Origin of the sequence: Paraglaciecola sp. MB-3u-78 (genome assembly GCF_002835935.1) — a bacterium.
Classification (GTDB): domain Bacteria; phylum Pseudomonadota; class Gammaproteobacteria; order Enterobacterales; family Alteromonadaceae; genus Paraglaciecola.
Window position 1 is genome coordinate 173,015 of sequence record NZ_PJCF01000086.1, and the last position, 115,343, is coordinate 288,357.

95 protein-coding genes and 1 pseudogene (2 of these 96 running past the window's edge) are annotated in these 115,343 nt (G+C 41.5%); 61 read left to right on the forward strand and 35 right to left on the reverse strand.

All coding sequences use genetic code 11. The features are described 5' to 3' along the window. Positions 1 to 308, reverse strand: partial view of a zinc transporter ZntB gene (locus CXF95_RS27130; protein ID WP_198556727.1) — the beginning only. Its footprint begins 664 nt before the window's first position; the window shows 308 of its 972 coding nt (coding positions 1-308); the start codon lies at positions 306 to 308; its stop codon lies off the left edge, out of view. Positions 309 to 507: 199 nt separating this feature from the next. Beyond that, on the reverse strand, positions 508 to 1,128 hold the full coding sequence (locus CXF95_RS27135) for a phospholipid-binding protein MlaC (RefSeq protein ID WP_101201532.1): 621 nt from the start codon (positions 1,126 to 1,128) through the stop codon (positions 508 to 510). A 483-nt stretch (positions 1,129 to 1,611) separates the two neighbouring features. Here CXF95_RS27135 and CXF95_RS27140 point away from each other — a divergent pair, with 483 nt between their 5' ends. From CXF95_RS27140 to CXF95_RS27180, 9 genes are all read left to right on the forward strand, one after another. After that, positions 1,612 to 2,877, forward strand: a complete 1,266-nt coding sequence (locus CXF95_RS27140; RefSeq protein ID WP_101201702.1) for a DASH family cryptochrome — start codon at positions 1,612 to 1,614, stop codon at positions 2,875 to 2,877. After that, complete coding sequence (locus tag CXF95_RS27145; RefSeq protein ID WP_101201703.1) at positions 2,867 to 4,378, forward strand: deoxyribodipyrimidine photo-lyase; 1,512 nt, start codon at positions 2,867 to 2,869, stop codon at positions 4,376 to 4,378. Before CXF95_RS27140 ends, CXF95_RS27145 begins: the two co-directional genes overlap by 11 nt. A gap of 82 nt (positions 4,379 to 4,460) precedes the next feature. Continuing rightward, the gene (locus CXF95_RS27150) at positions 4,461 to 5,174 is read left to right on the forward strand and encodes a triacylglycerol lipase (RefSeq protein ID WP_101201533.1); all 714 of its coding nucleotides are present in this window, start codon (positions 4,461 to 4,463) and stop codon (positions 5,172 to 5,174) included. Between the two features lie 299 nt (positions 5,175 to 5,473). Beyond that, positions 5,474 to 8,455 carry a caspase family protein gene (locus CXF95_RS27155; RefSeq protein WP_101201534.1) on the forward strand — a complete coding sequence of 994 codons (2,982 nt, stop codon included), beginning with the start codon at positions 5,474 to 5,476 and terminating at the stop codon, positions 8,453 to 8,455. A 528-nt stretch (positions 8,456 to 8,983) separates the two neighbouring features. Beyond that, positions 8,984 to 9,325 (forward strand): hypothetical protein, encoded by a 342-nt coding sequence (locus CXF95_RS27160; protein WP_232788073.1) that lies wholly within the window; start codon positions 8,984 to 8,986, stop codon positions 9,323 to 9,325. A gap of 243 nt (positions 9,326 to 9,568) precedes the next feature. Continuing rightward, positions 9,569 to 10,657 carry an efflux RND transporter periplasmic adaptor subunit gene (locus tag CXF95_RS27165; RefSeq protein WP_101201535.1) on the forward strand — a complete coding sequence of 363 codons (1,089 nt, stop codon included), beginning with the start codon at positions 9,569 to 9,571 and terminating at the stop codon, positions 10,655 to 10,657. Then, a complete protein-coding gene (locus tag CXF95_RS27170; RefSeq protein ID WP_101201536.1) occupies positions 10,657 to 13,761 on the forward strand; it encodes an efflux RND transporter permease subunit in 3,105 nt (1,034 codons plus the stop codon). The genes CXF95_RS27165 and CXF95_RS27170 overlap by 1 nt, the downstream gene beginning before the upstream one ends. A gap of 448 nt (positions 13,762 to 14,209) precedes the next feature. Next, positions 14,210 to 14,827, forward strand: coding sequence for a hypothetical protein (locus CXF95_RS27175; protein ID WP_101201537.1), 618 nt, complete (start codon positions 14,210 to 14,212; stop codon positions 14,825 to 14,827). A gap of 63 nt (positions 14,828 to 14,890) precedes the next feature. Next, positions 14,891 to 19,306, forward strand: a complete 4,416-nt coding sequence (locus tag CXF95_RS27180; RefSeq protein ID WP_232788074.1) for a thrombospondin type 3 repeat-/CalX-beta domain-containing protein — start codon at positions 14,891 to 14,893, stop codon at positions 19,304 to 19,306. A 132-nt stretch (positions 19,307 to 19,438) separates the two neighbouring features. Here CXF95_RS27180 and CXF95_RS27185 read toward each other — a convergent pair whose 3' ends face one another. From CXF95_RS27185 to CXF95_RS27195, 3 genes are read right to left on the reverse strand one after another with little or no spacing between them, the layout of a single operon-like run. Then, entirely contained in the window at positions 19,439 to 19,579 is a 141-nt protein-coding gene (locus CXF95_RS27185; protein WP_101201538.1) for a DUF2256 domain-containing protein, read from the reverse strand. Further along, positions 19,566 to 21,104, reverse strand: coding sequence for a cryptochrome/photolyase family protein (locus CXF95_RS27190; protein ID WP_101201539.1), 1,539 nt, complete (start codon positions 21,102 to 21,104; stop codon positions 19,566 to 19,568). Before CXF95_RS27190 ends, CXF95_RS27185 begins: the two co-directional genes overlap by 14 nt. After that, complete coding sequence (locus CXF95_RS27195) at positions 21,101 to 22,576, reverse strand: deoxyribodipyrimidine photo-lyase (protein WP_101201540.1); 1,476 nt, start codon at positions 22,574 to 22,576, stop codon at positions 21,101 to 21,103. Before CXF95_RS27195 ends, CXF95_RS27190 begins: the two co-directional genes overlap by 4 nt. Before the next feature lie 98 nt (positions 22,577 to 22,674). On the opposite strand from CXF95_RS27195, the gene CXF95_RS27200 reads away from it, so the two are divergent. From CXF95_RS27200 to CXF95_RS27235, 8 genes are all read left to right on the forward strand, one after another. Beyond that, a complete protein-coding gene (locus CXF95_RS27200) occupies positions 22,675 to 22,950 on the forward strand; it encodes a TIGR03643 family protein (protein ID WP_101201541.1) in 276 nt (91 codons plus the stop codon). A gap of 189 nt (positions 22,951 to 23,139) precedes the next feature. Beyond that, the gene (locus CXF95_RS27205; protein WP_101201542.1) at positions 23,140 to 24,234 is read left to right on the forward strand and encodes a hypothetical protein; all 1,095 of its coding nucleotides are present in this window, start codon (positions 23,140 to 23,142) and stop codon (positions 24,232 to 24,234) included. A gap of 68 nt (positions 24,235 to 24,302) precedes the next feature. Then, positions 24,303 to 26,417 (forward strand): 5-histidylcysteine sulfoxide synthase, encoded by a 2,115-nt coding sequence (gene ovoA, locus CXF95_RS27210; protein ID WP_101201543.1) that lies wholly within the window; start codon positions 24,303 to 24,305, stop codon positions 26,415 to 26,417. A 17-nt stretch (positions 26,418 to 26,434) separates the two neighbouring features. Next, positions 26,435 to 27,640 (forward strand): FAD-dependent monooxygenase, encoded by a 1,206-nt coding sequence (locus CXF95_RS27215; RefSeq protein WP_101201544.1) that lies wholly within the window; start codon positions 26,435 to 26,437, stop codon positions 27,638 to 27,640. Positions 27,641 to 28,168: 528 nt separating this feature from the next. Then, positions 28,169 to 29,164, forward strand: coding sequence for a permease (locus tag CXF95_RS27220; RefSeq protein ID WP_101201545.1), 996 nt, complete (start codon positions 28,169 to 28,171; stop codon positions 29,162 to 29,164). A gap of 10 nt (positions 29,165 to 29,174) precedes the next feature. After that, a complete protein-coding gene (locus CXF95_RS27225) occupies positions 29,175 to 29,414 on the forward strand; it encodes a thioredoxin family protein (RefSeq protein WP_101201546.1) in 240 nt (79 codons plus the stop codon). A gap of 170 nt (positions 29,415 to 29,584) precedes the next feature. Further along, positions 29,585 to 30,496, forward strand: coding sequence for a cation diffusion facilitator family transporter (locus tag CXF95_RS27230; RefSeq protein WP_101201547.1), 912 nt, complete (start codon positions 29,585 to 29,587; stop codon positions 30,494 to 30,496). A 511-nt stretch (positions 30,497 to 31,007) separates the two neighbouring features. Beyond that, positions 31,008 to 32,255, forward strand: a complete 1,248-nt coding sequence (locus CXF95_RS27235; RefSeq protein WP_101201548.1) for an acyl-CoA dehydrogenase family protein — start codon at positions 31,008 to 31,010, stop codon at positions 32,253 to 32,255. 304 nt (positions 32,256 to 32,559) lie between these two features. Here the strand turns inward: CXF95_RS27235 and CXF95_RS27240 are convergent, their stop codons facing one another. The 9 genes from CXF95_RS27240 to CXF95_RS27280 form a co-directional block, all read right to left on the reverse strand. Next, positions 32,560 to 32,718, reverse strand: coding sequence for a hypothetical protein (locus tag CXF95_RS27240; protein WP_198556728.1), 159 nt, complete (start codon positions 32,716 to 32,718; stop codon positions 32,560 to 32,562). 44 nt (positions 32,719 to 32,762) lie between these two features. Further along, entirely contained in the window at positions 32,763 to 33,887 is a 1,125-nt protein-coding gene (locus tag CXF95_RS27245) for a phosphoserine transaminase (protein ID WP_101201549.1), read from the reverse strand. Between the two features lie 97 nt (positions 33,888 to 33,984). Next, positions 33,985 to 34,314 (reverse strand): helix-turn-helix transcriptional regulator, encoded by a 330-nt coding sequence (locus CXF95_RS27250; protein ID WP_101201550.1) that lies wholly within the window; start codon positions 34,312 to 34,314, stop codon positions 33,985 to 33,987. A gap of 18 nt (positions 34,315 to 34,332) precedes the next feature. Next, the gene (locus CXF95_RS27255) at positions 34,333 to 34,767 is read right to left on the reverse strand and encodes a hypothetical protein (RefSeq protein WP_101201551.1); all 435 of its coding nucleotides are present in this window, start codon (positions 34,765 to 34,767) and stop codon (positions 34,333 to 34,335) included. A gap of 215 nt (positions 34,768 to 34,982) precedes the next feature. After that, on the reverse strand, positions 34,983 to 35,630 hold the full coding sequence (locus tag CXF95_RS27260) for a response regulator (protein WP_232788075.1): 648 nt from the start codon (positions 35,628 to 35,630) through the stop codon (positions 34,983 to 34,985). Positions 35,631 to 35,892: 262 nt separating this feature from the next. Beyond that, positions 35,893 to 36,345, reverse strand: a complete 453-nt coding sequence (locus tag CXF95_RS27265) for a DUF4426 domain-containing protein (RefSeq protein ID WP_101201552.1) — start codon at positions 36,343 to 36,345, stop codon at positions 35,893 to 35,895. Next, a complete protein-coding gene (locus CXF95_RS27270; protein WP_101201553.1) occupies positions 36,332 to 36,874 on the reverse strand; it encodes a YggT family protein in 543 nt (180 codons plus the stop codon). Before CXF95_RS27270 ends, CXF95_RS27265 begins: the two co-directional genes overlap by 14 nt. Before the next feature lie 49 nt (positions 36,875 to 36,923). Then, positions 36,924 to 37,745, reverse strand: coding sequence for a pyrroline-5-carboxylate reductase (gene proC / locus CXF95_RS27275; protein ID WP_101201554.1), 822 nt, complete (start codon positions 37,743 to 37,745; stop codon positions 36,924 to 36,926). Between the two features lie 25 nt (positions 37,746 to 37,770). Beyond that, positions 37,771 to 38,454 (reverse strand): YggS family pyridoxal phosphate-dependent enzyme, encoded by a 684-nt coding sequence (locus tag CXF95_RS27280; RefSeq protein WP_101201555.1) that lies wholly within the window; start codon positions 38,452 to 38,454, stop codon positions 37,771 to 37,773. Between the two features lie 29 nt (positions 38,455 to 38,483). Between CXF95_RS27280 and CXF95_RS27285 the strand changes: the two genes are divergently transcribed. The 12 genes from CXF95_RS27285 (at position 38,484) to mazG (ending at position 50,255) form a co-directional block, all read left to right on the forward strand. Next, a complete protein-coding gene (locus CXF95_RS27285) occupies positions 38,484 to 39,533 on the forward strand; it encodes a type IV pilus twitching motility protein PilT (RefSeq protein WP_101201556.1) in 1,050 nt (349 codons plus the stop codon). A gap of 2 nt (positions 39,534 to 39,535) precedes the next feature. After that, positions 39,536 to 40,648: a PilT/PilU family type 4a pilus ATPase gene (locus CXF95_RS27290; RefSeq protein WP_101201557.1), complete on the forward strand. Its 1,113-nt coding sequence runs from the start codon at positions 39,536 to 39,538 to the stop codon at positions 40,646 to 40,648. Between the two features lie 8 nt (positions 40,649 to 40,656). Continuing rightward, positions 40,657 to 40,968: a DUF2007 domain-containing protein gene (locus CXF95_RS27295; RefSeq protein WP_101201558.1), complete on the forward strand. Its 312-nt coding sequence runs from the start codon at positions 40,657 to 40,659 to the stop codon at positions 40,966 to 40,968. Between the two features lie 36 nt (positions 40,969 to 41,004). Beyond that, positions 41,005 to 41,919: a site-specific tyrosine recombinase XerD gene (gene xerD, locus CXF95_RS27300; RefSeq protein WP_101201559.1), complete on the forward strand. Its 915-nt coding sequence runs from the start codon at positions 41,005 to 41,007 to the stop codon at positions 41,917 to 41,919. A gap of 155 nt (positions 41,920 to 42,074) precedes the next feature. Next, positions 42,075 to 42,806, forward strand: a complete 732-nt coding sequence (dsbC, locus tag CXF95_RS27305) for a bifunctional protein-disulfide isomerase/oxidoreductase DsbC (RefSeq protein WP_101201560.1) — start codon at positions 42,075 to 42,077, stop codon at positions 42,804 to 42,806. 81 nt (positions 42,807 to 42,887) lie between these two features. Then, a complete protein-coding gene (recJ, locus tag CXF95_RS27310) occupies positions 42,888 to 44,606 on the forward strand; it encodes a single-stranded-DNA-specific exonuclease RecJ (RefSeq protein ID WP_101201561.1) in 1,719 nt (572 codons plus the stop codon). Between the two features lie 162 nt (positions 44,607 to 44,768). Continuing rightward, positions 44,769 to 45,050 (forward strand): hypothetical protein, encoded by a 282-nt coding sequence (locus CXF95_RS27315; RefSeq protein ID WP_101201562.1) that lies wholly within the window; start codon positions 44,769 to 44,771, stop codon positions 45,048 to 45,050. A 30-nt stretch (positions 45,051 to 45,080) separates the two neighbouring features. Then, complete coding sequence (recO, locus tag CXF95_RS27320; protein ID WP_101201563.1) at positions 45,081 to 45,827, forward strand: DNA repair protein RecO; 747 nt, start codon at positions 45,081 to 45,083, stop codon at positions 45,825 to 45,827. Further along, positions 45,824 to 46,555, forward strand: a complete 732-nt coding sequence (gene pdxJ / locus CXF95_RS27325) for a pyridoxine 5'-phosphate synthase (RefSeq protein WP_101201564.1) — start codon at positions 45,824 to 45,826, stop codon at positions 46,553 to 46,555. Before recO ends, pdxJ begins: the two co-directional genes overlap by 4 nt. A gap of 5 nt (positions 46,556 to 46,560) precedes the next feature. Next, positions 46,561 to 46,941: a holo-ACP synthase gene (gene acpS / locus CXF95_RS27330; RefSeq protein ID WP_101201565.1), complete on the forward strand. Its 381-nt coding sequence runs from the start codon at positions 46,561 to 46,563 to the stop codon at positions 46,939 to 46,941. A gap of 313 nt (positions 46,942 to 47,254) precedes the next feature. Continuing rightward, positions 47,255 to 49,411: a GTP diphosphokinase gene (gene relA / locus CXF95_RS27335; RefSeq protein ID WP_101201566.1), complete on the forward strand. Its 2,157-nt coding sequence runs from the start codon at positions 47,255 to 47,257 to the stop codon at positions 49,409 to 49,411. A 1-nt stretch (position 49,412) separates the two neighbouring features. After that, positions 49,413 to 50,255 (forward strand): nucleoside triphosphate pyrophosphohydrolase, encoded by an 843-nt coding sequence (gene mazG, locus CXF95_RS27340; RefSeq protein ID WP_198556729.1) that lies wholly within the window; start codon positions 49,413 to 49,415, stop codon positions 50,253 to 50,255. 143 nt (positions 50,256 to 50,398) lie between these two features. On the opposite strand, the gene CXF95_RS27345 is transcribed toward mazG, so the two are convergent. Next, positions 50,399 to 52,495 carry a trypsin-like serine protease gene (locus CXF95_RS27345; protein WP_101201567.1) on the reverse strand — a complete coding sequence of 699 codons (2,097 nt, stop codon included), beginning with the start codon at positions 52,493 to 52,495 and terminating at the stop codon, positions 50,399 to 50,401. 452 nt (positions 52,496 to 52,947) lie between these two features. On the opposite strand from CXF95_RS27345, the gene CXF95_RS27350 reads away from it, so the two are divergent. Beyond that, positions 52,948 to 53,829: a DUF1295 domain-containing protein gene (locus CXF95_RS27350; protein ID WP_101201568.1), complete on the forward strand. Its 882-nt coding sequence runs from the start codon at positions 52,948 to 52,950 to the stop codon at positions 53,827 to 53,829. A gap of 240 nt (positions 53,830 to 54,069) precedes the next feature. Continuing rightward, the gene (locus tag CXF95_RS27355) at positions 54,070 to 54,609 is read left to right on the forward strand and encodes a VC2046/SO_2500 family protein (RefSeq protein ID WP_101201569.1); all 540 of its coding nucleotides are present in this window, start codon (positions 54,070 to 54,072) and stop codon (positions 54,607 to 54,609) included. Here the strand turns inward: CXF95_RS27355 and CXF95_RS27360 are convergent. Together CXF95_RS27360 and CXF95_RS27365 are read right to left on the reverse strand one after the other, a co-directional pair. Continuing rightward, positions 54,602 to 55,918, reverse strand: coding sequence for a Na+/H+ antiporter NhaC family protein (locus tag CXF95_RS27360; RefSeq protein ID WP_101201570.1), 1,317 nt, complete (start codon positions 55,916 to 55,918; stop codon positions 54,602 to 54,604). The genes CXF95_RS27355 and CXF95_RS27360 overlap by 8 nt on opposite strands. A 127-nt stretch (positions 55,919 to 56,045) precedes the next feature. Then, positions 56,046 to 57,050: a D-cysteine desulfhydrase family protein gene (locus CXF95_RS27365; RefSeq protein ID WP_101201571.1), complete on the reverse strand. Its 1,005-nt coding sequence runs from the start codon at positions 57,048 to 57,050 to the stop codon at positions 56,046 to 56,048. A 102-nt stretch (positions 57,051 to 57,152) separates the two neighbouring features. Between CXF95_RS27365 and CXF95_RS27370 the strand changes: the two genes are divergently transcribed. The 6 genes from CXF95_RS27370 (at position 57,153) to CXF95_RS27395 (ending at position 62,929) form a co-directional block, all read left to right on the forward strand. Then, on the forward strand, positions 57,153 to 57,398 hold the full coding sequence (locus CXF95_RS27370; RefSeq protein ID WP_101201572.1) for a type II toxin-antitoxin system CcdA family antitoxin: 246 nt from the start codon (positions 57,153 to 57,155) through the stop codon (positions 57,396 to 57,398). Beyond that, a complete protein-coding gene (locus tag CXF95_RS27375; protein ID WP_101201573.1) occupies positions 57,398 to 57,715 on the forward strand; it encodes a CcdB family protein in 318 nt (105 codons plus the stop codon). The genes CXF95_RS27370 and CXF95_RS27375 overlap by 1 nt, the downstream gene beginning before the upstream one ends. Before the next feature lie 72 nt (positions 57,716 to 57,787). Next, on the forward strand, positions 57,788 to 59,488 hold the full coding sequence (locus CXF95_RS27380) for an RluA family pseudouridine synthase (RefSeq protein WP_101201574.1): 1,701 nt from the start codon (positions 57,788 to 57,790) through the stop codon (positions 59,486 to 59,488). Between the two features lie 291 nt (positions 59,489 to 59,779). After that, positions 59,780 to 60,943, forward strand: coding sequence for a methyl-accepting chemotaxis protein (locus CXF95_RS27385; RefSeq protein ID WP_232788076.1), 1,164 nt, complete (start codon positions 59,780 to 59,782; stop codon positions 60,941 to 60,943). Positions 60,944 to 60,962: 19 nt separating this feature from the next. Then, positions 60,963 to 61,250: an STAS domain-containing protein gene (locus CXF95_RS27390; protein ID WP_101201575.1), complete on the forward strand. Its 288-nt coding sequence runs from the start codon at positions 60,963 to 60,965 to the stop codon at positions 61,248 to 61,250. A 2-nt stretch (positions 61,251 to 61,252) separates the two neighbouring features. Next, positions 61,253 to 62,929 (forward strand): SpoIIE family protein phosphatase, encoded by a 1,677-nt coding sequence (locus CXF95_RS27395; RefSeq protein WP_101201576.1) that lies wholly within the window; start codon positions 61,253 to 61,255, stop codon positions 62,927 to 62,929. A 90-nt stretch (positions 62,930 to 63,019) separates the two neighbouring features. Here CXF95_RS27395 and CXF95_RS27400 read toward each other — a convergent pair whose 3' ends face one another. Then, complete coding sequence (locus CXF95_RS27400; protein WP_232788077.1) at positions 63,020 to 64,696, reverse strand: BCCT family transporter; 1,677 nt, start codon at positions 64,694 to 64,696, stop codon at positions 63,020 to 63,022. A 493-nt stretch (positions 64,697 to 65,189) separates the two neighbouring features. Continuing rightward, positions 65,190 to 65,627, reverse strand: a complete 438-nt coding sequence (locus tag CXF95_RS27405) for a hypothetical protein (RefSeq protein ID WP_101201577.1) — start codon at positions 65,625 to 65,627, stop codon at positions 65,190 to 65,192. 412 nt (positions 65,628 to 66,039) lie between these two features. Here CXF95_RS27405 and CXF95_RS27410 point away from each other — a divergent pair. From CXF95_RS27410 to CXF95_RS27430, 5 genes and pseudogenes are all read left to right on the forward strand, one after another. Further along, positions 66,040 to 66,751 (forward strand): annotated as a pseudogene (locus CXF95_RS27410) (IS110 family transposase). A gap of 773 nt (positions 66,752 to 67,524) precedes the next feature. Next, positions 67,525 to 68,964, forward strand: a complete 1,440-nt coding sequence (locus tag CXF95_RS27415; RefSeq protein ID WP_101197042.1) for an IS66 family transposase — start codon at positions 67,525 to 67,527, stop codon at positions 68,962 to 68,964. A gap of 41 nt (positions 68,965 to 69,005) precedes the next feature. Beyond that, a complete protein-coding gene (glf, locus tag CXF95_RS27420; protein WP_101201578.1) occupies positions 69,006 to 70,109 on the forward strand; it encodes a UDP-galactopyranose mutase in 1,104 nt (367 codons plus the stop codon). Then, positions 70,106 to 71,089: a hypothetical protein gene (locus CXF95_RS27425; protein WP_101201579.1), complete on the forward strand. Its 984-nt coding sequence runs from the start codon at positions 70,106 to 70,108 to the stop codon at positions 71,087 to 71,089. The genes glf and CXF95_RS27425 overlap by 4 nt, the downstream gene beginning before the upstream one ends. A gap of 116 nt (positions 71,090 to 71,205) precedes the next feature. Next, positions 71,206 to 72,090 carry an IS1595 family transposase gene (locus CXF95_RS27430; RefSeq protein WP_101197018.1) on the forward strand — a complete coding sequence of 295 codons (885 nt, stop codon included), beginning with the start codon at positions 71,206 to 71,208 and terminating at the stop codon, positions 72,088 to 72,090. A 1,500-nt stretch (positions 72,091 to 73,590) separates the two neighbouring features. Here the strand turns inward: CXF95_RS27430 and CXF95_RS27435 are convergent. Then, on the reverse strand, positions 73,591 to 73,890 hold the full coding sequence (locus CXF95_RS27435) for a type II toxin-antitoxin system RelE/ParE family toxin (RefSeq protein WP_101201580.1): 300 nt from the start codon (positions 73,888 to 73,890) through the stop codon (positions 73,591 to 73,593). Positions 73,891 to 73,898: 8 nt separating this feature from the next. After that, positions 73,899 to 74,141, reverse strand: coding sequence for a type II toxin-antitoxin system Phd/YefM family antitoxin (locus CXF95_RS27440; RefSeq protein WP_101201581.1), 243 nt, complete (start codon positions 74,139 to 74,141; stop codon positions 73,899 to 73,901). A 913-nt stretch (positions 74,142 to 75,054) separates the two neighbouring features. Here CXF95_RS27440 and CXF95_RS27445 point away from each other — a divergent pair. Continuing rightward, a complete protein-coding gene (locus CXF95_RS27445) occupies positions 75,055 to 76,086 on the forward strand; it encodes an IS110 family transposase (RefSeq protein WP_101201582.1) in 1,032 nt (343 codons plus the stop codon). A 419-nt stretch (positions 76,087 to 76,505) separates the two neighbouring features. On the opposite strand, the gene CXF95_RS27450 is transcribed toward CXF95_RS27445, so the two are convergent. The 10 genes from CXF95_RS27450 to CXF95_RS27490 form a co-directional block, all read right to left on the reverse strand. Then, a complete protein-coding gene (locus tag CXF95_RS27450; protein ID WP_101201583.1) occupies positions 76,506 to 76,670 on the reverse strand; it encodes a helix-turn-helix domain-containing protein in 165 nt (54 codons plus the stop codon). Positions 76,671 to 77,040: 370 nt separating this feature from the next. Further along, entirely contained in the window at positions 77,041 to 77,196 is a 156-nt protein-coding gene (locus tag CXF95_RS31010; protein ID WP_157828279.1) for a hypothetical protein, read from the reverse strand. Positions 77,197 to 77,262: 66 nt separating this feature from the next. Then, complete coding sequence (istB, locus tag CXF95_RS27455) at positions 77,263 to 78,027, reverse strand: IS21-like element helper ATPase IstB (protein ID WP_101198951.1); 765 nt, start codon at positions 78,025 to 78,027, stop codon at positions 77,263 to 77,265. A gap of 19 nt (positions 78,028 to 78,046) precedes the next feature. Then, positions 78,047 to 79,591 (reverse strand): IS21 family transposase, encoded by a 1,545-nt coding sequence (gene istA / locus CXF95_RS27460; protein WP_101198950.1) that lies wholly within the window; start codon positions 79,589 to 79,591, stop codon positions 78,047 to 78,049. A 448-nt stretch (positions 79,592 to 80,039) separates the two neighbouring features. Beyond that, on the reverse strand, positions 80,040 to 80,441 hold the full coding sequence (locus tag CXF95_RS27465; RefSeq protein ID WP_101201584.1) for a PIN domain nuclease: 402 nt from the start codon (positions 80,439 to 80,441) through the stop codon (positions 80,040 to 80,042). Further along, positions 80,438 to 80,632, reverse strand: coding sequence for a type II toxin-antitoxin system VapB family antitoxin (locus CXF95_RS27470; RefSeq protein WP_101201707.1), 195 nt, complete (start codon positions 80,630 to 80,632; stop codon positions 80,438 to 80,440). The genes CXF95_RS27465 and CXF95_RS27470 overlap by 4 nt, the downstream gene beginning before the upstream one ends. 235 nt (positions 80,633 to 80,867) lie before the next feature. Beyond that, positions 80,868 to 82,781, reverse strand: coding sequence for a S9 family peptidase (locus tag CXF95_RS27475; protein WP_101201585.1), 1,914 nt, complete (start codon positions 82,779 to 82,781; stop codon positions 80,868 to 80,870). Between the two features lie 744 nt (positions 82,782 to 83,525). Continuing rightward, on the reverse strand, positions 83,526 to 83,810 hold the full coding sequence (locus CXF95_RS27480; protein ID WP_157828280.1) for an IS66 family insertion sequence element accessory protein TnpB: 285 nt from the start codon (positions 83,808 to 83,810) through the stop codon (positions 83,526 to 83,528). A 357-nt stretch (positions 83,811 to 84,167) separates the two neighbouring features. Further along, the gene (locus CXF95_RS27485; RefSeq protein WP_101201587.1) at positions 84,168 to 84,752 is read right to left on the reverse strand and encodes a DUF4917 family protein; all 585 of its coding nucleotides are present in this window, start codon (positions 84,750 to 84,752) and stop codon (positions 84,168 to 84,170) included. A 206-nt stretch (positions 84,753 to 84,958) separates the two neighbouring features. Continuing rightward, complete coding sequence (locus tag CXF95_RS27490; protein ID WP_101201588.1) at positions 84,959 to 85,552, reverse strand: hypothetical protein; 594 nt, start codon at positions 85,550 to 85,552, stop codon at positions 84,959 to 84,961. Between the two features lie 1,523 nt (positions 85,553 to 87,075). Here CXF95_RS27490 and CXF95_RS27495 point away from each other — a divergent pair. From CXF95_RS27495 to yghU, 7 genes are all read left to right on the forward strand, one after another. Continuing rightward, on the forward strand, positions 87,076 to 87,438 hold the full coding sequence (locus tag CXF95_RS27495) for a hypothetical protein (protein ID WP_101201589.1): 363 nt from the start codon (positions 87,076 to 87,078) through the stop codon (positions 87,436 to 87,438). Beyond that, positions 87,431 to 88,030, forward strand: coding sequence for an ABC-three component system protein (locus tag CXF95_RS27500; RefSeq protein WP_101201590.1), 600 nt, complete (start codon positions 87,431 to 87,433; stop codon positions 88,028 to 88,030). The genes CXF95_RS27495 and CXF95_RS27500 overlap by 8 nt, the downstream gene beginning before the upstream one ends. A 59-nt stretch (positions 88,031 to 88,089) precedes the next feature. Next, positions 88,090 to 88,530 carry an ABC-three component system middle component 5 gene (locus CXF95_RS27505; protein ID WP_369809354.1) on the forward strand — a complete coding sequence of 147 codons (441 nt, stop codon included), beginning with the start codon at positions 88,090 to 88,092 and terminating at the stop codon, positions 88,528 to 88,530. Beyond that, on the forward strand, positions 88,520 to 90,424 hold the full coding sequence (locus CXF95_RS27510; RefSeq protein ID WP_101201592.1) for an AAA family ATPase: 1,905 nt from the start codon (positions 88,520 to 88,522) through the stop codon (positions 90,422 to 90,424). The genes CXF95_RS27505 and CXF95_RS27510 overlap by 11 nt, the downstream gene beginning before the upstream one ends. An 817-nt stretch (positions 90,425 to 91,241) precedes the next feature. After that, positions 91,242 to 92,264: a rhodanese-related sulfurtransferase gene (locus CXF95_RS27515; RefSeq protein WP_101201593.1), complete on the forward strand. Its 1,023-nt coding sequence runs from the start codon at positions 91,242 to 91,244 to the stop codon at positions 92,262 to 92,264. Between the two features lie 107 nt (positions 92,265 to 92,371). Continuing rightward, on the forward strand, positions 92,372 to 92,617 hold the full coding sequence (locus CXF95_RS27520; RefSeq protein WP_198556731.1) for an EF-hand domain-containing protein: 246 nt from the start codon (positions 92,372 to 92,374) through the stop codon (positions 92,615 to 92,617). 182 nt (positions 92,618 to 92,799) lie between these two features. Further along, a complete protein-coding gene (gene yghU, locus CXF95_RS27525; RefSeq protein WP_101201595.1) occupies positions 92,800 to 93,669 on the forward strand; it encodes a glutathione-dependent disulfide-bond oxidoreductase in 870 nt (289 codons plus the stop codon). A 78-nt stretch (positions 93,670 to 93,747) separates the two neighbouring features. Here the strand turns inward: yghU and CXF95_RS27530 are convergent, their stop codons facing one another. Beyond that, positions 93,748 to 94,944 carry a dipeptidase gene (locus tag CXF95_RS27530; RefSeq protein WP_101201596.1) on the reverse strand — a complete coding sequence of 399 codons (1,197 nt, stop codon included), beginning with the start codon at positions 94,942 to 94,944 and terminating at the stop codon, positions 93,748 to 93,750. Positions 94,945 to 95,128: 184 nt separating this feature from the next. Continuing rightward, entirely contained in the window at positions 95,129 to 97,288 is a 2,160-nt protein-coding gene (locus CXF95_RS27535; protein ID WP_101201597.1) for an alpha-galactosidase, read from the reverse strand. A gap of 651 nt (positions 97,289 to 97,939) precedes the next feature. Here CXF95_RS27535 and CXF95_RS27540 point away from each other — a divergent pair. The 6 genes from CXF95_RS27540 (at position 97,940) to CXF95_RS27565 (ending at position 107,223) form a co-directional block, all read left to right on the forward strand. Further along, positions 97,940 to 100,705, forward strand: a complete 2,766-nt coding sequence (locus CXF95_RS27540; RefSeq protein WP_101201598.1) for a TonB-dependent receptor — start codon at positions 97,940 to 97,942, stop codon at positions 100,703 to 100,705. 159 nt (positions 100,706 to 100,864) lie between these two features. Then, positions 100,865 to 102,400, forward strand: a complete 1,536-nt coding sequence (locus tag CXF95_RS27545; RefSeq protein WP_232788078.1) for a tryptophan halogenase family protein — start codon at positions 100,865 to 100,867, stop codon at positions 102,398 to 102,400. 24 nt (positions 102,401 to 102,424) lie between these two features. Next, positions 102,425 to 103,177, forward strand: a complete 753-nt coding sequence (locus CXF95_RS27550) for a SapC family protein (RefSeq protein WP_101201599.1) — start codon at positions 102,425 to 102,427, stop codon at positions 103,175 to 103,177. Continuing rightward, entirely contained in the window at positions 103,177 to 104,661 is a 1,485-nt protein-coding gene (locus CXF95_RS27555) for an SLC5 family protein (RefSeq protein ID WP_101201600.1), read from the forward strand. Before CXF95_RS27550 ends, CXF95_RS27555 begins: the two co-directional genes overlap by 1 nt. A gap of 15 nt (positions 104,662 to 104,676) precedes the next feature. After that, positions 104,677 to 106,284, forward strand: coding sequence for a glycerol-3-phosphate dehydrogenase/oxidase (locus CXF95_RS27560; protein ID WP_101201601.1), 1,608 nt, complete (start codon positions 104,677 to 104,679; stop codon positions 106,282 to 106,284). Between the two features lie 135 nt (positions 106,285 to 106,419). Then, complete coding sequence (locus CXF95_RS27565; protein ID WP_101201602.1) at positions 106,420 to 107,223, forward strand: SapC family protein; 804 nt, start codon at positions 106,420 to 106,422, stop codon at positions 107,221 to 107,223. A gap of 94 nt (positions 107,224 to 107,317) precedes the next feature. On the opposite strand, the gene CXF95_RS27570 is transcribed toward CXF95_RS27565, so the two are convergent. Together CXF95_RS27570 and glpK are read right to left on the reverse strand one after the other, a co-directional pair. After that, on the reverse strand, positions 107,318 to 108,385 hold the full coding sequence (locus CXF95_RS27570; protein ID WP_101201603.1) for an aldose epimerase family protein: 1,068 nt from the start codon (positions 108,383 to 108,385) through the stop codon (positions 107,318 to 107,320). Further along, a complete protein-coding gene (gene glpK / locus CXF95_RS27575; RefSeq protein ID WP_101201604.1) occupies positions 108,382 to 109,875 on the reverse strand; it encodes a glycerol kinase GlpK in 1,494 nt (497 codons plus the stop codon). Before glpK ends, CXF95_RS27570 begins: the two co-directional genes overlap by 4 nt. 517 nt (positions 109,876 to 110,392) lie before the next feature. On the opposite strand from glpK, the gene mraZ reads away from it, so the two are divergent. The 5 genes in view from mraZ to murE are tightly spaced (each overlapping or abutting the next) and all read left to right on the forward strand, a layout consistent with a single transcriptional unit that may run on beyond the window. Further along, a complete protein-coding gene (gene mraZ / locus CXF95_RS27580) occupies positions 110,393 to 110,851 on the forward strand; it encodes a division/cell wall cluster transcriptional repressor MraZ (protein ID WP_101201605.1) in 459 nt (152 codons plus the stop codon). Next, a complete protein-coding gene (rsmH, locus tag CXF95_RS27585) occupies positions 110,851 to 111,786 on the forward strand; it encodes a 16S rRNA (cytosine(1402)-N(4))-methyltransferase RsmH (protein WP_101201606.1) in 936 nt (311 codons plus the stop codon). The genes mraZ and rsmH overlap by 1 nt, the downstream gene beginning before the upstream one ends. Beyond that, the gene (ftsL, locus tag CXF95_RS27590) at positions 111,783 to 112,103 is read left to right on the forward strand and encodes a cell division protein FtsL (protein WP_101201607.1); all 321 of its coding nucleotides are present in this window, start codon (positions 111,783 to 111,785) and stop codon (positions 112,101 to 112,103) included. Before rsmH ends, ftsL begins: the two co-directional genes overlap by 4 nt. Continuing rightward, positions 112,100 to 113,938: a penicillin-binding transpeptidase domain-containing protein gene (locus tag CXF95_RS27595; RefSeq protein WP_101201608.1), complete on the forward strand. Its 1,839-nt coding sequence runs from the start codon at positions 112,100 to 112,102 to the stop codon at positions 113,936 to 113,938. The genes ftsL and CXF95_RS27595 overlap by 4 nt, the downstream gene beginning before the upstream one ends. Next, a protein-coding gene (murE, locus tag CXF95_RS27600; RefSeq protein ID WP_101201609.1) for a UDP-N-acetylmuramoyl-L-alanyl-D-glutamate--2,6-diaminopimelate ligase crosses the window boundary here: on the forward strand, positions 113,928 to 115,343 show its 5' portion. The gene runs 147 nt beyond the window's last position; the window shows 1,416 of its 1,563 coding nt (coding positions 1-1,416); its start codon is at positions 113,928 to 113,930; its stop codon lies off the right edge, out of view. The genes CXF95_RS27595 and murE overlap by 11 nt, the downstream gene beginning before the upstream one ends.

A 115,343-nucleotide genomic window follows, 5' to 3' on the forward strand; every position in this document is an offset into this window, starting at 1 on the left:
AATGACACCATATCTTCTAGGTCTGCATCAGGGTTATGGTTTATGCCACGTAAATATACCAACATACCATCACCAAACTGCATCGCTTTTGGGCGGGTCTCAGTGGTGCATAACGCGTCTATAATTTCAGTCTGTAAACCTAAACCTTGCAAACATTCTTTTGAGTCTTGGGCGTCCGCTTGAATATGAAACCACTGAAAACCAGAAAACGCCGTAGCATCAACACTATGCTCAATTGTCGGTGATATAGTCGATACCTTGGTATCAATATTCAAGGCCCACAACATAGCTTTAGATGTTTGGCTCATTTAATTTCCCTGTGCATTTGCAGTGCTACTGGCATTGGATATTAACAACTGCAATTTTCCGTCCACATGAATATCCCTTTGTGGGAAGGCAATCACAATATCGTGTTGCCAAAAGCTACTTTTATGAACAACCAATCTTAATCGTTGGCTGAGGTGATACAACCAAGATTGGAATATTCATAGGGCCATTTGCATTAGATTATTTTGCAGTTTTGGGTTGTTTAGTACTTTTTTGTTGCATGAACTCGATGACAGAATCAATGCCTTTTTGCCTAATCATAGGTGCAAATTCAGCCCGCTTTGATTGCACCATACTTATGCCTTCAGCTACTAAGTCAAAAGCCTTCCATTGGTTTTCTTTATTACGACGCACTTGAAAAGTGATTCTAATATCTGGTTTTCCGGCTTCTTTTATTGTGCCTTTCACTGACACTATTTTTTTGTTTTCAATAGGTCGAGAAGGTTCAAACTCTACAATTTGATTCGTGTAACTACTCAAAGAGGCTGAGTAAGTGGTTAACAAATACAATCTAAATTGCTCAAAAAATTGGTCTAATTTTTCACGCGGGATATCTTTTGCTTGAGTACCCAAAACACTCAGAGCAGCATAAGTATGATCAACATGGGGCATTAACTGTTGTTCTACAATTTGTCTCAATACTTGGGGATCTTTTTTTATTATGGCTTGATCTTGTTTCATCTTAGCGAAAGTGGCAGATGCTACGTCTTTAACAAACACATAGGGGTTGTCCGATTCCATTCCTGACGCATTAAAGCTAATAGTTAACATTAAAATAACTACTTTTATCGATTTCAACATGGGGTAAATCTCCAAGTGTGTTCCTTAGTCTGTATATTGAGCACATTATACTATTGGTTTGTCTTGACTAGTATCTAAAAGGGAAGGGAAACAATTATTGCCTCCACTAATGAGAATATTCTCGTTTTTATATAATTTAAGACATAAATAATGTAGGTCGTTTGGTGTATTGAATATTGCTCTTAGTGTGTTTTGAATGGAATGTAAATTATCCGAATAATAAATCTTTCATTGCTATAAGAAACCCACTTCAAAATTATCAAGCTAAAATCAATAAACGTAATTGCTGTTGTGATCAAATTAATGAATGACATTTCAACGTTAAAATTTAACAAACTAACTTATGATAGTGTATTATTCCTATAACTATACGACAGGTTTACGATTCTAGCCTTCTTGGATTGAGAAAATTAACAGGATAATTTATTCATGTTTTTATACTCATTCATTGATCTTATTTTGCTTGAAGCACTTATACAACCCATGAAATCTGAAATAACAATAGGATTGTATTGGTTCCGGCACGATTTGCGTTTAACCGACAACCCTACTTTTAATAAATTGTGCCAACAGGTTGATTGGCTTATTTGTGTTTATATTCAAGGTTATAACCAAACACTCCAAGACAGTATTTGTGAAGTTCATACCGGTAAACCTAAAGAAATATTTGAATACCAAAGTGTATTGGCTCTAGATAAAAGTTTAAGGCAAAAAAAACAATATTTGCTGATTTTAGACTCCCCATCCCATCCCACATTGAGCAACTTAGTGCAGCAATACACTGTGACTCATATTGGCGCCGATTTTCATCCGGGTTTCTATGAACAAAAATCGTTTAAAGCGTTACAAAATGCCTGCCCCCAAGTTAAATTTATCAGTGAGGTCGGCCATTCACTTTTCTCCGTCAACGATTTACCTTTTGAACTTGAAGATTTACCGAAAAGTTTTACTCCTTTTAGAAAACAAGTAGAGAATCTTTCGATAGATTTACCCGTTGAAGCACTTGCAACGCTCCCCAATACCATAGAGCCAATACCTGAAGTGCCAGAACCATTAACACCACAAGGCGATATGAAAGGTGGCGAATATGCAGCTGGTGAACAGTTAAATTATTATTTGTTTGGTACTGACCTAATTAAGCAATACAAACAGACTCGCAACGCACTCGATGCTTGGGATAGCTCAAGTAAGTTATCACTATGGTTAGCGAATGGTTGTTTGTCGGTAAGGACGGTTTATCACACTATCAAAGAATACGAAGCGCAGCGTGGAGCCAATGATTCTAGCGACTGGCTTTATTTTGAATTGTTATGGCGCGAATATTTTCAGTGGTATCTAGCCAAACATCAAGCCAGGTTATTTCACTTTAGTGGTATCCAACAAGTTGCACCATTAACTGAGTTTAACCAGCAAATGTTTACTCGCTGGTGTGAAGGCATGACCGAATATCCCATAGTGAATGCCTGTATGCGCCAACTGAATCAAACAGGTTATATGTCAAATCGTGGCAGACAGTTGGTTGCCAGCTGTTTTGTACATGAACTGGGCTTAGATTGGCGGTATGGCGCGGCATACTTTGAACAACAGTTGATTGATTACGATGTGGCAAGTAATTGGGGGAATTGGCAATACCTGGCAGGTGTGGGTGCAGATCCCCGTGGCCATAGACGTTTCGATTTGAACAAACAAACCGCCACCTATGATCCACAGGCTGTGTTTAGGAATAAATGGTTAGGTGGTGACAGTTAATAAGATTGGCGATTTGGGATCCGATAAGGTCAATGTGGTGTGGTTAAAACGGGACTTACGGTTAAGGGATCATGAAGCGCTTTATAACGCTTCAGCTGACGGTAACCCATTACTACTTCTGTTTATTATTGAACCAATCTTACTGGAAGATCCCCACTTTGATGTTCGTCATTGGCGCTTTATTTGGCAATCATTACAAGATATTAATCAACAACTTGGGCCTTTTAACTGCCAGTTACTTATTATGCAGGGCGAAGCCACAGCTGTTTTTTCACAATTATTAAAAACCCTTACCATCCAACATATCTTCAGTCATCAAGAAATTGGTTTAAGCAATACTTTTGAGCGAGATAAATCCGTGGGCCTGTGGTGCGATTCAAACGCTATTCGATGGTCAGAATTTGGTTATGGGGCAGTTATTCGCGGGTTAACTCAGCGCCATGATTGGGACAAAAATTGGCAAAAGCGTATGCGCCATTCTTGTTTTGACCGGCCTCTGGAAGATATTAACTTTGTTGCTCAAGGGCACTCGGTGTTTCAACAGCAACAGCCTGATATTCCGAAACAATGGCAAACACCCCATCCTCAGTTTCAAGCGGGTGGTGAAAAACGAGCATGGTATACATTGCATCATTTTTTTGCTGAGAGAGGTAAGGATTATGCTTACTCAATTTCTAGCCCTACAGCTAGCCGTAAAGCATGCTCAAGGTTATCTCCCTATTTAGCATGGGGAAATATCAGCCTGAGGCAAGTGTATCAATTTACCCTAGGCAATTGGCAAAAAAAAGGCTGGCGCAGGTCACTCGTTGCCTTTACTTCAAGGTTACATTGGCATTGTCACTTCGTGCAAAAATTTGAGAGTGAAATTGAGATGCAATTTCGCCCCGTTAATCGAGCCTACGAAAAATATCAATATGATGAAAGTGACTTAGGCAAAGCCAACATAGAGGCATGGAAGCAAGGTCAAACTGGCTTTCCATTAATCGATGCTTGTATGCGCTGTTTACATCAAACTGGCTATATAAACTTTCGGATGCGTTCGATGTTAGTGAGTTTTTTATGTCATCAACTTGACGTTGACTGGCGCTGTGGAGTGACACACTTAGCCAAGTTGTTTTTGGACTTTGAGCCGGGTATTCATTATCCACAATTTCATATGCAAGCCGGTATCACAGGTATTAACATCATTCGTTTATATAACCCGATTAAACAGTCCCAAGAAAAAGACCCCAAAGGTGACTTTATACGAAGGTGGTGTCCGGAACTAACGGAATTACCCACAGAGTTGATCCATCAGCCCTGGCAACTGACACAAATGGAACAGCAAATGTACGATCTTCACCTAGGTGTCGATTATCCAATGCCTATCATTGATTTTGAAGCAAGCGCCAAAGCGGCTAGAGACAAATTATGGGCGTTCCAAAAGCGTGATGATGTGCAAGCCGAGGGACGACGTATATTGAGGCGTCACACTCGGCCAAATCGTCCCAAGAATATGTAACCTATTTAACAATAGACTACTGACCTGTATGCTAATAATCTGGTGTCTGTAGTATAAAACCTCTAGATACGGAGACTCCATTTTGAATATTGATTTGTCAAAACCACCACAATTTTCCACGCCTACTGTCTTCGACATTGTGCGAGAGATTAGAGCACCTTTTGAGTTTGCTTCACTTGCACTTCATCTTCAAACATTAAGTAAAGCACCTAAAGGCAATGGGCGAGCAGTGATGTTAGTGCCCGGTTACTTAGCTGATGATCACTCCATGCGCCCACTTGGTGCCTACCTTAAATATCTAGGTTACGCTGTCTATTATACTGAGTTAGGGCGAAATATGGGCAAGGTCAACACTGATATGATGCGATTGGGAGATCGAGTTGCATCAGTATCTCAAAGCTTGGACGGTGAAAAAGTCACATTAATCGGTTGGAGTCTAGGTGGTGTGCTCACCCGAGAAGTCGCACGTTTATTCCCTGATGTAGTGCAAGAGGTCTTAACGTTAGGCACACCTATCATTGGCGGCCCTAAATTTACTACAGTGGGTAAAAGATATGCCAAGGGAAATAACATTGATTTAGAAGAATTTGAACTAGAGGTACATCAACGCAATTCAATTGGGTTGACTCAGCCCGTTACCTCAATTTATAGCAAATCAGATGGTGTGGTTAGTTGGCAGGCGTCGGTGGATATATATAACCAGCATGCTATCAATATTGAGATAAATAGCTCTCATTTGGGTTTGGGAGTTAACCCAAAAGTATGGCTGACCATTGCTGAAGTTCTGGGGAACTGAGTCGTTCAAGCATAGTTATATCGGATAGATTGAGCCGTTTTTTGGAATAGAAGGTTTAGATGGAAAACCTGCCATTGGGTAGTTCTGTGCTGAGAAATTTGAACAACAGAATAAACGTCCTTTGTACTGTCTTGCTTGAATTATGCAAAATGTGTACTATTTTGGAGAAGCATTACTCTATGTCGACTGGCTCCTTAAACCGTTAGGAGTAATATTATGACGTGTTATCCCCTCTTGCTAATTGGCGTTAACGAGTACCCTATGCTGACCCCTTCCTCACTTATAGATAGAGGCACCCCATGAGTGAATTACTAAAAGGCTATGCGCTGGTTATTGGTATCAACGACTATCGCGGTACTATCAGCTCTTTGCAGAGTGCGGTCAAAGATGCCAGTGCCATCTCGGCCGCTCTAGAAGAGCACCATGGTTACCAAGTTACTTGTCTGCTGGATGAGCAGGCTAGTGCCGACGCCATCTATGAGCACATCGAGAAAACTCTGCCGGCTGTCATGAAAGAAGATAATGCTTTTTTACTGTACTTCGCCGGACACGGCGTTGCCCGTGGAGACGGGAGCGAGGGGCCCAAAGGCTTTTTATTGCCTCAGGATGCAACTCCTGGTGAACTGGAGTCCTGGGTTGCCATGGAGCGTATACGCAAAGCTCTGGAGTCCTATCTTAATCGACATATTTTGATTGTTCTTGATTGTTGTTTTGCAGGATCTTTTCGCTGGACTGCAACTCGTGATATGTTTATCGAACAACCCCTCTATGAAAGTCAGTATCAGCGTTATTTGAATGGTCGGGCCTGGCAGGTACTAACCTCAGCTTCTCACGATGAAAAAGCAATGGACGTGGCACCAGGGCGCGACAATACTCGCGATTGTAATCAATTCGAGGGTCACTCACCATTTGCCGCCGCTTTGCTATCTGGCCTGGCTGGAAACGCCGACTCTGCCCAAGGAAACCATGAACCAGACGGTGTAATAACCGCTACGGAGTTGTACCAATTTGCCTTCAATGAACTGGTGCCAATGGATGCCACCAGTAAACAGACACCGGGAATTTGGCCGCTACGACCTGACAATGAAGGCCAGTATATTTTCCGCAATCCGATGCATCCCAAGAAAACCATTCCCGACCCGCCGCTAGATGATTCAGCCAATCCCTGGCTTGGACTTAACTCATACAATGCCGAGAATTCTTCTCTGTTTTTTGGCCGCGAGGACGTTATAGCAGAGATTATCGAGAAATTGCTGCGGGCAGATGGAAAAGATTTCATCGCCGTGGTTGGCGCTTCTGGCACCGGAAAATCCAGCGTGGCTAAAGCTGGCGTATTACCTAGATTGCAAGCAAGAGGTTGGGCCGTTGTACGATCAGAGCGGCTTGGTGCCACACCCATGCAATCTCTTGATGTAGCTCTGGCAGAATTGCAGGATACAGCGACAGACAGCAACAAATTGTTGTTTATCGATCAGTTCGAGGAACTGTATACCTTGTGTACTGACCCCCAATTGCGGACTGACTATCTGGCACGTCTGCGACAGCTTATCGATGACAAAAACCAGGTCTATATCATGATCACCCTACGTTCTGATTTTGAGTCTCGTCTCGTCAACAGCGAAGCCATGGGTGATCTATGGTCTGAAAACCGCTATCTAGTGCCAGTCTTTTCAAGTGAAGACTTTCGCGAATGTATTGAGGGTCCCGCGCGAGTCAAAGCCTTATTTCTCGAGGATGAAGAGTTAATTGGAGATCTCATTGATGAGGTAATGGCCATGCCCGGTGCCCTGCCGATGTTATCGTTTGCTTTGTCACAAATGTACCGTTGTGCGCTCTTGCGTCGGCGAGAAACCGGCGCCAATGACCGCGCATTATTGCGCGTAGATTATCAAGAAATCGGGGGTGTGGTGGGCTCTTTACATAAACGCGCCACGGCCTTATTTGACGCTGCTGATCAAACTACCCAGAGGACTATTAAGCGGGTCTTTCTGCGAATGTTAACTCAGGACGGCGCGCGTCTGGCGCGACGGCGTATCCAACTGGCGGAGTTGCAGTATAGCGATAAGAACGAGCAGGAACGGGTTGATAAGGTAATTGAGGACTATGTAAGCGCACGCTTACTGGTGATAGGTAATGAGGATATTGAACCCGCACACGACACCTTGGTGCTGGCATGGGAGTTGTTGTTGGATTGGTTGAGCGAATCGGGTTCACAGAGTTTACTGCGAGACATATGGCGCTCTGGCTCAGTCTGGCGAGATAGTAGTGAAGACAAAGGATTAACCTGGCATGATGATCCTCGTCTTCCGCTGGCCCTAACTAAAGGTGAAGAGCTCAACGCCCTTGAACAACGTTTTGTTAGCGCCAGCGATAAGCGCCGTAAGGCTTTACGCAATCGTGTCTTTGCCATTGCGACTACGGTTGTTTTGACATTGTCAACGGTCGGCCTGATAGCGTATCAGAAAAACCTAGAAGCGGGTGTGAACGCCCAGAAATCCATACTTGCTCTGGAAGAAGCGAAGTTCCAGACGCAAAGAGCTGAGTTTGCGGACGAAGAAGCAGAATTTCAGGCTGAAGAGGCAGAATTTCAGGCAGATCAGGCTCGTTTGGCGCGGGAAACCCGTGATCAGATCTATCTAGATATTTTGCAACGTGGAAATTTTTTCCGCTTGGCAGACTTAATAGGGAGTGACTCACAAGGGGGAGTGGTTATTGTGGATGAGCGCTGGCATAAGTTAGTTACTGTTCCACAAGAGGGCACCTTTGTAGCGGCGGGCGTGTTTGGTCAGGGTCGTATTATGGCCGCCGGCCACGAGAATTTGTTGACCTATATCGACAAAAACGGTGAGTCACTGTTTCTTGAGTTAGCACTCAATTGGTTGATTGCTGATTATGACCCCACTGTGTACTTTACCAAGGGTCACCTGGAGACATTACCCCGCTACAATCCGAGCGGTTATAACAAAATACGGGATGGGCTGACTGCAGCCGGTTACGACTTAACAGTGGAAAATCTGCCTTTCGAGCAGGCCATACAAAATGCTGGGGTGGTAGTGGTTGGCAATGCCTGGAGTGACCTTAGCGAAGTAGAAATAGCCCTGATCAAACAGCATGTGGAGGCGGGTGGTGGTTTGCTGGTTGCTGGCCTAGGTTGGTCGTGGAGAGACTACGGCCCACACACCCTTAAGAATCAGCCGCAAGCCATTGATATCTACCCGATGAACAAGCTTATGAAGGATTTTGGATTGCGTTGGAGCGACGTGCCCTTCTGGTCCCGGTAGAAGGGCGTTTTCAAAATCAAAGTCACCAATCATTTCCATCTGTGTCAGTAATAACATGCCAGGAGGCAACTTTACTGGATTAATCGCAGACGGATCTTCCAGTAAAAAATGTTGTGTTAATGCCTCCGGCAACTCATTCCAGTTTCGATATATTTGGTGTTTATCGGCGGCGCTAAGGAGCACTGGACTCATCAGCAGAAAATGGGTCTTTTGGGTCACCAGACATTTTAACAATCCTTATTTTTATTGGTGCTACTAGATTAGAAGATACTAAATGATTACCCCCGTTTACGTTTCTTTATACAGTTATTATTTGTCTATGGTAATGCGATGCAGAGTTAATATGCAGTGATTAGTATAGGCAGAGTGAAACCCCTTTGCCGGTGGACGAAGAATATTAATACATCATACCCTCCTAAATCGCCCGAAAAACATGTGACTTAATTAACCGCATGCCACAACCCTTTATGATACTAATGTTTTGTCTGTAGTATAAAACGTGAAATTCCGGAGAACAGTCTAGGTGGCGTGCTCACCCGAGAAGTCGCACGTTTATTCACAGGTGTAGCGCAAGAGGTCATAACTTTAGGTACGCCTGTAGTAGGCGTACCCAAATTTACTACAGTTGGCAAAAGATATGCCAAGGGAAATAACATTGATTTAGAAGAATTTGAACTAGACGTTCATCAACGCAATTCTATTGGGTTGACTCAGCCCGTTACCTCCATTTATAGAAAATCTAATGGAGTGGTCATAAATAACCAGCTTGCTATCAATAGTATCACTTTGCATTTGTGGGTAACCCTTGGGATTTACTGGTATCTTCTGGTTATTATTATATTCTTCAATGTGAAAGACCTGAATTATTAAAAATGTTTTGGATTTTAATGGGGCTATGCAAATACCATTTTGAGTGGTGTACAGATTACGTTTAGAGCCTGTTGCTCTCTCTGTTACATTCTCTGATGCACTCACATCCAACCCTGAAGATTCAACGTTAACAAAACTTTACAAATTTACTGCTGCTCAAAGCACTAAAATAGTGATCATTTTACCGTTATTTGCTGTTATACACTGTTAATTGAATTAATAGCCTAGGAATTCTAACTAATCATGTTATCTCGTTTATTCACCTTAATCAGTATGCTTGTATCTTTTGGGGTGCTGATGCTGACACTTCCTGCTGCAGCACAATACCGCGGTGCAGATCGCCCACGAATTGTGGTGGTTGAGAGAATAAGTTTTGAATATGAGACTTCAAAAATAGAGGCTGTAGGCTCAGCCCAAGCAAAACGTGCAGTGACACTTTTTGCCAGTGTTTCAGATGAAGTCACATCTTTAAACTTCGTGCCGGGACAGGCGGTAAAAAAAGATGATGTGTTACTTGAGTTAGACAGTAGGTTGCAAGATGTCAATATGCAGCGAGCAGAAATTGAGTTAGCAGATGCCCAAAAAAATCTTAAGAGAGTAAAAAATAGCTTTAAAAAAGGTGCAGTGACTGAGCGTGAGGTTGATGATGCCAACACCCTATTTAGATTGGCTGGTGTTTCTCTATTAGAAGCGCAAAAGAATATAGAAGACCGATTAGTGCGTGCACCTTTTGACGGCATTGTTGGGTTAACCGATGTTGAGGCAGGCGATCGCATCACCCCACAAACTGAAATTACCACCTTAGATGATAGAACCAGATTGTTTGTTAATTTTGTGGCACCAGAACTAGCCGTGTCTTATTTGATGGAAAAACCTATGGTTCAATTGCAGCCTTGGACTGACAGGTTGACTCTTCTACCCGCAAAAGTGGTTGAGGTTGACTCCCGAGTCAGCCTCCAAGACAGAACGATACGAGCAAGAGCGCAACTAGACAATCTAAACGATCAATATCGTCCTGGTATGAGTTTTCGAGTGACCTTAGAGGTACGAGGAGAATTGTATATAGCGATCCCTGAGGCCGCGTTATCTTGGGGTGCAAACGGTGCCTTTGTATGGTTAGCTGAAAACGAAAAAGCCAAACGTGTAGACGTACAAATAGAACAAAGGTTAAGAGGTAGAATTCTGGTGACCGGAAATTTAACCGACGGCGAAACCTTGATTGTAGAGGGGATCCAAGGGTTACGTGATGGCCAAGCGTTAAGCATTCAAAATATCCTAGACAGTGACCTGAAATTGAGCCAAAAACAAGCTGCACAAAAGGTTGCGGGCTAATGTTCAAAAATACTCTTTTTAAAGACGACTTACCCTCGTTATCTATCCGCAGACCCGTATTGATTTTAGTACTGAATCTATTAATTGTTACCGCCGGAATTGCAGCCCTTTATTCTCTAGAAGTCCGCGAATTACCGGACGTTGACCGGCCTATTATTACCGTTTCTGCTAACTATCCCGGTGCCGCGCCTGAAACTGTAGACTCTGAAGTGACCAGTCGACTGGAGGGTGCAGTCGCAAGAGTGAGTGGCGTGAAAGCCATTAGAGCCCAAAGTGAAGAAGGCAATAGCCGCATTCGAGTAGAATTTCGTCCCGGTATCGACATCGAAGATGCCGCTAACGAAACACGTGAATCAGTGGCTCAAGTCGAACGAAGGTTACCTACAGAAGTGGAACAGCTAGCTATTGTTAAAGCAGACAACGACGCCCAAGGTGTGGTTAATATTGCGGTTTCTAGTGAAAAATATGATTTAGAAACCCTGACTGACATAGTTGAAACAGACCTAGCGCCATTATTTTTAAATGTACCAGGTGTGGCCGATGTGCGTCTTGATGGCGACCGCCAGCGTGTACTGCGAGTAAGTGTCGATAATTTACGATTAACCAGCTTCCAGTTATCGATATCTGATGTAGCTAGAGCTCTGGGTACCGCACCCTTTGATGTACCAGCTGGCAGTATACGTTCTACTGATCATCAATTAATAGTCCGCGCTGATGCGACATCTGTGAACGAACAAGACGTGCGCGACATTGTGATCTCAGGCGACGTCAAGGTGGGCGATGTCGCCAGCGTTTATTTTGGTCCCGCTGACCTTCGCAGCATAGTGCGTTTAGACGGCAAGCCTGTTATTGGTTTGAGTGTGATTAGGCAAGCGCGCTCTAACACCATCGAAATTTCAGACGAAGTGTTATCAATGGTGGATGGTTTACGACAACGTTTTCCCGATTTAGAGATGACAGTCACCTCAGACGATGCTGAATTTATCCGCGACTCAGTTGACGAGGTGTTGCAATCACTGGTTTTAACCATTGCTTTGGTGATAGCGACATTATGGCTATTTATTGGCAAATTTAGAGCAACCTTAATTCCCGCATTAGCGATCCCTGTCTCTTTAATTGGCTCTTTGGCAATTCTATGGATGTTTGGTTTTTCCATTAATATTCTGACCTTACTGGCTTTGGTTTTAGCCACCGGATTGATAGTGGATGATGCCATAGTGGTATCAGAAAATATCCAGCGCCGCCGAGCTGCGGGTATGGGAGCTAGAGCGGCAGCGGTAATAGGAACCCGTGAAGTTTTTTTTGCTGTTGTGGCTACCACCGCGGTATTAGTTGCGGTATTTGTACCCATTGCATTTTTACCCTCCACTGCAGGGCGATTGTTTAGAGAATTTGGCGGGGTATTAGCCGGAAGTGTCATTATTTCATCATTTGTTGCACTATCCTTGGTGCCAGCACTGACCGCAAAAATTCCCGCTATTGATGTCTCAAAACAAAAACAACCGGGCCTACTCAGTCGTTTTGGCACTGCCTGTGTTAATGGTTATGTGCGGGCTTTGCATTTTGTTTTAAAGTTTTCGGTTGCCGTTGTTGTTGTTTGCACGTTAATAGGTGCTGGCGCTTATTATATATTTAATGAATTAGATAACGAGTTACTACCACCCGAAGATAGAGGCGTGATACGTATATTTGCCCGTGGCCCAGATGGCACAGGTATTAACTTTATGGACAAGCAAGCCCTAAAAACCGAAGCGTTACTTTTGCCCAATATTAACCAAGGCGAAATCGAATCGATTTATACGGTCGTGGGCCGTTGGGATCCTAATATCCTGTTTATCACTGTTCCATTAGCCAAATGGGAAGATAGAGAGCGCACACAACAACAGATTATTGACGAATTACGTCCTATGTTATCTCAAGTAGCAGGTGCGCCCGGTCGCGCATTCGGTAGCAACAGCCTGAATTTAAGAGGATTTGGCGGGGGCTTTGAAATGGCCTTGACGGGCGATAATTACCTAGACATTTATCAAGCCGCACTGGACTTTACTAAACAAATCGAAGAAACATTGCCGGAGTTAGGCAGAGTTGAAATTTCTTACGAGCCGACTCAGCCGCAATTAAGAGTGAGCATCGATAGACGTCGAGCAGAAGAGTTAGGTGTCGCCTTTGATGATATATCACGGACTTTACGTGCGGCTATCAATGGCGATGATATTGTTGATTTAAATGTAGGCGATCAGGCTGTGCCTATCATATTGCAGTCAAGCAGCCGAAATTCGTTAGATCCTGCCAGCATCCTTAATTTGTATGTTAGTTCTTCCAACGGTGGATTAGTCCCCCTTTCAAGCGTGGCCTTTGTTACCGAAGAAGGTGTAGCAGCCGAACTAGAGCGTCACGCTCAGCGCCGCGCAATAGAATTAGAAATGGAGTTACCTGCTGAAGTCACCATTGAGCAAGCGGTGACCTCTATTAGAGAATTAGCCAACAACACCTTACCAGCTGGCATTGGAGTAGTGTTTTTAGGTGAAGCGCTAACCTATCAAGAAACCAATCAACAAGTGATGCTGACCTACTTATTAGCATTCTTAATTGTGCTGTTGGTCTTGGCTGCACAATTTGAAAGTTTTAACAGTGCTTTTGTCGTGATGTTAACAGTGCCTTTTGGTATTGCTGCCGCTATTTATGCACTGTATTTTACTGGCACATCAATCAATATTTATTCGCAAATTGGCTTAGTCATGTTGATCGGTTTATTAGCTAAAAACTCAATTTTGCTGGTGGAATTTGCCAACCAGCTACGTGATGCTGGCATGGACGTTAAAGAGGCCATTATTGAAGCCGGTAAGGTAAGATTGCGCCCAATTATGATGACATTGGTGTCTACTATTTTAGGTGGCTTACCGCTTATTCTCTCCACTGGCGCGGGTGCTGAAGCACGTAATGCTATTGGTTGGGTTGTGTTTGGCGGTCTGGGCTTAGCCGTTGTCTTTACCTTATTTTTGACACCTGTGCTGTATTACGCCTTTGCACGTTTTACCAAACCTAAAGCGGATGAAGAAAATCGCTTGAACCTAGAGTTAGAAGCGGCTCAAAAGCAGTTGTAATCAGATATAAGCTAATGCTAAGTAGGGGGGATATCCAAGCGCTCTAGTGATTGACTAAGTGGGAATAAATGAGTTTATCCTGTGAAGGGTATTTTTGGTTAAGCCTAGTATACTTCCTCAAGCTCAAATAGATTGGTATGGGTATAATATGCAACTGAGATAAATGGGTTCATTAAGTAAAATCAATAGTTTCATCACACAGAATAACGACAGTCACGCCTTAAGGTTCGTCAAGGCTATAATAAAATTTGATGAGAATAACGTGCTTGTCTAGGCCCTAGAATGATCTTCGTTTACCTCCTTTTGAAGCTGTCAGATATTGTTGGTTTAATACTTGCTAGTTGATGTACTACTTGTAAGTGTTGTTTTAATATTTGTGAATGTTCCGTTTTATCGTTGCCACTGTCTGGCTTAAGGGAACATCTGATTATTTTAAGTTGAGGAATTTATGGTGTTTAATAATAGATTGGTTGGGAAATGTGTTTCGATTAAGGGGCAAGTCTTCGCCGTCTTTCTAACAGTTTTGTCTTTATTAGTGGTTTCTTTGCCTTCACAAGCGTTAGAAGTTGGCGGTAGTGCTCACCAAGGCACTGAGTCTGAGACTCAAGGGTATACAATATTTATTGCCGATAATTTTTCTCGTAGAAGCCCATTTTATTGGAGCTTAGGGCTCAGTCGGTATGATGAAGTATTTGTTGAGTGGAATAATAGTAACTTGAAATTTCCGATTAATAGCGCCGAGGCATCGCTCTCTTATCGCCATCAATTCACAGCTCGAAACCCTACAATGAGACGTTTCACTCTGGAATACCAATTAGGTGTAGCCGCGTCATTAACAGATAATAAGTTTACTTGGGCTGAACTTAATGAAGAAAAATACTTTTCAGAAACCGGTGATATCAACGGATTTTTAGCCATTTCAGCCCACTATCAAGTGTCTTCCAATGTCTCTGCCATCATGGGGGTAAGATACTTTCCTAATATGTCCGAGTTTGGCAGCATGAGTTCTGTTTTTCTGGGGTTTAAGTTTAGCCTTGACTTTGGTCCAACTTATTATGGCAACTAATCACATCGAATAAACGTTGAGGGTGAGAACGCCTAGTGAATAAGTCAGGAGTGAATATTGTTTATGTTTAGAATAAATCTGCACAGTGCCGCGGTGCTTCGGCGCAACTGTCTAAGATTAAACATCTTTAGTTTTACATTGATTGTCATGATTGGTTTGGCTTGGCCACAACCAAGTTATGCAATGGCTGTTAATTGCCCTGGCCCACCACCTTTGACCACCACTGATTCAGATGGTGATGGTTACGACGACAGTATTGATGTATTCCCAACCGATTCTGATCGTCATTACGACTATGACTTAGATGGCATCAGTAATTTCGATGAAAATGATGATGACGGCGACGGTGTTCTCGACGCAGATGATAATAATCTAGATGCTGACCCGGTCATTAACTTTTATGACCCTTTCCCCGAAGACCCTCTTGAGTGGCTCGATACCGATGGTGATTGCCTTGGTAATAATACAGATTTAGATGATGACAACGATGGTTTTGCAGATACCATCGACCCGTTTCCTTTGAATAATGCTGAATGGGAAGACACTGACAGTGACCTGATAGGTAACAACGCCGACTCTGATGACGATAACGATGGTGTGATTGATTTTTATGATGCCAAGCCTTTGGATCCAAATGAACAAACAGATACGGATAACGATGGTGTCGGAAATAATGCCGATGAAGACGATGATAATGACGGTATTGATGATATCAATGATGCGCTTCCGCTGAACGCCAATGAAACCTTAGACACAGACAATGATGGCATAGGAAACAATGCAGACCCGGATAATGATGGCGACGGCGTATTAGACGCTAATGACTTTTTGCTAAACGATCCTTCTGAATCCTTCGATAATGATAGGGATTTGGTGGGTGATAATGCTGATCCTGATGATGATAATGATGGCTTTGCAGATGGTATTGATGCCTTTAGAACGGACTCTGCTGAACACTTAGATACTGATGGTGATGGTGTAGGCAACAATGCCGACAGTGATGATGATGGTGATGGCGTGGTTGACTCTTCTGACGTATTTCCACTGGACTCAACTGAGTTTATTGATACCGATAATAACGGTACAGGCAACAATACCGATACCGATGATGACGGTGATGGCGTAGAAGACGGTATAGATAGATTTCCTCTTGATAACACCGAGTCTATAGATACAGATGGTGACGGTATTGGTAACAATGCAGACAGTGATGACGATGGGGATGGTGTGGCTGATAATGTCGATCCTGACCCTTTAAATATGGCCGAAGATACAGACACTGACGGCGATGGCATTGGTAACATAACAGACACTGATGATGATGGAGACGGCATAGCCGACGGCTTTGATGCTTTTCCTCTTAATAGTGATGAAACACTAGACACCGATGGTGATGGCTTAGGTAATAACCTAGGTGATGCCGATGATGATAACGATGGCATAGCTGATTCTGATGACGCTTTTCCTTTAAATAACACTGAGTGGCTGGATACCGATGGTGATGGTGTAGGCAATAATGCAGACTCAGATGATGACGGAGACGGCACTATCGATAGCATCGATGCCTTTAGACTCAATGCTGCTGAGTCTAAAGACAGCGACGGTGACGGTGTAGGTAACAATGCCGATAGTGACGACGACAACGACTTTTTTATTGATACAGATGACGCTTTTTCTTTAGACCCATTAGAATGGTTAGACACTGATGGCGACGGCGTTGGCAACAATGATGATGACGATGATGACAATGATGGCGTGATAGATTCGTTGGATATATTCCCCTTAAATAGCGCTGAATCATTCGATACAGATGGTGATGGCGTGGGTAACAACGGCGATGCTGATGACGATAATGACGGTTTTATAGACAGTGATGATGCATTTCCTCTGGATATATCAGAATGGCTAGACACGGACTTAGATAACATTGGAAATAATTTAGATACCGACGATGACGGTGACGAAGTCACAGATAATCTTGATTTATTTCCTTTAGATAGTACTGAATGGTTAGACACTGACGTGGATGGTACAGGTAACAATGCTGACAGTGATGACGATAACGATGGAGTAAGGGATATCGACGATGCCTTTCCCCTTGATCCTGTTGAAACCAAAGATACAGACTTAGATGGACTAGGCAATGTATTCGATACCGATGATGACGGTGACAGCGTAGTGGATTCTGATGACCCTTTCCCGTTAGATAGCACAGAGACGCTTGATACCGATAGTGACGGTATAGGCAACAATAAAGACACAGATGATGACGGTGATGGCGTATCTGATACTAATGACCCATTTCCACTCGACCCTACTGAGTCTATTGATACCGATAGCGATGGAATAGGTAACAATACCGATACCGACGATGACGGTGACGGCGTAGTGGATTCTGACGACCCCTTTCCGTTAGATAGCACAGAGACGCTTGATACCGATAATGACGGTATAGGAAACAATACAGACACCGATGATGACGGTGATGGCGTATTTGATACTAATGACCCATTTCCACTCGATGCCTCTGAATTCGTTGATACTGATAGTGACGGTACAGGAAACAATACTGATACTAACGACGACAATGATGAGTTTTTAGATACAGATGATGATTTCCCCCTAGACCCATTAGAGTGGTTAGATACTGACAATGACACCATTGGCAATAACGCGGATCTCGATGACGACAACGATGGTATGAGTGATGAATTTGAACTTACTTATGGTTTGAACACTCTTGACCCTAGTGACGCCTTACTCGATAGTGATTCAGACGGTGTCAATAACGGTGATGAAGCCCAAGACAATAACAACCCTTTGATCGACGATTACCCTCCAACAATTAACCTGCCATCATCGCTGCAACTCAACGCCAAGCATATTTTTACCACATTGACTGAAGCGGCATTAGTGGCAGGGACAAAAATTTCTGCTAATGATGGCTTAGATGGTGATAACTGTTGCAGTCTGACTCCTGTCGGGTTTGAGAGTGGTATACAAGTGTTAAAGTCTGGTCAATATCCCATTACGTGGCGGGCTATCGATAATGCTGGGAATATTGCTTACATAGATCAAACAATTAACCTTTATCCCTTAGTTAATTTTGGACCAGACCAGACAGTTGCAGAAGGTGGCGTAGCTACTGTGAAAATTGTGTTATCTGGTACTTCGCCTATTTATCCATTTAAAATCCCCGTTGCGGTAGTGGGTAATGTTGATGCCTTCGACTACAGTATCGATAGTGAATTTGTGGTGATTGAAAGTGGCACTATTGGTTATATCAGCATTACGTTAAACGAAGACTTTCAAGACGAAGGTGATGAGCAGCTTATTCTTGAATTTGGCAAGGGATTGAATGTGGGCTCAAAACCAACCCATAACATTACGATAAGTGAAGAAAACCAAGAACCTCAATTAGCTGTTTTGGTGACACAACAGGGCTTGATGTTATCAAATGTCGCCAAAGATGATGGTGATATTCAACTAAGTTTACAAATTGATGATTCCAATCCTGATGATACACATATTATTGAGTGGACTATCCCCTCAGAATATCAAGCTCGCTTAAGTGCGAATCAGATGGTGGTAGCCATCGACCCAAGTAACGTAACATTACCCAACACAAATAGTGATATTTTATCTTTGTCGGTAGAAGTGACCGACAGTGGCGAAGGTACGTTAGTCACCACAAAATTTGTGCATATACCGATTTTGGCTACTCAACCCGCATTAACTAGCAGTGATGTTGATCGCGATGGATTAACCGATAAGGAAGAAGGTTTTATAGATGGGGATTTCGATGGTCTGCCAGCATTTATGGATATATCGGACGTTACCTATATTCAGCCTATACATGTTAATTCAGCCATCACTCGATTTGTGGAGACAGAGCCTGGTTTGGCGCTATCATTGGGCAAATACGCTAGGCTACAACAGTCAGACGGTGTGATGTTGTCCGAGCAAGAAATTAAAGCCACGGGGTTGATTACCGCTGATGCTATAAGTCATCAAAATGAGTATTACGATTTTGAAATTAGTGACATTCTGCCAATAGGTAGTTCGGTAGATATAGTGCTGCCTTTACAACAACAAATTCCCCAATTTGGACTGTATAGAAAGTATACCCCAGAAATGGGATGGCAGGATTTTGTGGAAAACGCGGAAAACAGCTTAGCTTCAACTGCCTCAATCAACGATGTATGCCCAGCACCAGATAGCAATGCTTACTCACAAGGCCTGACTGAAGGCGACGATTGTGTGCGTTTAACTATCAAAGACGGTGGTCCTAATGATGCTGACGGCATAGAAAATGGGACTATTGATGACCCGGGCGGTATAGCGGTGCAATCCGTCAATGAGATTGTCAAAACCCTTGATCCAGATAAAAGCAGTAGTGGTGGGGTGCTTACCCTAAACCTTGGCCTACTTCTAATGTTGTTAGGATGGCGTGGCTTTCTCGCGCGCCCTAAAAAATAGTTTATCGCCGTAACAATAAAAGGGACACCACACTAAATATTGCTGGTGTCTTCTTTAGAATATTGGAAACCCTGAGCGTTTTGCTACTATTCAGGATTTATCATTAGTACTAACCAAATAAACAATTGATTTTTAACCCTCTATTTTCCGTTCCTGACTACAGCGTTTCGAACAATACTTCACCTCTTCCCAAGATCTTTCCCACTTTTTACGCCAATTAAAAGGGCGCTGGCATACGGGGCAGACTTTACTGGGTAACTCAGATTTCTTCATTGTTATCTAAGGCTTTGAAAAATATTTGACTATCACGCTGGATAGTTTGACGTTTTTCGTCGGTCATTTTATTGAGAGTGCGGTATGGCATGCCTAGGCGCGGGTTATTACCTAGTTTCTCTTTATTTCTATCTAAAAAATCCCAGTATAAATAGTTAAATGGGCAGGCCTGTGGGCCATTTTTTTCTTTCACTTTATAGTGGCAACTTTTGCAATAGTTAGACATCTTATTGATATAACTACCGCTTGCTGCATAAGGTTTACTAGCCAGTAAGCCGCCATCTGCAAAGAGGATCATGCCGGTGACATTGGGCATTTCTACCCATTCATAGGCGTCGGCATACACAATCAAATACCATTCGTTGACTTCATCAGGGTGCAGTCCTGCTAATAAGGCGAAGTTACCTAATACCATTAATCTCTGAATATGGTGCGCATAGGCGTTTTCTGAAGTTTCTTTGATGCATTGATGAAGGCAATTCATTTTGGTTTTTGTATCCCAAAAGAATTTAGGAAGTGAGCGAGTCGCTTCGAGGAAATTTTCAGTTTTGTAATCAGGCATTTTTAGCCAATACAAACCGCGCACATATTCGCGCCAGCCTAATACCTGACGAATAAAGCCTTCAACCGCATTTAGCGGGGCATCACCATTTCGGTATGCGTTCTCAGCTTGTTCAATCACTTCTTTGGGCGTTAACAGCCCGCAGTTTAAGTAAAAACCGATATGCGAGTGATACATCCAAGGTTCGCCTTGCACCATAGCGTCTTGGTAATCGCCAAAATGAATTAAGCGCTGGGCAACAAATTCATCTAAAACAACCAATGCTTGTTCTCGATTGACGGCAAAGTGAAAGTTACCAAGTTCCCCAAAATGGTCACTAAAATTATCTGCTACTAATTGCAACACGTCTTGAGTAATGGAGTCAGGTTCGAACTTTGTGGGTAATGGCGGAGACATGCCTTTGGGTAATGCTTTACGGTTTGAACTGTCAAAATTCCATTTATCGCCTACTGGTTTGTCACCTTCCATTAAAAAATGCCATTTTTTACGCATTTCTCGGTAGAAAAATTCCATACGTAATTGCTTACGTTCCTCTGCCCAAGTGGCAAATTCATCAATGCTCGATAAAAAACGATCATCTTGAAGGATTTCGACGGGTATATGTAGCTTTTGTTGCCAGATCTGCATCTCTATTAATACGCGATATTCGCCCGGATGAGTGAGTACTATTTTCTTTATGTTTTTTTGTTTACACAGCTGTTTAACTTCGCCGAATAAACTGCCTTGATTGTGTAGGTCGTTATATTGGGTGTAATGAAGATTATGGCCCTGAGAGACTAATTTTTGTGCAAAATGGCGCATTGCTGAAAATAAAAAGGCTATTTTCTTTTTGTGATGTTTAACGTAACTGGCTTCCTCCCTTACTTCGGCCATTAACACCCAGTCTTTGTCTAAGTCATAATGTTGCAGGCTGGCCAAGGAATGACTCAGTTGGTCAGCTAAAATTAATCTAAGTGTAGTCATATTGAAATGGGCACTTCATCTGGTAGTTGTTTTGATTGTGCGAGAGCATCAAGTGCCCGCTGGCGTGATATTTTTAAATCAACTAAAGGTTGAGGATAGTTATCACCTAGTTTAATACCCGCATAATCTAGAATGTTTTGTGGGGCATCCCATGGGTTGTGGATAAATTTATCAGGTACTTTGCTAAGTTCTGGGCAATAACGTTTTACGTAATGCCCTTGAGGATCAAAACGTTGTCCCTGAGTAACGGGGTTAAAAATCCTAAAATAAGGTGCAGCATCGGCGCCTGTCCCTGCTATCCATTGCCAACTTGCGCTATTGGCGGCTAAATCTGCATCTAACAAACAATCCCAGAACCAGCGTTCGCCTTTTCGCCAATCTAATAATAAGTTTTTCACTAAAAATGAAGCTACCACCATACGTACGCGGTTATGCATAGTGCCGGTCTGCCACAGTTCGCGCATACCTGCATCAACGATTGGAATGCCTGTTTGCCCTTTCTGCCAAGCTTTGAGGGCATTGTCATCAGTGCGCCAAGGAAAGTGCTCAAACTTAGGACTGAAGTTTTTTTGGGGAATGTGGGGAAAATGAAATAATAAGTAGTGTGAAAATTCCCGCCAACCTAGTTCACTTAAATAACAATCTAGGCCTGCGTCTTCGGTATTGCCATTTAAAGAATCAATGGCCGCATACCAGATTTGATTGGGAGATATTTCACCAAAATGCAAGTGGGGTGATAACTTGGAGGTAGCACCTAAGTCAGGGATATCTCGCTTGTTTTTGTATTCTTTGGCGCCATCAGGTAAAAAGTCACTCAGGTGTTTTGCTGCACCTTGTTCGCCGGGCATCCACATGCTGTCAATTGTAGTATGCCAGTGAATATCTGGCATTAACTCAAGAGAATTCACACCTTTATCAACATTAGGGATATATTCGATTTGAAGATTTTTAGGCGCGTCTACGGGCATTCTTGGGGAGGCTTTAGACAAACAACCACGGCGGTAATAGGGCGTAAATACTTTGTAAGGTGTGTCGTCTTTTTTTAATACTTGCCATGGTTCCCACAACAAATGGCTATTAAAACTTTGAACATCGATACCCGCTTCAATTAATACCTGCTTAAGTTGAATGTCGCGTTTTATTTGCCATGGCTCGTAAGTCCGATTCCAGACTACGGTTTTGATATCATGTTGTTGAATCAACTCAATTAAAATCTTTCGCGCATCACCCTTTATAGAATGCAGTTGGCCGTTTAATGAATCATTCAATGAACTAAGTGATTGATGCAGCCACCACTTACTGGCACCACCAGGTATAAAATGTTCAGGACAATCCGTATCAAAAATATACAGCGGGATAATAGCTCCCCGTTCACTCGCGTAGCTAAGCGCGGGGTTATCTCGTAAACGTAAGTCTTGACGAAACCAGACTAAAGTTGATGCAGTGATAAAGAGCTCTCCAGTATTATCAATAAGATGTTTAATACTTATAATAAAGGTTTCTAGATCGAATAATGATGATTTTTTTTAGATAAGTGAACCAGATATTTGATTCACCCGTAAATAGGGTCATGAAAAAAAATATCCAAAATTATACTGTTGAAGAAACATCACGCATTATCGAAATGGCTTGGGAAGACAGAACCCCTTTTGAAGCGATAGAAGGATTGTTTGGTATGAACTCCAATCAGCTGGTAGACCTAATGCGCAATAAACTGAAAATTGGGTCCTTCAAAGTATGGCGAAAACGTATGCGGGGCAGGCAAACTAAACATCTTAGTTTACGGCCTGAGGCAATTTTGCGTGGTTATTGCAAGACTCAATATAAACACAGCCGTGGTAAATAACCTGAGCCTTGGATGTGTTCAATGTATTAGGAATGTAACAATAAATCTCTAACAGGCTGTTATTATTACATTTATTTTAAGAAAAGCGGTACGCCTTAACCAGAGTTCAGGTTAAATAATGTTGATTGTTATTGGCTGCGCTTTACACTAATCAAACTCACCCCCAAAAAAGTGTTTATTGTTTTCCTTATGTTGATACAAGATGTCATCCAACACCTGTTAAATACTTTAGAAGCGAAAGGGTTTAAAACCTTAGTGCATTTCGAGTTGGAAGGTGTGTGCGAATTGCGGCCCAATCAACAAAAGCTCGATTATTTAGGTATCAATCAAAAACTTGCAAGGCTGGGCATAGACGGTGAGTTAAAGTCTGAGTATTGGAAAAATCAATGGGAATTTGTATCATTATTTAATGGTCAGTCGCCATTAAAAGAAGCCCAAAACTTAGCCCACGCTATGAGGGTCTTACCCACCTTGATGTGCCAACATGGTGCGGCTAAAGTCATGATGGTGCCCGTTGCTTGGGGGGCTGATAAAGGTCGGTATGTGCCTGGCTCTGGTGCAATTTTTTCACTGGATACTCGGTCTGTGCATATTCCAAATGCGATTCAAATGAATGTCAGTGTTGAAAATCAGCAGGGCGAAAATTTATTTGCTCAACAAGGGTTAGGCGAGTGGATCCAGTATGAGTTGTTGGTCAATAGTTATGCTTGTTGCCTTTTGTTTTTACCCGAAGAAGACGCCTTTAAACGTTTAGCGTTGCGTCAAGACTATGGATTAGACGCTGAACTGAGTTCACCGGTTGTGCTGTCTGGTGGGCATCAAGGCAGTATAGCCTTGTACAAAGAAATAGGTAAACACAATCAGGCGATGGGTTTAGAGCCGCTATTTTTTGCTAGCGACAACTCAGTGTTGCAGTATGCAGGTGATTGGCGAAAAACTGCGCGAGTAGAGCATAGAATTGGTGCAACCAGTAAAAACTATGATCCTTATTCGAATATGTTGTTTATTCTAATAAACGTGCTTGAAGGAATCAACAAGTGGCAAGTTGCAGACTCGCTGCCACAATTTAAAGATAAAGCGTTACCAGTGTCTTTGTTTGATGAACATAATAAACCCGATGGGCAACAAACATTGGGTGCGCTATCTTTATTTGAAAATGAGACTTGGTTTGCAGATAAAATAAATTTTTACTGCACAGACATACCCAATATGAATGTGAATAATTTGGGTGTAAAGATGAAAGAAATGATGCTCAGTAAATACCAACGAACGGTTATTACGTAAAATTCATAAAAGTTGAATCAGCAATATTGAGGTTGATTCAAATAGATAAAAAATTAGGAAAGCACGTTTTGCTTAAACAAAAATTAATTATATTAGACAAGCCTCCGCTTTTAACCGGCAGTGATGTTGAAAACAAACGCGCCGAGCTCAAAGCTTACTTTGAGCAAACTTGGGAGCTGTACGAATCACTTTTTTCGTTAATTAATGAAGACGAAGCTTTTGTGTTGCGTCCAGAACCGTTGCGCCACCCATTGATTTTTTATTACGGACATACGGCAGTTTTTTACGTGAATAAATTATTGCTTGGTAAATTTATTCAACATCGAGTTGATAACCAAATCGAGTCTGTTTGTGCCGTGGGTGTAGACGAAATGTCTTGGGACGATTTATCGCCAGATAATTATCAATGGCCAAGTGTTGAAGCTGTGTCTGAATATCGAGACCAAGTGAAAGAGACCGTCTTGAGTTTAATTGATAATATGCCTCTTACGTTACCTATCACTCAAGATTCGTTAGCTTGGGTGATCCTTATGGGGTGCGAGCATGAGCGTATTCACATTGAAACATCGTCGGTGATCATCCGTATGCTCGATACCGAATATCTAACTTCATCCAACGTATGGAAAGATTGTACAGATCTTGGTAATGCACCAAGCAATTCTTTATTGCGTGTTGCGGGACAGTCGTTAGTGTTAGGTAAACCCGATTCCAACGAAACCTATGGTTGGGATAACGAATACGGGCAATTGCCCATTGATGTGAGCGATTTTTCTGCGTCTCAATATTTAGTTTCCAATCAAGAGTTCATGGAGTTTGTTGCTGCTGGTGGTTACAAAACGCCGAGCTTGTGGACACAAGAAGGGCAAGGTTGGCTAGACTTTTCTAAAAGTGAAATGCCACGTTTTTGGCGACGTAGAAATGGTGAGTATTGGCAACGCAATCTCACCGAAGAAGTTCCACTGCCTCTGAGTTGGCCAGTCGAAGTTAATTACCTTGAAGCTAAAGCATTTTGTAACTGGAAAGATAACCACAGTGAAGACTATGTGCGACTGCCTACGGAAGCTGAATGGCAAGTGCTGCGGGATCAATTGAATACCGACTTAGCCGATTGGGATAAGGCGCCAGGTAACATTAATTTAGAACATTTTGCTTCGTCATGCCCAGTGAATAATTTTAAACAGACGGAATTTTATGATGTAATTGGTAATGTATGGCAGTGGACGGAAAGCCCTATAGATGGTTACGAAGGGTTTAAAGTCCATCCATTATACGATGACTTTTCAACACCTACCTTTGATGGTCAACATAATCTAATAAAAGGTGGCAGCTGGATGTCTACCGGTAACGAGGCTACTCGTGATTCTCGCTATGCATTTCGTCGTCATTTCCATCAACATTCAGGTTTTCGTTATGTTTCAAGCAAAAATCAAGAAGTACCCATTACAGCCGTAACAAAATGTGAGATGCAAACCGATATTAGTCAACAATTACACCACCACTTTGGTGTGGGCAGTCATCAGCAAAACCATGACCTGCAGCAAATCCTTAAGGTAGTGCAACCCTATGTAACGCTAGACAGCAAAGTTCTCGATTTGGGTTGTGGTGTGGGGCGTTTATCTTTTGAATTAGCTAAAACAACCAATCATGTTGATGGAATAGATTTTACCGCAAGACATATTCAACATTGTCTTGATTTAAAAGAGCAGGGGCAACTACGTTATGCCATGCCGACTCAAGGTGAAATTTTCGATTTTCATGAAGTAACTCTAGAAAACTTAGGACTTGAGCAATCACCAGAAAACTTGCATTTTTCACAAGGCGATGGGCTTAACTTAAAACCACAGTTTGGCGACTATGACCTGGCTATTTGTCATCGTGTTATCGAATTTAGTTATCAGCCACAAGAATTATTACAGCAACTTAGCCAACGCATAAAACCGGGCGGAGTAGTGGTATTGGGTAGCAGTTATGCTTGGGATCTATCTATCACCGACATGCCACATTGGATAGGCGGCTTTAAACGAAATGGTGAAAACCTCAGCAGTGAAGCGCATTTGTTTGAAATTATGTCTACAGAGTTTGATCTGCTACAAGAAACACAAGTAACAAGTCAATTTGAATTAGATCAACGCACTAGCCAAACCGCCAACAACCATATTACTATCTGGCGCAAACGAGTCTAAATAGCTGGATAGTTGCTTTGAGCAAAAAATATGTTGTCGCAGGTGCGGGTATTGGTGGTTTGTGTGCAGCCTTGGCACTGACTAAACGGGGTTTTGAGGTAGCAGTTTACGAACAATCTACTCAACTTGGCGAAGTAGGGGCAGGCTTACAACTTAGCTCCAACGCCATACATGTATTACAAGCCCTTGGGATCGCCGAGCAAGTCAAAGCTAAGGCTTTTTGTCCAGAGTCAGCGGTGATGCGTCATTATCAAACTGGAAAAACCTACTTCACTGTACCTTTAGGTGATACCGCCACACAAAAATATGGGGCGGATTATCTGCATATCCACCGCGCTGATTTACTGACTGTTATTCATGAAGCTTGCGAAGTTGCGGGTGTAAGTATTCATCTAGGTCAAGCTATTCAAGGTTATCAACACAAGTCTCAAAACCTTACTATCGAATTTGAAAATGGCGAATGTCTAGAAGCGGATTTGTTAATAGGTGCAGATGGCATCAAGTCAAAAGTACAAGCTTGTATGTTAGGTCAAACAGCCGCTGAGTTCACTGGACAAGTCGCCTGGAGAGGCGTGGTTGCAGCAAGCAAACTTCCCAAGGGATTTATTAAACCTAATGCCAATCTGTGGGTAGGGCCGGGCAAACATTTTGTGAGTTATTATTTGCGTGGTGGCGATTTAATCAATTTTGTAGCCGTGCAAGAACGTAGGGATTGGCAAAAAGAATCATGGAATGAACCGGGTGATATCAGCCAACTGCGAGAGACATTTGAAGGTTGGCATCCAGCAGTCACAGAATTATTAGCTGCGACAGAGTTTTGTTTTCTTTGGGCTTTGTTCGACAGACAACCTCTTAACCAATGGACAGATAACAAGGTTGCTCTTTTAGGCGATGCCTGCCATCCGATGTTGCCCTTTTTAGCTCAAGGTGCGGCTATGGCAATTGAAGACAGCTATGCTTTGGCCCATTGTTTGGCAAGTGATAGTCATACTCAAACTGCGTTACAAACCTACCAAAATATACGTTTACCCCGTACCCGAAAAATTCAACTTAATGCCCGTAGAAATGCAGCTTTGTATCATATGGGTTCACCCATTGAGCAAGCTAAGTTAGCGGTATTGTCGGGGCTATCCCATCTTGGTTTAAGTGATACAGTGGCAGCGAAAAAGCTTGATTCTATCTATGCTTACAACATTGTTGAGCAGTTAAACAGATTAACTTAAGTGTGAATGATGGACGTCGAAAGTCATAGATGAGGCAAGTATTTGATAATTATCCGCCTCAAATCAAACTACTCTATTGACCATTGACCATTGACCATTGGACAATGGATTTTTGAGCTTGCCAAAAGCTCGGATGAAATAAGTCAAATCGAAAAATATCTAAAATGGAGGGAGTCTAGTTAAGTGACTCACTCCCAATTTGCAAATTAACATCACCTCAGCTAATACTGGCTAAAGTTGCTTCCTATTTCTCATCATACCGTCATACCCAATAAATGGACATTTTTCAAATAGCACAGACACGGCATTTTTTATTTCTGTACCCACTAAAAATGTTGATACAGGTCAGTGCCAAAACATCAGGAAGATGTATGTTCTTTATTTAACATTCAACATAGTCGTCAGAAGCTTCCCTTCAGATGATTTAATCACTGGAACCTTGAAATGTGAAAATACAGGTAAAAGGTGAATTAGTACTCACCTTAGCTGATATCGCAAATGCTAATTTCAGTGGTTTGGACAATCATAATGTTTAAAATATTCACAGATTTCGCTGATTGGCTGACATATTCCATCTTTGGTTTATCCCCTGATAGTAAGCTGGGGGATGCAGCGCATTTCTTTATTGAAGATGTGAGCAAAATATATGTGCTTTTGATCGTCATGATTTATGTCATCGCACTGTTACGTGCATCCCTTAATATAGAGGCTGTTCGTGATTACCTCGCGGGTAAACATCGAGGCGTTGGGTATCTAATGGGTTCTGCTTTCGGTGCCATTACTCCCTTCTGTTCCTGTTCGAGTATCCCTATATTCCTTGGGTTTACTTCTGCTGGTATTCCTGTGGGGATCACCATGGCATTTTTGATTACGTCTCCTTTGATCAACGAAGTCGCGATACTGTTACTGATGAGTTTGCTGGGGTGGAAATTCACCCTTTTATATGTCGTTATTGGTATGTCCGTGGGGATATTAGGCGGGGTGTTCCTTGATATGATCAAGGCACAACGCTGGCTGCAATCATTTGCAGCTAAGGCACTACAGCAGGCTCAAGCTAGCTCAGAGACTCCAAACTCACCACAGAGTATTGCCTCACTTAGTCTCACCGATAGACATAGGTTTGCGATAACTGAGTCCATGGAGATATTTGCTCGGGTATGGATATGGGTCATCGTAGGTGTGGGTATTGGTGCCGCTCTGCATGGCTTTGTACCTGAGGGCTGGATTAATGCTAATTTAGGTGAAGGACAATGGTGGTCTGTTCCTGCTGCGGTGCTGCTCGGTATCCCATTATATTCAAATGCTACCGGCGTTATTCCTGTTATGGAAAGCTTGATAACCAAGGGTCTCCCGGTAGGCACTGCTTTAGCATTTTGTATGAGTACGGTAGCGGCAAGTTTTCCTGAATTCATCCTTTTAAAACAAGTGATGCAATGGAAATTGTTAGCTATTTTGTTTGTTATGTTATTAATCGCATTTACAATTGTTGGCTGGATTTTTAATGCATTTATTCCCTTTATATAAGGTCTGAATTATGAAGAATATCCTAGTGCTCGGTAGTGGTTGTGTAAAATGCACAAAAACGGCTGAAGCTATCGAAAAAATTGCAGGCGAGCTTGATGTCAACGTCTCTGTCACCAAGGAGACAAACCCTCAAGTCATCATGAGATATGGGGTCATGAGTACCCCTGCTGTTGTGATTAACGACAAATTAATACACAGCGGATCTATTCCACATCGTGAAAACGTCATCAACTGGCTGCAACAGGAGTAAGTGGATGATATATTCATTTGACCTTTTATCTAGTTGTAATCGATAAACCTTTACACTTATTCTGGAAGCGATTGGGAACATACCGCCAGAAAATACGGGGGCAAACAGTCATTCGTTGAGAACTACGTCTATATCTCAACAACACAAATCTACATTGGCAAAAATTAAACATGCACAGTCATAATCACAATCACAATCATGGTACCGGAAATAGTAGCGACGCCTCTAGAAGAATTGGGTGGGCATTCTTTCTCAATGTTGTGTTTACTATCATCGAGTTTATTGGTGGGTGGTTGACTAACAGTACTGCCATCATGGCTGATGCCGTGCATGATTTAGGCGATAGTTTGTCTATCGGCAGCGCTTGGGTGTTGAATAAGCTCAGTGACAAAGAGGCAAACAGCACTTTTTCCTATGGTTACAAGCGTTTTTCATTACTAGGCGCATTAATCAACGGCATGGTGCTGACCCTTGGCTCAATCTGGATCTTACTCGAATCGATCCCCAGACTGGCCGAGCCTGAAATGCCTCAAGTTGAAGGCATGTTGTTGCTGTCGATATTTGGTATCGCAGTGAATGGATTTGCTGCATATAAATTAAGCGAAGGTGACTCACTTAACGAACGGGTTCTGAACTGGCACCTACTCGAAGATGTGTTGGGCTGGGTGGCGGTGCTGATTGTTTCAATAGTACTGATGTTCAAACCTTGGCCAATATTAGATCCAATATTATCCATTGGTTTCACTCTGTTTATCTTGTTTAATGTAGGTCGAAATTTGAAAGAGACCATACTGTTATTCTTACAAGCGACACCAGATGATAAACAGCTAAAAGAAGTGCGTGGTGTTCTCACTTCGAAACCAGAAGTAAAGGAGCTGCATCACTTTCATATTTGGTCTATGGACGGTGAGCATAGTGTGATGACGGTGCACCTTGTGTTAAGACAAGAAGTGACAGTGATGCAAATGAAAAAACTCAAGAATACACTTCAAAAAGAACTCGAAGTATTTGCATTTGTGCATACAACCATAGAGTTTGAGTTTGCAGATGAAGTATGCCGAGATGAAAGTGCCAATCATTAACATGACGTGTGTCCAATGTTTCGTTATTTGGGCACTGAGACAATCTGCATTATGAAAAATAATGTGTATACAAAAAACTCTTAAAGAAAGTTATCGAGACACCCAAAATAATTATCCAATTATTTGAAGTATTCAACGTATTTGAAAAAGTGGGATTGATTAATGTTCTTTATCTACTAAAACTACAGGGCAAAAATAGTGTTGTTGTCTATTGATTTGTTTAAAATCACAGTAGCTCGTTGAATTGTCATTTGTCAAAGAAGCACTAAAAACACAGCTTCAAAAATAACAGTGATGTATCACTATAAATCACTGTTATAAAAATATTGTAAAACAGTCTTTTTTCTAAAAATATCAGTAATTTCAGCTGTTTGGGGCGATCACGATAGCCATTGCCGCGTCATTCAACTATTATATTTTGACTGATTTATTTGAAATCTACACTTTATTATTCGTGACAATAAGTGTCAGTTATACACGTCAGATTTCACCAAATTTTAAGGAAACAACTATGTCGACTGAAGACTTAAACGATTTACGCATGTCTGAAGCAGTGCGTCCACTTTACCTTGCGGTAAAGAAGCACATTGAAGAGAATGTTATCCCGATCCAAGATGAATTTTATTCGATTGGTGAAAAACTTACTGATCGTTGGAGCTATTCTGAACGTCAAATGGAATTGCTTGATGGCGCAAAAAGCAAAGCAAAAGAGTTAGGCCTTTGGAATTTTTTCTTGCCTGATGCTGAAACAGGTGAAGGCTTATCTAACTTGGATTACGCATATATCGCCGTTGAATTGGGTAAAGCACCTTTAGCGTCTGAAACATTAAACTGTTCTGCACCTGATACTGGCAACATGGAAGTGTTGGAGCGCGTGGGTACACCCGAGCAAAAGGCACAATGGTTGGCACCTTTGCTAAGAGGTGAAATACGCTCTTGCTTTGGTATGACCGAGCCCAACGTTGCCTCTTCTGACGCAAAAAATATCTCTACTTCGGCTGTTGAAGAAGGAGATGACTGGGTTATCAACGGTGAGAAATTTTATATTTCTGGAGCCGGTGATCCTCGCTGTAAAATCATGATTTGTATGGTTAAAAGCAGTCCTGATGCCCCAACACACAAACAACAATCACAAATTCTAGTGCCATTAGACGCACCGGGTGTCACCATAGTCGGTCCAATGCATGTATTTGGTCATGACGACGCACCTCACGGTCATATGCACATTAAACTTGAAAACGTGCGAGTACCTAAGACCAACATGTTATTAGGTGAAGGCCGTGGTTTTGAGATTTCTCAAGTACGTTTGGGTCCAGGTCGTATTCACCATTGCATGCGTTCAATTGGCCAAGCTGAAAAAGCATTGCAGCTGGCACTTGAGCGTTCAACTTCACGAGAAGCTTTTGGTAAAAAGTTATATCAGCTTGGCAAAAATATTGAAGTCATTTCGAAAATGCGTATCGACATTGAAGCCATGCGTATGATGGTACTAAAAGCAGCTAAAGCCATGGATGTATTGGGTAACCAAGAAGCGCGTATCTGGATACACATGATCAAAGCGATGATCCCTGAGCGAGTGTGTGAAATTATTGATCAGTCCATGCAACTTCATGGTGCCACGGGTATCTCACAATGGTCACCGCTTTCTGCCATGTATGCAGGCCAACGCACCTTGCGTTTCGCTGATGGCCCAGATGAAGTTCATCACATGGTGGTGGGTCGCAATGAAGTACGTGAATATGAGCGTAACAAAGGCTAAACAGTCTATTTTTACATTACATTCCGGATCTCATCTCGAATGAGCACCTAATGAACAAGGGCTGGCGTAATCTGGCCCTTTTGTATTTAAGACTGTTTTTATGATTTCCCCTCTAGGAGAGCAGTATGAGTCAATATAATATTGAACATAAGGAGCTGGTTAATGTATTTGGCTTTAACAGGCTAAAATAGACCCAATGGTGTGTTACCTATTGAGCCAGATTGGCATGCCACAGGCTGCTACCAGAAATATACTATGCCATCTTGCCATGCTCACTTCGGAGAAGTTAATAGAGTTTTTGATATTACCATTTTCTAGGTAATCTATCATTTGATCGGCAGCCATGATGGCGCAGTAACACCGCATCTGGGTGTCCAATATCTGAGCTCACTTTGTATTTTTCACGACTAAAACGATCTAGCCCTTTGACCGAAATCTGATTAAAGGTTTTGATTTTATACATCTGATCCCTACATTATTGTAGGCGTGGATTTAGGCGTTAGTCTTTTAAAGTATTTGCTTTTTAACACTGTGGTAAGCCCATTCAAGCCAAGGCATTAAGGCCTCAAGGTCACTGTTTTCGATAGTGGCACCACACCAAATTCTTAAGCCCGCGGGCGCATCTCGATAGGCACCAATGTCATAAGCAACCTGATGTTCTTCAAGTAACTTGAGCACTGATTTGATTTGTTTTGGCGTTAAATTCAAGGTCAAACAGACACTAGTATTTGAGCGTATCTTGCTGTCTTGAGTTAGAAAATCAACCCAATCGAATTGTTCTACAAAGGTTTCGATTGTGGTTAAATTTTGGTCTGCAATAGCAATGGTTGCCGCTTCGCCACCTAATGATTCAACCCAGTTTAGGGCGTCTAAATAATCCACCACACATAACATCGAAGGTGTATTGATCGTTGCGCCGGAAAATAAATCTTCAATTAATTTTCCGGCTTTGGTCATACGAAAAATTTTAGGTAATGGTCGCGGTGGTGCATAACTTTCAAGGCGCTGGACTGCGCGAGGACTAAGAATTAACATGCCATGTCCCCCTTCTCCGCCTAGCACTTTTTGCCAACTGTAAGTGATCACATCGAGTTTTACCCAGTCCATTTTTTGCGCAAACACTGCTGAAGTGGCATCGCAAAAGGTTAACCCTTTACGGTTAGAGTCAATCCAGTCTGCATTGGGCACTTTTGCCCCAGACGTGGTGCCGTTCCATGTAAACACGACATCGTGATCACAGTTCACTTCTGTAAAATCAGGCAACTGACCATAGTCTGCGTTTAACACTCGGGTGTTTTCTAATTTTAATTGTTGGATAATATCTGTGGCCCAGCCTTGGCCAAAAGATTCCCAGTACAACACATCTACAGGTCGCTCACCCAACATCGACCACATGGCCATTTCCATCGCGCCAGTATCTGAAGCGGGTACTACAGCAACACGATAACCTTCAGGCAATCCCAAGATTTTAGCGGTATCTAAACAAGCACTCTTTAACGCTTTTTTACCTATAGGTGCTCGATGAGAGCGGCCTAATACGGATAAATCAAGCTTGCTGACATCGTAACCGGGACGTTTGGCACAAGGACCCGAAGAGAAATTAGGGTTAGCAGGTTTAAGGTTAGGATGCATGATTTCCTCGAACGAAAGGTATGTGAATATAATAGATATTGAAAATACAAGTGATTGAAACCTATCACCAATATTCAAGTGTCATGAATTATACCTATTATGTTATATACATGTTAACTATCCACCAATACATAATAGCGGCACCCAATAGAGAGCCTATCGTTAGGCCACCAAACATAATAAGGTAATGTTTGTTAAAATATGCGCCTCGCAGCTGCTCACTTGACACCTTTGGGACAGCACAGATATCTGTTTTTGGGATCTCAAATACTGCACATAAACTCATTACAGTCTCGTTTGAGGCGTTACCAATCTTTTCTATACGCTGCACCGTTCTTAGACTGATGTCACAAGCATCAGCTAAGTGTTGCTGTGTCCAGCTACGCTGAGTACGTAGTTTTTTTATCGATGAACTATCTATTTCCATATGAATGATTTGTCTCGTTCAGCCGAAAAAGTAGATGGCTAGAAAACCAGCTGCAAAACCAACAGTCACGCCTATACCAATCCAAAAGCCCAATTGTTTGAGGAAACCTAAAACTCCCCCCGTGATATAGGCTTTAGACTCTGTAAATTGTACTTTTCCATTAATAGCTAGTGAGCACACTACTTTTTGGGTCAATATGTTGATGACATCAAACTTGACTCGATAGTGTTTACCTTTGTATTGAAAATTGTGCAGACTCAGGACACCATAACTACGTTTTTCAGAGACCGGATTATCATTTACGTAGACGGTTTCTTTACCACTGAACGTAGATGCATTGGCGGCAATTTCAATTCCGTCATCTTCAAAAAAAAACCAAAATCCATCTTTTATAGTGACTTTACTCATGTTGTTTACCAGTAGTTCTCGAGTGGTGCTTATATTGTTATTCATCTCTTTAATCCTGCTTGTTAAGAGCAGCCAGTAAATCACCTGAATGAATATTTGACGACGTCAACTATATGACAGTCTTGTATATTGTCATATGACATTAAGCTTGTCATATTAATTAAGTAATTGAAAAATATAAGGTAGATGATATTTACATTGAACTAAACTGAAAATAATTTAAGAGTGTTTTTGCTATTATTGACTTTTTAGGAAAATATTTAGTCACTAAATTTTCTAATGTTTTTTTTAAGGGGCTTCACAATATAGTCGTCCATCCCAGCTTCTTTGGCTTTATTATACTCTTGCTTCATCGCATTGGCTGATAGCCCACAAATAATAAGGATGTTGTGGCACTCTTGTCTTAGAGTGCGTGTTGCCTCGTAGCCATCCATGACTGGCATTTGTATATCCATAAACACTAGAACGTATTGGGATGAATTGACTATTTTGGCAACGGCTTGTTGACCATCTTCGGCTATATCAAATGTTAAGCCCTGTAGCGTTAGCATTTCGCCTGCTACCATTTGGTTAATGTTGTCGTCTTCCACCAACAATACATGGCCTTCATATGCAGCTAGATCGTGCTCACCGGTATATAAAACCGCACTTTTTATGGGTTTTGAACCATTCATCAATAGTCGTTGCAAAAAGTGTGAGGCTTGTTGTGGTGTGAAAGGGTGAGATAGACATTCGCCTAGCCATGTGGCGGATAATTGATTCGGTAAATTGCTCGGTTGGGAGTGGGTGATAAATCCCACTTTCAGTGCTTTGCTGACTAGTGTGTCAATGGATTCATAATAGGTTCTAAATGTCGTCTGATTTTCGATATCGAATAAAACAGTATCATCACTGTTTATGTCATCCATGTTTGCAGATAGCTGGATAAGACATAAGGGGCTTGGGTTAAAGCGGTCACTCAACTACTGCTAGGCTGATAGATTTCAGAGCTTGTCTGCGACTGACATCCTTTGATGATTTGGTAGAGACGTTAGTTATAGGCATATTCAGTGTTCACTTAAGAAACTTTATATGAGTTAATTTCAATCTATCGGTAATCTAATCGCAATAAGCTAGGGGTATCTAGTGGCTGTTTTTATTCGCTATTTTACTGCATAAATACTCCTTACCTTAGTCAACATAAAATTTATGTTGAAATTTTAATGTTTTTTGCATAAGCCCATCGTTAATGTAGATAGATATGCGGTACTGCTCTTGGTCACTAAAAGGCAGTACGGCTAAATAATAAATTGCCTTGCCTTCTTTAACCTGCTTAAACGTCAGCTTTTTAATCACACCAATTAAGTTTTTAGCTTCGCCAGTTAAGACGACTGATTGCGCGGACTTGTCTTTCCTGTCTAGCACTGAAATATTAATTAGCCCATTAAATTTACTGCGCACTATGGAGTATTGTTTAGCCACTTGTGGTGTTAAAAAGGTAGTGTTTAAGGCTATATAATGCACGTCCCAGCTACCCAGTACTTGCTTTTGTTCTGCGTTCGTTTGAGACGAAAACATCAGCACTGCTGCGAATGAAAGACTCAAGCAATAATGGTAAACAACCTTCAAATTAGAAAATTCCAAATAAGTCACCTAATAGTTTTTGAATAAACAGTAACAGCACGATCACGACCATCACCGATAAGTCTAATCCCCCCATCTCAGGCATTCTTTTACGAATAGGGGCTAGCATTGGTTCAGTGAGTTGGTCTAATACTAATTCCATTGGGTTTCTGCCTTGGCTTACCCAGCTCATAATGGCACGCAGAATAAGCACATACATCACTAAAGTCAGTATTTCTTTAATGACAATCACAAATGACACCACGACTATAGACAGGATGTTGAGATCTGTTCCCCCCAACACCATATTAAGCGTGACAATTTTTAATCCTGCAACCAAAAGCGCTAGCACTAAGGTCGCGGTATCTAAACGACCAATCGAAGGTAACAGTCTACGCATTGGCGCCACTATAGGTTGGGTGGCTTTGACCACAAATTGGCTAAATGGGTTGTAAAAATCTGCTCTGGCAAATTGTAACCAAAGGCGCAGTAACACCACCATTAGATAAATGTTAAAAACAAAATCAATTAAAAACTGAACTGAACTCATATTCTGGGGTTTCCTCGGTATTTATGTAAGCTGTTTGAATTAAATCAATCTAAAATTGTTTGGCCATTTCTTCAGCGCGTTTGACCGCAGCCTGCATGGCGACGGAGACTACCTGTTCTAAACCCTGTTGCTGAAACGATTCTATCGCCTTGGCAGTGGTACCGGCTTTAGAGGTAACTTGGGTACGCAACTCACTTAATTCAAGGTGTGGATTGTGACAAACCATTTCAGCCGCACCTAACATGGCTTGCTGCACCATTAACCGAGCTGTTGCATGGTCAAATCCTTGGCGTTCTGATTCTGTTTGCATCGCTTCTAAAAATAAGTAAAAGTATGCTGGGCTGCTGCCCGCTGCGGCAATTACGCCGTCTATCATCGACTCTTTTTCAACCCAAGCAATTTCACCCACTTGACTCATTAAGTCAGCGGCATATTGTTTATCCATTTTATCGATATTGACATCTGCAAATAGGCCCGTCATGCCCTTGCCTAAAGAGCTAGGAGTATTGGGCATAGTGCGAATAATAGGGAAGGATCCGCCAAGCATTTGCTGAAGACGTGAGGTTGTGATGCCAGCCGCAATCGACACAAAAAGTTTGCCACTTAAGTTCTGTTCCAGTGCGAGCTTGGCACATACCTGCTCCATAAGTTGGGGTTTTACTGCAAGCACAATGACATCTGCTGTATCTACCGCCTCGTTATTATATTGGGTGACATTAATCGTAAAATCAGCTTGTAGAGCAGACAGTTTGCCCATTGACGGATTACTTGCCGTTATCAAATCTGCGGGGTAAGCGTTTTTGACTAAGCCACTGATAATGCTTCTAGTCATGTTACCTGCGCCAATAAAAGCTATTTTTCTGTGTTCCATGATTGTCCTTTTGTTAACTCTTGTATTAATTGCGACGGCCAAAAATGGCTGTACCTATTCTTACCATAGTACTACCATTGTTAATGGCATTTTGCATATCCCCCGACATGCCCATAGATAATGTATCCACTGATGGATACTGTTTTTTAAGATTGTCATATAATGCTGCCATGTGAGCAAAGCTGGCTGTTTGTTCAGCCTGAGATTGAGCGGCTTTAGGAATAGTCATTAGCCCACGCAATCTTAGATTAGGTAGCTCACTAATGGCTTTGGCAAAGTCATTTAATTCATTTACGCCTATGCCCGCTTTATTTTTATCGTCATCAATATTCACCTGGATACACACGTTCAATATTTTGTTGGGTGTTATTTGATCATTCAGCCTTTGGGCTATTTTGAGCCTATCGATTGCTTGCACCCAATCGAAGTTTTCGGCCACCAAACGGGTTTTATTCGATTGCAACGGCCCGATGAAATACCACTCAATATCATCAAGTGATTGTAACATCTGTATTTTTTCTACGCCTTCTTGTACGTAGTTTTCACCAAACAAACGTTGTCCCGCTTCATACGCATGCACGATATCAGATACGGGTTTGGTTTTACTCACCGCTAGCAATTTTACCGCATTTGATGGACGATGGGCATCTAAGGTAGATTGCTCGAGTGTTATTTGTACGCTTTTGAGTCGTTCTGCTATGGTTTCCATATTGCAACATGATGTACGGAGAATATTACTTGGATATTACCGAACTTTTAGCCTTTAGTGTTAAAAATAAAGCTTCTGATTTACACCTTTCTGCGGGTTTGCCCCCCGTCATCCGTGTCGACGGTGAAATGCGAAAACTAAATATACCTGCACTCGACCATAAAGAAGTGCATGCTTTGATTTTTGAAATCATGAACGATAAACAGCGTAAGGAATATGAAGAGAACCTCGAAACTGACTTTTCCTTTGAGGTAAAAGACTTGTCACGTTTTAGGGTGAATGCCTTTGTGCAAAATCGTGGTGCGGCGGCAGTCTTAAGAACCATCCCAAGTGAAATTTTAAGTCTAGATGACTTAGGTGCGCCGCAAATATTTAAAGACATCATCAATCAGCCCACTGGCATTATACTTGTGACTGGCGCTACAGGTTCGGGTAAAAGTACCACTTTAGCGGCTATGGTTGATCATATTAACGCGACTAAACGAGAGCATATTCTAACCATTGAAGACCCTATCGAATTTGTCCATGAAAACAAACTTTGTGTGCTCAATCAGCGTGAAGTGCATAGAGACACACACAGTTTCAACAATGCGCTACGGTCTGCGTTACGTGAAGATCCTGATATCATTTTGGTGGGGGAATTACGAGATTTAGAAACTATCCGCTTGGCAATTTCAGCCGCCGAAACAGGACATTTAGTTTTTGGGACATTACACACCAACTCGGCACCTAAAACCATTGATAGATTAATTGATGTGTTTCCTGCTGCGGAAAAGTCGATGATACGTTCTATGTTGTCTGAGTCGTTACGAGCGGTTATTTCTCAAACCTTATTGAAAAAAATCGGGGGGGGAAGAGTGGCGGCTCATGAAATTATGCTAGGTATTCCAGCCATTAGAAACCTCATTCGCGAAGATAAAGTGCCACAAATGTATTCAGTTATTCAAACCGGTCAATCCCATGGTATGCAGACAATGGATCAGTGTTTACAGAGGTTAGTCGCCCAAGGCGTGATTTCGGCCCAAGATGCTGCGGCAAAATCTATCGATAAAAAACCAAATTCTAGTTTTGGGAATTAATGATGGAACTCACGCCTTATTTAGAAGAGATGCAAGGGTTAGGTGCCTCGGATTTATTTGTCACTGTTGGCTTTCCAGTTAGTGCAAAAATAAACGGCCAAATGACGCCCATAGGTGGCAATAATTTAAGCGAAGAAGACGCTTTAGCCTTAGTACACGATGCTATGAGCGACAAACAAAAGATTGAGTTTGAGCAAACTAAAGAATGTAACTTTGCTATCGCTCGCGATGAAATCGGTCGTTTTCGTTGTAGTGCTTTTTGGCAACGAGATATGGCCGGTATGGTAGTGAGACGTATTGTCACACAAATCCCTCAAGTGTCAGATCTAGGTTTACCCGAAGTATTAAAAGACGTCATTATGTCCAAGCGAGGCTTGTTGTTATTTGTGGGTGCTACCGGTACGGGTAAATCGACCTCTTTAGCCGCATTGATGGGCCATAGGAATCAACATTCGAGAGGTCATATCCTGACGATTGAAGACCCGATAGAATTTGTCCATGAACATGGCAATTGTGTGGTCACCCAGCGAGAGGTAGGTATAGATACTAAGTCCTTTGACGACGCTTTAAAAAGTTCATTACGCCAAGCGCCTGATGTCATTATGATTGGTGAAATTCGTTCGATGGAAACCATGGAATACGCCATGTCTTTTGCGGATACCGGGCATTTATGTGTAGCCACGTTGCATGCTAATAATGCCAATCAAGCGATTGAACGAATTATGCATTTGGCGCCATCGGATCAACATGAAAAGTTACGCTTTGATTTAAGTTTAAATATGCGCGCAATTATTGCTCAGCAATTAGTACCCACGCCCGATGGTAAAGGCCGAGTGGCAGCTATCGAAATATTGCTTAACTCGCCTTTAGTCACAGACCTTATTCAGCGCAACGAAATTGGTGGTTTAAAAGAAGCAATGAAAAAAGGCAAGGAAATAGGCATGCAGAGTTTTGATATGGCCCTATATGACTTGTATAAAACGGGAAAAATCACCTTAGATCATGCTATCCATCATGCTGACTCGCCAAACGATTTACGTCTTATGATCAAACTAGATTCGGATGAGGGCAATCAACTGGGTTCGTTGTCCAATGTTTCTATTGATATGGACTAAGGACAATTTTGAATAAAGTTTACAGTCATCACGATCGCTTTATGGTCTTTCAAATCAAACAATTGCTTGATGAAAAAGGTATTCCTTGTTTTCTGAAAAATGAATTTGCTATCGGTGCCATGGGCGAATTATCGCCTATGGACGTGATGCCAGAAGTTTGGATAAGTGATCTTCAATGGTTGCCGAAGGCACAGCAGTTTATTGCTGAATTTGAACATCAACCAACAGACGCATCTCCTTGGATATGCAGCAACTGTAAAGAGAAAAATGGCGCTAGCTTTGAGCTGTGTTGGCAATGTGGCGAAGATCGTGTTGTATAAAATTAAACCTTTTACCCATGAGTCACCTAAACTTTTATGCCGTTAAATACTGCCGATTCGAATCAGATAGAAAACTTTATTGAAGCCATGTGGTTAGAAAAGGGGTTAAGTGAAAATACCCTGAGTGCCTACCGTTCTGATTTAAACAAATTTGCACTTTATCTTGCCCGACAAAGTGAGGAAGGTAGAGCGGTACAATTGCTAGATTTTGAACAGGATGTTCTGAATCAATATTTAGCCACCCGTTATGACAGTGGGTTATCTGAACGCAGCACTTCCCGTTTTTTAAGTAGCTTACGGAGTTTGTGTCAATATATGCTGCGGCAAAAAATCCGCAATGACGATCCAGTAAGCCTACTGCAAAATCCCAAACTGCCTCAATCACTGCCTAAAACGTTGACCGAGTCGCAAGTTATCGATCTATTAAATGCGCCTAAAACCGACGATCCCATTCAATTACGTGATAAAGCCATGTTAGAGGTATTGTATGCCACAGGCTTGCGAGTAACCGAATTAGTCAGTTTACGATTGGACCAATTGAGTCTTCAACAAGGTGTGGTAAGAGTCACAGGTAAAGGCAATAAAGATAGACTGGTGCCGCTAGGCGAAGAAGCGATTGAGTGGGTTTCTACTTTTCTAAAGCAAGGGCGAACGGTGTTACTTAAATCCGAAAGTGACATTATTTTCCCAAGCAAACGTGGCGTAGCCATGACGCGGCAGACATTTTGGCATCGAATTAAGCTATATAGTCAAATCGCCAATATTCAAACTGACTTGTCACCCCACACCTTGCGTCATGCCTTTGCTACTCATTTACTTAATCACGGAGCAGACTTACGTGTTGTACAAATGTTGTTGGGACATAGTGACTTATCTACCACGCAAATTTATACTCATGTAGCGACAGAGCGATTGCAAAAACTTGTTGCGGAACATCATCCACGGGGATAATGAGTCAACATCAGATTAATAAACCTGTTGTTTGTTGTGGATTTTTAAATGCCATTGGTTTACATCTTGGGTTGGGCTAAACTAACCCCAATATCTTTTTGGAATTATTTCTTTTGTTTAGGGTCATATTACTAATGCAATTATTTGGAAAATCTATGAAAACATGGACAAAAATCGGCGCTGTTTTTAGCGGGTTAATGATAACCCTTAGTTTTAATCTGTCTGCTGCAGACAAAGTATCAAATTACGAACAGGTAAAAGCCAAACTTCAAGCGGGTCTTGGCATGCAAATAACCTCGATAGGTGATGCGCCTGTAACGGGTCTGTTGCAAATAATGACAGAAAAAGGATTGTTTTATACTAGCCAAGATGGCAAATACTTGCTGCAAGCACGTATTTATGACGTTGAAGAGGGTATGCGCAATGTTACCGAAGACGCTCTTGGCAGCGTACGTTTAGGCGGTTTAGCAGAATTCAATGATTCTGTAATCGAATATAAAGCTGATAATGAAAAGTATGTGGTCAATATCTTTACTGATATCACCTGTGGTTATTGCCGTAAGTTGCATAACCAAATGGATGAATACAATGAGTTGGGCATTACTGTGCGTTACTTAGCTTTCCCTCGTGGTGGCCTTAATAGTCGCACTTATACAGATATGGTATCGGTTTGGTGTGCAGAAGATAAGCAGGAAGCTATGGATAACGCTAAAGCTGGTGGCACAGTGGCTACTAAAAATTGTGAAAGTAAAGTAGCAGAGGAATACGCTTTTGGTCAGAAAATTGGCGTAAACGGTACACCTAATATTATTATGCCTGATGGCTCGGTTATTCCGGGTTACCAACCGCCTAAGCAACTTGAACAAGCGCTAAAAGCCCTGCTTTAAGCGTTTAAATTTTGTCATTATCAAGCCTGTATTTTTTAATGCAGGCTTTTTTTTTCACTTCTCCAATGGGTAATTATTTAAGTGCACATCAGCCGTAGACCCAAAAAAGATAGCCAACACCTTCCTGATCCCTTGCATCCACGATTAAAGCAAATCTATGCCGATAGAGGTGTAGAAGACGCTGCACAACTTAATCGCAGTGCAAAAGCATTGTTACATTACAACCAATTGCAAGGTGTTGAGAAGGCAGTTAGTTTGTTAGTTCAGGCAATAGCTACCAACAAAAAAATCATCATAGTGGGTGACTTTGATGCCGACGGTGCCACAAGCACTGCATTAAGTATGATGTCTTTGAGGATGCTGGGATCGACCAATCATGATTATTTAGTGCCGAATCGTTTTGATTTTGGGTATGGCTTAAGCCCAGAAATAGTAGAAGTTGCGGCTCAGCAACAAGCAGAAGTGATCATGACAGTCGACAATGGCATTGCTTGTTTTGCAGGTGTTGAAAAAGCCAAATCTTTGGGTATCACTGTCATTGTAACTGACCACCATTTAGCCGCTGATTCATTGCCCATTGCTGATGCAATTGTGAATCCAAACCAACCTGGTTGCGGATTTTTGTCTAAAAATTTAGCAGGTGTAGGTGTCGCGTTTTATTTAATGTTGGCGCTACGAGCAGAGCTGAAATCCAACGGTTGGCTTGAGCAACAAGGTTTATCGGTGCCCAACTTAGCCACATTATTAGATTTGGTGGCACTTGGCACTGTAGCCGATGTTGTTCCATTAGATGACAACAATAGAATACTGGTACATCAAGGTTTACAGCGTATTCGCAGCGACAAATGTCGGCCGGGCATACAGGCGATAATTGAAGTGGCGGGCAGGGAGAAAGGTCGTTTAGTTGCCTCTGACTTGGGTTTTGTAGTCGGGCCACGTCTGAATGCTGCTGGGCGACTAGACGATATGTCGTTGGGAATTGAATGTTTGATGACTGATGACCCTGGGCGTGCAAGGCAGATCGCTGTGCAGTTAGATAGCTTAAACCGTGAGAGGCGCGAAATAGAAGGGTCGATGCAGCAAGAAGCGGTTAAAGCTTTGGAGGGGTTAAATCTTGAAGAAAGCGCATTACCTTTTGGTTTAGTGTTATACCAAGCCGATTATCATCAAGGTGTGATTGGTATCCTAGCGGGCCGTATTAAAGATAAATATTATCGGCCAACGATCGCTTTTGCTCATCAGGACGATGACACACTTAAAGGTTCAGCTCGTTCTATTCCAGGTTTACATATTCGTGATTTACTTGAAGAAATAAACAGTCGATATCCCGATATCATCGGTAAATTTGGTGGCCATGCCATGGCAGCGGGTCTCAGTTTACCATTAAAAAACCTATCTGCTTTTGAACAAGTGTTTCATCAGATAGCTGAAGAAAATCTTAAAGATACCCCTTTAGCAGGGGAATTAATTTCTGATGGTGAGTTACAGACCGAAGACTTTACCTTAGCTTTTGCTCAATGTTTAAAAGATGCGGGGCCTTGGGGGCAGGGGTTTCCAGAGCCACTTTTTGATGGCGAATTCCAATTAATGGAGCAACGCTTAGTAGGCAGTAAACACTTAAAAATGATGGTTAAGCATGAAAGTGGGGTGTTGATCGATGCTATTGCTTTTAATGTCGACTTGGCTTTGTGGCCTAATGCACAATGCAGTCATGTGAATCTTGCTTATAAGTTAGACATCAACGAGTTTCGTGGCAGAACTAGTTTGCAGTTAATGGTCGAAGGCGTGAGCGCTTTATAGCGCCAATTCAAAAGCTGATAGATATTCAGTGATGGACACGTCTTGAATTGACCCATCACCCGTTGCTCTGAAATAAGCATTTTGCGGTGAGTTGGGTATAATTATTTATGTAGTTTGCGATAAGTGCTAGAATTGTTTTTTTAATTCAATTTATTAGTGGTCATGGTAAAAAAAACCGATGTAGAAAAATTGCTGGATAAGCACGATAACCTTACTCATTCTGAAGAGTTGGTCGTCATTTCACATGTCCAGAGAAAAGACGATGACTGGTTTATGAATACCTTGTTGGTTGAGGGTACAGAAGTGCCTTTTAAATTCCGACGCAGAAAGGTATATAAAAATCTGACTGGAGCGAGAGTCAATTTAACTTATTACCCCATTAAAGAAGAAATTGCGGGTATGGAGTTTGAAGCGATGAAAGTTGTGCGAATAAAAGTGAGTTAGTCTTAAACTTGTTATATAAGAGTTTTGACGTTGCTACCTGAGCAACTTACTGGCTTTGTGTTACATCGACGCTCATATCGAGAAACCAGCTATTTAACCGATTTATTTACTCTTGAACTAGGTAAAGTCAGTGCCGTTGCCAGAGGTGTCCGGGGGAATAAAGGCGACAAAAAAAGTTTATTGCAGTCATTTCAACCGTTGTTGCTATCGGTTTCGGGTAAACATGAATTGCGTAACCTTCATCAATTAGAATCAGCCGGATCCATGTTGCAACTAGTTGGTCATCAATTATTTTCAGCCATGTATTTGAATGAGTTACTCAATCGATTATTACCTAAAGAAGTCCCTCATCCTGAGTTATTTCTAGCCTATCAGCAAAGCCTAACATGGTTAGCGAATGGCGGAGATATCGAACCCTGTTTACGTCAATTTGAATTATCTCTGTTAGATGACATGGGGTATGGTATTGATTTAACAATCGAATATGAAAATGGAAAAACTGTCGAGCCTAATGTCGATTATTGTTTGGTCCTAGAAAATGGTATCAAACGTATTGATGTTAGTGCAAATGGTGCGCTAGGATCGAATCGATTCAGCGGAGAAGCATTGTTACAAGTGAGTCATCATATTTGGACGCCAAACAGTCTACAATGTGCAAAACGAATTACCAGAATGGCACTCTCACCGCTACTAGGTCGTAAACCGCTAAAGAGCCGAGAGCTGTTTCAACAAACTTGGAAGGCTGTAAAACCAGCTAATATTGGGAATGGGAAATGAAGGAAATTTTACTCGGTGTAAATATTGATCATATTGCAACCTTGCGCAATGCCAGAGGCACCGCCTATCCAGATCCTGTGCATGCAGCAGAAGTGGCCGAAAGAGCTGGCGCTGATGGGATTACGGTGCATTTGCGTGAAGACAGACGACATATTAATGATCGCGATGTACGTATTCTTAAACAAACCATTCAAACCCGCATGAACCTTGAGATGGCAGTTACCGAAGAAATGTTACTGATTGCAGAGCAAATAGGCCCCGAATTTTGTTGTTTGGTTCCTGAGAAGCGAGAAGAGTTAACCACAGAAGGCGGCTTAGATGTGGCGGGCAATCAATTAAAAATGAATGCTGCTTGTGCTCGTTTAGCTGCCGCGGGCATTTTGGTGTCGTTATTTATTGATGCCGATAAAAAGCAAATTGATGCAGCTGTAGAAGCAAAGGCGCCTTATATAGAAATCCACACGGGTCAGTATGCAGCAACTAACAATGATGCAGAACAACAAAAAGAGTTAGGTGTTTTGATCGCAGGTATTCAGTACGCACATTCAAAAGGCCTGAAGGTTAATGCTGGTCATGGTTTGCATTATCACAATGTAAAACCTATTGCGGCTATCCCTGAGTTGTATGAACTCAATATTGGCCATGCGATTATTGCCCGCGCTGCATTTGATGGTTTGCATCAGGCCGTGACAGATATGCGCCGATTGATGCAAGAAGCAAGAGCATAAGCGCCGTGGCGATTATGGGGCTGGGTACTGATGTAGTAGAAATAGCCAGAATTGCTAGTCAATTAGATAAGTCACAGCGTCTAGCAGAACGTGTATTAACGCCAACAGAAATGCAAAGCTTTAAGGCTCACAAATTCCCTGAACGGTTTTTAGCTAAGCGTTTTGCTGCCAAAGAAGCCGCAGTCAAGGCGCTAGGCACTGGCATTGGTAGTGGCGTCAGTTTTCAAAATGTGGAAGTGGTGAATTTGTCTTCGGGCCAACCCACACTTGTGTTTTCAGGTAAATTTGCTGAACTATGTGAGAAACATAATATCAGTCGTAGTTTTATCTCAATTTCCGATGAACAACATTATGCAATGGCCACCGTTGTTTTAGAGTCTAGCTAATTTTAACGGTCATAAAATTAATGGTCGTTAGCGCACTATTTTGGTGCCACTAAGGGCAAGTGTGATGCAACTATAATCAGTAACCCCGTTTTAGACCTCTTTATAGTGCAGATTTAGGCAATAAATATTGGCTCGTAATATGAAAGTCATATGAAAGTAATATGGAAAAACATAAAAAAATACGAGCTTATTATTTGAATCCAAGTGAAATTAAACGAGCTTTGTATGAAAAATGTGAACTTAGTTTATGTTATGCCACTCAATTATTGCTTAATTTACCTTGTCAGGTTTTGTTGAAGTAGGACAGATTTATATGGTTTCGATTCGCACAGTACACGAAGATCAACGCCCGCCCTTTGACCAATGGTTGGCAGGTTTAAACCTGCCTGAGGCAACCAAACAAAAACTCAGAGATGTATCCGATACGCCAGAGATATTGCTGATTGGGCAAGAGATGGTGGAAATCCTTCACGAATTACACATGGATGACGAAACCCTTCAAGCTGCGTTGATCTACCCCTATTGCCAAGTACATGAGTTGGATGAAGAGCAAATCACCGAACAGTTTGGTCAAGGAATTCAAAAGCTAATTGTGGGCGTCAGGCGTATGGATGCGATCAAATCTTTGCATACCCGTGCAAACAGTAAAAAGAAAAATGATGAAGTCCAGATTGATAACGTGCGTCGTATGTTGTTGGCTATGGTAGAAGATGTTCGGGCTGTGGTGCTTAAGCTTGCCGAACGTATTTGTACCTTACAAAAAGTCAAACATGAAGATGAAGAAACGCGGGTTTTGGTGGCTCGCGAGTGCGCAAATATTTATGCGCCGCTGGCTAATCGATTAGGTATAGGTCAACTAAAATGGGAACTGGAAGATCACTCCTTTCGCTATTTACATCCCAACACGTACAAACAAATTGCCTCGTTATTAGACGAACGCCGCGCTGACCGACAGCAATATATTGAGGATTTTGTGGGTGAATTACAAGAGGTACTCGATTCACAAAATATTAAAGTTAAGGTTTACGGTAGGCCTAAACACATTTATAGCATCTGGAAAAAGATGCAGAAAAAACATCTTGATTTTGAACAACTTTATGACATTCGAGCGGTGCGTATTATTGCTGATCGCCTGCAAGATTGTTATGCCGCATTAGGCGTAGTGCATGCCACGTGGAAACATATTCCTGATGAATTCGATGATTATATCGCTACGCCGAAGCCCAATGGTTATCAATCCATTCATACTGTGACTTTGGGTAAACAAGGTAAAACCATCGAAATTCAAATTCGTACCGCACAAATGCATGAAGATGCCGAGCTAGGTGTGGCCGCACATTGGCGCTATAAAGAAGGGACTACTTCAAGCCGATCTGGTTATGAAGAACGGATTAACTGGCTGCGTAAAATATTACTTTGGCAGGAAGAAGTCGCAGACAGTGGCGATTTAGTCGAAGAGTTACGTAGTCAGGTATTTGATGATCGTGTTTATGTGTTTACGCCTAGAGGTGATGTGGTTGATTTACCTCATGGTTCAACGCCGTTGGATTTTGCATATTACATTCACAGTAATGTCGGTCATAGATGTATAGGCGCAAAAATTGCTGGCAGGATTGTGCCTTTTACTTATGAATTACAAACTGGCGATCAAGTTGAAATTCTCACAGGTAAACGTTCAAACCCCAGTCGAGATTGGATGCACCCTGGCTTAGGTTATGTCTATTCGTCCCGTGCCCGTGCCAAAATTCAAACCTACTTTAAGAAACAAGATAAAGATAAAAACCAGCAAGCTGGTAAAGAATTACTCGATAGAGAATTGAGCAAAATCAATTTTGAGTCGAAGATGGCTAACGAAGCAACCACTCGTTTCAACATGCAAAACCTCGATGACTTGTATGCAGCCATTGGTGCTGGCGACATACGTATTATGCAGGTAGTGCACTTTTTACAACAAAAGTATGCACCTGAACCTGAATTAAAAATTAGGTCAAAAAAACCACAACCCGCTAAATTCAAAAAAGACAGTATAGTGGTGGAAGGAGTGGGAAATTTATTGAATCAAATTGCTGGATGTTGCCAACCGTTACCCGGTGAATCTATCTTAGGTTATATCACCCAAGGGCGTGGGGTGAGTGTGCATAGAGGAGACTGCGAACAACTCAATAACCTATTAGATCAACACCCAGAACGACAAATTGACGTTAATTGGGCCAGCAATTTACAAGCGGCGTTTCAAACCAAAGTACATGTTTTGAGCGATGACAGAGCGGGTATTTTAAGAGATGTCACTACGGTTATCGCCAACGAAAGAGTCAGTTTGCTAGGCGTAAACAGCATCAGTGATACTAAGCTCAACAGAGCTAAAATAGAATTAAGCCTAGAAGTAAAAGACCTATCCTGTTTGTCAAAAGCTATAAGCCGGTTGCAACTTATTAAAGGTGTTACTGAGGTATTTAAGGTCGATAAGTAATATGCAAAAAACTGATGCCAAGACCGGCCAATTGTTAGGTTTATTAGAGATTATGCAGCAATTACGCGCGCCTAAAACAGGATGTCCGTGGGATCAAAAACAAAGTTTTGAAAGCATAGTGCCTCACACAATTGAAGAAACTTACGAAGTGGCCGACGCTATTTTTAGTGGGAATATGCAAGATATCAAAGACGAATTGGGTGATTTGTTGTTTCAAATTGTGTTTTACGCGCAGCTTGGAACAGAGCAGGGCGAATTTGATTTTGAGGATATTGCTAAGGCCATCAGTGATAAGTTGATACGACGTCATCCCCATGTGTTTGCTGTGCCTCATGAGTGTGATGCAACGAAGCTTAAAGAAAATGAGCACAACACCCAAGATGAGCTCAACAATCAGTGGGAACAGATAAAAGCACAAGAACGCGCTAGCAAAAACGAAGAGATAGATACCAGTACCTTGGCCAATATTCCTCAGGGCATGACACCTTTACTGCGAGCACAAAAAATACAGAAAAAATGCTCTAAAGTTGGATTTGACTGGACTGAATTGCCGCCGGTAGTCGATAAAATTTATGAAGAAATAGAAGAAGTTTTAGCTGAAGTGAATACATCAGAACCTGATCAACAGGCCGTGGAGGAAGAGATTAGGGACTTATTGTTCGCAGTTGTAAACTTAGCCAGACATACCTCAGTCAACGCTGAAACAGCATTAATAAAAGCCAATCGTAAATTCGAAAAGCGTTTTAGGCAAGTTGAACAAGTGATTGAAAAACAAGGGCTTAGCATAGAATCTGCTAGTCTTCAGCAAATGGAAGCCGCTTGGCAGCACATCAAAAGCCGATAAATATACCCACCTTATATTCATTAATTTTATCTTTGCATAAACTTTTGGGCATAGACTTTCCGGTTCGCTAAACTTTTTACCTGAGATATAAAAAAGGCAGGATATAATGTAAATATCCTGCCTTTTAAAGTCATTTTTGATGATTATATTTTAGTTCTGAGTCTGAATACTAAGCCAAATAAACACAGCATTATCCATCCTAAACTACCACCGCCTGAAGAGTTTGATACAACAGGTGTTGGCAGAAAGACGGGGGGCGTCACGGGAGTAAAGACGACATTGCGCACAAAACCTTTATCATCACCTTCAAAGGCTGAGTCATCTTTAGTATACACCCAGCTAATGACATGAAATCCGGCTCCTAACTCTAACAAAGCACGGGTATCCTCGTATGTGGCCACGTCCACTTCACCGGTAATAAAATCGATCAATTGGTTGTCGATATAAAAGTCTAAGGTGTCAAAAGGATCACCCTCGGCGTCGGTGTTCTCTTCAGAGGACACGCCCCAGTTAAAGGTTAACGAGCCTTCCCCTTCTATTAAGGCTATCAATACACTTTCCTGACGATCGGATATCGCCCCACTCTCCACTCCACCTATGGTGTTGGCAATCCAAGGTAAATTACCCCCAGAAAACCATGACACCTGATCATTTGCGGGGCCAGCAACGCCAACCAACTCATTCGCAGCATCTAAGGCTTCACCTAGCAACACACTTTGACTGACGCTGACATTAGGGTTATCAGAGGTTATGATGACTTTTGCATTGTGATTACCGCTAAACGTAGGGCTATAACTTACGACTAATTGACAACTTGCATTGGCTGCTAGGTTATTACAGTTACTTGTATCCAGACTAAATTCGCTGTCGCCTTCGATAGCAAAACTCACATTAGTGCTTTCACTGGCATTATTTGCTACCCGTAATTCGACAATTGTTTCAAAGTTACGGGGAGTGCGGCCAAAGTCTTGCAATTGGTCAATTGCAACACCATCAGTGATGGTGTCTATCCACTCTTTAAATTCGGATACCCGAGTGTAAACACCTGGATAGCCTGCTGCTGCACAGCCAAAGCCCCAACTCACGATACCGACTTGTAGCACCTCGGAACCGGTATTCACCACTAATGGCCCACCACTGTCTCCCTGACATGAGCCTCTTCCTCCTTCTGATACTGCTGCACATATCATGACGTCGCTAACATTAACGTTGTCTGCAGGTCTGCCAAAACTTTCGCCTAATGCTTCTCTGCACTGAGCGTTGGTCGATAGCCGTAAGTCAACTTTATGTAATATATCTGGGAAATCAGACGTCGGGCCCTCATTCGGAGCATAACCTTCACGACCACCCCAGCCGGCTACTGTTGCTAGGCTGTTTTCAATGGCATACTGATTCGTTAAGGCTGAGTCTGCAATTTGTACCGCTGCTGGCGCATTAATTGGAGCAGAAACAAGCTCTACAAGGGCAATGTCGTTATCAAATTCTTCATTATCATAAAGAGGATGAATATAGATATTGGCAATATCCATAGCATTTTCGGCCCCGTCGGATAAATCATATTCCCCTACGTTCATTTTAAATCGAGTGATGTCAGCATTATCCACACAGTGAGCTGCGGTAAGCACCCATTTATCGCCTAAAAACGAAGCACCACATGAGGCGTCTTGTTGTAATTCAGTGGTTTCACTGACTGATAACGAGGCGATACTGCCGACTTGTTCTAAAAGAGCAAAGCCATCGTCTCGGGTGATAGCGACAACAGGAATGGTGCCCGCGTATTCATCTCCCAGAGTGCCAGAAATATTGCCAATTTCTTCATTGTTATAAATAATGGCACCAGTACCACCGCCGGCTTCGCAATTGTCTGCTTTTTCAGAAAAATTAACATCGCCGCGCTCTATCAAACACACCTTACCGGTTGCATCAATACAGACTGCATCACCAATTCCGCAAGCAATGATTTCACCGCTGGCTTGACCACCAACACCAGACGTAAAGGATCTTGTTTCGTAATTGACGTTGTTGACACTCAGTGATGTTGCTAACTCATTAAAAGTGATGACATAGGCTGTCATCCACGGCCAGTTCTCTTGGATGGCTTCTTCACCACCAACAATACGTGTTTCAGCAATTTGATTATTCACTTTGTTTGAAGGTGATAACGGGCTTTTTGCCGCCACTGCAAAGCCACAAATTAAAATTAAGGCAGTGGTGATACCCGTTTTCAAAAAACTATTCATCAAAAATACTCCAAGTGACTTGCTCACAAATTTTATACTGCATTCGGTCATATTAAGTTGCGTACACAAAATTAATAGACCGCTATAGTCGATGTTTATTTCCAAAGTTTCAACTGGATTATTGGTCAAAACCTGTTTGGATTTAACGACACCTCTACGAAAGTCTCTCATCCCAACATAATCATAAATACGGATTGGTATTAATCGATAATCCAAAGGTCAGCAAGATTAGGAATAACTAATCTTGCTCGTAGCAGCAAGTGTCATAGTATCACTAGCATCTTTAAAGGCTTATATTAAGGTCATACCTAAGACATAAATTTCATAACCGTAAAAAAACTAGGTATGTTTTTTGTTAAAATGAAATGATTCAAAAGAACTTTTTTTCTACAGAGTCGGTATAAGAGTGGACAACACTTATAACCCTTCAAAAACAAAGGACATTTAGTTTCATGCAATTTTTCCGTACCCTCATTATCCATATTGTCGTTTTCTTTATTGCCATAGGCGTTGTTTGGGCAGGCGGTGATGGTGGCCAGTTTTTAAACGCTGGTTTTGAAACTGGGCTGACTATTTTTGCAAGTTGTGCGTTGATTGCCTTTATTGTGCAATGGGTAGCCCTTATCCCCGCTTATTTACTTAAAACAGAGCATTTTTATGATTTAACCGGGGGGGCAACTTATTTGGCCGTCATCATTGTAGCTTTTGTACAAAGTGAACCCCATGATATACGTTCGATAGTCCTGACTTGTGTGGTTGCTATTTGGGCGATCCGCTTGGCCAGCTTCCTGTTTCTAAGAGTACGAAAACAAGGCTCAGATAGCCGTTTTGATGATATTAAAATAAATTTCTGGAGCTTTTCTATCGCATGGTCGGTACAAGGATTATGGGTACTGATTACAGCAGGTGCAGCAATAGCCGCGATTACATCTAGTCAAAAGGTTGATTTTGGCTGGTTTGGAGCCTTAGGTTTGTTGCTTTGGCTGCTTGGATTTTCAATGGAAGTGGTAGCAGACAATCAAAAGCGTGTCTTTAAACAGCAAAAAAACACTCACCAAGAATTTATTCAAACCGGATTGTGGGCACGGTCACGTCATCCCAATTATTTTGGTGAAATATTGTTATGGATAGGGGTAGCAATTATTGCTTACCCTGCTTTATATCAATGGCAAGTGGTGACACTTATATCACCATTATTTGTGATTTTGTTATTAACCAAAATCAGTGGGATTTCACTACAAGAAGAGCAAGCCAACAAACGCTGGGGCGATAACACCGATTACCAAGCCTACAAAAAACGGACTCCCGTTTTGATCCCAAAATTGTTTGGGTAGTCATTTAAAAAGTAAAATAAAAAATTTTAACCACAGAGGCTTCGCTCACAGAGAGCACAGAGGACAATGAAGAAGAAAGACCAAAAAAGTAATTGTATTGTTTTTCTCTGTGCACTCCTTTTCCTTGTGGTAAATATTCCTTTCTAATAGTGTCCTTCTTAATTTGAACATTCATACCTAAAGTCTTTGTTATTAAACACGATAACTAAAGTATCTCTTTCTTTTTGCAGCGATAACCTTTTGCTCGACTCGGTCAATACAAGTCAATCTGATCATAATGCGAGTACCGAAGCGTTAATATCAAGTGACAATGAGCTAAACGGTACGATTAATCGTGCCGCGAGTGAAGGGGCGAAATTTACGTTAATGATGGCGATGCTCGAACAAGCATACATCCATCGACCCCACATCGAAGCCTCAAAACAGATAAATCAAAGTGCTGAGGTCAGTGCAGAGATTAATCCTGACTTCCATCATTATCGCGCCAGTCCGTTAAGTGCCAATGATTCATCCTGGCAAACCTGCCAACAGACCAGTCAGTTGATACACACAGGGAAACTTCTTTCTGCTCAGCTTTGGTTGGCTTTACATCCTGAACCTTTATCTCAATACAACCAATCAGATAGAATTGATGCAGATGTAATCGCAAACTGCAGCATCAATACTCAATCACGTATGCAGGCTCAAGAAAAAGTGGTGACTGTAGATGAAACTGGGTTATATGATATTTTGCAGGAACTAGAGCCCATTTCTGCTCAGGCATTGTGTAAGGTCAGCTAAAATCATCCTTTGATTTGTCTTTAAATTTCGGCAACCCTGTGGCGATCGCGATGATACCAAAGACTAATATCAACATCGGATACCAGCAATAAGGTGTTAGCGCCAAAGGTGATAAACCTGCAAGACTAGCGGCAACTAATAGTTGCCCGCCATAGGGGACTAGACCTTGAAATCCACAAGAGAAAATATCTAGTAAGCTCGCCGTGCGCCTTGGATCTAAATCATATTGTTCACCTAGATCTTTGGCGATAGGGCCAGTTGAGACTATCGCAATTGTGTTGTTGGCCGTGGCTATATCTAATGCGCTGACCAAGACTGCAGTACCGTATTCAGCCCCTTTTTTAGTGGTGATGCGTTTGGTGATGTTGCTGACTAACCACTGCATGCCACCATAGGCTTTCATTAATGCCACTATGCCACCAATCATTAGCGCAATGGCGACCATATCTTGCATCCATCCCATGCCTTTTTGTATGCTTTGCAACATTGATGGCAAGGTAAATAACCCTTTTGTTAGGCCAATGATACACGCGCTGCCAATACCTATGCCTAACACGCCTATGACGTTGACTCCGGATAGTGCGCAGCCAATGATCAACAGATAAGGCAATATTAGCCAACCATCGTAATCGTTAGATGTGATCACTGCGCTGCCATCAATATCTACAAACATCAGTAGCAGAGCAGTTAAGCATGCCGCAGGTAATACAATAATTAAATTTGCTTTGAATTTATCTCTAAGTTGCACCCCTTGAGTACGAGTGGCAGCAATGGTGGTGTCAGAAATAAAAGATAAGTTATCACCAAACATCGCACCACCAATGACTATGCCCACAGCAAGAGGAATGGGTACACCAAGGCTTTCGGCTAGGCCAATACCAATAGGTGTAATGGCGGTGATCGTGCCCATAGAGGTACCCATGGCGAAGGCAATAAAACTGGTAATTACAAACAATCCGGGTAATAAATAAGCAGTAGGCACATAATTGAGTGCCCAATTGACTGTGGCATCACGGGCGCCTATGTCGATGGTGACCGCATAAAAAGCCCCGGCCAGTAAAAAGATTATCGCCAGTAAAATAATGGTTTTATCGCCACCACCCCGACAAAAAATATCGACTTTTTCAGCAATAGATAAGCTTGATGTGGTGTTGTTAAGCAACAAGGCAAAGCCTGCTGATATCGCAAAAGCAACCAGAATAGGCATGGTCGAAAAGTTTTGTGTTAACACACCGCTACCAATCACTAAGAGCATAAATAGTAGTATGGGTGTTAACCCTAAAAAATGTCCCTTTGGCGGTTTTTGCATCCGGTATTACCTTTAAATATATTAGCTAAAACAAAAAGATAATGTTAAAGCAAAGAACCAGAGTGACAACCGTTAAAAGTTGCTCTGGGGCGGATATCTGGATTATCTAAGGAGTATGAGAGCCAATTTATATTTCGGTATCGGATACAGAAAAATCCAAAGCATCTGCATAGGCGAACAAGGAGGGCGCGCCACCGGTATGCCAAAAAAGGACCTCGTCACTTTTTCCTATCTTGCCTGAACGAATCAGATGAATTAGCCCGGCCATGGCTCTTCCAGTATAAACAGGATCTAATAATATCCCTTCAAGTTTGGCGGTTAATGCAATGGCCTCATTCTCTTGTGGTCCAAGAACACCATAACCATCACCCACATAATCTGAATTTAAAATTAGGTCATCTTTTGAGAAGCTATAATCAAGGCCTATGAGTTTTGCGGTGTTATTAACAAGCTGTGTAATAAGTTGCTCAAATGGCAGGGCAGCATTGGTTTCTTTGTCTATGTTGATACCCACTAATTCAAACGCTTTGTTGTAAATGTGTTTACCTAGAATTAAGCCCGCATGGGTACCTCCCGAGCTTGAAGCAAACACCACATGAGAAAATTCACGTCCTTTTTTTTGCTCTTGCAACTCTGCAATAGCATCAATAAAGGACACAGCTCCCAACTCATTAGAACCTCCATATGGCACTAGGTATGGTTTTTTACCCGCAGCTTTGAGTTGTGAAAATATGCGGGCTATATCTTCCCCTTTTCGATTCGTTCCTGTCCAATGAATGTGACAATCGAAAATATGATCTAATAACAAATTTCCTTGGGCTTTAGGTGGTGCTTCCCCGCCGAGTAACAAATGACATGCCATGTTTAGTTTAGCAGCCGCTGCGGCAGTTTGACGGCAATGGTTAGATTGAGCAGCACCCGCTGTAATGACGGTATCGCAGCCTTGCTTTAATGCGTCAGCCAATATGTATTCCAGCTTTCTTGTTTTATTTCCACCTAAAGCCAGACCTGTGAGATCATCTCTTTTCATGAATATCTTGGGGCCACCTAGAAAGTGACTTAATCTTGATAGTTCAACCAGTGGGGTAGGGAAAAAACCTAAAGACGTTTTCTCAATGTGTTTTATGTGCATAGGCTGCCTCATATTTACCAGTAATATTATTGGAGTATATACTTTACAGTGCGTATCGCTATGCGCATAATAAGTAATGGAGAATAATGTGAGTGATTTAGAATGAGCGCTATTTACGATGTTAATGCACCTAAAAAAGCCACTAATTTAAGTCTCAATAGTGACTTATTACTAAAAACCAGAGCGTTAAATATTAATTTGTCTGCCACGCTAGAGCAAGCGTTACAGGACAAACTTAAAGCAGTTGAGGCAGACAAATGGCAAAAAGAACATGTGCAGGCTATTGCTGTATACAATCAATTTGTTGAAGAAAATGGTTGTTTTAGCGATGATTATCGAGATTTTTAATGGCGCAGTTTGATGTGTATGCTAATCCAAGCAAAAAGGGTAGGCAGGCATATCCTTTAATCGTCGATGTTCAGAATCCAATAATTGAGGGATTATCAACTCGCTTGGTCATTCCACTTACCAATCAAAAATATTTACAACATCAAACTTTGGCAAAACTGACACCAGACATTGAATATGAAGGCCAAATTTATTTACTCCTGACACCACAACTTACTTCTATGCCTTCCCATTTATTAAAAGATCCCATTGGCACGATAAAATCCTTAAGAAATATCGTTGTAGACGCAATAGACTTTGCTTTGACTGGGGTGTGATGTTTTGGCTTTGCAAGTTAAGAAAGCTAAGAAAGTCAAAAACTCTATCCAACAAGTTCTAGGTTAACTGACATGCAAATTGAAGATCCGTGTTTTACTCGTTTTACTGAGTCTATTGAAAAATATGACTTACCCGAGCGATTTACATTTCCATTCTATTACCAGCCACACCCTTTGTGTGTCTTGGCAGTAGAACATTTACAGCGCCACCTTGAGACCCAAACTCAATGGCAACACAACTTTGGTTTGTTTGATGATCCCACTAATATCATTGGTAAAATGTTTGGTGTGTTGTTGGTTAAAAATGTGCAAGGAGAACTAGGTTTTATAGCTGCTTTTTCAGGTAAGTTAGCCGAGCAGAATCATATTCATGGTTTTGTGCCACCAGTATTTGATTTATTGGCCGAAGACAGTTTCTTTTTGGCAGACAAAGTGGCTATAAATAAACTAAATGAAGAGATAAAGGAGCTAGCAAACACACCAAAATTTTTAGTGTTAACACAACAGTTAATCACATTAGAAGCAGAACATGCCCAGCAGTTATCTGCGCTCAGGAGTGAACTAGTAGAAAACCGTAAAACCCGTAAAAAACAGCGACAGACTCTGCAGAGTATTAGCGATAAAAACCAAGATAAAACTGTCACAGAGAAAGGTCTACAAGAGCTAGCTCAGCAAAGTGTGCATGATAAATGGCGACTCAAAGAATTAAGCGAACATTCGCAACAATCAATCTGGCAACTACAGGGAAAAGTAAACGAATTCACTGACCAAATTGCAGAATTAAAGTTACAACGAAAAACCCTTTCTGCGGGTTTACAAAATAGAATATTCAGCCAATACCAGTTTCTGAATAAACAACGCGAGCCTAAAAGTCTGCTGGATATTTTTGCTGAGACAGCACTTAAAACCCCACCGGCCGGGGCAGGAGAATGTGCGGTGCCCAAGCTGTTACAATACGCCTTCAAACATCAACTAACACCCCTAGCAATGGCCGAATTTTGGTGGGGAGTTTCGCCCAAATCAGAAGTGAAAAAACATCAGCAGTACTACCCCGCCTGCACAGGTAAATGTCAGCCCATTTTAAAACATATGTTGGCCGGTATGCAGTTGGATGAAAACCTATTAATTTTTAATTACGGAGAAAGTAAACTTTTAGACATCATCTACCAAGACGAAGACATCTTGATAGTGAACAAACCCACTGAGTTTTTATCAGTGCCTGGAAAAGAAATATCCGATTCGGTCTATCAGCGAATAAAACAGCAATACTCTGACGCGACTGGGCCACTCATTGTGCATCGGCTGGATATGTCTACCTCGGGCTTGATGGTGGTAACACTTAACGCTCAGGCCAATAAATATCTGCAAAAACAATTTATTCATCGAGAAGTGCACAAACAATATGTGGCGTTAATAGAAGGGTTGCCGCTACAGGATAAAGGTGAGATAAAGTTACCTTTAAGAGGTGATTTTTACGATCGGCCGAAACAAATTGTTTGTGAGCAAGATGGAAAACCAGCTCACACCTTGTGGCAGGTACTTGAACGTTATCCAGAGAAAAATCAAACCAGAGTGCTGCTTACACCACACACTGGCCGGACCCATCAACTAAGAGTGCATTGCGCTCATGCTGAGGGTTTGAACATGCCTATAGTGGGTGATGATTTGTATGGAACACGTGGTAGACGCTTACATTTGCATGCGCAAAGTTTAGAAATTACCCATCCTGTTAGCAAAGAAGTCATGACCTTTAAAGTTGATGCAGAATTTTAAGTGTTGAATTTTTCGTTAAGAAATATACCGGGTAGTCGTTGAAAATATTTATGAATTTATCTAGGAGATAAACCCACTATTTGCCGCTGCTGGCCCTACCTTCAAATAAGTCGACACCTTTTCCTGAGAATTGTTGGTGTAATCTTTAATTCAAATATGGGTATAAATACCTATTACTATTAGTGCGAGACTCCGATATTTTAAATCCAAATAGTTTTATGTGATTACTTACTAATAGCAACCTGCTTGTCATTAGTCTGCAAGTCTGCATCGTTTTTCATTAGGTGAAATGTGTTACTAAAAAATTGGATTGTTCTGACTATCGTCTCCTTAGTGTCTCTGATGCTCGTTTTTCAACAGCAAGGATTATTTGCGTGTTTGGTCATGATTTGTTTGTCTGCCTGGTTTGTTTTTCAAAATGAGAAGACATCTGCCTCTTCGAATGATGATTCTTTAGATGTGATTGATCATGAGTTGGCTGCCGCTGATTTTAAGTTAAAATTAAATACCTTGATGCATGAAGTTGCCCCAACACTTGATGAAACCAAGCAGAGTATCCAGGACATCTATTCTACTCAGGAAGATGCAGTCATGACTTTATCTATGGCCTTTATAGAGTTGCAGGGATTTATTGATCAGCAAAGCACTAACATCAGCAGTCTTATCAGAATAGAGTCAAGCGTTGAAGGGACAGACAGTGAAGTACTCTACAGTGACAGTATGCGGGCGTTTGCTCATAGTACTGAAGGCATATTAGATCAATTTATTAAGTCTACCGTTGAGATGTCGGCCTCTTCTATGGAGCTTCTTGAGAGCGTTAATGAAATACATTCAGACGTCCCTAAAGTATTAAAAACGTTGCAAGACATTGATGGCATTTCGTCTCAAACTAATCTTTTAGCACTGAATGCAGCAATAGAAGCGGCCCGAGCCGGTGAGCATGGCCGTGGTTTTGCGGTTGTAGCAGACGAAGTTCGCAAATTATCTTCTCGTTCAGCTAAATTTAGCGATGAGGTTCAAAAACAACTGAAGAGTATTAGCGAGCGTATCTCTGCGCTTACAGCACAAGTGGGGGTACTTGCCTCTTATGATGTGAGTTATGTGATTAAAGCCAAGAAAGATATCCATATCGCCCTAGACAGCATCATTAAAAAAGCTGAATCCGATGCAAATATAACCCAAGGCCTAGATCAGCTATCACAGCAACTAGAAGAAGCGCTTTCAAAAGCTATCCGAGGTTTGCAGTTTGGAGATATTAATGGTCAACATCTATTATATGCCAAGGATACATTGGGGTTTGTGAATGAACTTTTAAAATCTATTGACGATAAAAATATAGACAATTTAATCTCTGAGATTACACATTATTTACAAGATGTTCGTGAAAAAAGACTCCATTCCCATAACCCAGTGTCTGCGTCTAGCATGGACTCTGGTGACATCGAACTGTTTTAACAATATTTAAGGCCAAACTATGTCCGACTCCTATACTATTGCTATCCCTGAAAGATTTGACTTTAGTCAGCATAAATCCTTTACCGAGCAATCAAATCGACTCATTCAGGACGAGCAAATTAAAACCGTGATTTTAGACTTTTCAAGAACATCCTATCTGGATAGTTCGGCGCTAGGTATGCTGGTTTTAATGAAAAAAAAAGCCAAAGCAAAATCAATTCACATCATCATTCGAGGGGCCAAGGATAATGCAAAAGATATTTTACTGATTGCTAATTTCAAAAAGATATTTGAGATCCAAGACTAAATATGAACCCAAACGCTTTAGTAAATAAAAAAATACTTGTGGTTGATGACGACACTATTTTTTTTCAAATGATAAGTTATTTTCTGCAAGGCCTCTGTGTTCTTAGTGAGTCAGCCGTAACGCTTGAACAAGCGCTAAAAAAGCTTAGTCAGAAAACATACGATTTTATTTTGATTGACAGTTATTTACCCGATGGTTCTGGTTCAGAGCTGGTTCCAGTTATCAATGCACTAGAATACACAGTGCCTATGATCATGGTGACCGGCAATGATGACCAAGAATATATGCAAGCCTGCTTTGAAGCTGGCGTATCTGATTATGTGCTCAAACCTGTGAATCTAAAATTGGTGTGGCTAAAAATACAACGTTGCTACAATTCTCATATTTTGGAGCAACAGCTTCAAAGCCAAAATAAACAACTCGAATTTTTACTAGACGGAAAACGTAGGGAAGAAAACTTGGTAAGGCATGTGTATAAACATTTAGCACAGCTAAACGATAAAGTCGAACGAGCTGTGCAGTGCCATATGCAGGCATCCAACATGTTTAACGGTGACTTTTTTGTATCGGCAGCTGCGCCTAATGGAAACAAAATACTCACATTAGTGGATGCAACAGGTAACAGTTTGGCGGCGGCAATCAGTGTTTTACCCTTAGTGTCGGCTATCCGCGCTATGGTCAAAAAAGGATTGTCACTAAGCCATCTTATTCACGAAATTAATACCAAGCTATACAATGAGATCCCTGATGATCGATTTATTGCCGGTATAGGCGTAGAGTTTAATGCCCATAGCAATGAAATTTCCATTTTTAATGCTGGCATGCCAGAAGCAATATTACTCGATTCCGATTGCAATATATTGCAATACATTAAATCCAAGTCAATGCCGCTGGGTATTTTAGATGCACAGGATTTTTCCCCCAGCATTGACACAATCAAAGCTGATGCTGGGCTCTTTTTATTGCTATATAGCGACGGATTGATCGAGCAGGAATCGGCGGAAAAAACATTGTTTGGCAAGCAAAGCCTTGAGCAAGTTATCAATCAGTGTCAGGTACCTACCGACTTGGTTAACTCATTAGTTAAAGCGTTTGAACAGCACACAGGTAAACAAACAGTTACTGATGATGTTTCGATTAGCTGTATTAATTTTGATATGTTGAGAGAGTCTTCGGAGACGGTCGATGCCAGTAAGCAAAATGCTCAAGTAGGGGACTTGAATTTCTCTCTGGATTTAAATGGGAGCTTATTAGCGCAAGTAGACATTTTGTCTGTAATAGATTCAGTATTGAGTCACTGCCAAGTCGATGCCTCATTGCGCAAGAAAGCTTTTACTGTTTTTGCTGAGTTAGTCAACAATGCTCTTGACCATGGGGTGCTTTCATTAGAATCATCGTTAAAAAATGATTACAGTGGATTTGCGGAGTATCTGGAAAAACGTGAGTTAGCTCTTGGTGATTTATCGCAACAAGATAAGCTTTCAATTGATCTAAAATACTCGAATAAATCTGGTGAAATGCAGTTTGATATTAAAGATAGTGGCAAAGGTTACCAACCGTTAATCGTATCTAAAGAAAACCCTGCTCTTTCGGGAAGAGGATTGGGGTTAATTGAAAAGTTAACCAAAGAATTTACTGTCAATACATCAGGTAATGGGAGCTCTGTTGTCATTAAGTAACCACATCTAAAAGTGATAAATGTTAGGCGCGTGCTCCGCTCAATATTTGAGCCTGAGCAAACACAGAAACCTTTTTTTCATGACAGTAGGTTATTCAGCAGACAGCGTGTTTTTGCTAGAATATGTGGTCTGAACGCCAGCCGCCTCGCGCCGGCCATCGCTGTATATAGCGAAGACCAGTGCAAAACACATTAAAACCATCACAATCGAAAACGGTAGCGCGCCAATTACCATGGCCGTCTTAATGGCCCCCGTACCGCCAGATATCAGCAGACCCGCTACCACAAGCCCAAGGGCTGCACCCCAGAACAGGATATGTGGCCGAGCTTTGGGACCTTCGTCGCCACCCGCGTTGATGGTGTTCACGATCAACACCGCTGAATCAGCTGATGTGACAAGAAACGTCATCAGTAGGACAACAATCAATAGGGCCATACCCCATGCTAACCATTCACCGATTGGCGCTAGCATGAATTCTGTCATGGCAAAAATTTTGTCAGCATTGGCCGCATTAAAGATCACACCGTTGGCGCCACCATTTAATTCCAGATCGATGGCAGTTCCGCCGGCCCAAGCGAACCAAACAAAACACATCAGTGATGGCACAAACATCGCTCCAAGCACAAATTCACGGATCGATCGCCCACGGGATATACGCGCCAGGAACAATCCTACAAAAGGTGCAAATGCGATCCACCATGCCCAGTAAAACACTGGCCACCAGCCCTGCCACTGTGTCAGTAAGAATGCCTCTGATCCTTGAACGCCATCTGTGGTCCAGACATTAAAGCTCATCTGTGGCAGTGCGATCAGATAATCCCAAATACCAAGGAACATCGCAGAGCCACCAAAAAAGGTTGCGCCAAAGATGATAAAAAATCCCAATAGGATGATCGACAGAAACATGTTGATATTGGACAGCCATTTTATGCCTTTGCCCACTCCCGACAATGCGGACAATGTCGATGCCCCCATGATCATGACCAAAGCGACAATAATACCAAAAGTGGATGCCTCGCCTTCGGGATTTACCAGACCGCCAATGCCTATTCGTGTTAATCCTGCAACAAACTGTTCTACACCAAACCCAAGTGTCTGTGCCACACCTAAAATGGTCGCTACAACGGCTACAATATCGATAAAGTGCCCCAAGGGTCCAGACAGCGCCTTGCCAAACAAGGGCGTCAGTGATGAACGAATGGTCAATGGCAATGCACGACGATAGCTAAAGAACGCCATCGACAGGCCAGCAATCGCATAGCATGCCCATGCACCTAATCCCCAGTGAAGGAAAGACCACTTGTATGCCATGCGTACATTGTTTTGGGCACCGCCTGTGGTTAGTCCTTGAATGACCTCAGGGTTATTGGCGAAATGGGTAACGGGTTCGGCCACTGCCCATGTCAACATGCCGACACCAATCCCAGCACTGAACATCATCGAAAACCATGAAAAATTCGAAAATTCAGGTTTCTCGCCCGGCTGCCCCAGATTCAGCCGACCCGCTGTAGGCCAAAGTGCCAAGGCGATACATACAATGACAAAAAGGGCGACAACCCAGATGTACCAAGCTGCGAAATTAGCCAAAATAAGCGTGTTCCAATCCCCGAGTATCTTCCCCGCATTGACTGGCCAAAAGATTGCCCAAACAACAAGGGCACTAATAATGATTTTACTAACGACTGTCACATCGAGGCTGAATCCACGATAAAAACCAGTTGTCGCGAGCTTAATAGGAAGTTCTGATAAAGCTGGTTTTGGTGCCATGATTGTTTTCCCATTGTCTATTCTTATTGGGATTAACTAGACACCCAAATGAAATAACTAGCTGACTAAGATAGCACGATTGTGCAATTTATGACATCGAGCCCTGTTTGTGGAGCTAGACCGCTTACTCTTAGATGGTAAACTGGTTAAAAATTCTACATTGTGGTTTGTTGGTGTGGGAGGACTTTATCAATACGCAAACTAGTAGTAGAAGAGCATAACTTTCTCTGTAAATTGCTCAACTAAATTCATGAAAGAACCGATGAGCATTGCGTCCAGAGATAATCAAATCATCGGCTTGGTCATCGATTAAATGTGTAATGGCCCCACTAGTTCGATGACCCTTTCTATCTTATATTTCTATTATGCCATTCTCGGTCTGACTTTTTTCTTTGGAATCTTTAGAAGTAAAAACTCTGTAATGGCAGCTATACAGACCCAAGCTATAAAAAAATTTATTAGAGATCTTGACTCAATCGGCTGTTTTGTCTGTTTATGCTGCTTTACCTACAGTAAATTTAGTATCTGCATCACGCAATAAATACAAGGCAAAACAGGCAGCCCACATTGGCCATGCAGCAAAAAACAAGAGATTATTAAAAGCATCAAAATACTGGGGGAATGATGCCAAGGTTGAACCACCATGTAATAAAAAGATAAGTCCGTAAGTGATGCGTTTTTTAATACCGGCGACGAAGGCAAAAACCAGAACAAGTTGCAGAGCGCCTAAGAGGTAGGCAATGTTTTCACCTAAACCTGAAATCGCATAAAAATGTTCGAAGATTTTGATGCTATGACTTGGGTTAACGAACTTGTCTATGGTCCACATTAACATGACAACAAATACCCCCAGTCTTAACGCTAATAAAGACCACTGCAATCGGTTACGAATATCATTAGAGATGGGTTCGTTAGAGATACTTTCACTCATTTAAATTCCTTGATTTGTATTATTTCAGACTAAAGATTTAGCGATTATTCGCTAGTTGATTTGATTAAAGCTATGGCTAAAAGCACAAGGCAGACGTTCTTAAAAACGTCGTCTCTGCAGACTACTTAGTAGCAGACACTGCAACAGACCGTGTTAATTGAAATTTATTACAATTATATATTCATTCACCTTTATGGATGAGATGAATGGCAGTGGTGAGTCTTAAAATAAGTCTATTATTGTTGAAACTTTAAAGGCGGAAAAGCAGTGGCGGTGCCACCAAAGCGGGTATCGGTAAAGCCGATTTTTCTTATCCTCTTACGATGGGTGATGAGATGGACACTCCCTATTACGGCGTCAATGCGCCAAAATAGTAGTTTCAACCCAACTATTTACATAGGGAGTATCCAAGATGAAGCTTAGAACAATAGGTATTGATTTGGCAAAGAATGTATTTCAAGCATGTGGTGTAAATGAGCATATGAAACCACAGTTTAATAAACGGTTAAAGCGTCATGAGTTACTCGATTTTATGCGCCAGCAAGCACCAACGATGGTGGTGATGCAAGCCTGTTATTCATCCCATTACTGGGGGCGAGAAATGACCAAATTAGGTCATAATGTGAAGCTTATCCCCGCTCAACATGTCACGCCTTTTGTACGGGGCAACAAGAATGATCCGAATGATTCATTTGCTATAACAGAAGCGAGCCAGCGGCCCTATATTCGTTTTGTGCCTGTGAAAACCGAGTTCCAGCAGGAGATATTATGCTTGCATCGTATTCGAGAACGACTTATCAAAAATAAAGGCGCTCTGAGCAATCAAGCTAGGGGCTGTTAAGTGAGTTTGGCGTGGTGTTTCCTTGTGGTCATAAAGCCCTTTTAAATGGATTAAACGCGGAGACCGTTATTTACGCAAACAATTAGTACACGGTGCAAGGTCGGTTGTGAGTCGTGCAGCTAAAAAAACAGATCCATTATCATTATGGGCAACGAAGCTTCGCGTCACCAAACCGTTTAATAAGGTGGCAGTCGCCATGGCGCATCGCCTTGCCCGTTTAATTTGGATATTGCTCACGCGCCAAGAGCACTACAGGGCTACGCCAACCGGTGTGAGCGGATAGCATGCAACAGTTTACGTTATCTCGGCCTTGCTCAATTCCGAACTGGACAAAGGCACAAAGCCTGTGTGGGTGTTGTGGAAGGCAAGACTCGGGATAACACTTAGTTTACTCTCACCAGCTTAAGTCATATTTGATGAAGAAAACGGTCTACCCTACCTCATCAAAGCCAGACTATGACAAGGATTATTAATCCGTGTGGGTGTATTTTAAGGCGATAAGGTACGCGGTACCCGGCACGGACTCCATCAGAGGCCTGAAATGATAAAACCATTTCAATTTAAGAGCCTGAATATATGTCAGAACTAAGCCAACTTAAGACCTTGATTCAAATTGAGAAAGCTGGGGTAAAGAAGAAAAACAGAAGGACTTTTGTACTGCTTCGCAGCACAAAAGCGAACACTAATACGTTGACTTCGCGGGAGTGTCCATATATGTCAAGGTAATTAGAACATACCCATCACTTAATGCTTGTTGATTTGGCTGTGATTGAGTACTTTACTACTTTGGGTGTCTAGTTTAGGTCTCTTTTATTATCGGGGCATGTAAGCTTGTTTACTCTGTTACCACTTTGTTATCTGTTTTCGTCAATAGGCGCTGCTATTTCTTTGGTTATTACAGAGTTTATTGTTACAGCCTTGATGCTAAAAGAAGTTTTAAATAAAAAAAGTAACTATTCAGCCTCATGAAAATATATTTTGACGATCCCAGCGATCGTATTGACTGATCCCGCTAGGATGTCAGACTTGCCTTAATATCACTTTAGTTATTAACCAATGAAGATTGACGGCATTGAAATCGACAGTGTGATCGATTCAACAAAAAAGTTGCTTACAGAGGATAAATCAATTTCGCCGGCCTTAAGAGCGGCAATTGAATTGATCATGCTGGTTGTGTCTTTGCTTGCTAATCGATTAGGACTAAATAGCCAAAACAGCAGTAAACCACCCTCCACAGATTTTGATAGAAAGAAGAATTCAAGGACTAAATCTGACAATCCGGCCGGCGGCCAGAAAGGGCGGGAGGGTAAAACGCTGAGCCCGTTCGAAGAGCCCGATGTAGTCAAGGATATTCCCGTAAACAGGGCGCTATTGCCTCCTGGGAAGTATCGTGATGCTGGCGTCCAGTGTCGTCAAGTGGTTGACATAGAAATATCACGCATGGTCACCGAATACAGAGCGCAAATACTGCTCAACGAAACAGGCAAGAAATTCACAGCTGAGTTTCCACAAGGTGTTAACAGTGCTATCCAATATGGCGATGGCATTAAAGCGCACGCGGTTTACCTGTCACAATATCAATTGCTGCCTTATAAACGTATTGAAGAGTATTTTTCCGATCAACTCAATATTCCGATCAGTGCGGGAACCTTGTTTAACTTCAATCAAAAAGCGTCAGATTTAATTGAGCAAACAGGTGCCGCGGATCGGATCAAAGCCGCACTACGAGCATCACCCGTGCTGCATGTTGATGAAACAGGCGTCAACATTAACGGCAAGCGGCGTTGGTTACATTGTGCCTCATCACTTACCTGGACGTATTTCCATGCCCACGATAAACGTGGGAAAGAGGCCATGGATGCGGCCGAGATACTGCCATGCTTTACGGGCATTCTGTGCCATGACCACTGGAAACCTTACTACAAATATATCCTATGTGAACATTCTCTGTGCAATGCCCATCATTTGAGAGAATTGGAAAGAGCGTGGGAGCAAGACAAGCAGAAATGGGCCAATGAAATGCGTGCACTGCTGACCAAGCTTTGTCAGGACGTGAAGGATAATGACGGTAAGTTAACGCCAGAGTCTGCCCGCGTCGCCAGAGAACAGTACCGTGAAATACTCTTTGAGGGTGATAAGGAGTGTCCGCCACCAAATGAGGAGGACCGACCAGCAGGACAACGGGGTCGTTTAAAACGAACCAAAGCGCGCGCCTTGCTTGAACGGCTCAGAGAATTTGAAAATGATGCGCTTAGATTTATCGAAATAAAAGATGTCCCCTTTACTAACAATCAAGGGGAAAACGATATTCGAATGACAAAAGTACATCAAAAAATATCGGGATGTTTCAGAAGTCAAAACGGTGCGGATATGTTTTGTTTGCTTCGCAGTTACATATCCAGTTGTCGCAAGCAAGATGTTTCAGCAAGTGAGGCGTTGCGACTATTGTTCAAGGGCAGGCTTCCTGACATCTTTTCATCTGCGCGACCTGAATAGTTACTAAAAAAATACCATTATTTAAGAGAGGCTTATAGGTTATGAAGTATGATTTCGTTATCGTTGGTTCTGGCCTGTTTGGTTCAGTTTGTGCGCATGAATTAACTAAGTTAGGCAAGAAAGTACTTGTGTTAGAAAAAAGAAATCATATCGGTGGTAATATTTACACTGAAAATAATAATGGGATTCAGGTCCATAAATATGGTGCGCATATTTTTCATACCAATGATAAAGTTATTTGGGATTATGTGAACTCGTTTGTTGAATTTAATCGTTTTACAAACTCACCACTGGCCAATTACAAAGGTGATTTATTTAATCTTCCTTTTAATATGAATACGTTTTATCAACTTTGGGGAACAAAAACGCCCGAAGAAGCAAAAGCTAAAATATCAGAGCAGCGTAAAGAAATGGATGGCATAGAACCATCGAATTTAGAAGAACAAGCTATCTCTTTAGTTGGCCGTGATATCTACGAGAAACTGATCAAAGGTTATACCGAAAAACAATGGGGAAGAGACTGTAAAGATCTTCCCGCGTTTATAATTCGTCGTTTACCAGTTCGCTTTACGTATGACAATAATTATTTTTCTGATAATTATCAAGGTGTACCCATAGGCGGTTATACGAAGTTAATTGAAAAAATGCTCGAAGGCTTGGATGTTCGTTTAAACGTGGATTTCCTTGAAGATAAAGAGTTTTATCAGAACTTAGCCGATAATGTAATTTATACAGGCCCACTTGATGAGTATTTCGACAATAAGTTAGGGAAATTAGAATACCGATCTTTGGAGTTTAGAACAAAAACATTACATAAAGAGAATTTTCAAGGTAATGCGGTGATAAATTATACCGAAGGTGATATTCCTTTTACTCGTATTATCGAGCATAAACACTTTGACCCAGTGAAGACTAATCACACAGTTATAACTGAAGAATATCCTTCTGAGTGGAAAGAAGGCAATGAGCCTTATTATCCTATCAATGATGATAAAAACATGCTGTTATTTAAGCAGTATCGTGAATTAGCCAAATCTGAGAACGTAATTTTTGGCGGTAGGCTTGCTGAGTATAAATATTATGATATGCATCAAGTTATACGGTCTGCATTAACAAAATTATCAAAGCTTGAGGCAATACTATGAGTAACAAAATTGTAGTTGCTATTTGTCCTGGAAACTTTGTAACTGGTGGTCCAGAGGTATTACATCAATTTGTTCATTGTATTAACGAAAATGGTGGGGATGCCAAAATTTTATACTATCCATTCAGTAGTGTTTTTCAGGTACCTAAAGCTTATTTAAAATATAATGTGAATATATGCAGTATAGACGACGTAAAAAATAAAAGTGTTGAATTTGTTATACCTGAAATTTTCACTGCTTGTATTAAAGAGCTACCTGGTAATAATTTCAACATCTGGTGGCTATCTGTAGATAATTATTTTGAGTATAAAAATGGAAGTTTTCTTTCAAAAATTAAATTGTCTATTAAAAAACTAATTAAATTCCGAACATCACCATTGACTATTAATCAGTTAAAGAAATATAAGCAGTGGGTGCAGAGTTATTATGCTCAAGAGTTTTTAGGTACATATGGTATTGAGTCAAGTTTACTTTCTGACTTTTTGAATAATGAACATTTAAACCAAGATGTTGATATGTTTAAGAAAGAAAATATTATCTGTTTTAATCCTAAAAAAGGAATTAGTGTTACTAACCAGCTTACTAATGCTTATCCTAATTATAAGTTTGTGCCGATTCAAAATATGACGGCAAAAGAAGTATCTGAGTTGCTTCAATCTTCAAAGATTTATATGGATTTCGGTAATCATCCTGGTAAGGACAGAATTCCTAGGGAAGCGGCGATGGCAAAATGTGTTGTCATTACAGGTACAAAAGGTAGCGCGAAAAATGAATATGATATAGCTGTTGATTCAAAATATAAAATTGATGAGGAAGGTGATCAATTTTGTGCTGCAGTAGGCGAATTATTTCAAGATGTGTTTGATAGGTTTGATCATCATATTGAACGTTTTGAACCTTATCGTACGAAAATTGCTTCTGAAGAAGCTGCTTTTAATCAACAAGTTTTAGATTTCATGAGATATACCAGGGTTAAATAAGTAAACTTGTTTTCAGATGTAAATTGCATTTTAAAATTAGAATTTCATGCTTCTCCACTTTGCTCAGGCATGAACTAAACTGTATATGAAAATAAACAGTTTAAGGGAGTTCGAACATGAACACGCCAGAAGCCAGTTTTTTAACGTGGCAACAGCAATTCAGAACGAATAAAGATTGTCTCCAGTATCTGAAGGAAATGAAGTGGCCTAATGGGTTTATGTGTCCTCAATGTGGTCACGACAATGGGATTGACCTTCACTGCCGAGAATTAACCGAATGCAGCCATTGTCATAAGCAAACATCGGTGATGTCAGGTACTTTATTTCATGGTAGTCATCTACCGTTACTCAAATGGTTTTGGGCACTGTATTTTATAGGCTCAGACAAAGGCAGTATTTCAGCGTTAAGGCTAAGCAAGCTTATTGAAGTGAATTGGAAGACTGCTCGGCTTATGTTAACGAAAGTGAGAGCGGCTATGGGACACAGGGATAGCCTCTACCGATTGTCGGGCACAATAGAGTTAGATGATGCCTTTGTTGGCGGTAAGCACAAAGGCAAGCGTGGTCGTGGAGCAGAAGGGAAAACCCCCATTATCATAGCATGTGAAAACAAGCATAAAAAGGCAGGGTTTATCGCAATGAAAGCGGTTAAAAATGTGAATTTTAAAACAGTAAAAGAATTTGTATCACATCACCTTTTAGCTAATCAGCATGTCAGAACGGATGCTTATCCTGCGTTAAATATTATAGATAAAACACAGCAACATGAGCCAAGAGTCACGCCAAGTGAAAAGGTAGACGAATGGTTGCCTTGGGTTCATATCGCGATAGGTAATTTGAAAACGTTTTTGTTGGGCACGTTTCATGGCGTTACGGGTAATTACTTACAAGAATACTTGAATGAGTTTTGTTATCGGTATAATCGCCGTTTTGTGGAAAAACAAATACCTAATCGATTGTTAAACTTGGCAATTATTCATACTCCTTTAAAATCAACCTGAGTTAAATGGAGAAGCATGTAGAATTTTATTATGTCTTAACTAGACATATATGGACGCTCCCCCGAAGTCAAAGCATAACTAATCTTTCCGTGCTGTTTACAGCACTTGCTCTACCCTCGACTCAAGGCTCGCCAACTATTTATCCCATTTTGTGGGTCAATCGCCATGCGGACGCCGCGCGGGACAGGCGATTGAGCGGTGCGCCGTCGGGAACGGCTCAGCACGACCTACGAAATGGGATAAATAGTTGGATGAAGAGCATTGCCCTCGAGCGGCACTTTTTATGAAATACGTCCTGTATTTCACCCTTCGGGCCATCTTATTGATGTTCAAATTTTTTCCAGAAAAATTTGTGCTTACTTTATGCTGCTGTAGGCAAAAAGTAAGTCGCAGCGAAGGGATTTGGTGTGAAAACTGCCATGCGGACGCCGCGCGGGAGGGCAGTAAGCGTTAGCGCATGCTCTAACTCTTTGTAAAATATTAAAAGCACGCTTCGCGCCATCTTCCCGCGCGGCGTCCGCCTGATGGTTTTTGACTAGAATCCTTTCTAGCCAGTGACTCTTTTTATAAAGTGCATCCAGCGCGGCTGCGGCTTGCACTTTACCTTTCAGGCCAGCTAAAGCTGTTCCATATTTATCCCGTAAATATGGTCAACAGCAAAAAAGAGTCACCAGACACAATGGTCGGGAACCATTTTGAACATCTGCAAGGTGGCCCGAAGGGCAAAGTATAAGGATGTACTTTGTAAAATGCCGCTCGCTAAAAAAGTTCTTAACCGCAAAAAATGACTTATTTTCAAACCGCTACAAACACTTCAAATTAGTCAATCACACTTCCATGATGATCGGCACCCAATCTCGACGTCCGTGTCGAGCTGTTCAACTGGGCGAAGCTGTGCTTTTGGGTTTATGCCCTAACGGGCTATTACCCTAGCCCACCCGATGTAACCACTTTAACTTAGTCAATCACACATCCATGATGATCGGCACCCAAACCTGACGTCCTTGTCAGGTTGTTCAACTGGGCGAAGCTGTGCTTTTGGGTTTATGCCCTAACGGGCTATTACCCTAGCCCACCCGATGTAACCACTTTAACTTAGTCAATCACACATCCATGATGATCGGCACCCAAACCTGACGTCCTTGTCAGGTTGTTCAACTGGGCGAAGCCGTGCTTTTGGGTTTATGCCCTAACGGGCTATTACCCTAGCCCACCCGATGTAACCACTTTAACTTAGTCAATCACACATCCATGACGATCGGCACCCAAACCTGACGTCCTTGTCAGGTTGTTCAACTGGGCGAAGCCGTGCTTCTAAAGAATCCAGTTTCACCCCTAAAATAAGCCTTTTTGTGCTGAAACTTTAAATGCGGAAAAGCAGTGGTGTTGCCACCAAAGCGGGTATCGGCAATGCCGATTATTTTTGTTCACTTACGGTGGATGACCAAGTAATTTTCCATGTGATTTGTCCAGGTGTCCATGTAATTTGAAAATTAGCAGTTATTTTAAGTGTTTTTGTGGGAGCTGTGATTGCCCTAAGACTGCAACAACTAGGATGAAGCCATTTTCTTTGGTGAAATAAGCCGTATGTTTACCTACTGGGAAATAGAATCCGTGGGGGTATATTCCATTGCAACTTCTCCCCACCCCTGGATTATCAGCTAGCATCTGGAATCCAGTTAAGAGCGTTTCTTTATAATTTCGCCATTGTAATTCGGAAAAGTTTTCAATCGTGTAACTTTTTACTTTACGTAAATGCTCCTGAGCTAAATTGCTCAGTTTGTATTGTTTCTTATGCATACCGATCGTTATAGCGCATTTAAAAAGCTTTGACCGTCAAGAACATTTCCTTTAGCTAAGTCTTGCTTAGCAGATTCGAAGCAGTGTTTAAGGTATTCAGCCTTCATAGCTTCAATCTCTTCATAATCTCTAATCGACATTACGACCACGGTATCTTTGCTGTTTTTGCTGATTTTAACTGGTTCGCGTTGAGCATTTAGAAGTAACTCACCAAAATTTCGTTTAGCATCATTTGCTGTTAGTGTGAACATGTTTGAGTTCCATAATTGAACGTATAGTAAGATTATAGTTTTTCGTGTGAAATAATCAATTTAATTAAATCGTGCGATATAGGTTTATTCTTTAAAACCACAGGTTTACAGCAATAAAAGCATGCGCTAATGCTTACTGCCTTCTATTACAGGACGCACAGAAAGGGATTTCGTGTCAAAAAAGCCATGCGGACGCCGCGCGGGAGGGCAGTAAGCGCCAGCGCATACTTTAACTCTTTGTAAAAAATCAAAAGCACGCTTCGCGCCATCATCCCTGATGGTTTTGACTAGATTCCCTTCTAGCCAGTGACTCTTTTTATAAAGTACGTCCTGTACTTTACCTTTCAGGCCAGCTAAAGCTGTTCCATATTTATCCCGTAAATATGGTCAACAGCGAAAAAGAGTAACCAGACAAAATGCTCGGGAACCATTTTGAACATCTGCAAGATGGCCCGAAGGGCAAAGTATAGGGATGTACTTTGTAAAATGCCGCTCGCTACAAAAGTTCTTAACCGCAAAAAATGGCTTATTTTTGGTTCGTTACGAATGTTCTTTTCCTGCCCGATGCAAACACTTCAGCTTAGTCAATTACACATCCATGATGAACGGCACTCGGTTACCGCGTAACAATCTCGACGTCCCGCGCGGCGTCCGCGTGTCGAGCTGTTCAACAGGGCGAAGCGGTGCTTCTAAAAAAACCAGTTTTACCCATGCCATTTGCCCCAAGAATAAGCCATTTTTAGCTGAAACTTTAAATGCGGAAAAGCAGTGGCGGAGCCACTAAAGTGGATATCGGCAATGCCGATTTCTCTTGTCTTCTTAAGATGGATGATGAGATGGACGCTCCCTAATACGGCGTCAATGCGCCAGAATAGTATTTTTGACCAGACTATTTACATAAGGAGCGTCCAAAATGAAGCTTAGAACAATTGGTATCGATTTAGCAAAGAATGTATTTCAGGTTTGTGGAGTGAATGAGCATATGAAGTCGCAGTTTAATAAGCGGTTAAAGCGACATCAACTGCTCGACTTTATGCGTCAGCAGGCGCCTACGATGGTGGTGATGGAGGCCTGTTATTCATCCCATTACTGGGGGCGCGAACTGACTAAGTTAGGCCATGATGTAAAGCTTATCCCAGCTCAACACGTCACGCCTTTTGTGCGAGGCAACAAGAATGACCACAACGATGCCTTTGCGATTACAGAGGCCAGTCAGCGTCCGTATATTCGCTTTGTACCGATTAAAACCGAGCACCAACAGGAAATATCCTGCTTACATCGTATCCGTGAGCGACTTATCAAAAACAAAACTGCGATGAGTAACCAAGCCAGAGGGTTATTGAGTGAGTTTGGCGTGGTGTTTCCTTGTGGTCACAAAGCGCTGTTAAATGGGTTGGACAGCGTCACAGATAACGCTCAATATAGTCAGCGATTGCAAGACATGGTGAAGGAGATGTTGAGTGAATATAACACCACCATAGAGCGCCTTAAAAGCATCAAAAAACAGTTAGATGAATTTGTTGATGACAGTGAGAGCGGTAAGATATTACTCAGCATTCCCGGTATCGGTGTGATTAATGCCTCTGCATTGTTAGCGGCCATCGATAAAGGCCAAGCGTTTAACAATCCGAAAGAGTTTGCAGTGTGGTTAGGACTGACACCCAAACAACATGCATCGGGTAACATCAGTAAAATGGGCGGTATTACCAAACGCGGTGACCGGTATTTGCGTAAACAACTGGTACACGGCGCCAGAGCCCTGGTCAGTCGTGCAGCAAAAAGTACCGACCCTCTATCTCTATGGGCTACCAAGCTTCGCGTCTCCAAACCGTTTAATAAAGTGGCAGTCGCCGTCGCACATCGCTTAGCACGTTTAATCTGGATATTGCTCACGCGTCAGGAGCGTTATCGCGCTATGCCAGCTTCTTTAGAGGTCAGTGCTTAATATGAATCAGTTTACGTTATCCCGGTTTTGCTCAATTCCGTCCGAGACAAAGGCACAAAGCCTGTGTGGGTGTTGTGGAAGGCAAGACTCGGGATAACACTTTTTTACCCACCCCCGCTTAGTCACAAAATGATGAAGAAAACGGTCTACCCTACCTCATCAAAGCCAGACTTAGACAAGGATAATAATCCGTGTGGGTGTTTTAAAGGCGATGTGGTTCGGAGTTCATCAGAGGCCTGAAATGATAAAACCATTTCAATAAAGAGCCTGAATATATGTCAGAACTAAGCCATTTTTAAGACTGCCTTCAACACAACAGACTAGCGGTAAGAGAATATTACAACGATATTTGTGCTGAAAATCAGCACGAAGGGGCAAGTATTGCGTTGACTTCACGGGAGCGTCCATATATGTTTTCTTTATTTTTCTTTATTTTTTCGATTACGCCTTATCTCTCGACTAATAGTGGCATGTGAACGATTAAGTAATCGATCCACCTCGCGTATCGATTTTTTCTGATAGTGATACCACTCAAATAGACGACAACGTTCAAAATTAGATAGATGAGAATAATGAATACCCATGGTGCACCTCCGTAACTAATTAGGTTAGCAAAGGTGGTGCACTTCTACCTTGAAGCTGGGGCCGATTTTTCTTTTCTTCTTACGATGGGTGTCCTGTTAATTAGTTAATTATTGAATTTCAGTATCGAACCTTAACAGAACGACCGGTCAAGATGGTTGCCGCTAGCTGGTCAAGTTAATTGTCGCTTAATAAAAGGCGGAAAAGCAGTGGCGTTGCCACCAAAGCGGGTATCGGCAAAGCCGAATTTCCTTACTATATTACGATGGCTACTATATTACGATGGCTGTCCTGTTAATTTCCATGGCTGCTGTCCTGTTAATTTCCATTCGATGGGTGTCCTGTTAATTTCATTATTCGATGGGTGTCCTGTTAATTTCCATTCGGCGTCCGCTTGTCGAGATGTTCAACTGGGCGAAGCGGCGCTTCTAAAAAGACCAGTTTCACCCATGCCATTTGCCCCAAGAATAAGCCATTTTTAGCTGAAACTTTAAATGCGGAAAATGCAGTGGCGGTGCGTAATAACATGAAACCGATCGGTCAATAACATTGAAGACGATCACTTTTTTGTCTTCCAGTAGAACTCAGTAAAATCTAACTTGTGTGATCGGCTTCAGTCAAGGAATTTAGTTTTTTTCGCATGGATTCGCCTTTTAATTCTAACTTAATTGCCCCGTGAACAAGCCGATCTAGGATCGCATCTGCATGTGTGGATTCACCGATCATATCGTACCAATTTTCTATTGGTAATTGACTCGCAATCAGTGTGGATTTTGTGTCATACCTCGCATCAATTAACTCAAGTAAATCACTGCGTTGTTGCGGCGTTAATGGCTCTAATCCCCAATCATCTAAGATCAGTAAATTTGCTGACGTGAGTTTGTTAATCAATTTTCGATAACTGCCATCCGCTTGTGCCATAAACATCTTTTCAAGCAATTCTTTGAGCCTGAAGTAGTAAACGTTTTCTCCCTGCTGGCAGTGGTTATGACCCAACGCACAAGCAAGATAGGTTTTACCGCAACCTGTTGCCCCTGTGATCAGTATGTTTTGATGAAGACGAAGCCATTCACCTTGTGCTAATGAGCGGATCTGCGTTTTGTTTAACTGCCTCGACGCACCATAATCCAACTGGGCTAATATCCCGTTCACTCTAAATTTGGCTTGGCGGGTCAGTCGATCTATTTTACGTTGATCTCGCTGGGTTATTTCATGGTCAAGCAATAAACATAACCGCTCTTCGAAGCTTTGTTCGACGTATAGATTGGGTTGTTCACTTTGTTGTGATAACGCATCACGTATGCCGCTTAGCTTTAGCGTGGCTAATTGAGTATTGATTTGTTGCGTCACTGATTGCATGTTGTTTCCTTAGGTTTTATTAGTGGTAATAATGATTGCCACGGATATTTTGATGGTCGATCTCACTTAGAAGATCCAGTTGTTTTTCCGGTAGAGGTTGGCTATCTAAACCTTTTTCTAAGATAGTTTTCACTTGGTTTACTCGCGTAACACCTGTTGCTAAAGCTCTGTAGCAGGCAGCTTCAAGTCGTTTGTCTGTGAACTTTTTTCCTAAACTCAATACGCCCATACAGGCACGGTAACTTTGCTCGGGGTGTTTTTTGGTTTGCATGAGTTGAATGACAAATTGCTCGGTTGATTTTCCGAATTTTCTTGCCCAACTTTCAAATCGTTCGGGGGTCCATTGCTGCTGTTTTTGATGGGCGATTGGCATATGGATATCCAGGGTGCTGTGACCTCCCACGCGGTATGATCTTGGATGAACGGCCACTTGTACCCCTTGATGATAAAGTGTGACCAGTTGCCCCGTAGCATGTGCTTCTAGCTTTTTCTTGATCAAGGCGTGTGGCACCGAGTAGTAATGTTTTTCAATCTCGATGTGATAATCAATATGCACTTTGACCTGTTTCACTAAGGTGTAGCGATAAGGTTGTGACGGCAAAGGTTTCAGTGCGGGTTTATCTATCGCTTCAAATTGGGATAGCCTTGAGCCTGGATGCTTTTTCATTTGCCTTTGATTCAAATCGGTTAAAAGTGTCTGTATTTTTAGATTTAACTGTCGCAAGCTAAAAAAGCTTTCCTTGCGAAGTCGCGCCATTATCCAACGTTCAACGATTTGAACACCCACCTCAGCTTTCGATTTATCCTTGGGTTTATAAGGTCTGGCAGGCACGATAACGGTATCGTAATGGGCGGCGAGTTGTTGGTAGGTTGGGTTCAGATCCGGCTCGTAACGACACGCTTTTGTCACGGCACTTTTTAAGTTATCTGGGATGACCAATTCAGGTACGCCACCCAGAAATTCAAAGCATCGTGCATGACTCATCACCCAGTCTTCGAGTTTTTGGCTAAACGTAGCCTCTGCAAAGGTGTAGTTAGATGCGCCCATGACTGCCACAAAAACCTGTGCTGTGCGGCATTCACCCGTTGTTGAGTCCACAATATTCATAGTGGGTCCACAATAATCAACAAACAGTTTTTCACCTGCTTTATGGTTTTGACGCATGGACGGTTTTTGACATGTTAGCCATGTTTTATATAGACGACAGAAGTGGTTGTAGCTGTAAAAACCTTCTGGATACCGCTCACCATATTCTTCCCACAATAACTGCAATGTCATCGTTTTCGGCCTCAGCTCTTGCTGGACGACAGACCAATTAGGGATGATGTAGCCCTTGCTCTTAGGTTTGGTTGTGAAGAATGCTCGTTGAAGCGTCTCATCATTCCATTTTTCATCAAGCGGCCAGCTAGTGATCCCAAGAGAGGTGGCACGAATGGCATAAATAGACACGATTGACGCTGAAATAGATAAGCTTTTGGCTATTTTTCGATGGCTGAGCAAACAGCCGTATTTGAGTCTTAAAATCTCTTTTAACTTACGCATTGAAATAGGTGCCATTGGCATAGTTATTCTCACCATCAAAAATGAAAAGAATAACGGTTAAAAACACCTACTGGAAAGACAAAAAAGAGTAAAAGTTGGGCAATAACATTAAGCCGGTCACTCAATAACATTTTAACCATAAAGTGATCGGCTTCGATGTTATTGAGTGATCGGGATGGATGTTATTAGGTGATCGGCATCAATGTTATTAGGTGATCGGGTTGGATGTTAATATGCAGGCGGAGCCACCAAAGCTGGTATCGGCAATGCCGATTTATCTTGTTCTCTTACGATGGGTGTCCTGTTAATTGCTGCTCCGATGGGTGTCCTGTTAATTGCTGTTAATTGCTCTTCCTGTTAATTGCTCTGACCGGTCAAGATAGTTGACGCGCTATAATTGGAGAGCAATATTAGTAAAGGGGCTAGCGTAGAACCTGTGGGGTCAGGTTTGTTGAAAGGAGTTAATCTGTTATGTTTGAGTTGCAACTGATTGAAGTTTTAAGAGTTTTGTAAAAGGAATGAAGTCTCTGTCAGAAAATAGTAGAGGAATGCGGTTATTTATACAAAATGTAGCAATTATTACGTCAGCGGTTTTCCTTATCGTTATCCCCTTTTTCCTTAACATACGATAATTTTCTGCTGCTTTGATTGCGATATCGGGTGAAAGCATGCTGAATTGATGTAGGGCCATAAGGTGCCCTTTAGCCGTTTCATAGTCCTTGTCAGACCTAAATCCTTGGAGTATTTCTAATAAGATGAGATCACCAATCGCGACCTCATCATTAATCAAAGCGATATCTAATAAATTAGTTTCTTGGGATGCTAATCCGTTGAAGTAATCAATCCAAACGCTAGTATCGACCAATATCATTCAGTCGTGCGCATATCATTAAGATCACCGTCCCAATTAAGCTTTCCTCTGAGGCTACGAATGTTAGCTTGTTTTCTTAGTTTTATTAGAGCTTTAAGGCCTTCTTCGACAGCTTCTTTTTTAGTCTGTAGTCCGGATACACTGAGTGCATCGGTCATTAATTTGTCATCAATTACAATATTCGTTCTCATGTTGCCTCTATGTGTAATGAATGGTGTATTTATACACATTATGACGTAGTCGGAAAGGCATAACAATAGATTGAGGTGGATAAAAATCATACAGTGTTCTCTTACGAAGGGTGTCCTGTTAATTAGCTACTCTTACGAAGGGTGTCCTGTTAATTAGCTATTAAAATAACAGTTTACCTTTTGAAGGAAGCTCAAAATCTCAAAACCTTAACTTTTCTAAACATATCAAAAAAGCTTACATATGCTTTTTCAAAAAAGCGTCTATAGCTTCCATGGCTTTCATTCTATTTATAGCACTGCTTAGGTAATGGTCGCCTTTTTTAAGTTTAATAAAGGTGGCGTCTTTATCTGCGTCCTCTAGCTCATCGAACATATCGTCTGACTGAGACCATGGCACCACCTTGTCGTATTCACCATGTATCAGTAATATTGGTGCTTTGACTTTTTCCACATGATTGATTGGTGAAATCTGTTTAAGATGCTCTTTATCAAATTCGCCGCCTGAAATAATCTTGTCCCAGTAAGTGATTACCCAATGATCATTACCATATTTCGCTCTTTCAGAGGACATCATGTCGTTTAGATCTGATACGCCATTGATAGCAATCACGCATTTGTATAAATCTGGTGTAAACACTGCTCCAGCTAATGCCGCATAGCCTCCATAACTGGCACCTACAATACAGACTTTAGAAGGATCTATGACGCCTGCTTCTGCAAGATGAGTGACTCCGTCAGTCAGGTCATCTTGCATTTTACGACCCCATTCGCCACGACCGATTATTGTATGCTGAGCACCAAAACCTTTTGACCCTCTGAATTGCGGCTGAATAACTAGATAGCCGCGGTTGGCAAAGTATTGGGCTAGGTAATCAAAGCGTATTTTATCATAACTGGCTGGCCCACCATGAGGCATCATAATCGCCGGTAAATTCGTTCGTTCCTTGCCTCTTGGGTAAGTTAATAGGGTAGGGATTACTAATCCATCTCTGGCTTCGTAAGCGTATTCTTCTAAATTAGCCACACTAGTAATCGACAAGTCGGGGCGGGATTTTGCTAACAAAGTAAGGCCACCTTGTTTGTACATTAAAAAACTTCCGGGATTATTGACACCTTCTGAATAAAAAATGATGCTGTCCCAGTTTTCAGTATAATCTACGATGCGGTTGGTATATTTTAGTAAGGCTTTATCAATACCCCTCATACGAGCATTCAGCTTTTCATCAAAAAATTCATATGAAGGTTTAAAGCCCGAATATTCTACGCCATAAACAATGCGATTAACGTCCGTTATTGTTCTCTCAACGCCCTTGTCTTCTCGACTGAACAATGGCTCGGTGACACTGCCATCTTCAAGAGAAAGTGAATAGTAAGCACGCAGCCCATTCTTACGATTAACCGACATAACTAAACTCTTTTTGTCGGGCGTTACTCCGTTAAACCCTGTGACCATGAAGTCAGTTTTTTGTTCAAACACTACCTTCCATTTACCACTGAAAAATGATTCTACGATGTGCAATTTTCTACTCTTGATAAAGCGTTCGCGGGCAATTACTTTATCGTTGTCACCCATGAAAAAATCGATAGTGTCCTTTGTTCCTCGTTCATGAACTCGCTCTCTCTTTTTCTTCTCTAGACTAACGCGATATAAATTAAGCCTTAATTCTTCATCATAAGCTGGCATATAGGCCATAGTTTTGTCATGGGAAATGCCCACTATTCTGCCTAAATTATTTTGCGCAGTAGTAATATCGCCACTTCCGGGAGTGAGCATTTGATGGAGTTTCTTGGTAGTGACGTTGTAAGCAAATGCATGACGAATCTCGTGGCGGCCTTTATAACCATATATACGATTATTTTGACTGACCACCATAATTAATTTGTCATCATCTACAAAATATAAGCGGTTGGGATTAACTTCGGCAACGTTGACAGCATTAACAAAACTAAAATCTTTTGTACTGATGACGACTACAAGGTCCCTGTCGTTTTTGGTGTCGCGATAAGCCACATATTCACCTGTTGGTGAAACTGTGTACATACTCTTGTTTTCTAAATTGCCGTAGGCACTAACAGGCTCAAGCTCAGTTTGTGAATAGGCCAATTGAATGAAGCTTAGAAATAATACAAATCGTGCAATGATGCGCATTAATTTAATTCCCTTTATAACAACCTAACTAATGATTAGCTTGCAGTAACGATGATAATAATGAAACGGCAAAGGTTTATTCTGTATAAATTGCCGATACTACATGCCCACACAAAAACAAGAAGGGCAGCCACAATAATGGAATGGTTCAAAACACTCAATCTGACTAGTGCCGACTGAGTTTTGAGTATGGGTTTTAGCCGTGGAAGTGTAATTTTCGAAGATTTTGTGGAAGGTTATCATTTCTGGCCATTATGGATAAAAACTTGTTAATAAATGGGAACAATTAAAAGGGCACCAAAGGTAACTGATTTTTTTATAGCCAGTGGTGAAGCTACCAAAGATAATCGTCGAAGCCGATGCTTTTGTTTTTTGTTTCACCCTCGACCCAATGCTCGCCAATTATTTGCCCCAAAAACAAGCCTTTTTGTGCTGAAACTTTAAAGGCGGAAAAGCAGTGGCGTTGCCACCAAAGCGGGTATCGGCAAAGCCGAATTTCCTTACTATATTACGATGGCTGTCCTGTTAATTTCCATTCGATGGGTGTCCTGTTAATTTCCATTCGGCGTCCGCTTGTCGAGATGTTCAACTGGGCGAAGCCGATTTTTCTTTTCTTCTTACGATGGGTGTCCATGTAATTTTAATGGGTGTCCATGTAATTTTAGTTCCTAGATACGATGGGTGTCCATGTAATTTGTCCAGCCACCGTATATAACCAAATACGCGGATGGGAAGGCAGCAGCATTATTGGCCCTGTTTCATGCGTAATATCACCCCGCCAGGTAAGGACAATTCCAGCTGCCAATCATTCCCGCTCACAACATCCGTTCCTGGTGATGACGACAACGCAATCCAGGGAGACAAAGTGGTTTCAGAGACATCCGTGTCTAATCGCTTTCGCCACAGGTAGAAACTGGATGGGGTGACGTGTTGGCTCTGACAAAACTCTGCGACCGTTTGCCCGCTGTGTTGCCAATCGCTGATCAGTTGCTGCCACTGATGGGGTGTTCGTCGTGTTTTTTTCATCATTATGCTCTGTTTGAATAATGATGAAATTTTGCCGTTAAACCGAGCTAAAAAATAGACGTGCTATATTGATCGCTTACCTCGCTACTAAAGTTTTTAACCGCAAAAAATGGCTTATTCTTGGGTCGTTCCGAATGTATCCCTTCAACCTCCACTCAAATGGCGTCCATGCCATTTGCCCCAAGAATAAGCCATTTTTAGCTGAAACTTTAAATGCGGAAAATGCAGTGGCGGAGCCACCAAAGCTGGTATCGGCAATGCCGATTTATCTTGTTCTCTTACGATGGGTGTTCTGTTAATTGCCTTTCAACTGGGCGAAGCCGATTTTTCTTTTCTTCTTACGATGGGTGTCCATGTAATTTAATGTAATTTTACAATGGGTGTCCATGTAATTTTATGCAGAAAATATACATTTTGATCTTCTGCATTTTCCCAAGTAGTGTGACGAAAACCATCATCTGTATGATAGCCTCGTGGATTAATATCAAATTTGTTAACAATCCAATAAAGTAACAAATCATAATTCAACGTAAAAATATTCTTAAACTGAATAATAAAAGGTTTTGCACTTTCATATTGTTGAGTTGTTATATTGCTTGATCTCAAAGGGTGGGTTTGTGAAATAACCTGAATGAGAGAGTTTTTTAATTGCTCTTGGTCAATTTTAATTTCATCAATCTTAGCCTGATCGACTGCATAACTATCACAAACCAATTCAGCAGCCTCAAGTGCTCTCATAACTTTTTCAAAGTCAAAAGTATTAAAATTAGTAAAAATATCTCTAATAATCGAATTACGAGTTCCAAAATTCGCTTGTTGAAGTAAATTTTGATAATTAAAAATATTGTGATTCCATGCTTGAGAAAAGCCATTTGCTAATAAAATGGATGGTTTTTCTTCTGCTTCAAGAGCGTTAATTTTATCTTCGAATGTTTCTAATGGCATTATACTTTCTCATGTTCATATATTGCTGATTGAACTCTGTTAATTTTAATTATTGTAACGTAGCGGCTAAGGATTGATTCCCCGACTTGCTAACGCCGCTGTAATGGGTTTGGGTGAGTTGGCGGCCTTTGTGCGGCCTTTGTGCGGCTTTTTGCAAAAATGATGACGGCTTATCCAAATCTTAATTCACAGCATTGTTATGCACTTTACTCAATCGGAAGGCCAAGATAAAAGCGCACAACTCTTTTAGCTGTTTGTAGTAAACCTTGATTTATTGTTGATGAATGTATTTTTATAGCCATTGTTACTGATACTTGGTCTTTAAGAAGGTCTTTAGATTCAAGACCATTTAGCTTAAGTAACTTGGCCATTAGGATCTCATCGGCTTTTGGCATATTTGCCGCTTGATAATACGCTGCGAAGTTTTTATCTAAATGCTGCCCAGAGTGCTTACTGAGAAGTTCAGCTAATACGCTACCGCCAACGTCCATGCCTTGTATTAAAATGCTGTCTTCATAAATGGCAAGGTCAGTATCAGTGATTATTGACCAATGTAAATTAGCCCAAGTGTACGCTACGCCCTCTATAAATATGCTGTCCTGGTTTGCAGATTCAATGATGCCTGTTTCATGGAGGGTGTTTTGTAAATCAAGGCCACCATACAAGCATAACTGGTACATCGTGAATACAACCTGATCAGGTTGTATATCTGATAGGTTAAGCCTTTTCACAATATTTTCAGGAGCCAGCTTCCGATACTCTTTGTAAAGGCTCCCTCTTTTACTCTTGAACCAGAACATATGACACTACCTTGGTTTGATTGCATAACAATATTAATAGCCGGAAAAGTTCCGTGTTTAAACACGGATTTTTTACGTCTTTCTACATGACCTATTTCTATCACAGCCTCTAACCTATTGTACAGGTTAACTTTATTACCATTTTCTAATGTTACGATTGGAGAAAAACGGAACTTTTCCTAGATCTTGCTTTTATGCGGAAGTTTATCTACTACTGGGCAAGTAATCAGTATGAAATAATTAACAGGAAATCCAAGATAATTGATTTTTAGCCAGTGGCGGAGCCACCAATGAAAATCAGCAAAGCTGATGCTTTTGTCTTTTGCTCTACCCTCGACTCAAGGCTCGCCAATTATTTATCCTATTTTGTGGGTCAATCGCCATGGATAGGCGATTGAGCGGTGCGCCGTCTGGAACGGCTCAGCGCGACCTACGAAATGGGATAAATAGTTGGATGAAGAGCATTGCCCTCGAGCGGCACTTTTTGCTTACTTTATGCTGCTGTAGGCAAAAAGTAAGTCGGGCGAAAGGGATTTCGTGTGAAAAAAGCCATGGAGGGTGGTAAGCGTTAGCGCATGTTTTAACTCTTTATAGAAACAAACGCACGCTTCGCGCCATCATCCCTGATGGTTTTTGACTAGAATCCTTTCTAGCCAGTTACTCTTTTTATAAAGTGCGTCCATGCACTTTACCTAAAGGCCAGCTAAAGCTGTTCCATATTTATCCCGTAAATATGGTCAACAGCAAAAAAGAGTAACCAGAAAATGCCGCTCGCTGCTAAAGTTTTTAACCGCACAAAAAGACTTATTTTAGGGTCGTTCCAAATGAGTCCCTCCAACTTCCACTCAAATGGCATCCTTGCCATTTGCCCCTAAAATAAGCCTTTTTGTGCTGAAACTTTAAAGGCGAAACTGGACTCTTTAGAAGCACAGCTTCGCCCAGTTGAGCATCTCGACAAGGAAGTCGAGATTGAGTGCCGATCATCATGGATGTGTGATTGACTAAGTTAAAGTGGTTACATCGGGTGGGTATATGTAATTGCCATTTAGGGCAAAGAACTCAAAGCAAAAGCACGCTTCGCGCCATCTTCCGTGATGGTTTTTGACTAGAATCCTTTCTAGCCAGTTACTCTTTTTCAACAGCAAAAAAGAGTAACCAGAAAATGCCGCTCGCTGCAAAAGTTCTTAACCGCACAAAAAGACTTATTTTAGGGTCGCTACAAATGTGTTCCATCCAACTTTCGCTCAAATGGCATCCTTGCCATTTGCCCCTAAAATAAGCCTTTTTGTACTGAAACTTTAAAGGCGGAAAAGCAGTGGCGTTGCCACTAAAGCGGGTATCGGCAAAGCCGATTTTTCTTGTCTTCTTGAGATGGGTGTCTTCTTTATTGCCATAAAATGTTGATTTTTATGATTTTTATGATTTTGAGTGATAATCTAACCGAGCGTTTGTTAAAAGCTTAGTTAAATCGACTTTTAACACATATTTTCAATTTTAACAGAATTCAACTGAGCAGATAAAAAATGGATATTTTAAAGCTGACCGCTAAAAAAGCCCCTTACTCAACACTTGCTGCATTTTTGGTTTACTTCATTTTCTCAAAGGTAATTGAAGTGAATCAGAGTGAGACCATCTTGATGATTATTGTTGGCCTAACGTTTACTATTTCTCTTTTCTTACTAGTATTCGGTTCTCGGAAGAAAGATAAAGTAGAGCCGTCTGATAACTTTATATCTGGTATTAAGACAGATAAAGGTGATGTGTTCATTGGAAATAAAAACACTAGGTCTAATAAAATTCCCCCTCAAAACTCGGAGATTAAGGACGTAGATATTAACACTGGTGATGTGTTTATAGGGAATAAAAAGAGCTTAGAGGATGAGTAAAGAGTCTGATGAGCCCAGTGAAGGACCTAGAATATCAGGCGTCAAAATTGACAAAGGTGACGTTTTTATTGGAACTAAAAACCAATATAGCTTTAATTTTGAAGCTCCGAAAATAAATCCTCAGGCAATTCTTATTCTTGTTGAGCAATATAAAAATATTGACTGTAAGAGTGAAGAATTTCGGTCTATTAAAGATGAATTAGAAGAATACGATAAGCCAAGGCCAGCGCGCGATATCATTGGACTTGCTAATAAACTAAAAGCAGGAGGACGAGAAGACTTATTGGATGAAGCGACTGCTTGTAAGGATAAATTCGCAAAAAGGCTATCAAGGTATGAGTTCTCTACCCATCATGCAGCGATCCACCTTAATCTTTTGAGCCGTATCGAAGAAAAATTTAATTCATTGATTGTTCCAATGATTAAAAACGAGGAGTCTTCAACTGTAATCGATCTGGCGATATCCCAATTAATTATTCTGCCGCTTGCCGACGAAGTAGCTCCAGCCGATGCGACTTTAACTCCAAAGCAAATTAGAGGAATGATGTTTCTTTTAACTGGAAATTGTTACTTGAATTGGCATATAAAATGATTATATATCATCCCGCCAAGGACCCTAATCATTGCATTTACCGACTAATATCTTTGTTGATGAATATAGAAGGTGGGTGTTCGTTCGAAAAAATTAGAGTGTTAGACTTTTACTATTCATTCCCACATTTATTAAAAAAAATATCTCCGTGGCCGAACGATATCAAAGCCTATAAAAAATACGTTGTAAACATTCCAGGCGCTTATGAAAAGATTTCCAATCAACGACGGTTATTCTTTGAAATGAATGAAATACATAAAGAAGCGGTTGGAATTTTATGTGCCAAAGGAATCTTAAATAAAGAGTTATTTGAAAATGGAACGATTGCTCTCGACAAAGATAATTTACCTGTAGGAGTTGCTGATTTGGTTATTCACGATACTTTTGTAAAATCTGATGTTTTTAAAGTCATCACCGAAGGTCTCCTGTCATCAAAGTGGGGTGGAAAGTCGGGATTGAAGGAAAAGACAGGGTTGTTGGAGTACAAATATGATGAATAATAATAAGTTGATAATTAGACGGGTCATCATAAATTCAGGTTCCAAAGTTGTATATGACGAGAATTATCATGTTGGCTTGAACGTGATAAGAGGAGCTAACGGAACGGGTAAATCTACAATAATGGAGCTTATCTCCTATGGTTTGGGTGGTGATATCAAAAAGGACTATTGGAAGGAAGAAGCGCTTGAATGCACTAGAATAACTTTAGCCCTAAAGATGAGTAACAAAGATTACGTACTTCGAAGGGCAATTGAAGGAGAAGCGAGTAGACCTCAAATTGAGATTTTTGAGGGGACGTTAGAGGAGTCACTTGAAAAAGGTCCTGAGTGGACCTCTTACAAGAATGCCAAATCTGAAAATCGGAAAAGCTACTCAATGCAATTGTTCAGTCTGTTAGGCCTTGAACAACACATTACCGCAGATAGTGACTCTTTAACTCTTCATCAACTACTGAGGATTTTGTATATTGACCAGGATACTCCTGCGTCCAAAATTTTTAGAACCGAACCATTTACTTACGATAAAGAGTCTATGAGAAAAGCTATTGGAGAATATGCTTTCGGCTTTGATGACTTGGAAGCACATTCATTAAGACAAAAACTTTACGAGGCCACCAAGAAATTCGAAAAAGTAGATGATGAACTAAAAACTATATACAAGGTATTAGGCGCAACAAATATCAAAGCTACATCAAAAGAAATCGATGCGGAAATTAAGGTGTTGCTAGAAAGTCTACAAACATTGGATATAGCAAGATCTGCTAAATCAGAAGACATTTCACCTAGTGAGACATCTGAAATTGAGTCACATTCGAGTGTTATTAAAGAAAGTATTGAGCAACAGGCCTTATTAATTTCCGTTATAGAGTCTGAATTTACAAGTGTTTCTTATGACATTTCTGAAAGCTTAGAATTCCTTCAATCTCTCGAATATCGAAGAAGTTCTCTACAACAAGCGCAAGTCACACACAAAGACATTGGAGCAGTTAACTTTAAATATTGTCCAAGTTGTTTTTGTGAAATCACCGAAACTGAGGACGAAGAAAATTGTGTACTCTGTAAAGCAGACTGCCAGAAAGATTTGACAAATGAAAGCTATATTCAGGCTTTGAATGAACTTGATTTTCAAATGTCTGAGACAAAGTTGATGATGAGTAAGCAAAGAACAACAAGAGCTGAATTAGAAGCGAGTTTAAAAAATCACAAAGAAACACTTCAGCAGCTAAGAATTAATTACAACGAAATTAACTCGTTTTCTAGTGACTTTGAGCAACAAATCGCCAGTTATGCAAATCAAAAGGGCTTCATCCAAGCTCAAATCGAAAGCTTGAAAGAGAGACATTCATTGGCGTCAGATCTCGATCAAAAAAGAGATTATAAGAACGATTTACAGTCAAAAATAAATGAGTTGGATTTATCTCTAAGACTTATTGAAAGCAGGAACAATATTAGAAGAAAGTCGGTTAGAAATAAGATTTCCAACAAAGTAATTGAAATACTCTCTGAAGATGGTGTAGAGAATGCGTTTAATAATGCTAGTAGTTTCGAGTTTGATTTTGCTACTGATAGCATGAGATTGAATGGGAGAGCCAACTTTTCTGCTAGTTCAAATGTCATACTCAAGAATTCTTTTCACTTGGCAGCTTTGCTCGTATCTGTTGAGGATAGTCAATTCAGAATTCCTTGTTTCTCAATGTTTGACAACATCGAAGATAAAGGAATGCAGGAGAAAAGAAGTCAAAATTTTCAAAGAATAATAGCTGAAGAGTGCAGTGAACTGGAAGGTGAATTTCAATTAATAATGACAACCTCCATGGTGGTTTCCGACTTAAATAATGATGATTTTGGGGTTGGTCCTTACTACTCAGTAGGTGAGCATACTTTAAACATGTGATCGTTGAATGTTAGGACGATTTAATTGTTATTGACTATAAAATTAAACTTATTGGTAACGGTAAGTTTAATAATTTTTTTAAACTTGTTACTACAAATACGTTGTACCAATTTGAAGCAAATACATGCGGGTCCGGTTCGTTGAATCCAGTTTCATCCAATCCATTCGCCCCTAAAACAAGTTGATTCTTACTGTACCTGCAGGGTCAGGTTCGTTGAAATCAGTTGCATCCATTCTATTCGTCCCTAAAATAAGTTGTTTTTTGCTGAAATTATAATAAAAGATGAAAAGGCAGTGACGAAGCGACCAAAGAAAATCGGCAAAGCAGATTTTTAATCTTTTGCTCTACTCTCGACTCAAGGCTCGCCACTTATTTACTCATTTTTGTAGGGCAATCGCCAAGGACAGGCGATTGAGTAATGGCTCGTCTGGAACGAATCATTACGACCTGCAAAAAGGAGTAAATAAGTGGATGAAGAGCATTGCCCTCGAGCGGCACTTTTTATGAAATACGTCCTGTATTTCACCCTTCTGGCCATCTTATTGATGTTCAAATTTTTTCCAGAAAAATTTGTGCTTACTTTATGCTGCTGTAGGCAAAAAGTAAGTCGTACAGCAAGCGGACGCCGCGCGGGATGCTGTTTGAAAAAAGCCAGGGATGGCAGTAAGCGTTAGCGCATGCTCTAAAAGCTCGAAGTTTTACTCGCTAGTCCAAGCAATGACAAACTCCCAGCGCTGGCGCAAAACCCCACAACCTGCTACCATCCCGCTCCAATTTTTGCTCTGGGATTACGCCCCAACTCGCAAGGTAGTTATTATGTCAAATATTTCAGGTTCGTCTGAACCATCAAAATACGTCGTCTGCGCGTTATATAAATTTGTCACTCTTAAAAACTTCGAAGCACTTCGCCAGCCTTTACTCCAGTTTATGGAGTCTAATAATATCAGGGGCACCTTGCTTCTCGCACAAGAAGGCATTAACGGTACCGTGTCTGGCACTCGCCAAACCATTGATGCATTGCTTGAATGGTTAAACGCTGATGAGCGGCTTAATCCTATATCAGTGAAAGAATCTCTTGATGAAACTCAGCCTTTTCATCGCACTAAAGTTAAACTCAAAAAAGAGATTGTGACTATGGGGGTAGAAGGTATAGACCCTCTCAAGACAGTGGGCACTTACGTTAAGCCTGCTGATTGGAATGCTTTGATTTCCGATCCTGAGGTGTTGCTGATTGATACTCGTAACGATTATGAAATTGAAATTGGTACTTTTAAGCATGCGGTTAATCCAAATACAGAATCTTTTCGTGAGTTTCCTCAATACGTAAAAGATAATCTTGACCCAGCTAAAAACAAAAAGGTCGCGATGTTTTGCACTGGGGGGATTCGTTGTGAAAAATCCACTGCCTATTTAAAAGAGCAGGGGTTTGATGAGGTGTATCACCTTGAAGGTGGCATTCTTAAGTATTTAGAAGACGTACCCAAAGACAATACCTTATGGGAAGGCGCCTGTTTTGTGTTTGATAACCGCGTGGCGGTGAATCACGATTTAGAAAAAAGCCATTATGACCAATGTTATGCGTGCCGCTTGCCTATTACCGAACAAGACAAACAAAGTGACGTATTTGAAGCGGGTGTGAGTTGTCCCAAGTGCCATGGTAAACATAGTGAAGAACAACTCGCGCGTTTTAGAGAGCGTGAAAAACAAGTGGGTTTAGCCCAAGAGCGTAATGAAGAACATTTGGGTTTAGAAGCCCGCAAGGCCATCAAGTTAAGACGCCAACAAAAGGCTGCTAGTCGCCGAGCGCAGCGCTCTGCTATGGGTAAAAGTAACGGTTGATTAACTTAAAAATAGACGACTTATTTGACCGGGTTATTAATAGAATATAGACACTGACTCAACATAAGCGTTAAACTTAACTCATTAAAATAAAAGTTGAAGAAATTATGTCTGAAAAAGCATTAGACCCCGAAAAAATTGCAGAAGCTCGAAAAGAGTTTGATTTCTTTGATGCTGACGGCAGCGGCACAATTGGCTTAAGAGAGTTTATTGAGTTGTTAACGGTTTTATCGCCTAAAACCAAAGCGAGCCATGTTCAAGAAGGCTTTGGCCTGATCGATAAGAATAACGACGGTTCTATCGACTTTGAAGAGTTTTTAGAATGGTGGCAACAGTCTTGGTGGGAATACTAGCGTTAGTGGTTGGTTTCATTTTATAAAAAGGGCTTCAAATTTTTGAAGCCCTTTTTAGTTTTTACAACCTGTTCTTTTCTGAATGGTTTATGTTTGAGGTTTTACCCCCATAACTGTTGAAAGCTTTATGATGTTTACTCTTATTCATACTGATTCACTTTATTTAAACGGGAAACCTTAATATGACAGATGCAACTTACGTCCCTCCTAAAGTCTGGACTTGGGACGCCGATAGTGGCGGTAAATTTGCCAATATCAATCGACCTATTGCGGGTGCAACTCACGATAAAGTGTTGCCAAAAGGTAAACACCCCATACAATTACATTCTTTGGCGACGCCTAATGGCGTAAAAGTCACTGTGATGTTAGAAGAATTGCTGGCGGCCGGTTTTACTGGGGCTGAATATGATGCTTACATAGTGAATATCATGGAAGGAGAGCAGTTTGGCAGTGGTTTTGTGGATATTAATCCTAATTCAAAAATACCTGCTTTGATGGACAATAGCACCAATCCACCTACTCGTGTATTTGAGTCGGGATCCATTTTGTTGTATTTGGCAGAAAAATTTAACGCATTTTTACCCAGTGATCCTGCGAAAAAGGCAGAGTGTATGTCATGGTTGTTTTGGCAGATGGGCAGCGCACCTATGTTGGGTGGCGGATTCGGACACTTTTATGCTTACGCGCCAGAAAAATACCAATACCCAATTGACCGTTATGCGATGGAAGTAAAACGTCAACTTGATGTACTCAATATCCATTTATCAGATAAAGAATTTATCTGTGGTGACCAATACACTATTGCTGATATGGCTATCTGGGCATGGTACGGCGCTATGGTACTTGGCAAATTATATGAAGCCGCTGAGTTTTTAGATGTCGAGTCATATACACATTTACTGCGCTGGGCCAAACAGATTGATGCCAGACACGCTGTGAAGCGCGGTAAAATGGTGAATCGCAGTTGGGGCCAGCCTGAAGGGCAATTACGTCAGCGTAATGACGCCAGCGATTTTGACAATAAGACGCAAGATAAGCTCGCCGAAGACTAAAATGCTAGGTCCAAGGCAAGACAAACATATAGGCAATAAAAAGCACCTTATTAATAAGGTGCTTTTTATGTTGTTGTTTTAGTGTTTAGCTGCGTACTCTTCGTTGGCTTTCCACACCCGCATAAAGTTACCGCTAAGGATTTGAATAATATGTGCATCAGTGTATCCGCGATTTATCAAACCTTGTATTAGGTTGGGATAAGTTGACACGTCTTTTAAATTTGTAGGTAGAGAATCACCCACACCGTCATAATCAGAACCAATGCCAACATGGTCAATGCCAATCAGTTTTACTACATGGTCAATATGATCTAATACGCTGTCTAATGTGGCATAAGGCAGTGGGTTTTCTTCAGCAAATTGGTCGCGAAAGTGTTTATATTCCTCGCTGTCTTTACCAAATTTTTCTTCTGCCTCTTTTTGTCCTGCACTGCGTTTTTTACTCCAAGCATTGGCACGTTTGGTGACAAAGGTTGAACCAAAGTTAATTTGGATCACGCCGCCATTTTTGCCCAGTGCTTTGATCATATCGTCGTCCATATTACGCTCAAAGCCAGGTGTAAACGCTCGCAATGAGGAGTGTGAGGCAATGACGGGGGTTTGACTTATTTCAAGGGCTTGATAAAAAGCCGCATCAGAGACATGGGAAATATCAACCAACACCCCTACTTTATTCATCTCGGCTACCAATTCTTTACCGAATGGACTGAGCCCTTTCCATTTGCGGCGTAAATCGTAAGATGAATCAGAGATATGATTAGCCATTGAATGGGCCAGTGTTATATAACGAATACCCCGTTCATAAAAATGTTGTAGGTTGGCTAAATCACCTTGAATAGGAGAGCCATTTTCCATACCTAATGGTAGTGAAATCAAACCCTTTGCAAATTGTTGTTTAACCTCAGCGGTGCTGGTGGCAATGGCAAATTTATCGGGTGCACGGCCTACTATCGCTTCAACGTAATCAATCAGCTTGTCGGCTAATTTAGTTGAGTTGGCCGAATTGTCTAAACTGGCTGGAATATAAATCGACATAAAAGGTGCATTCAGTCCACCTTGTTTGGCGCGAGGGTAATCAAAATCACCATCTGCTGTGGCCTTGGTAACATCTACCCATTTTTTTTCGAGGCGGTAAGGCACGTCGATATGTGAGTCAATTATGATGTTTTCTTGGGCTAGTTTGTGGGCTTTATCGCTGACTGTGATGGCCAAAACAGAACTAACATACAATGTACTGATGGCAAATAATGCGCCGAATTTAAGTATTTTATTCACAATAATAGTTTCCCGCTATTTAATAATCTCACGACCGATCTATCTCTATAGATTTGCTGGTCATAGTCTAAAGATGCTTGTTGAGGAGAATTCCTCTAATGTGATTCTATAGGTTGATGAGATAAAGTGAAAGAGCCAGCAATATTGCCGGCTGTTTCATCGCTGTACATTGATCTTAACTAGGTTAATTAACCTTAGTTAAATGGAAAATCAAGCTATTTTGTGGTGTTAGCAAAGGTAATTGCATACCCAGTTGCATCAATACTTCACCCGAGAACTGTTTGCCATCTATATCGGGTAGATACGTTTTAAAATTAAAGATTGAAGCTTTAGGCCAATGGTCGCCTGATTTTATTGGCCAGATAATATCCAATTGATATAGCGCTTGTTTGTCTAGTCCAGCAAAATGGAATTGGTCTGGTAACGAAGCTGAACTACATGCAATCAAGCTATACGAAAATAGCGCTTCAGATTTATCTTCTGCGACTATGCCTAATCCATGCATATATTCAGGCAATTCCAGTCGGAACAAATCACCAGAATGCACAAGTTGCCGGTGTTTTTTATACAGCTCAACCATGGCTTTTAACTCGACAGTTTCTTCGTCGGTTAATTCACGCAAGTCCATTTCCATGCCCATATGACCAAACAAGGAGACCGATGCGCGCATGGCCATATTGATATTTCTATGGGTGATATGACAGTCTCTGGGTCCCACATGAGAGCCCATTAACTCAGCGGGGAAAAAGTAGGAAAAACCTTTCTGGATTTTTAATCTTTCTAACGCATCGTTTGAGTCTGATGTCCAAATGCGATCGGTGTGTGCTAACACGCCATAATCTGCGCGGCCGCCGCCAGATGCACAGCTTTCAATCTCTACAGTTGGGTGCGCAGATTTTAGCTTGGCTAATAACTGATAAAAGGCACGAGTTTGATTGTGAACCGCAGGTTTTCCATTGGCATCACCTGGATGATTGATATCTCTGTTCATATCCCATTTGATGTATGAAATATCGTACTCAGTCAATAAACTGTCAATACGTTCAAACAGATAATCGAATACTGCTTGGCGGCTTAAGTCTAATACTAATTGATTGCGGAATCCGACTTGAGGATTGGGTGGACAGCCTAATACCCAGTCAGGATGAGCACGAAATAAGTCACTATTTGGGTTAACCATTTCCGGCTCAAACCAAAGGCCAAACTCTAAGCCTTGGGCTTTTACATGGTCGATAAGAGGCGTTAAGCCTTGTGGGTAGTATTTTTTGTCTACGTACCAATCACCTAAACCTGCGGTGTCATCATCCCGCCCGATAAACCAACCATCATCTAATACAAAACGTTCTGCTCCTAATGCGCTGGCACGAGTGGCTAAATCCTTTAATGTATCTACATCGTGGTTAAAATAAATGCCTTCCCAAGTATTGTAATGCACTGGCCGAGGTTTGTTTTTGACTGACTGACGTATTAAATGTTTGCGCACATATTGATGGTATTGCTGAGAAAGGGAAGACAAACCTTCACGGGTATAACTAGCGTAAAGAGTGGGGGAATTGTAACTTTCGCCTTTTTGTAAAATAATTTCACCGGGTAATAACAGTTCACCCATTTGTACATAGGCACGTCCATCGCCCATTTTTTCTGCAATAATTTTATGGTTACCACTCCAACCTAAATGAAACCCGTAAGCTTCGCCTTGTAATTGGTCGGTGGTTTTGGTGCGCATGATGAGTCCTGGGAAACTATCATGGGAGGTTCTTCCACGGCGGTTTTCCCGTACGTACGAACCAAAGTTTTGCTCTAAATGATGTTCTTGGAATTCACCCGCCCAGTGTCCTTCAAAGCCTATGATATGTTTAAAATAGTTTGGAATGGGGAAGGTAGCTGCCGCACACCAATCCAAATGAATAGCGCTATCGCTGTTATTCACCAGCTCTGTCGAAATGGCCAACACATCGGTCTCTGCGTCCATATTAAGTGTATGAATAATGTGGAGATTACGACTGGTATCAGTGTTAGTTATTTTATAGTGATTGGGCGCTATACACTCAATTTTGGATATTTCAGTTAACACTGACCATTGATCCGTTTCCCCATGCAAACTTAGACCAGGATGTCCGGTATATCCTTGGCCTATGGTAGGCGTTAAAGAACGACGTATTTCTTTCATGGGTGAAGCGGGCGCTTCTTGCCTTAAACGCAACGTGCTCATCATCTGCCCTGTACTTTGTGTTGAGAGCTTTTCACGCCAGTACATAATTTGTGGTGCGTCATTATTACAATCGATGACTAAGCTGCTGTTACGCCCAGTAAGTGAAATATAGTTTTGTGGAGAATTTGTCATATCTGGGTTTTTAACCTTATTGAAGCCGCTTAGAAAGCTGACACCAAGAAATTTAAGGGTGTTATAGCGTGAGAAGAATATCTTTTGCAATTAAAACTAGCCAACTTTTCTTAGGTTTTGACTAAAACAAACGTTAAAAAACTTCAAATGTAAATTTTTTGATTGGGCTGGCAGGCTATTTGTTAACAGAAGATAAATAACAATAAATTTTATGTATCATTAAAATAAATACTCTTCTGTCTTATATAAGTGTAAGTTGTGCACACATTTAGCACATGTGTAACAAAGTTACGCACGCTTTTGGCACATATGTAACAAGGTTGCGCACGATTTTGGCACATGTGTAACAAGGTTGTGCACGCTTTTGGTACATATGTAGTATATGACTTTGGTAAAACTATAGTGAGTTGCGAGTTAATATTTTACTTCAGATTGTTGACCTAACGGTTAACAAAACAGCAACGTGCAATTTTTTATGTTGCAATTATGTTAACAAAGTTGTTGTTGGAGGTTGCTGCTTGTCTGTTTTACTGGAGCTGGCAGGGTAAAAATAATAATAATAATAATAATAAAAATAATAATGCTAATGAATACAAAAAGTTATTTCATTCTCAAAATAATAATTAATCAGACAAAAACAGGACACATCATATGAAAAAAAATTATCTTTGGACGGCTGTTAAAGCCGCTTTAATAATCCCTACTGCAAGTTTGACCCTATCAGCCGCTAATGCACAAACGGCTCCAGCAGCAGATGACAATATGGAAGTCATTGAAGTGCGTGGTTTGATTAGTAGCCTTAAACGTTCATTCTCTGATAAAAAAGAAGCGCTTATTGTTTCAGATGGAATTGCAGCGGAAGACATAGGTAAATTCCCAGATCAAAACGTAGCTGAATCGTTACAGCGTATTACCGGTGTATCAATAGATCGCAGCGGTGGTGAAGGACAGTTAATCTCAGTCCGTGGTTTTGGACCACAGTTTAACTTAGTCACAGTCGACGGTCGTCAAATGGCGTCAGAGCGAGCTGGACGAGAATTTAGTTTTGATACTCTTGCGTCTGAATTAATCGCAGGTGCAGACGTTTACAAAACCTCTAATGCAGCTAACCAAGACGGTGGTATCGGTTCGTATATCAACTTGAAAACAGCCAAGCCTTTCGATATGGACGGCTTTACTGCTGTAGGCAGTGTTAAAGGCACTTATGATAGCTTATCTGAAGAAACCGACCCAGCATTCTCAGGGTTAGTGAGTAACACTTTTAATGACGGTACTTTGGGGGTGTTGTTGTCGCTCTCTGTTCAAGAGCGTCAAGCTCAAATCAACCAAGCTGACACTCGTGGTTATTACCGAGTAGATAGAATTGCCACCAACGATTTTGACGCAGCTGCAGGAACCGGTAAAGAAGCGTTTAATGTATGGGTTCCTCGTAACCTTGATTTAACGTCTAACTCAGAAGATCGTACCAGAACCAGTGGTACATTAGTGGTTCAATACGCTCCTCGTGACGACATTACGTTAACGTTTGACGGGTTGTATTCGAAGTTTGAAGTAGAATCACAAGTGAATAACTATGCTAACTGGTTTACGCCTGGAAACTTCCGTGATTTTGAAGTCGATGCTGCCACTGAAACTGTTAATTATTGGTCACATAATGCCTTCAATGATCCCACTGGCGGTGGCGCTGGAGCGACTGATTTTGTGCAACAAGGTTTGGATCGCAACGTTGAGATAAAAGGTTTTGGTTTTAACGCAGACTGGCAGCTAAGCGAACAGTTTAATGTCAATATCGATATTTCCAACTCATCTGCTGAAGATTTAAGTGGCGACCAAAGCCGCGTCTTTACAGTTATGGGTTATGCGAACGGATATACCTACGACTTCACTGGTGGTGGCGCTCTACCGTCATTTTCTTCAGATGGTATATCTGGGCCTTTCACTGAGTCTGATGCAAGTAAATTGCGCGCTCACTATGTGGAGCGTGGTGGTGACGAGCGTGAAGATGAAATCACTGAAATGCGTGCAGATTTCACATATACCCCTAATAGCGAAACATTCACTCAATTAAAATTCGGCCTTTACACCCAAGACAGAACCAAGTCAGCAAAAGTATTTCAATCACCTAGTCTACCAAACTGTTTCTATTGTGGTTATGGTTTAGATGCACCTGATGAACTGGCTGAGTTAATCACACCGAATGGTTGGTTTGACGGTATTCCAGGTTCTTTCTTTGGTTACAACGTAAATGATTATTTAGCCTTTTTGGAATCAGACGCAGCTATCACCGCCCAATCTATTAACAGAGGTGAAGATCCAGCTACTAATATTGCTGCTTTTGCATCATTAAATGGTTATACACCTGTTGAGCTAGGTACCAGCTTTGAAATTGATGAAGAGATACTATCAGCCTATGCAGACTTCGTATTTCAAGGCGATGTAGGCGATATGCCATGGACAGTTAATCTAGGCTTCAGATACAGTGAAACCACTACTACTGCTTCTGGTAATCAAGCGACATTGTTGGACATTCAACAAAACCCGTTAGATGGCACAATTCTAGATCAAATATATCTAGAGGACGCATCTGGTCAAAGGTTATCTGTGCCCATTTCTATCAGTAATACTTACACTAACTTATTGCCTAGCTTGAATGTTAAGCTTGAAGTGGAAGAAGATATGTTATTGCGTTTTGGTTACTCTGAAACTCTTACACGTCCAACTATGGCTAGTATGCGACCTGTAACTAACATTGGTTCAACTAGACCTGATTTATTGTTAGCTAGTGGTGGTAATCCAAACTTGACGCCATTCTTGTCAACAAACTGGGATGTGTCTTATGAGTGGTATTACGATGATGCCAGTGCCGTCTCTATTGGTTTATTCAGTAAAGAAGTGGAAGGTTTCATTACTCAGGCTCCTTCTCCAGAAGAGTTTTCTTTAGCCAGTGGTAGTTATGAATTTAGTGTTACCCGCCCACGTAATGGAGAAACTGCTCAAGTAGATGGATTAGAATTGGCTTGGACTCACACTTTGGAAAGCGGTTTCGGTTTTCAAATGAATGCTACTGTAGTTAACAGCGCTAGTGATGGTACAAAATTGGAAGGTTTAGGCGACTCTCAAAACGTGATTGGGTTCTATGAAAAAGATGCTTTCCAAGCGCGTATTGCTTTCAATAACCGTGAAGCTTTCTTGCAAACTATTGCAAATGGAGACACTGGACAACCAGAGAATGTAGGAACTTACGGCCAATGGGATGTAAGTGCTAGTTACGACATAAACGAAAATTTCACTGTCATCTTTGAAGGTATTAACGTTACCGACGAATATGTTGAAAAATTCGGAGCCATACCTACTCATTTCACTGAGCAAGTGAGATCTGGTTCGCGTTATGCTGTTGGTGTAAGAGGTTCATTTTAATCCTTGATTAAATTGTTCGTTTAATACAAAAAGGGGGGCTACCCCCCTTTTTGTATTAATATCCAAGTCACTTATAAAAAAGCTTATAAAAAGCATATTGTCAGGTTACTTGGATATTAATAACACACTGTTAATTTTTTAGTTGGTTCACAAAGGTAGATGCGCTTGTCGTCAGAAATTAAACGGATCATTGTCTTAGGTGGTGGAACGGCTGGGTGGATTACCGCGGGGCTGCTGGCTAAAAAACATGCTGGTGGTGTGAAAGTGACACTGATTGAGTCACCAGACATTTCCACCATAGGTGTAGGTGAAGGGACTTGGCCTACTATGCGCCAAACGTTAGCAAAGCTTGGTGTACCAGAAGCTAAATTTTTGCAAAAATGTCACGCCACGTTTAAACAAGCTAGTAAGTTTGTGAATTGGATAAATCCAGAAAATGATACGTATTACCACCCGTTTACTGAACCTCAAGGATTCAATAAAGTGGATTTGTCGCCTTACTGGCGTGAAGCGACTCAGAGTGAATGCTCATTTTCTCAGGCTGCAACCTTTCAACATTATTTATGTGAAAACGGTTTAGCACCAAAGACTATTGCTAATAAACAGTACGAAGCCGTGGCAAATTATGGATACCATCTAGACGCGGGACAATTTATAGAATTACTCCGTGAGCACTGTACCGCAGAGCTTAAGGTTGAACTGATAAGCGATACAGTCAGCCACGTTTTGATGGCTGAAAACGGGGATATTAAGTCCTTGGTGACCAAAGAAAACGGTGAGCTAAGTGCAGAACTGTATGTAGACTGTAGCGGCATGCGAAGTAAATTGTTGGGGGAAAGCCTTAAGGTGCCCTTTTTACCTTGTGACGATATCTTTTTCTCTGATACCGCTCTTGCCACTCAAATACCTTATACAGATACCCACTCACCCATTCCTAGTTGTACCATTTCTACCGCTCAGGATGCGGGATGGATCTGGGATATAGGATTGCAACATCGAAGAGGTGTGGGATATGTGTATTCCAGTCAATTTAGCACCCAAGAGCAGGCATATGACACCTTAGTCCAATATCTGGGTGATAAATGCAAAATTGATAAAATCAAGAAAATAGAGTTCACCCCGGGACATAGAGAAATTTTTTGGAAAAATAACTGTGTTGCTGTGGGCTTGTCTGCTGGATTTTTAGAACCTTTAGAAGCTTCGGCTTTGATGTTAGTGGAAACCTCAGCCAATTTTATTGCTGAGCAATTGCCGGCTAACACTCAACAAATGCCGATGGTGGCGAAAAGGTTTAATGCTAGCATGTTGATGAAATGGCGAGGGGTCATTGACTTCCTTAAGTTACATTATGTATTGAGCAAAAGAGACACACCATTTTGGGTCAAAAATCGTGAACCAAGTTCAGTCCCCGACACGTTAAAAGAGTTATTGGAACTTTGGCGTTTTCGCTCGCCATCAGAGTATGATTTTACTGATAATATGGAAGCCTTTAGCGCGGCTAGTTATCAATATATTTTATATGGTGCAGGATTTCAGACTGATTTTTCTAGTAAGGCTTATTTGTATGAAAAATCGGCATTAGCCACAAAACAAATTATGTTAAATCGCCAACGATTAGAACAACTTAAATATTCGTTACCTCGTCATAGAGAGTTATTAGATAAAGTTAATCAAGTTGGCTTTTCAACTATTTAATTTAAAGTAAGATTGAGAATCTAGATGCCAAATTATGTTTTATTAGACGCCGCTAAACACCAAAAAAAGAAAGTTCTTCCCCACACAAATTTTAAACATTCAGCCCAACAACATCATGTACCTATGACGATAAACGAGTTTGTGCAAGCAAGCACAAGTTTTCCCGTAATGTTTATGAAAGATCCTCAGGAAGGAAAGTTTCATGCCACTGCATTATTAGGGATCATAGCGGGAAAAAACCTGCACTTTACACAAAATGACTGGTTAGGTACTTATGTGCCGGCATCAATATTAAGAGCGCCTTTTGAACTGGGACCAGATTTACAACAGGATAAAACCCTCACTTTGTATGTTGACGAGGATAGTCAATACCTCAGTGAAAAAGAAGGGCAAGCATTGTTTGATGGTGAAAATCCTACTCAAAGTTTGTTACAAGTTCAAAAAGTGTTTGCGGATTATTTTAAGGATGAAATTGCTACACAAAAATTTATTGCAAAATTACTAGACTGCAATTTGCTCAAAGAAATAGAGCTTGTGGTCCAATATGAAAATAGTGACAGCATGAAGATTAAAGGTATTTATACCATTAATGAGGCAGCGCTGCGTTTGCTTAGTGACGAACTGGTTGTTGATTTTAATAAGCAAGGCTATTTGATGGCGATACATGCAATGTTGGCTTCACTTGGGCAGGTCAACCGACTGATTAAATTACATAATGGTTCTGAAGAACCCAAAATAAAAGGAGTGCAGATGCGCTTCGACTCGGGAGAAGAATAGTGTCTGGACAAAATATTCAAATTTTGGTGTTTGTGGCAGTGACCGCACTGATTGCCTTTCTTACTTATATGCAATGTAGAGGTAAAGGCCGTTTACAAAATGCGACCGAAGGTCAACAAAATAAGGAATTGTTTCTCGCAGGTGGTGGGTTGAAATGGTATTTCATAGCCGGCTCAATTACCTTGACCAATTTAAGTACAGACCAACTCGTAGGCACCAATGGCACACAAATGGCGTTGCTTGCATGGTGGGAGTTTGCAGCTTTGGTAGGGTTGATGATTCTAGCTAAAGTGTTTTTGCCTTTGTATTACAAATATCAATGCACCACAACCACTGAGTTATTAGAAAAACGTTATCAAAACAAAAATATCCGTGCTGTGATCGGTGCACTATTTTTCTTAAGTAGTGCTTTGATATTTTGCCCTGCGGTAATTTATTCTGGTTCTTTGTTTATGAAAACCATGTTTGATTTGGATATGCCATTAATGTACATCGCTGCGGCATTTGCCACCTTAGGCGCCATGTATGCGATTTTTGGTGGTTTACGCGCGGTTGCTGTGTCAGATACCTATTCAGGTGTGTTGCTATTAACGATGGCCATTGCCATAGTGTTTTTGGCGCTTAATGCCATTGATTATGACTTTTCAAGCATTCCTGCTGACAGACTTACCTTGATAGGTGATAACGAATCACCTATTCCTTGGCACACTTTATTAACAGGTATGATATTTATTCAAATGTTTTACTGGGGAACCAATCAGGTTATAACTCAGCGCGCTATGGCCGCTCCTTCTTTAAAAGAAGCTCAAAAGGGGGTGTTTGCAGCCGTTGGAATACGCCTTCTAATTGTACCCGCTATTGTGGTTATTCCTGGTATTGTTTCCTTTCAGTTATACGGCGACATTGGCGATGCCGCGTATGGAAAAATAGTGGGTGATCTTCTACCTACTTGGCTTTCCGGCATATTTGCTGCCGCAATGGCAGCAGCAGTATTGTCGACCTTTAACAGTAACTTGAATTCGGCGACCGCGCTTTATGTATGTGACCTTCACGAACCCTACATTGGCCACCCAAAAAATGTGTCCAAGTTAAGTACTTGGATCACCGCAGCATTAACTGTGATAGCCTTGTTACTAGTACCTGTATATGCTCAAGCAGACAGCATCATTAATCTGCTGCAGCAGTTATGGGGTTTGTTCAGTATGCCCATTCTTTCGATATTTATCGTCGGTTTAGTGTTTAGAAACGTACATGCTAATGCGGGTATCATTGCGGTCATTTTTGGGGTGTTTTTGTATGGCTCGTTGTCATTTGAATTTTCACCTTTTCATGCCCCCTTTGGTTTACATTATATTCATCTGATGTTTGTTACTTTGATATCTTGCGTGTCAGTGGCTCTGTTGATTAACAAATTATACTTTAAGCAAAGTGCTGAATTTGCTTGGGGCAGTGATGATGGCCTAGTGCAAGCTACAGAATCGTAAAATAACGGAAACAGTGTGAATAATCTTAGAAAAAGTAATATTCAAAAATTGCCAGAAAAAACCTTCGATGTATTGATCATCGGAGGGGGCATTAATGGGGCGGTATCGGCAGCCGCACTGGCAGCAAAAGGAGCAAAAGTTGCTTTGATTGATAAAGGTGACTTTGCTGGCTTTACCAGTTCAAACTCGTCAAATTTGGCGTGGGGTGGAATTAAATACTTGGAAAGCCATGAATATGGTTTGGTGAATAAACTGTGTAAAAGTCGTAATCATCTGATGCGCAGTTATCCTTCAACGGTCAAAGAAATTCGCTTCTTTACTAGTATCCAAAAGGGTTTTCGTTTTCCACCCTTGTTTGTGTTTATGGGTACTATTGTTTATTGGTTAATGGGACGTTTTTTCACTCAAAGCCCACAGTATTTAACCGCCGCTAAAATCAAATCACTTGAAAAGGTGGTGAACACTGAAAATCTCAATGGTGGCTTCGAATACTCGGATGCGTTTTTACATGATAACGATGCACGTTTTGTGTTTAATTTTATTCGTTCAAGTATGAGTTTTGGTTGTATCGCTGCTAATTACGTACAAGCAAATGGTTCAGAAAAAATCGATGGTGAATGGAAAACCCAAGCCAAAGATGTGATCACTGGTGAAGAATTCGAAATTCGCTCTAAAGTCATTATCAACTCAGCAGGTCCTTTTGTAGACCCTATAAATCAGGTTAATCATCAGACCACTGAACATCATCATTTATTTTCAAAAGGCATTCATCTCATTGTCGATAAAATCACTGATAGCAATAAAGTCCTAACTTTTTTTGCTGATGACGGCCGTTTGTTTTTTGTTATCCCTATGGGTCCTAAAACCTGTATTGGCACAACTGATACTCAAGTCGAAGATCCCCATGCAAAAGTAACAGACGAAGACAGGCAGTTTGTTTTAGACAACGTGAATAAACTTTTAGACTTACCTAAAGCATTGACTCAAGCCGATATCATCGCCGAACGCTGTGGTGTGCGTCCCCTTGCCATAAAAGGTAAAGGCGGAGTCGCTGACTGGGTACAATTGTCCCGTAAGCATGCCATAGACACCAATAAAGTGGATAAATATCTATCAATCTTTGGCGGTAAACTTACCGATTGTATCAACGTTGGCGACGAAGTCGCGGGCTTGGTCGGTGAACTAGGAATTACCTTACCTTATGCAGATTACAAGTGGTACGGCGAGCCCGACGATACTGTGCGTGACGAGTTTTTTCATCGTGCGGAGCTTATGGACTTTGACGCATTAACGCCTGTCACATCTTCAGAGTCTTTAACTAAAAGGTTTTGGCGACGATACGGGCGTAACGCTATTAATATGTTAGAACAAATCCGTGAAAACCCAGAAAAAGCCGAATTATTAATCGAAAATTCTGAATACTTACGGGTAGAAATTGATTATGCCGCAGAGCGCGAAATGGTCACTAAACTAGAAGACTTTTTAAGGCGCCGCTCGAAAATATCATTAGTTGTCAGGCAACAAGATATTTTATCTGCACCGGGTTTGAAAGAAGCCTGTGAAATCTTGTTTGGTGACGAGGCCGATGCCAAGTTACAAGAATATATCCATTCTTTACAGTAGTTATTTACAAATAAGTTACACTTCTATTTTTTATGGCTTGTAAAAGTTACAATGACCCCCAAATATTCATACACGTATGTGAAATTTAGACGGCTTATAAAACCGCTTTATCCAAAATAATTAGAGAACTTTTTAATGACAATGAATTATATCCCCCTAGATAAAAACAAACATAAAGACTTACATGTAAAAGTAAACGGTGATTTTGCCCACACTAAAGACACTCATTTAGCGGCTGCGTCAATACGTGAATACGCGCAAATTGCTAGTTGTATGCCAATCATTTTTATTAAAGATCCTAAAAGTGACACGACCCATAGTGTTGCAATGTTAGGTATTGAGCAAGGTGTAAACTTGTTTATGCAAGGCGGAAAATGGTCAGGTCATGTTGTGCCTCTTAATATTCAACGTTATCCTTTTGATGTGCGCCCAGACGGTGACAAATTAGGGGTGTTTATTGATGAAAACTCTGACCTAGTGGGTAAAGAGGGAGAGCCACTTTTCACAGAAGACGCACCTAGTCCTTTTTTAGAAAATCGTCAAAAATTGTTGTCTGAATTAGCTAACAGCGAAATGGCTACACGGGATTTTGTTAAGAAAATTGGAGACTTAGGATTACTTGAATCAATTGTTATTCGTGCGCAATACATCAGCGGTCAACAACGCAACATTAATGGTATGCAAACTATCAGCGAAAAGCGCCTTCAAGAGTTAGATGCTGATACGATAGCCGATTTACATAAAACGGGTTACTTAGGTGCTATCTACGCCGTAATGCTGTCTCTTGGACAACTGAACCGTTTAGTTCAGCTGACTCAAGGTGGTGAAAATCCTGTGAGAGCGTTACAACTTCAACCTGAAGAGGAAGCAGAAGCAGCAGAGCCAGCAGCAGTGACGTCAGAAACAACACCAAAAGCGAAGAAAGCCCCTAAAAAATAACCTAGTTTGGCGTTATAGAAAAGCCCGTTTCAACTATGTTGCAACGGGCTTTTTACATTATTAAGAACAGATAACAAACGTCTGCAAAGAACGTCTAAAAAGAGTGCTCTTTAAATAACACTTCATACTCAGTCACAAAATAAAACTCTTGACCCGCTTCTAGTGTGGCGCTGGGGAAGTTCGGCTGGTTAGGTGTGTCGGGGTAGAATTGTGTTTCAAAACACACGCCTTGATGGGCTTGATACAGTGCGCCATTTTTGCCTTTTTTGTGGGCGAAGTGGTTAGCGGTAAAAATTTGTATGCCCGGCATATTGGTGTGTATATTCAGATTAATATCATGAGCTACTGCTTTGCCGGCAAAAGTGGCTGCTTTTGATTGAGAGGCATAAGAGTCTAAACATAAGTTGTGATCTAAACCGTTGCCATATTCAATCTGTTGGTGGTCTGACGTTAGGGACTGATTGATTGTGGTCAGTGACCTTAAATCAAACGGCGTTTTGTCTACATCTGCAATTTCACCCGTGGGTATGGCATGTTCGTTTGTTGGTGTGTAGTGACTGGCTAATATTTGAATTTGGTGGGTTTTTACTGAACCACTGTCATGGCCTGACAAATTAAAGTAACTGTGGTTAGTGGGATTGAATAGGGTTGTTTGATCCGCAGTGGCAAAATATTCAATTTTTAAGCGGTTATGCTCCGTTAAGGTATAAATCACTTTGACTGATATTGCGCCAGGAAAACCTTGATCATCATTAGGGCTCGATAGCTGCAACATAATCGATGGGTTATCGCCGCTAGATAACACGGTACTTTGCCAGACTTTGCTGTTGAATCCTTGGATGCCGCCATGCAAACAGTTATCACCTTGATTGATATTAGTTTGATAGTCGATACCTGCTAAGCTAAATTTTCCTTTGTTAATACGGTTGGCATATCTTCCTACCAACGCGCCTAAATAACTGTCATCAGATAAATAATCATTCACTGTGTCAAAGCCTAAAACAATATCGGTAAATTCATTTTTATCTTTGGGTATCAACCAACGGCGAATAATGCCGCCAAGGTTGAGGATCTCGATACTGACATTATGGCTATTGGTTAAGCAAAACTGGTCGACTATTGTACCATCTGGCATATTGCCAAAGGTTGATTGGTCGATCATGGTTTAAACCCCAAGGTGCTTTGAATGGCACTTGCCCAGCCTTTAAGCAACTTTTCACGTTTTATTGTATCCATATTCGGTTCAAAGCGGTTATCGATTTGGTTCATGCTGGCCAACTCGTCGGTCGATGAGTAAATACCCACTTGTAAACCGGCTAAATAGGCAGCGCCTAATGCGGTGGTTTCCATCACTTTGGGGCGTTCTACCGTCACATTAAGAACTCCAGCTAAAAATTGACAAACCCAGCTATTGGCGACCATACCGCCGTCTACTCTTAATTTTTCTGGGCTGACACCATCTTCACTCATGGCTTTAAGTAAATCTGAGGTTTGCAAACATACTGACTCAAGTGCTGCTCGGGCTAGGTGAGCACTGGTAGTGGCACGGGTTAAACCGAAGATTGCACCTCTGGCATCAGGTGCCCAGTAGGGGGTGCCTAACCCTGCAAAAGCGGGTACCAAGAATACGCCATGATCATCGGGGATACTTTTGGCCATAGCTTCTGTTTCTGACGCGCATTCAATGATTTTCAAGCCATCTCTGAGCCACTGTACAGCTGCACCGGCAATAAATATTGAGCCTTCTAACGCATAGTGAGTTTGACCTTTAATGGTGTAAGCCACAGTGGTAAGTAACTTGTTCTTGGAGCAGACCGCTTTTTCGCCAGTGTTTAACAACATAAAACAGCCCGTACCATAGGTACTCTTGATGTCGCCCTGATTAAAACAACATTGGCCAATACTGGCTGCTTGTTGGTCACCGGCTACACCTGCGATAGGAATCGAATAACTAAACAGGCCTTCTGCGGTATGCCCAAAGTCATCAGCGCATTCCTTTACTTCGGGTAACATTAATTTGGGCACATTAAATATGTCGAGTAACGTCTCGTCCCAGCATAAGGTATGGATATTGAATAAATTGGTACGACTGGCATTGGTGACATCAGTGGCATGCACTTTACCACCGGTTAAGCGCCAAATAAGAAAACTGTCTACTGTGCCAAAAGCTAACTCGTTAGCGTCGGCCCTTTTCCTTGCCCCTTCGACATTATCTAAGATCCAAGCGATTTTAGACGCTGAAAAATAGGGGTCAAGTAACAAACCTGTGCGTTCCTGAACCGCCTTTAGATGCCCTGCATCTTGTAATTCCCTGCATTGCTGAGCTGTACGTCTGTCTTGCCATACAATGGCGTTGTATATTGCTTTTCCGGTTTTTTTATCCCATACCAAAGTGGTTTCTCTTTGGTTAGTGACACCTATGGCAGCAATTTTGGCACCTTTTTCAGTTGCTTGAGCAATCGCTTGTTTACATACCTTAACGGTTGTTGACCAAATATCTTCCGGATCATGTTCCACCCAGCCATCATTTGGATAGTGTTGGGCAAACTCTTGCTGTGCGGAAGCAACAATGCTCGAATCCGGGGCAAAAACGATGGCTCTGCTAGAGGTGGTACCTTGGTCAATAGACAGAATGCAGTTTTCTAACGGCATATGATGCTCCTTTGGATAGATAGGCAAAATTTCAATTATTTCAGATGTTTAACTGTTCGATAACATGCTTTTAACAATGTGCGACGAGTATAATATTTTTATGCAAAGAACATAACTAATTTCCCACGCTATATTATCCAGAGTTCAGGTTATATTAGTTTTTTGGTTGGTTTTTATTGCGCTTATATACCCATATCACCTACGAATAATAAACTATAAACCTATTCTTTTGACCGTTACCAAATTGCGCCAGTCTGTGGGTTTTTTCTGCTAATTCAGACACTTCTATAAAACCAGTGATGACAACCCCTAGAAACCCATCGAATTGCAACTTTTAGTCCTTGACATGATAGACGGGTGGTACCTAAACTGTCTATTGTGGGTAAAAGTGGCATAAAGTGGATCTGACGGGTGAGATAATCCCAAAAAAACATAAAAGAATAAGATCAGATTTTGTGAAGTGTTGTGTTTACTAGTTAATTTTCGATAGATAAAAATAAAAAAGGTTAGGGGAATAATGTTCCGCGGCGCTAATGCAATCAATCTAGATGTTAAAGGTCGAGTGACTATACCTACAAGGTATAGGCAGTCCTTGCTGGATGATTGTCAGGGACAACTGGTGTGTACTATCGACACGCAACAACCTTGTCTGCTGCTTTACCCGCTTCCCGAATGGGAAGAAATTGAACTTAAATTAAGCCGTCTTTCTAGTATGAATCCACATGAACGTAGAATGCAGCGTTTATTGTTGGGGTATGCCAGTGAAGGAGATATGGACAAAAATGGGCGGTTTTTATTAGGCGCACCTTTGCGCCAACATGCCAAGCTTGATAAACAAATTATGTTAGTTGGCCAGTTCAATAAATTTGAAATCTGGGATGCGGACGTATGGCAACAACAAATCAATTTAGATGTAGCAACTGAACAAGAAGCTAATTTTGAATTGACAGAGCGACTTCAGGATTTCTCACTTTAATGGAAAACGATTTTTCACATCTAGCGGTATTACTGCAGGAGTCTATCGATGGCCTAGCTATCAAGCCTGATGGCATCTATATGGATGCCACATTTGGACGCGGCGGTCACTCTAGGCAAATATTAAAAGCCTTATCACCTAAGGGTCAACTCATTGCGATTGACCGTGATCTTAGTGCCATTGAAGCGGCAAAATCCCTAGCAGACGATCCCCGTTTCTCTATTCATCATCGCCCTTTTTCTGAATTACAAGCGGTAGCCGAAGAGCTAGGTTTAATAGGCAAGATTGATGGGATTTTAATGGATCTTGGGGTGTCTTCACCCCAGCTGGATGATGCTGATCGTGGTTTTAGTTTTATGCGTAACGGCCCTCTAGATATGCGAATGGATATCACCAGAGGTGTCAGTGCTGCAGATTGGTTAGCCGTTGCTGAAGAACAAGATATCACCCAAGTTATTAAAGAGTTTGGTGAAGAAAAATTTGGTAAACGTATTGCTCACGGTATTGTGAATGCGCGTCAAATTGCGCCCATAACCGATACGACTCAATTGGCTGAGATTATTGATTTGGCGGTGCCGGTTAAAGACAAATACAAACATCCTGCTACCCGCAGCTTCCAAGCTATACGTATCTATGTAAACAGCGAATTAGACGAAATCAAAACTGGCTTAAAAGCGGCTTTGGCTACGTTAGCGCCACAAGGGCGTTTAACCGTTATCAGTTTTCATTCTTTGGAAGACCGCTTAGTCAAACGTTTTATACGTGAGCAAAGTCGCGGTTTAAATGTACCCCATGGCATGCCTATTCTGCAGGTTGAAATAGACGCCGCGAAAGCGATGAAACCTATTGGCAAAGCGATTAAACCATCGGCTGATGAATTAAAAAGAAATATCCGGGCACGAAGTTCGGTGTTAAGAGTGGCCGAAAAGCTATGAGTGCCCCTAACACCCACTTTAATCTATTCAGTTTTGTTGCTGCTGATTTAACCCGCCATCCAGTGCGGGTTTTGTTGTTTCTAGCACTCTTAGTTAGCGCTGGGTTAGTGATACTCAGTGCTCACCATAATAGGCAAATGTCCATAGCCATCGAACGCTTGATGCAAGAGAAAGATCAGCTGGATGTGGAGTGGCGTAATTTAGTGCTTGAACAAAGCGCTTTAACTGAACATAACCGTATTGAGGCACTCGTTACAAGTCAGCTCAACATGCACCGTCCCTTACCCAGCGATGAAGTGGTAGTGAGGATAAAATGAGTCGAGTTAGCGCTAATTCAAAAAATAAAAGCAGAACCAGTCAAGCAAAAGTGAATAGTGCTCCGAGTTTATTACATTGGCGTTTCGTTGTGGTGGTAACTGCAATTTTAATGGTGTTTATTGGCCTTGGCGTTCGCGCAGCTTATATACAAGTTGTATCACCCGATTTATTAATACAACAAGGTGATAACCGCACTATGCGGACCCGTGTTAATCCTTTGCATCGAGGATTGATTGTTGACCGAAATGGTCAGCAGTTGGCGGTCAGCGTGCCAGTTCGAGCAATCTGGGCCGATCCCAAAGCCATTGCCCAATCCATACAAGAAACTGAGGAAAAAGCTAAGGAAGATCCTAGCTTCGATTTGCAGGCTAAGCAGAACGAAAATAGCAAGCGATGGCAAGCATTGGCTGAAGTCTTAGGCCAAAATTTAGATGAGCTTAAAGAGAAAGTCGGTGATCCAGAAAGGCGTTTTGTGTACCTGCAGCGTCAGGTTTCACCGGCAATGGCCGAATATGTTGAAGAACTCAAGATAGCCGGAATATATCTACGTGATGAATCCAGACGTTATTATCCAAGTGGTGAGGTATCAGCGCACGTAGTCGGTTTTACGAACGTTGACGATACTGGCATCGAAGGGGTCGAAAAGTTATACAACAAATGGTTGGCTGGTACCCAAGGCTCACGAAAAATTCGTCGTGACGGGAAAGGCCGAATGGTTGAGCTGATTGAATCTGAAGCAGGCAAAAAGTCTCAAAATATTCAATTAACCATCGATCAACGCATTCAAGCTTTAGCTTATAAAGAATTAAAGCAGGCAGTTCAATATTACAAAGCGACGTCTGGCTCGGCTGTGGTCGTGGCGGTTAACACCGGTGAGATTCTTGCCCTTGTTAATAGCCCTTCTTACAACCCCAATAACAGATCGGGAGTATCTGCACACAGAATTCGCAATCGCGCAGTGACCGATGCATACGAACCCGGTTCATCAGTCAAGCCTCTGGCAGTGTTAAGTGCATTAGAATTTGGAACTGCAAAAGCAGACTCCTTGATTGATACCTCGCCAGGTTGGATGCATCTAGGCGGTAATATTGTCAGAGACCCTAGAAATTATGGTGAAATTGATTTAACTCAAATTATTCGAAAGTCCAGCAATATGGGTATCTCAAAGTTGGCTTTGTCAGTACCTAAAGAATTTTTGCTGGATATGTATTACAACGTTGGCTTGATGAGTGATAGCGGCGCCAATTTACTTGGGGAAAGCAGCGGTATTTTTAATAATAGGCATCGTTGGTCAGACTTCGAATTATCCACGCTTTCTTTTGGGTACGGTATCTCAGTGACAGCTTTGCAGCTTGCAAAAATGTATAGCATTTTAGGTGATGGTGGTATCAAACGTCCACTTAGCATTGTAAAACCTGATAAACCTGTTGAGAGCGAAAGGGTTATCAGCGCAAATTCCACGAAACAAGTATTACACATGATGGAAAGTGTATTGAAAGAAGGCGGCTCTGCAGAAAAGGCCAGTGTTCCCGGTTATCGCGTGGCGGGTAAAACAGGCACCAGTCGTAAGGCAAATGCCAATGGTTACGGTGATGAATATGTGAATATCTTTGCTGGCGTTGCGCCTGTCTCAGACCCACAGTTGGCTGTGGTTATTTTAATCAATGAGCCTAAAGGTGAACTCTATTATGCAGGGCTAACCGCCGCACCTGTTTTTGCTAAAATTATGGCCGCTAGTTTACAGATGCTGAATGTACCACCCGATGATAAAACCGTTTCATCATTAGCAGGAACCTCAGTTGATGTGAACAAGGAGGCTGCAAATGCAGGCTGATATGGTCAGTATTAATAAACAATTTCCTGAAGCGTTTGATCAGAGTATCAAGCCGTTGTTGGCGCATTTTGACATTGATGCACCCGATATAATGATCAGAGATTTGGTCTTAGATAGCAGAGATGTTGCAATTCACAAAGCATTTGTGGCCATTGATGGACACACCTTGGATGGACGAGATTTTATTCCTCAAGCGGTCAGTTTAGGTGCCAAAGTGATAGTGGCACAATGTGACGATATGCTGAGTCATGGTCATGTAGAAATGCGTGAGCAAAGCGTCATTGTGTCTTTCTATCAACTATCCGAAAAGCTTTCAGAATTAGCTGGGTATTTTTATCAATTTCCGGCAAATTCAATGTCTGTGATTGCAGTGACCGGCACCAATGGTAAAACGTCTACCGTACAATTAACCAGTCAATTAGCATATTTGATGGGGGAGCGCTCTGCTTCTATCGGCACCTTAGGTGCCGGTATGTATTCACCGCTTGGTGACTCGCAAGCGTTACACAACAACGTAAACACCACACCTGATGCTATCAGTATGCAACGCCTGTTGGCTGAATTTGTCGAAGAAGGCGCATTTCAAGTCGCATTAGAAGCGTCGTCACATGCCCTAGTACAAAATCGCATTAAAGCTGTTAAAACCGATATTGCGATTTTTACCAATCTAAGCCGTGATCATCTTGATTATCATGGCTCAATGGCCGAATACGGATTGGCAAAAAGGCTTTTGTTGTCGCAGCCAGAATTGGCTTACGCAATAATAAACGTTAATGATCCTGAGCATAAAAACTGGTTGGCGAATATACCCAAAACAACCTCTGTTGTACTGTACGGGCAGAATGTTAATGCCACTGACATGCCCGTTGAGTATCAATACTGTGTGGCGAATAATGTGCGATTTACCGGCGAGGGAATTGCTCTGTCATTGCATTCTTCTTGGGGAGACTGCGAGCTACGAATTTCGTTATTGGCTGAATTCAACGTGGCCAACGTATTAGCTGCTATCTGTAGCCAATTATGTTTGGGTAAAAACCTGAAGCAGATTGCATACATCGTGCAGAAGCTGAAACCTGTGGCTGGAAGAATGGAGCTGTATAAGCGCCAAGGTCACGCAACCATAGTGGTGGATTATGCCCACACGCCAGACGCCCTCGAAAAAGCCTTGTTAGCCACAAAACAACATTGTCATGGAAAATTATTTTGTGTATTTGGTTGTGGTGGCGATCGTGATGTGGGTAAACGTTCGTTGATGGGCGAAATCGCTGAAAGATTGTCAGACCACGTCATTTTAACCGATGACAATGTGCGTAGTGAAAACCCTCAAGACATCATTCAAGACATCTTAAGTGGCTGTATAAATCCTGAGCAGGTTCTCGTAGAACATGAACGAAAAACGGCGATC

What these genes read in the sequence shown, in the direction of transcription:
- CXF95_RS27135 (WP_101201532.1), bottom strand. Translation starts at nt 1,128, where the DNA reads ATGTTGAAATCGATAAAAGTAGTTATTTTAATGTTAACTATTAGCTTT.
- CXF95_RS27140 (WP_101201702.1), top strand. Translation starts at nt 1,612, where the DNA reads ATGAAATCTGAAATAACAATAGGATTGTATTGGTTCCGGCACGATTTG.
- CXF95_RS27155 (WP_101201534.1), top strand. Translation starts at nt 5,474, where the DNA reads ATGAGTGAATTACTAAAAGGCTATGCGCTGGTTATTGGTATCAACGAC.
- CXF95_RS27165 (WP_101201535.1), top strand. Translation starts at nt 9,569, where the DNA reads ATGTTATCTCGTTTATTCACCTTAATCAGTATGCTTGTATCTTTTGGG.
- CXF95_RS27170 (WP_101201536.1), top strand. Translation starts at nt 10,657, where the DNA reads ATGTTCAAAAATACTCTTTTTAAAGACGACTTACCCTCGTTATCTATC.
- CXF95_RS27175 (WP_101201537.1), top strand. Translation starts at nt 14,210, where the DNA reads ATGGTGTTTAATAATAGATTGGTTGGGAAATGTGTTTCGATTAAGGGG.
- CXF95_RS27180 (WP_232788074.1), top strand. Translation starts at nt 14,891, where the DNA reads ATGTTTAGAATAAATCTGCACAGTGCCGCGGTGCTTCGGCGCAACTGT.
- CXF95_RS27185 (WP_101201538.1), bottom strand. Translation starts at nt 19,579, where the DNA reads ATGAAGAAATCTGAGTTACCCAGTAAAGTCTGCCCCGTATGCCAGCGC.
- CXF95_RS27190 (WP_101201539.1), bottom strand. Translation starts at nt 21,104, where the DNA reads ATGACTACACTTAGATTAATTTTAGCTGACCAACTGAGTCATTCCTTG.
- CXF95_RS27200 (WP_101201541.1), top strand. Translation starts at nt 22,675, where the DNA reads ATGAAAAAAAATATCCAAAATTATACTGTTGAAGAAACATCACGCATT.
- CXF95_RS27205 (WP_101201542.1), top strand. Translation starts at nt 23,140, where the DNA reads ATGTTGATACAAGATGTCATCCAACACCTGTTAAATACTTTAGAAGCG.
- CXF95_RS27220 (WP_101201545.1), top strand. Translation starts at nt 28,169, where the DNA reads ATGTTTAAAATATTCACAGATTTCGCTGATTGGCTGACATATTCCATC.
- CXF95_RS27225 (WP_101201546.1), top strand. Translation starts at nt 29,175, where the DNA reads ATGAAGAATATCCTAGTGCTCGGTAGTGGTTGTGTAAAATGCACAAAA.
- CXF95_RS27230 (WP_101201547.1), top strand. Translation starts at nt 29,585, where the DNA reads ATGCACAGTCATAATCACAATCACAATCATGGTACCGGAAATAGTAGC.
- CXF95_RS27235 (WP_101201548.1), top strand. Translation starts at nt 31,008, where the DNA reads ATGTCGACTGAAGACTTAAACGATTTACGCATGTCTGAAGCAGTGCGT.
- CXF95_RS27240 (WP_198556728.1), bottom strand. Translation starts at nt 32,718, where the DNA reads ATGTATAAAATCAAAACCTTTAATCAGATTTCGGTCAAAGGGCTAGAT.
- CXF95_RS27245 (WP_101201549.1), bottom strand. Translation starts at nt 33,887, where the DNA reads ATGCATCCTAACCTTAAACCTGCTAACCCTAATTTCTCTTCGGGTCCT.
- CXF95_RS27250 (WP_101201550.1), bottom strand. Translation starts at nt 34,314, where the DNA reads ATGGAAATAGATAGTTCATCGATAAAAAAACTACGTACTCAGCGTAGC.
- CXF95_RS27255 (WP_101201551.1), bottom strand. Translation starts at nt 34,767, where the DNA reads ATGAATAACAATATAAGCACCACTCGAGAACTACTGGTAAACAACATG.
- CXF95_RS27260 (WP_232788075.1), bottom strand. Translation starts at nt 35,630, where the DNA reads ATGGATGACATAAACAGTGATGATACTGTTTTATTCGATATCGAAAAT.
- CXF95_RS27270 (WP_101201553.1), bottom strand. Translation starts at nt 36,874, where the DNA reads ATGAGTTCAGTTCAGTTTTTAATTGATTTTGTTTTTAACATTTATCTA.
- proC (WP_101201554.1), bottom strand. Translation starts at nt 37,745, where the DNA reads ATGGAACACAGAAAAATAGCTTTTATTGGCGCAGGTAACATGACTAGA.
- CXF95_RS27280 (WP_101201555.1), bottom strand. Translation starts at nt 38,454, where the DNA reads ATGGAAACCATAGCAGAACGACTCAAAAGCGTACAAATAACACTCGAG.
- CXF95_RS27290 (WP_101201557.1), top strand. Translation starts at nt 39,536, where the DNA reads ATGGAACTCACGCCTTATTTAGAAGAGATGCAAGGGTTAGGTGCCTCG.
- xerD (WP_101201559.1), top strand. Translation starts at nt 41,005, where the DNA reads ATGCCGTTAAATACTGCCGATTCGAATCAGATAGAAAACTTTATTGAA.
- dsbC (WP_101201560.1), top strand. Translation starts at nt 42,075, where the DNA reads ATGAAAACATGGACAAAAATCGGCGCTGTTTTTAGCGGGTTAATGATA.
- CXF95_RS27315 (WP_101201562.1), top strand. Translation starts at nt 44,769, where the DNA reads ATGGTAAAAAAAACCGATGTAGAAAAATTGCTGGATAAGCACGATAAC.
- pdxJ (WP_101201564.1), top strand. Translation starts at nt 45,824, where the DNA reads ATGAAGGAAATTTTACTCGGTGTAAATATTGATCATATTGCAACCTTG.
- relA (WP_101201566.1), top strand. Translation starts at nt 47,255, where the DNA reads ATGGTTTCGATTCGCACAGTACACGAAGATCAACGCCCGCCCTTTGAC.
- mazG (WP_198556729.1), top strand. Translation starts at nt 49,413, where the DNA reads ATGCAAAAAACTGATGCCAAGACCGGCCAATTGTTAGGTTTATTAGAG.
- CXF95_RS27345 (WP_101201567.1), bottom strand. Translation starts at nt 52,495, where the DNA reads ATGAATAGTTTTTTGAAAACGGGTATCACCACTGCCTTAATTTTAATT.
- CXF95_RS27350 (WP_101201568.1), top strand. Translation starts at nt 52,948, where the DNA reads ATGCAATTTTTCCGTACCCTCATTATCCATATTGTCGTTTTCTTTATT.
- CXF95_RS27360 (WP_101201570.1), bottom strand. Translation starts at nt 55,918, where the DNA reads ATGCAAAAACCGCCAAAGGGACATTTTTTAGGGTTAACACCCATACTA.
- CXF95_RS27365 (WP_101201571.1), bottom strand. Translation starts at nt 57,050, where the DNA reads ATGCACATAAAACACATTGAGAAAACGTCTTTAGGTTTTTTCCCTACC.
- CXF95_RS27370 (WP_101201572.1), top strand. Translation starts at nt 57,153, where the DNA reads ATGAGCGCTATTTACGATGTTAATGCACCTAAAAAAGCCACTAATTTA.
- CXF95_RS27375 (WP_101201573.1), top strand. Translation starts at nt 57,398, where the DNA reads ATGGCGCAGTTTGATGTGTATGCTAATCCAAGCAAAAAGGGTAGGCAG.
- CXF95_RS27380 (WP_101201574.1), top strand. Translation starts at nt 57,788, where the DNA reads ATGCAAATTGAAGATCCGTGTTTTACTCGTTTTACTGAGTCTATTGAA.
- CXF95_RS27390 (WP_101201575.1), top strand. Translation starts at nt 60,963, where the DNA reads ATGTCCGACTCCTATACTATTGCTATCCCTGAAAGATTTGACTTTAGT.
- CXF95_RS27395 (WP_101201576.1), top strand. Translation starts at nt 61,253, where the DNA reads ATGAACCCAAACGCTTTAGTAAATAAAAAAATACTTGTGGTTGATGAC.
- CXF95_RS27400 (WP_232788077.1), bottom strand. Translation starts at nt 64,696, where the DNA reads ATGGCACCAAAACCAGCTTTATCAGAACTTCCTATTAAGCTCGCGACA.
- CXF95_RS27405 (WP_101201577.1), bottom strand. Translation starts at nt 65,627, where the DNA reads ATGAGTGAAAGTATCTCTAACGAACCCATCTCTAATGATATTCGTAAC.
- CXF95_RS27415 (WP_101197042.1), top strand. Translation starts at nt 67,525, where the DNA reads ATGAAGATTGACGGCATTGAAATCGACAGTGTGATCGATTCAACAAAA.
- glf (WP_101201578.1), top strand. Translation starts at nt 69,006, where the DNA reads ATGAAGTATGATTTCGTTATCGTTGGTTCTGGCCTGTTTGGTTCAGTT.
- CXF95_RS27425 (WP_101201579.1), top strand. Translation starts at nt 70,106, where the DNA reads ATGAGTAACAAAATTGTAGTTGCTATTTGTCCTGGAAACTTTGTAACT.
- CXF95_RS27430 (WP_101197018.1), top strand. Translation starts at nt 71,206, where the DNA reads ATGAACACGCCAGAAGCCAGTTTTTTAACGTGGCAACAGCAATTCAGA.
- CXF95_RS27435 (WP_101201580.1), bottom strand. Translation starts at nt 73,890, where the DNA reads ATGCATAAGAAACAATACAAACTGAGCAATTTAGCTCAGGAGCATTTA.
- CXF95_RS27440 (WP_101201581.1), bottom strand. Translation starts at nt 74,141, where the DNA reads ATGTTCACACTAACAGCAAATGATGCTAAACGAAATTTTGGTGAGTTA.
- CXF95_RS27445 (WP_101201582.1), top strand. Translation starts at nt 75,055, where the DNA reads ATGAAGCTTAGAACAATTGGTATCGATTTAGCAAAGAATGTATTTCAG.
- CXF95_RS27450 (WP_101201583.1), bottom strand. Translation starts at nt 76,670, where the DNA reads ATGGGTATTCATTATTCTCATCTATCTAATTTTGAACGTTGTCGTCTA.
- CXF95_RS31010 (WP_157828279.1), bottom strand. Translation starts at nt 77,196, where the DNA reads ATGTTATTACGCACCGCCACTGCATTTTCCGCATTTAAAGTTTCAGCT.
- istB (WP_101198951.1), bottom strand. Translation starts at nt 78,027, where the DNA reads ATGCAATCAGTGACGCAACAAATCAATACTCAATTAGCCACGCTAAAG.
- istA (WP_101198950.1), bottom strand. Translation starts at nt 79,591, where the DNA reads ATGCCAATGGCACCTATTTCAATGCGTAAGTTAAAAGAGATTTTAAGA.
- CXF95_RS27465 (WP_101201584.1), bottom strand. Translation starts at nt 80,441, where the DNA reads ATGATATTGGTCGATACTAGCGTTTGGATTGATTACTTCAACGGATTA.
- CXF95_RS27470 (WP_101201707.1), bottom strand. Translation starts at nt 80,632, where the DNA reads ATGAGAACGAATATTGTAATTGATGACAAATTAATGACCGATGCACTC.
- CXF95_RS27475 (WP_101201585.1), bottom strand. Translation starts at nt 82,781, where the DNA reads ATGCGCATCATTGCACGATTTGTATTATTTCTAAGCTTCATTCAATTG.
- CXF95_RS27480 (WP_157828280.1), bottom strand. Translation starts at nt 83,810, where the DNA reads ATGATGAAAAAAACACGACGAACACCCCATCAGTGGCAGCAACTGATC.
- CXF95_RS27485 (WP_101201587.1), bottom strand. Translation starts at nt 84,752, where the DNA reads ATGCCATTAGAAACATTCGAAGATAAAATTAACGCTCTTGAAGCAGAA.
- CXF95_RS27490 (WP_101201588.1), bottom strand. Translation starts at nt 85,552, where the DNA reads ATGTTCTGGTTCAAGAGTAAAAGAGGGAGCCTTTACAAAGAGTATCGG.
- CXF95_RS27495 (WP_101201589.1), top strand. Translation starts at nt 87,076, where the DNA reads ATGGATATTTTAAAGCTGACCGCTAAAAAAGCCCCTTACTCAACACTT.
- CXF95_RS27500 (WP_101201590.1), top strand. Translation starts at nt 87,431, where the DNA reads ATGAGTAAAGAGTCTGATGAGCCCAGTGAAGGACCTAGAATATCAGGC.
- CXF95_RS27505 (WP_369809354.1), top strand. Translation starts at nt 88,090, where the DNA reads ATGAATATAGAAGGTGGGTGTTCGTTCGAAAAAATTAGAGTGTTAGAC.
- CXF95_RS27510 (WP_101201592.1), top strand. Translation starts at nt 88,520, where the DNA reads ATGATGAATAATAATAAGTTGATAATTAGACGGGTCATCATAAATTCA.
- CXF95_RS27515 (WP_101201593.1), top strand. Translation starts at nt 91,242, where the DNA reads ATGTCAAATATTTCAGGTTCGTCTGAACCATCAAAATACGTCGTCTGC.
- CXF95_RS27520 (WP_198556731.1), top strand. Translation starts at nt 92,372, where the DNA reads ATGTCTGAAAAAGCATTAGACCCCGAAAAAATTGCAGAAGCTCGAAAA.
- yghU (WP_101201595.1), top strand. Translation starts at nt 92,800, where the DNA reads ATGACAGATGCAACTTACGTCCCTCCTAAAGTCTGGACTTGGGACGCC.
- CXF95_RS27535 (WP_101201597.1), bottom strand. Translation starts at nt 97,288, where the DNA reads ATGACAAATTCTCCACAAAACTATATTTCACTTACTGGGCGTAACAGC.
- CXF95_RS27540 (WP_101201598.1), top strand. Translation starts at nt 97,940, where the DNA reads ATGAAAAAAAATTATCTTTGGACGGCTGTTAAAGCCGCTTTAATAATC.
- CXF95_RS27545 (WP_232788078.1), top strand. Translation starts at nt 100,865, where the DNA reads ATGCGCTTGTCGTCAGAAATTAAACGGATCATTGTCTTAGGTGGTGGA.
- CXF95_RS27550 (WP_101201599.1), top strand. Translation starts at nt 102,425, where the DNA reads ATGCCAAATTATGTTTTATTAGACGCCGCTAAACACCAAAAAAAGAAA.
- CXF95_RS27565 (WP_101201602.1), top strand. Translation starts at nt 106,420, where the DNA reads ATGACAATGAATTATATCCCCCTAGATAAAAACAAACATAAAGACTTA.
- CXF95_RS27570 (WP_101201603.1), bottom strand. Translation starts at nt 108,385, where the DNA reads ATGATCGACCAATCAACCTTTGGCAATATGCCAGATGGTACAATAGTC.
- glpK (WP_101201604.1), bottom strand. Translation starts at nt 109,875, where the DNA reads ATGCCGTTAGAAAACTGCATTCTGTCTATTGACCAAGGTACCACCTCT.
- mraZ (WP_101201605.1), top strand. Translation starts at nt 110,393, where the DNA reads ATGTTCCGCGGCGCTAATGCAATCAATCTAGATGTTAAAGGTCGAGTG.
- rsmH (WP_101201606.1), top strand. Translation starts at nt 110,851, where the DNA reads ATGGAAAACGATTTTTCACATCTAGCGGTATTACTGCAGGAGTCTATC.
- ftsL (WP_101201607.1), top strand. Translation starts at nt 111,783, where the DNA reads ATGAGTGCCCCTAACACCCACTTTAATCTATTCAGTTTTGTTGCTGCT.
- CXF95_RS27595 (WP_101201608.1), top strand. Translation starts at nt 112,100, where the DNA reads ATGAGTCGAGTTAGCGCTAATTCAAAAAATAAAAGCAGAACCAGTCAA.